The sequence below is a fragment of the Actinosynnema sp. NPDC004786 genome, from assembly GCF_053601135.1.
Map to the genome: position 1 here is coordinate 56830 of NZ_JBSGBG010000013.1, position 115343 is coordinate 172172.

Genomic DNA, 115343 nt, shown 5'->3' on the forward strand with positions numbered 1-115343 from the left:
CCGGTGGGCGCTGGATCGATTCGCCTCACACCGGGCGCGGCGGTGCTGTGCGGCGCCGGTCACACGATCGCGTGACCGGCACCGTCCACCTGGGACGTCAGCGCGGCCGGTAGGTCGCGACACCGTCCACGATGACCACGTCGACGTGCACCTCGCCGGTCACCGGGGGCCCGAACGGGGTCAGCCGGCGCAGCGGCTGGGGGTCGTTCGGGCGGTGGATGACGACGTTCTCACCCAACTGGGTGGCGAGGAGGCGGCCGGCGAGGTCGCGGGCGTTGGCCGCCATGACGTCCTCGTCGCTGTTCTTGAGCGCCCAGTTGTTGCTCTCCACCAGCGCGTTGTAGAGGTGGCCCTTGCGCATGGCGTGGTCCACCGTGAACCGCGCCACGTCCTCGGGCAGGGTGGCGGCCCGCGCCACCACGTCGCGGCGCAGCGCGACCGGCTGGAGCCCCCGCGCCTGCGCGACCGCCGCGTACAGCCCGCCGGGCGCGGGCGGCGCGCCGGTGGGCAGCAGGTCGTTGGCGATGAACCGCAGGTGCCTGGCGGCCTCGCTGACGTGGTCGGACGCGAGCAGCCCGTGCGCGGCCACCAGCTTGTGCTGCTGCGACACGCCCACGTCCACGCCGGGGAAGCCGCGGGCCGGGGTGGAGATGGCCGGGTTGAGCGGGTTCGACCCGGCCATCTGCCGGCGGGTGGCCGGGTCCGGGTGCCACGGCGGGCGGGGGCCCGTGGTGGGCGGCAGGCGCAGCGGCTCGGCGTCGGCGTAGGCGTTCGTGCGCAGCGCGGCGCGCTGGTCGGCGAACTTCGTGCCCTTCTTGCCGGGCTTGCCGTCCACGAACCGCTCGGTGATCGTCACCCAGCCCATGTGCGACTGGCCCAGGACGCCGGTCGTGAGCAGCTCGTAGGCCAGCCGGGACAGGTCGGTGTCGGTCGCGCCGTCCACGAAGTCGACCGCGAACGACTGCCCGCGCAGCGGGTGGCGGTTGTTCTCCGCGTCCACCCGCAGCGCCTCCGCCACCCGCGCCGGGTCGGGGTCGCCGAGGGTGTGCAGGCTGGTCAGCTCGACCTCGTTGATGCCGTTCAGCCGGCGGCCGAGCATGCCGAACTCGGCCTTGCCCTCGCCGAACCGCACGTGCGGGTACGCGAGCGGCACGAGCCCGTCGAAGAACAGGTTCGGCTCCGGCGTGTACGGCAGCAGCGGGTGGATCGCCGCCTGGTTGCGCCGGGTGTGCATGTCCGCCGCGATCTGGTGCTCGAACTCGGCGATGAACTCGTCGTCGTTCGCGCGGTCGCGCAGCTGCTGCTTCAGCTGGGGCGACGTGTCGGCGTCCTCGTCGATCCGCCGGTGCAGGTCGGCGCGCAGCCGGGCCGCGTCGCCGACCCGGTAGCCGCCGCCGACGACCAGCGGGCGCAGCGGCGCGCTCACGCCGTCCTGGTCCACGACCGCGAGGCCGTCCGCGACGTGCTGGAACACGTGCCGCCCGTCCGGGACGCGCCGGTCGGCCACGTCGAAGTCCATCACCGCCACGTACGGGTGAGCGCCGTTGTGGGCCAGCGCGGTCACCGCGAACTGGTGCGCGTTGCTGTCCAGGACCTGGTTGCGGGTCGCGCCGAACTTGAACGACCCGCCGTGCGGCGGCAGCGCGACCAGGGCGACGGGCTCCGGGCGGCCGTTGACCACCGGCGCGGCGCGGTGCAGGGCCTGGTCGATCGCGGGCTGGTCGGCGGCGTTGACGCCGATGACGAAAGCGACCCTGCCCTGCACGTCCGGCGAGGTGTTCGCCATGACGCTGGTCATCACGTCGTGGAGGCTCTGCGCGGTCAGGTCGCTCGCCCGGACGATCATGTTCACCACGAACGCGGGCGGCTCGTCCCGCCGGATGCCGTCGTCGGTCAGGGTCAGGTAGTTGCCGCGGTCGACCGGGGTGAGGGTCTTGCCGCCGGCCAGCGCCGCGAACGCCGCGTTGTGGACGCCGCCGTCGTTGGCGAGCGTGACCGGCGGCGCGGCCTCGGCCATCTCCACGTCGGAGCCCGCGTCGGAATCGGCGTCGGAGTCGGCGTCCGGGTCGTCCAGCGTGAGCCCGGCCAGCAGCCGGGTCGGCGGCGCGGGGAGCGCCGGACCCTCGTCCGCGGCCTTGCGCTTGCGCTTCGGCGCGTTCGGCGCGGCCACGTCCGGGTCCTGGACGTGCGGGCCCGCGGTGGATGGGGTGTGCGGCGACTCCAGCGCGCGCATCCGGTTCTCGACCAGCCACAGGTTGCGCGGCTTGAGGCTCGCGTCGGCGGCGTCGATGCCCGCCGTCATGGGGGCGTTGTCGCCGACGACGCGGCCCTTGCCGTCCTGGTGCTGGAAGATCGGCTTGACCGCGTCCGTCTCCAGGTACTCGTCGTGCAGGCCGAGGAAGTGGCCGACCTCGTGGGCGAGGCGGCGGGGGTCGGTGTCCACCGGCCAGGAGAGCTGGTCGGCCCGGGCGCCGGGCGCGGCGACCTCGATCGTGGCGTGGGCGTCGGCGGGGTCGGTGGGGAATTCGACGGTGACGTGGAACTGCTCGCCGCCCGGCAGCCGGTGGCCCTGGTTGAACAGCTCCTGCACGCCCTCCCGGGCCCGTCGCCGGAGGTCGGCGACCTGGTCCGGCGTGGCGTCGCCGGGGGCGACGTGCAGCTTCACGGTGAGGTCCACGACGGGGGCGCCGTCGACCTCGAACCGGCGGATGTCGTAGGCGATCGGCCCGCGCCAGGCCTGCAGGTCCACGTTCGTGGGGGTGATCGTGGAGCTGGAGAGCACGCCGCCGTCCTCGCCGCGGACGTGGCCGGTGACGGGTGCGGTGGTGCGGGCGTTGGTGATGTCGGTGGTGGTGGCGGGTGTGGGGTTGGTGAACCAGTCTGCGGTGGGTGCGGTGCTGTGTCGCCAGGACGGGTCGTCGAGGACGGGGTGGGGTCCGGCGGGTTGCGTGGAGGTGATGACGGTGTCGGTGACCTTGGTGCCGACCGGTGCGGCGGGTGGGACCCACCCTTCGGGGCGCTTGAGGTCCCAGTCGACGTGGACGTCGGTGGTCGCGGTGGTGGTGACGTCCGCGGTGGCGTCGATGCCGTGGGCGGCGAGGGCGTCGGCGACCAGTTGGGCGTTCGGGCCGGTGACGGCGACGGCGGGGTGCCGGTAGCCGTTGCGGTCGCGGATCGCGTTCTGCTCGGCGATCTCGGCGGCCAGCGCGTCGAGGTCGGCCCGGTTCTCCGGCGTCAGGTCGGCGTAGGACCGCTCCGGCCGGGGACCGCGCTCCGGGCGGGTCTCCGGGCCGGTCGGCGGCGTGGGCACGGCCAGGGGCTCCGGTGCGGTGCCCGGCCGAGGCGGCGCGCTCGGCGCCGTGACCGTCACGACGGGCACCGAACCCGGCGCCGGCGGGTTGCCGTTGAAGCGGTCGACCTGCGCCTCGACCACCCGCTTCGCCTGCCACCACGCCAGCTCGGCCTCGTAGGCGGCGGTGCGACTGGCGGCGACCCGCCGCTCCGCGTCGAAGACCCGCTGGTCGAGGTCCGCCCGCTGCTCCAGGGCCCCGACCTGCTCCCGGCTCGCGGCCAGCAGGTCGGCACGGGCTTGTGCCGCTTCGCGAACGGCCGCGTCCAGCTCGGCCTCGACGGCGTCGGCCGCCGTCTGCTCGTCCTGGACCCGCTGCCGCGCGGCGGGCACCTGCTGCCGGGCCTCGGCCAGCCCCTGCGCGGCCACCGGGTCGACCTCGGCGAGCGTGGTCAGGGTGTCGATGCGCGCGTTGAGGTCGTCCAGGTCGCGCCGGGCCTGCTCGACCCGGCCGGTGGCGGCGTCGAAGGCGTTCCCGCGGTCCTTGATCGCGGCCTCGGTGCGGGCCAGGTCGCCCGTCGCGGTGTCGAGGCGCGTCTTGAGCGACTCCAGGTCGAGGTCGGACTGCGCCACGTCGCCCGCGATGCCGTTGATCAGGTCCTGCGCCCGGTAGCGGTCCTGGTTGGCGGCCACCTCGGCGGCCCGCCACGCGTCCGCCCTGGCCTTCAGCTCGGTCTGCGCCGTGGCCAGCGGCGTGTCGACCGGCTTGCCCAGCAGGCCCTGGAGGTCCCGTTCGGGCACGCGCACGTCCGTCGAGCCGGGCAGCACGAGGTCGACCACCGAGGTGACGCCGTCGTAGGTCGCCACGACCCGGTACTCCACGTCGTACTCGACCAGCCCGGTGCGGCCCGCGGGCTTGAGGTTGTCGACCTTGTTGCCGGTCGGGCCGCCGGACAGCGTCGTGCCGTCCTCGCTCTTGTGCGCGAACTCGACGCCGGACACGCCGAAGTTCGGCGAGTTCACCGGGTCGGGCTGCCCCTGCGCGTCCACGGCCTTCCGGCTGAACCCGCCGGTCGCGACGGCCACGGACACGTCCGCGGTGTCGCTCACCTTGGAGTCCACCGTGGTGGCGTGCACCGCGGTGCGCGGGCTCTCCAGGTTGACCGAGTCGCTGAGCGCGTCCAGCCGCGGCTTCACCAGCCGGGCGTAGACCTTGACCTGCGCCTGCTTGCCGGACTTCAGCGAGGACTCGGTGAGCCCCGGCACGTCCAGCGGCTCGCGGAGCATCGCGGGCAGGCTCGCCTGGAGGTTCTCCGAGCTGAGCGCGGACAGCAGCGCGGCGCGCGAGCCCGTGCCGTGCCCGGTGATGCCCGCGCCGGCCCCGGCGTTCTCCAGGGCCGCGAGCGCGGCGTCGCGCAACGCGCTCGCGCCGCGCAGGCCCTCGACGGACGCCGTCGGCGGCAGGGCGGCCACGGCGTCGGTGGTGTCCGCGCCGTTGGCGAAGTCGGCGAGCGCCTGGTCGGTCGCGCGGGACGCGTCGTGGGTGGTCCGCCGGTCGGGCCGGGTGACCGGGTCCGGGCGCGGGGTGGCGCGGACGCTGTCGGCGTGCAGCCGGACGCCCAGGTCGACCGGGGTGGGCGACACCTGGCGCGCGATCTCCTGCCCGCCGCGCTCGACGACCAGCTCGAACCTCACCGGCAGCGCGTACTTCACGGCCGGGCCGCTGCCCGCGCGCAGGTGCCCGAACTGGGTGGTCGTCGCCTCGGTGACGGTCGAGGAGTGGGCGCGGCCCACGGACGCGCCGAGCTGGCCGCCGACGTTGCCGGTCAGCGGGCTGCCGGCGGCGGGCGTGGGCAGCCCGCTCGCCGGGACCTTCGCGCCGACCGACCAGGCGTGCCCCTTGCCGTGGCTCGCGCCGTCCTTGGCGGAGCCTGCCACGGTGTGCTCGATGTCCACGCCGTCGTTGACCGCGCCCTGGAAGGCGGGCGTGCCGTCCACCACGGCCTTGAGCGTGACCTGGTAGGAGTCCTTGCCGAACAGCGCGCCCGGCTTGTGCACGAGCAGCGGCACGCCGCCGTCCAGGGCGCCGTCCACGAGCGCCTGCACGCTGGTCGGCGAGGTGAAGTCGACCATGCGTTGGAGGTTGTGCATCGAGTCGTCCAGCACCGAGTCGGGCACGAGCTTGCCGCCGCGCCAGTCGCCGGTGCGGCCGTTGGCCTGGGTGATCAGGTTCGACACCAGGCCGCTCAGGTCCGGGGCCTTGTCCACCGCGCTCAGGCCCAGCGCGCTGGGCGCGCCGGAGGCGACCCGCTTCGGGGCCTGCATGGCGTCGGCGACCTCGGGCGCGGGCGGGTTCACGTCGGGCAGCAGGCCCATGTCCCGCGCCACCTGCTCGCTGACCCGCACGAACACGCCGCCGGGCAGGTCCACCACGGCCTCGCGGGTGCGGAGCTGCCCGTTGACCACGGCGTTGGCGTTGCGGCTCTCCGCGACCAGCGTGAAGCTCGCGTCCATCTGCACCAGCACGGTGCGGGTGGCGTTCGCGGTCACCACGTTGCGGTCCACCGAGGCGGCCAGCTCCGTCGTGACGCCCTTGGCGCGCGACCACGGCGTCCACTTGCCCAGGACCTGGAAGCCGCTCGCGCCCCGGGGGTCCTTCGCGTTCGGCCGCCCGCCGAGCCCGGCCTGCGCGGTGACGTCGACGGCCTGGGTGTTCGACTTGCCGCCGCCCGCCTTCACGCCGCCCTGCGCGGAGTTCTCCGTGCCGGTCACGTCGGAGATGCTGACCAGCTTCGGCTTGCCCAGCCGCACGGTCGCGCCGAGGCCGCCGGTGCGGTCGGCGACGCGCCGGTCGTAGCGCAGGTCCGCGTCCTGGATGCCGGTCTCGGTCATCCGGCGCAGGTTGGCCTTGAGGTTCTCCGGGCTGAACAGGGCGTCGATCTGCGCGCGCGACACCGTGCCGAGGGCGGTCAGCGACCGGTCGCCGTGCGCGGCGTCGTCCAGCAGGGCCATGGCGTCGTCACGCAGCCGGCCCGCGCCCGTCACCGCCTCGACGTGCAGCCAGTCGTGCTCGTTCGGGGTGCGGCCGGCGGGGCTCACCAGCTCCTTGATCGTCTTGGTCGAGCCGGGCACCGGGGTGGTGCTGGGCGTGCCGGGCGCGAACCGGGACGGGTCGCCGACCATCGTGGAGCCCTCGGTGAACCACAGGTTGACCTTCCCGGAGATCGGCGGGAGGTCGCCGGGCGCGGTGCCGGTCCGGGCGATGGTCGTGGGCTGCGGCGCCTGCGCGCCGGGCGTGCCGAACCAGGACCGCTGGACCCAGGCGCGCGGCCTGCTGTAGGTCTGGACCTCGATCTCGAACTCGACGTCGTTCTCGAACACGTGCGAGAACTCGTTGCCGACGTTGAGCGACGTGCTGCTCACGGTCGGGCCGGACGTCGTCTTCACCGCGTCGCTGTTGGTGAACTTCACGCCCACGCCGGCCTGCGGCGCGAGGCTCGCGCTGCCCGGCTTGGCGTTCGCGCCGCCCTTGCCCTCGACGCCCGCGGTCCACGTCTTCGTGGTCGTGGTGGTGGCGTCGAGCTTCGGCGCGGCGGACGACGAGCCGCGCACGAAGTGCAGGCCCGCCTCGCCCTTGTACGCCGGGTTGGCGACCTTGGCCTTCACCAGCACGGTCACGTAGTGGTTGTGCGCCTTGCCCCGGCGCTTGAGCACCACCGGCACGCCCGGCCCGAGCAGGCTGTCCATCTGGGCGCGCAGCGCGGTGGGCGACAGCTTCGCGGTGAGCACCTGCTGGTTGTTGAGCTGCTCCAGGTGCTCGGCGAAGTTCTTGCCGGACCGGTTCGGCCGGGCGCCCGGGTCGTTGCCCGGCAGGAACGCGGCGAACTCGGGCCGCGCCAGCAGGGTCTGCTCGACCTGCGCCTGCACGTCGGCGGCCCGCTCGAACCGGCCCACCTTCACGTTGCCCGCGGCCAGGCCGGCCTCCAGGTACGGCGGCTGGTGGCGGGTGAGCGGGCCGGGCGGCACGGTCAGGCCGGGCTGGTTGCCGTTCGTGAGCGGCGCGACCGGCACCCGCGGCGCGTTCGGGTCGGCGGCGGCCAGGACGTCGTTGAGCGCGGCCACCTCGTCCAGGCCGAGGCGCAGGTAGGCGGTGACCGGCTTGACCACCGGCTGCCCCGTCGGGCCGACCACGGTGACGTCGGCGGTGACCTTGTACAGGCCGGTGTTGCCCTTGATCATCACACCGGTGCGGTTCGTGGTGGTCGCGCCCGCCGACACCGACTCGGTCTTCTTCGCCGAGTAGCCGCCCGCGACACCGCCCGAGCCGACGCCGACCGAGGGCGCGCCGATCCCGCCGCCGACGGCGGCCGAGAAGTCGAACCCGCTGCTGGTCCCGGCGCTGACGCCGGTGCTCGACACGGCGGAGTCGTGCAGGCGCAGCTGCGACGCGCCCGGCGTGCCGACCAGCTGGATGTCGGTGAGCGACGCGGTCATCTTCACCGAGCCCGCGTAGCTGTCGCTCTTGCTGGTCAGCGCGGGCGAGGTGACCCAGCCGCCGAGCAGCGCGCCGAGGTTGTCCCGGATCGAGGTGGCGCCGAGGAACTCGCGCAGCGCGTCCCGACCGGGCGCTCCGGGCTTGGTGAGCGAGGGGTGCAGGGTCGCTTTGACGTCGTTGAACAGGGCCTGCGGGTCCTGGTCGATCACGGCCTCGGGCACCGGGAACTCCAGCTTGGCGCCGGCGCCCGCGGGCAGGGGCACGACGGGTGACGCGTGCGTGGTGTCCAGGTCGGTGGTCAGGTCGTTCGGCACCTGGAGGGTGACCGAGACCGGCGCGGCCGGCGTCGACCGGACCGTGTCCGAGCCCACCACGCGGCCCGCGTCGTCGTAGAGGTTGACGGTGAACTCCAGGTCCACGTCGACGTCCGCCGAGCCGCCGCCGGAGCGGATGATCCGGTTGTCGACGGTGGAGCTGGTGGTGGTGCCGGTCACGGCCGGGGTGGACAGCGGGGCCTTGAGGCCGAGCTGGCCGTACGCGCCGAGGCCCTGGGACGCCGTGACCGAGCCGCCGACGTCGTTGGCCGTGGTCAGCGCGGTCGTCGCGGAGCTGGTCGCACCGCTGTTGACCTGCATGTCGACCTTGGGCGACGAGGTCGGCACGGGCGCGGTGGCGGGCGGCCGGAGGCGCGCGGTGACGTGCGCGTCGAAGAACCGGTTGCCGACCTGGACCTGCATCCGGCGGCCGTGGCCGAGGAACGACTCCAGGTTGGTGGTGATCTCCCGGCCGATCCGGGCCGTCCCCTGCGGGGTGACGCCCGGCACCTGCGGGAGCAGGTTCTCCACGGCGGTGACGACCTGGTCCACGCCGCGCGGGTCGCGGGCGGTGACGCTGCCGAGCGCCTGGTTGTCCTGGAGGAACCGGGGCGCGACGCCGGGCAGCACGGCCGCGGGCGTGCGCGGATGCGCGATCATCTGCAACGGCATCGGGGCCGGGGCGCGGTGGAAGCCCGGCGCGTTCGGCGGCGCCACGTCCGCGTCCGCCGACCCGACCGCCGGGTCGTTGACGGACTCCAGCGCGTGCATCCGGTTCTCGACCAGCCACAGGTTGCGCGGCTTGAGGCTCACGTCGGCCTCGTCGATGCCGTCGGTCATCGGGGCGTTGTCGTGCACGACGCGCCCCTTGCCCTCCTGGTGCTGGAAGATCGGCTTCGCCTGCCCGGTCTCGAAGTACTCGTCGTGCAGGCCGAGGAAGTGGCCGACCTCGTGGGCGAGGCGGCGGGGGTCGGTGTCCACGGGCCAGCTCAGCTGGTTGGCGCGGCCGTCCGGCGCGGCGACCTTGACCGTGGCGTGGGCGTCGGTGGGGTCGGTGGGGAATTCGACGGTGACGTGGAACTGCTCGCCGCCCGGCAGCCGGTGGCCCTGGTTGAACAGCTCCTGCACGCCCTCGCGGGTGCGCCGCTGGATCTCGGCGAGCTGCGCGGGGTCGGCGTGGCCCGCCGGGTCGAGGTGCACCTTGACGGTGAAGTCGCGGACCGGGGTGCCGTTCACGTCGAGCACGCGGGTGTCGTACGCGATCGGGCCGCGCCACGCCTTCATCTTCACGCCGTCGGGACCGACGGTGGTGGTGTTCAGGACACCGCCGTCCTCGCCGCGGACGCGGCTGGTGATCGGTGCGGTGGTGCGGGCGTTGGTGATGTCGGTGGTGGTGGCGGGTGCGGGGTTGGTGAACCAGTCTGCGGTGGGTGCGGTGCTGTGTCGCCAGGACGGGTCGTCGAGGACGGGGTGGGGTCCGGCCGGCTCGGTGGAGGTGATGACGGTGTCGGTGACCTTGGTGCCGACCGGTGCGGCGGGTGGTGTCCACCCTTCGGGGCGTTTGAGGTCCCAGTCGACGTGGACGTCGGTGGTCGCGGTGGTGGTGACGTCCGCGGTGGCGTCGATGCCGTGGGCGGCGAGGGCGTCGGCGACCAGTTGGGCGTTCGGGCCGGTGACGGCGACGGTCGGGCGCTGGTAGCCGTTGCGGTCGCGCACGTCGTTCTGCTCGACCAGGTCCTTCGCCAGGCCGTCGAGGGTCGCCCGGTCGGCCGGGGGCAGGTCCGTCGTGCCGGGTGGCAGGTCGAACGACCGCTCCGGCTTCGGGCCGCGGACCTCGCGCGGCGCGGTGGCCGCGGCCGGCGGGGCGACCTGCGGCACGCCCGGCTGGGTGACCGGCGCGTCGCGGTTCAGCGGCGGTGCGGTCGGCGACGTGACGGACGGGGTGCCGGTGTTCGGCTGTGTGCCGTTCGCGGTGGTGTCGGCCGGCGGAGCGCTGCTCGGGAGCGCGTTGTTCGCCGTGGTGTCGGCCGGGGGCGTGCTGTTCGGCGTGGCGCCGGGCGGAGGCGGCGGGGTGCCGTTGTCCGTCGGCGTGGTGGCCGGTGCGGGCGCCGGGGTCGCGTTGTAGGCGTCGACGCGCTGGTCGACCACGCGCTTGGCGTCCCACCACGCCTGCTGGCGCGCGTCCGCCGTCTGCCGGCGGTCGTTCAGCACCACCTCGGCCGCGGTGATCTTGGCCTGCTGCGCGTCCCGCGCGGCGAGCAGCGCGTCGTAGCGGGCGCGCTTCGCGTCGCGGTCCGCCGTCGTGTCGCGGACCGTCCGCTGCTGGTCGCGCAGGTCGGTCTTGGCCTGGTCGAGCGTGTCGCGCGCGGTCGCCAGGTCGTCGCGGGCGGTGGCCAGGTCGCGCTCGGCCCCCACCAGGTCGGCGGTGGCCCGGTCGGCGGCCTCCTTCGCGTCGCGTCGCGCGTCCAGGTCGGTCGCGTGCCGCACCCTGGCGTCGTCCAGCTCGGCGGCCAGCCGGTCCACGTCGGCCCGCGCGCCGTCCCGGGCGGTCGTCGCGGTGTCCACCGCGCCCGCCAGGCCCTGCTCCACGGCCGGGTCGACCGGCGGCGCGCCCTCGGCGGGCGGCGGGGCGGCCCGGTGGTCGGCGAGCGCCTGCTCGGCCGCGGCCAGCTCCCGCTGCGCCGCGTCCAGCCGCGCCCGCGCCTCGCCGAGCCGGAACTCCAGGTCGGCGACGGTGTCGGCGGACGACTCCACGTCCGCGGTCGCGTCCCGCAACGCCTCGTCGGCGTTCTGCGCGGCCACGTCCAGCTCGCCGACCCGGGTGTGCAGGTCCTTGACCCGCTGCTGGAGGTCGGCCACGGAGCCGCGCGCGTCGGCCACGGCCCGCTCCAGGCCGTCGACCTTGCCCGACTCGGCGGCCACGGCGTCGATCACGCCGTTCAGGTCGTTGCTCAGCGCGTTCATCTCGACGTCGGTCTTGGCCAGCTCGGCGGCGGCCGCGTTGATCGCGTCCTGCGCCGCGTGCCGGGCCCGGTCGACCTCGATCTCCGCGTCGCGCCAGCTCTTCGCGGCCGCGGCGACGTCGTCCTGCGCCTTGGCCAGCTCCGCGTCGAAGTCCTTGCCCAGCACCGCCTGCGCCTCGGGCGCGGGCATCCGGACCGCGGCCGAGCCCGGCACGGCCAGGTCGACCACACCGGTCTTGCCGCCGATCGTGGCGACGACCCGGTACTCGACGTCGAACTCGACCAGGCCGGTGCGGCCCTGCGCCTTGAGGTTGTTGACCTTGTTGTCGGTCGCGCCGCCGGACACCGCGTGCGAGTCCTCGGCGGCGTGCCTGACCTCGACGCCGCCGGTGTTGAAGCCGACCGTGTCCCTGGGGTCGCCCCCCTGCTTCACGGCCGCGCCGCCGGTCCCGAAGCCCGCCGAGACGTCGGCGCTCTCGGTGACCTTGGCCTCGCCGGCGGTGGTGCTGACCACCGACTTCGGGTTCTCCAGCTTCACGCCGTCGCTGAGCGCGCCGAGCCGGGGGTTGACCAGCTTGGCGTACACCTTGACGTCGGCGTCCTGGCCGAACGTGAGCGCGGCCTCGTGCAGGCCCGGCACGTCCAGCGGCCCGTCCAGCATGCCGGGCAGGCTCGGCTGGAGGTTCTCCGAGCTGAGCGTGGACAGCAGGGTGTTCAGCGGCCCGGTGCCCTTGCCGGTGAGGCCGGGCTTCGCGCCCGCCTCGGTCAGCGCCCGCACCGCCGCGTCCCGCAGGTCCTTCACGCCGCGCAGGTTCTCCACCGACGCGCTCGGCGGCAGCGACGAGGGCGACCCCGCCCGCTGCCACGCCTGCGCCGCGGCGGGCGTGCCGAACTCGGCGCCGCGCTTGATCGCCGCCGCCATGTACGGCGGGGTCGGCCCGGCGGCCGGGTCGGCGACGCGCTGGTTGTCGGCGTGCAGCCGGATGCCCATCTCCTGGGCGCCGGTGGTGGCCTTGGCGATCTCCCGGTCGCCGCGCTCCACCACCAGCTCGAACTCGACCGGCACGGTGTACTTCGCGGCCGGCCCGCCGGCCGCGCGCAGGTGGCCGAACTGCCGCGTGGTGGCGTCGGTGACGGTGCTCGACTTGGCGTGCCCGTAGTTCGCCGACGCGACGACGCCCGCCGTGCCGGAGACGTTCGGGTTCGCGCTGCCCGGCGAGGCCAGGCCCGGGGCCTTGACGCCGACGCCCCAGCCCGAGCCGCGGCCCTGCCCGGCGGTGACCTTCTCGGAGCCGGCGATCGTGTGCTCCACGTCGACGCCGTCGTTGACGACCCGGTCGAACTTCGGCTCGCCCGCCTTCGCGCGCAGCGTGACCTGGTAGGAGTCCTTGCCGAACGTGCCGGGCTGGTGCACCAGCAGCGGCACGCCGCCGTCCAGCGCGCTGTCGATCATCGCCTGCACCGAGGCGGGCGAGGAGAAGTCGACCAGGCGCTGGAGGTTGTTCATCGAGTCCTTGAGGACCGAGTCGGGCACCAGCGGGCCGCCGAACCGCTTCGACGTCTTCGCGTTCACCTGCGAGACCAGGTCGTCCACCGCGGCGGACAGGTCCGGCACCCGGTCGACGGCGGACAGGCCGAGCGAGCCCGGCTCGTCCTTGGCGAGCGTCTTCGGCGGGGCCATCGCGCCGAAGTCCGGCGACTTCACCGTCGGCGCGACGTTCGGCAGCACGCCCAGCTCACGCGCCACGTCCTCGCTGACCCGCACGAACACCGACTTCGGCAGCTTCACCGTCGCGCCCTCGGCGCGCGGCGTGCCGCCGTGCACGACGTTGCCCGCCCGGCTCTCGCCGACGATCGTCACGTCCGCGTCGAGCTGGATCAGCACGGTCCGCGCGTCCGCCGGGGTCACGACGTTGCGGTCCACGCTGCCGCCGACCTCGCGCGCGTCGGACTTCGAGTCCGCCCACGGCGTGTACTTGCCGACCGCGGCCACGCCGCCGGCGCCGCTCGTGGGCGTCGGCTCGCCAGCGGGCGGCGGGGTGGCGTTCGGCCTGATCGGCACGTTGACGCCGGCGGTCAGGTCGACCGACCGGCTCGTGGACGACGCGTCGCCCGCCTTGTAGCCGCCGGTGAGGGCGTTCTCCGTGCCGGTGTCGTCGGCGATCGACACGAGCTTCGGGTTGCCCAGGGTCATCGCCATGCCGACCGAGCCGGTGCGGTCGGTGACGCGCCGGTCGTACCGGAGGCCCTGCTCCTGCATGCCCGTCTCGACGAGCTTGCGCAGGTTCGCCTTGATGTTCTCCGGGCTGAACATCCGGTCGATCTGGTTGCGCGACTCGGTGCCCGGCACGGTGAGCGCCGAGTCGCCGTTCGCCGCGCGGTTGAGCGCGTCGATCGCCTGGTCGCGCAGCGCGGTGGTGTTCGCGACGGCCTCGACGTGCAGGAACTCCGGCGGCTTCGGCCGGGTGCGGTCGGTCAGCAGGTCCTTCACCGACGGCGCGTCGGTCAGCCTCGTGACCTGCGGGTCGCCCGGCTTGAAGCCCTGGGGGTCCACCTTCAGGGTGGAGCTGTCCGACACCCAGAGGTTCACCTTGCCGCTGATCGCGGGCAGGATCTCGGGGTTGTTCGGCGCGTTCGGGTCGAGCGACGCGCCCACGGTGCGCGCCACCACGCGCGGCTGCGGCGCGTGCTGACCCGGCAGGCCGGGCGTCACCCGCTGCACCCAGGAGCGCGGCCGGGTGAACGTGGTGATCTCGACCTCGAACTCCACGTCGCCCTGGAACACCTGGGCGTTGGGGCTGCCGACGTTCAACGACGTGGAGTTGACCGCGGGGCCGCCGGAGTTCTTCACCGTCCACGAGTGGTTGTACTTCGCGCCGAACTGCGGGGTCGGCGTGAGCGTCGCGTCCGCGGTCTTGGCCGGGATCACCACCTTGCCCTCGACGCCGCCGCTCCAGCCCTTCGTGGTGGCGGTGGCGCTGTCGAGCCTCGGGCCGCTCGACGACGCGTCGCGCACGTTGCGGGCGTCGGCCTGGCCGAGGTGCCGGGTGTCGGACAGCTTCGCCTTGACCGTGATGTTGACGTAGGTGTTGGTCGTGGCGTCGGAGTTCTTCAGCCGGACGGTGACGCCCGGACCGAGCAGGCTGTCCATGTTCGACTTCAGCGCGGTCGGCGACAGCTGGTTCAGCGCCCGCTGGTTGGCGAGCTGCCGGGCCACGTCCGCGAAGCGCTGACCCTTGCCGCTGCGCGGGTTCGCGTTCGGGTCGTTCCAGTTCGGCAGGAAGTCCCGGAAGCCGTCGACGTTCCTCAGCGCGGCCTCGACCTGCGCCTGCACCCGGCTCGCCGGCTCGAAGTCGCCGACCCGCGCGTTGCCCGCGGCGAACGCGGAGTCCAGGTACGGCGGCGCGTGGCGGGGCGTGTCGGTCGGCTTCGTGGTGCCCTTCTGCGTGCCCTCGGGCACCGGCAGGTTCAGCGCCGCCGCCTCCGGCAGCCCCAGCCGCACGTAGGTGGTGACGGGCACGGTGACGTTCGCGCCGCTGGGCGTGCGCACCTCGACGTCGGCGGTCACCTTGTAGAGGCCGGTCTGGCCCTTGAGCTGGATGCCGGACTTGTGCGCGGTGTTCGTGCCGGCGTTCGAGCTGTCCGCCGTGCGCGCCGAGTACGTGGCCGTCGCGCCGACCTGGCCGCCGAGCACGCCGGCCTGGCCGATGTTGCCGCCGAACCCGGCGGTGGCGTCGAACCCGGTCTTCGTGGTCGCGGTGACGCCCGTGCCGAACGAGGTCGAGTCGTGCAGGCGCAGCTGGGCCGAGTCGTGCACGCCGACCAGCTCGGCGTCCTTCAGGGTCGCGTGCGCCTGGACCGCCGCGCCCTTGCTCGCGTGCGGGCTGACGAGGTCCGGCGAGGTCACCCAGCCGGTGAGCATCGCACCCATGTTGTCGCGCAGCGTGGTGGGGCTCAGGAAGGTCTGGAGCGCCGTGCGGCCCGGCGAGCCGATCTTGGTGATCGACGGGTGCAGCTTCGCCGCGACGTCCGAGAACGCCTTGGTCGAGTCGACGTTCGTGACGGCCTCGGGCACGGCGTGCTCGAGGCGCGCGCCCCAGTCCGCGCTCGGGGTGTCCGGGTTCGCCGCGAGCGTCGGGTTCGAGTCCGCGATGGTCGACAGGTCGTCCGGGATCTGGAGGGTCACGTCGACCGGGCCGGTCGGGTCGGAGTCGACCGTGATCGTCGGCTGGACGTTGCCGTGCGCGTCGGTGAGGGTGATCCGGTAGCCGACCGGCACCTGCGCCGTGGTCGAACCCTCGCCGGAGCGGATGATGCGCTGGTCGGCGGTGGAGGTCGAGGCGGTGGTGCTCGTCGCCGGGGTGGCGAGCTGGGCCTTGCCGCCGAGCGAGCCGTAGGGGCCGGTCGCGACGCCCGCCGTGGCCGCCGCGCCGACGTCGTTCGCCGTGGCCAGGGTGGTCGTGGTGGAGGTCGCCGTGCCGCTCTGGGCGGTCATGTCGACCTTGGTGGTCGTGGTCGGCGTCGTGACCGCCGCGGCCGGGTCGGCCGGCGGCATCATCGTGGCCTGGACGTTGGCCTCGAACCAGTTGTTGCCGATCTTGACCTGGAAGTCGCGGCCGTGGCCGAGGAACGACTCGAAGTCCGAGGTCAGGGCGGTCTCGATGGCCGCCTTGTCGTCGGCGCGCAGCCCGGCGACGGCTTCCGCGACCTTCGCCGCGCCCCGCACCTCGACCGGGGCGATCGTGCCCAGTGCCTGGTTGTCCTGGAAGAAGTCGGGGAGGTTCTTCGAGGTGAGGACCGGCCCGGGGGTGGGCGGGGTGATGGTGGCCATGGGGATGACCGGGTTCGGCGTGGGCCGCCACCGCGGGCGCGGCGCGTTGGGCGGCTGCACGTCCGCGTCGGTGTCGAGGTCCCTGGAGCGGCTGTCGGTCCCGGGCGCGCTCGGGGCCGCGGTGGTGGGGACGTCGGGCGTCGGGGCGGACCGGGTTGCCGGGGCCTCGGGCGTGGGGGCGGGCCTGGTGCCCGGCACGTCCGGGGTGGGCGCGGGTCGCGTGCCGGGCACGTCGGGCGTCGGCGCGGGCCGGGTTGCCGGGGCCTCGGGCGTCGGGGCGGGCCTGGTGCCAAGGACCTCGGGCGTCGGAGCCCCTCGGGTGCCCTCGACGACGGGACCGCCGACCGGCCCGGCGGCGGGACCGGTGTGCGGCGTGTAGGTGCTGCGGCCGTTCGGGCCCTGGACCGCGTCGACGTGGATCGGGTCCACGGCGGGCAGGTCCTTGCCGAACGGCGTGTAGGTCGTGGTCCGGCCGCCCGGGTGGTGCACCACGATCGGCGTGCGGAGCTGCGTCGCGAGCGCCTGGGCGGCGATGTGGTCGGCGTTCGCCGCGCTCTCGGCGTCGGCGCGCACCTGGTCCGGGTCCGGCACGTCGGGCAGCGGGCCCTTCTCCGCCGGCCCACCGTCCGGGTGGGTGTCGGGGCCCGCCATCACGTCGCGCGACACCGCGTCGGGGATCTCCGTCATGGTGGACGGGTCGAAGCCCGGGTTCGGACCCGGTTGCAGGACCGAGTTGACGAGGTCGCCGTTGGTGGTCGGGTGGTCCGTGACGAAGTCCGAGAGCTGCTCGCGCACCTCGATCTCGGCCTCGGCCGCCTTCTTGGCCGGGCCCTTGAGCTTGCCCGTGTCCGCGCTCAGCGACGACACGTAACCCGTCACGTCGTTGCGCAGCTGCGCCGGGTCGACGCCCCGCACCTTGCCCACGGCGTCGTACAGGCCGTTCGGGGCGGGCGGTCGCGTGGACGGCAGGTTCGCGATGTTGTTCATCGCCCCGAACCTGCGCTGCATCGACGCTTCCGGGCCGGACATCGCGGTGTTGACGCCCGCGACGGTCTTGACGATCCGGCTGCTCTGGTCCAGGCCCGCCATCACGTCCGGGTGGCCCGGCACGCGCGTCGACATCGACTGGTCGATGTCGTGCCCGCGACCGACGCCCAGGTCCTTGGCGACCTTGGCGACCTCCTTGAACTGCGGCCCGGTAGTCGGCTGGGGCGGCGGCGCGCCCGGGTCGTCCTTGGGCGGCGACGTGATCGCGGGGTTCGGGTTGAGCTGCGGGTTCGGGTCGGCACCGAGGTTGGTGGGGTCGCGGTTGATGCCCGCGAGGTTCGGGAACTTGTCCCGGAAGCCGCCCAGGCTGGTGCCGCTCTTGTCGTTCTTCGTGTCGAAGAAGCGGTCCGCGACGCCGCCCAGCGGGGCGTGCGACTGGGGGAGCGTGCCCTTCTTGGCGTAGCCGAGCGCGATGCGCGTCAGGTCCGTCTCGACCGCGCCGCCCTTGAAGTCGGAGATGAACGCCTGGGTGCGGATCGGGTGGCTGTAGGTCTGGGCGTCGACCGCCAGCTGCGACAGCCGGGCGTCCTTCCGGTCGGCGATGTCGGCGTCGGTGTCCGCGGTGACGTCGGCGTCCATGTCGACGTCGGTGTTGGCGTTCGCCTCGATGTCGGCGATCTGCTGGTCGTAGATGGAGCCGATCTCGTGGGCGAAGAAGTTGTTCAGCGACCGGCCGAGCATGGAGAACTCCGCGCCGCCGTCGCCGAACCGCACGTTCGGGTCGACCATCGGCGCGATGCCGTCGAAGAACAGGTTCGGTTCGGGCGTGTACGGCAGCATCGGGCTGGTCTTGGCCTGCTCGACGCGGGCGTCCATGTCCTGCGTGATCTGCCGGGCGAAGTCGCTCTTGAACTTCTCCGCGTCCGCGAGCTTGGCCGCGGCCTTCTCCAGCCTGGCGATCTCGGCCAGGTCGGGGTTCGGCTGGGCCTGGAGCTTGGCGATCGTGGCGACGCGCTTGGCCTCCACGTCCCGGACCAGCGCGTCGAGGTCCGGCGGCGTCCGGTAGCCGCCGCTGAACATCAGCGGGCGGGCCGGCGGCAGGCCGTCGGGGTTCGCCATGCTGTCGATGACGTGGTTGAAGATGTGCTGCCCCGACGGCACGTTGCGCGAGCCCTGGTCGAAGTCCTGCACCGCGATGTAGGGGTGGTTGCCGTTGTTCGCCATCGCCGAGATCGCGAACTTGTTCGGGGTGCTGTCCAGGGTCGTGTTGCGCATGGTGCCGTACGGCAGGTTGTCGCTGGACGGCATGTCCCAGGTGAAGCCGGTCAGCGCCACCGGGACGTCGATGCCCGCGAGCACCGGTTCCAGCTCGGCCAGCTTCGCCTCGACCTGCGCCTGCGCGTCCGGGTTGTCGTCGCCGCGGGTGTTCACCCCGATGACGAACGCGACCTTGCCGTCGAGGCCCTGCGCGCCCGCCGTGATCTGGCCGACCACGTCCCTGAGGGAGTTCGCGTCGATGTCGCTGATCGGCACGATGGCGTTGACGACGAAGGCGACCGGCCTGTTGTTGTTGACGTTCGCCTCCAGGTCGGCCAGGTAGCCGCCCGGCGTGGGCTGGTGGACCGGCTTGCCGTTGGCGAGGTTCGCGAAGGCGTCGTTGAACTTGGTCGTGGCGTCGCTGCGGAGGTCCACGACCGGGCCGGTCACGTCGGTGACGGTGTCGGCGTCGGGCATGTCCACGTCGGCCGCCGCGTCGAGCGGGGCGTTGACGTCGCTGTCCCACGTCACCCCGGCCGTCGGGTCGACGTCGAGGTCCATGCCCTGGGTGGACGGCTGCTGCGCGGGCGGGACCTGGCCGGACGAGCCCGGCACGTCGTCCGTGCGGGGGCGCTTGGACGTGTCCTGGACGTCGGTGTCGACGTCCATCTCGCCGTCGAAGTCGAGGTCGGCGTCGGCTTCGCCGTCGCGCTTGCGCTTGCCGCCGCTCGGCGCGGGCCGGCTGCCGGGGACGTCCGGCGGTGTCGCGTTCGGGTTGGGCGCGTTCGGGCCGGGGGTCGAGGGGTTCGGGGCCGGCGCCGTGGTGACCGGCGTCGTGGTCGTCGCCGGGGGCGTGATCGTGGGGCCCTGGTCGTCGAGCCGCGTGTCCGGGACCGCGACCTGGCTGTTGGCCGCGCGCTCGACCAGCCACAGGTGGCGGGGGCGCAGGCCGGGGTCGGGCCCGAGGATGTCGCGGCCCATCATGCCGCCGTCGTCCAGGTGCACGCCGGAGGCGGTGGTGTGCTGCTGGAAGACGCGGGTGGAGTCGGTGTACTCGTCCGGGACGCCCAGGTAGTGCAGGGTCTCGTGGGCGAGGAGGTTGGCGCTCGCGTTCGGGTTCCAGTGGGTCTGGTCGGTGCCGGTGTTGCCGACCTCGATGACGGTGTGGGCGTCCTTGGGGTCGGTGGTGAACTCCAGGTTGAGGTGGAACTGGTCGCCGCTGGGGAGGCGGAAGCCCTGGTTGAGCAGGCTGTCCACGCCCGCCTTGGCCTTGGCCTGCACGTCCGCGATGGTCTGCGCGTCGACGTCCGGGTCGGCGCCCGGCTTGAGGTGGACCTTGACCGTGTAGTCCTGCACGAACTTGCCGGGCGCGACCTCGATGCGGCGCAGGTCGTAGTTGATCAGGCCCTGGTAGGACTTGATCCTGCCGGGCGTGCTGTCGGTGGTGACGTCGGCGACCACCGTGTTCACGGTCTTGACGTGCGCGTCGGGACGGCGGTCCTTCCACGCGTCGGGGGACGTGGGGTTGTCGGGCGCGAACCAGTCGGCGGTCTTGGCGGGGTCGTGCCGCCACGACTCGTCGGCGAGGACGTCCTTGCCGGGGTGTGCGGCGGGAGGGTCCAACTTGGGCGGCGCGCCGCCGCTGCGGACCTTCGGTTTGGCGTTCGACGGGGGTGGCGGGAGGGGCGGGGCGACGGGCGGCGCGACCACGCCGACCACCGGGGGCTGCGCCTGGCCGTCCGGCGCGGGTCGGGTCTTGGTGTCGGCCGGCGCCGGGTCGGTGGACGGCTTGGGGGAGGGCGATGTGCCGGGGGCGGGCGGGGAGGCCGGGGCGGCGGCGTGCGGCGGCGTGCCGGGGGTGGGTGGCGCAGTGGCGGGCTGCGCAGTGGTGGCCGGCGGGTTGGCCGGGGGCGCGCTCGGGGGAGGCGTTGCGGCAGGCGGGGTCGGCGCAGGTGGGGTCGGGGCAGGCCGCGTTGCCTCCGGCGGGGCGGAGATCGGCTGCTTCGACGCCGGCGGTGCCGAAGCGGGCGGCGTGGCAGGCGGTGGCGAAGCGGGCGGGGTGGAGACCTGGGGTGCCTTCGCGCCTGGTGGGGCGGTGGTCGGTTGGGCGGTCGTCGGCTGGTTGGTGGTCGGCGCGCTCGCAGTCGGAGGGGTGGCAGGCGGAGGGGTGACAGGCGGGGTGACCTGTGGGGAGTTGACCGGCGGGGTGCTGACCGGCGGCGTGCTGATCGGTGGGGTGGCCGGCTTCGGCTGAGTGGTCGGTGGCACCTGGGATGCCGCCGGGGCGGACTTGACCGTGCCGTCGCCCGCCGGAGGCTTGGGCGCGTCGAACACACCGCCCGGACCGCTCGGCTTGGCGGTCCCGCTCGTTCCGCTCGCGGTCGGCGGGGCGGTTGCCGGGGGAACGGCGGCCGGAGGAGTCGAGACCGGCGGAGTTGACACCTGTGGCGTCGAAACCGGCGGCGTCGACACCTGTGGCGTTGACCCCGACGGCGTTGACACCGGCGGTGTCGAGACCGGAGGCGGCGTGAGGCCGGGGGTGCCGACCGTCGGCTTGGGTGCCGGTTGCGGGGTGGACGGGGAGGTCGGCGGGGCCTTGGTGATGGTCCCGTCGGCGGCGGGGGCCTTGGGGGCGTCGAAGGTGCCCTTGCCGGGGCCGCCGGTGAACTTGCTCGACCGGTCCGTCCCGGTGCTCCCCGCAGCCGGCGGGGCCGCGGCCGGTGCGCCCGCCACCGGGGGCGCGCCCACCGGCGGGGTGCCGGTCGACGGGACCCCGGCGGCCGGCTTGGGCGTCGTCGGCGGGGCCGTGGCCGTGCTCGGCGGCGGGGTGGAGGTCGTCGTCGGGGGCGGGGTGGAGGTCGTGGGTGCGCCCGGCGCGCTGACGCTCGGGGCCGCCGGTGCGCTGATCGTCGGCTTGGGCGCGGGCGGCGGGGTGGACGAGGAGCTGGGCGGGGCCTTGGTGATGGTCCCGTCGGCGGCAGGGGCTTTCGGGGCGTCGAAGGTGCCCTTGCCCGGACCTCCGGTGAACTTGCTCGACCGGTCCGAACCACCCGCCGCACCCGGTGCCGCTCCGCCCATCGGCCCGCCCGCCATCGGGGGCGGGGTGGACGCGGGCGTGCCGCCGAGGCCGGTGGTGAGCTTCGACGCCGCGGCACCCGCGCCGGGCTGCGTGGACACCCCGGTCACCGGGGCCGTGCCCGGCGTCGGGCTGCCCTTGACGGTCGGGCCGCCGCCCGGCACCGCACCCGTCGAGGCACCGGGCACGCCGGTGGTCCCGCGCGTCCCGCCGGGGTTCGCGCCGGACGCGCCGGGCAGGTTCGTGATCGGCCCGACCGAGGCTCCGCCGCCGGTCTTGCCCCCGCCGGATCCCGTGGACGCCCCGGCTCCGGGCACGTTGGTGATCGGGCCCACAGACGGCCCGCCGCCGGTCTTGCCGCCACCCGGCACGTTCGGCCCACCGGCCCCCGGCACGTTCTTGATCGGCCCGACGCCCGGCCCTCCGGTGGTCCCGCGCGTCCCGCCGGGGTTCGCGCCGGGCGCGCCGGGCAGGTTCGTGATCGGCCCGACCGAGGCTCCGCCGCCGGTCTTGCCCCCGCCGGGCCCCGTGGCCCCCGCGGCTCCGGGCAGGTTGGTGATGGGGCCCACGGACGGTCCGCCGCCGGTCTTCCCGCCACCCGGCAGGTTCGGCCCACCGGCCCCCGGCACGTTGCCGATCGGCCCGACCGAAGGTCCGCCACCGGTCTTCCCGCCACCGGGGATGTTCGGCCCGCCCGCCCCGGGCAGGTTCTTGACCGGCCCGACGGACGGCCCGCCGCCGGTCTTGCCGCCACCGGGCACGTTCGGCCCACCGGCCCCCGGCACGTTCTTGAGCGGCCCCACGGACGGCCCGCCGGCCGTCTTCCCGCCACCGGTCCCGTTCGGACCGCTCGCCCCCGGCACGTTCGTCAGCGGCGTGACGGACGGCCCGCCGGGCCCCTTCGAGCCGATCGGCCCGCTGCCGGGCGACCCCGGCGGCCGCTGGGCGTTCGAGTTCGGGTCGATCTTGGTGAACTGGTCGCGGCTGAAGGTGTCGTTCTGCACGTGCGTCTGGACGGTCGCCTTCAGGCCCGACTGCACGTTGCCCATGGCGGTCGACGCGTTGTTCGCCTGCTGCACCGAGGCGTCGTTCGAGCTGTTCAACGCGGGCACGGCGACGATCCCGATCGGACCGAGCGCGTTCGGCGCGAGCTTCAACCCCTGCAGGCCGCTGGAGATCGCGGCCAGCCGGGCCTGGAAGTCGCCCGCCTTGCGTTGCAGGCCGTCCATGGACGACTCGCTCATGCCGAAGCCGGACCCGCCGGTCGGCCCGCCCACCGGCGGTGGCGGCGGCGGTGGCGAGGACTGGCTGCCCCCGGGGTTGGAACCGGGGTTCGAGTCGACGCCGCCGCCACCGCGTGCCATGGCTTGTCTCCGTGGTTGTTTCTGCTCAGACCTGGACGGAAGTGCTCGGCGTGCCGCTGCCCGAGGAGGACCCCGAGTACTGCGACTGGTAGGCGTCGTAGCTCGACTTCGCCGCCTCGCCCGCCGACTTCGCCTCGTCGGCCGCCCGCTCGACCTCCGCGCCAGCCTGCTCGGCCTTGCGCGACGCCTCCTCGGCGGCCCTGATGTCGGCGTCGCTGCCGGACGCGAACGCCTTGGCGTTGGCCTCGGCCGCCGCCGCGTTGGCCGCCGCGTAGTCGACGTTGGCCTGCTCGTACTTGGCGTTCGCCGCCTTCGCCGCGTCGTTCTTCGCCGACATGTCGTTCTCGGCGGACGTGCGCGCCGGGTCGTCCTGGCCCGGGTTGTTCTTCTTGTACTCCTCGTACGCGGCCTTGGCGGCGTCGTCGGCGGGCTTGGCCGCGTTCAGCGCGTCGTTGCTGGCCTTGGCCGCGTCGGCGACGTCCCGGCTCTCCTTGGCCGCGGTCTCGGCGGCCTTCGCGGCCTCCGCGCGCAACGCGTCCGCCTCGCCCTTGGCCGCCTCGTACTTCGCCATGGCGCGGTCGTACCCGGCCTGGTCGCCCCGTGCGGCGGCGGCGTTGGCCTCGTCGATGGCCGAGCTGACCTTGTCGTTCGCGGCGGCGGCCTTTTCCGAGGCGGCGTTGAGCGCCTCGTTGGCCTTCTTGGCCTCCTCGGCGGCCTTGGCCTCCGCCTCCTTGGCCTGCTCGTACTTCTTGTTGGCCTCTTCGGCCTTGTTGTTGGCCTCGGTGACCTTGTCGTCCTGCGCGTCCTGCGCCAACGCCTTGTCGATCTCGCGGTCGACGCCCTTCTGCGCCTTCCACGACTCGTAGCCGACCTCGGCCACGTCGGCGATGTTCTCGAACCGGTTCCAGCCCTTGCCGACGTTCTCGGTGATCTCGTCGAGGTTCTTGATCCGGCTCATCTGCCTGCCCAGCGCGGCGGTCAGGCGGGCGATCCGGGCGGCGATGTTGGTGGCCAGCGCCACCGCCTTGCCGACCGCGAAGCCGATGTAGGCCGCGATGGACGCGCCGAACGTGATCACCGCGGTGGCGGCGGCGATCAGCGCGCCCGCCAGCAGCGACCCGAGCAGCTGGGCGATCAGGTCGCGCACGATGTCGCGCAGCACGGACACCAGCACGCCGCAGATCGCGACGATCTTGGCCTTCTGCTCGACGGCGTTGGCCAGCGTGTCCAGCTCCTGGCCCATCGCCTCCATGTTCTTGCGGAACGCGTCGGCCGACGCGCCGGTCCACCCCTCGGCCGTGGCCAGCTCGCGCCGGTGGTCCTCGGCGAGCACGCGCAGCTCGGCGGCCTGCTTCTTGGTCGCCTCGACGTTGGCGTTGATCTCGTCCGGGTCGCCCATGAGCTGGTCGAGCGGTTCCTTGAGGAACGACACGTGCTCGATCAGCCAGCCGATGCCCGCGCCGAGGATCGTGCCGAACGGGTCGACCGCCAGCATCGCCATGGACGACGCGGTGCCGATCGCGGCGAACGTGATGTCCAGCGCCTTCTCGGTCTCGGTCTCGGCGTCCTTGCCGATCGTGGTGATCATCTCGTCCCAGGCCGAGATGAACAGCGAGCCCTTGAACTTGTTCTCCTCGGTGATCTCCATGCCCGGCGGCGCGTCGATCGGGGTCTCGGTCATCGGTCAGGCTCTCCTCGTCACCAGGGCTGGTTGTCGTCGTCCTCGTCGTCGACCGGGCGCGTGGGTCGCGCGGGTCGAGACGGCGCCTGCTGCTGCGCCTGCCAGGCCGGCGCGGCCGGCGGCGGGGGCGGCGCGGCGGCGTGGACGGGCTCGCGCTCGGCCTCCGGGGCCGCGTACTCCGGCTCGTCGTAGTCGCGGTCGTCGTCGCCGGCCTCGTCGTCCGGGATGGCGTCGCTGACCATGCGCAGGGCCTCGGTGCCCTCGCCGAGCGGCTCGAACGCGGCCATCACCTTCTGCGCGGCCTGCTTCTGCGCGGCCCGGGCCGTCTGCATGATCAGCGCGGTGAGGCGGGCGGAGCCCAGCTCGGTCGCGCGGTGCCCGAGCTGGAGGTTCACCAGGCCCCCGTTCGGACCGACGGTGACCGTCACCGCGCCGTCCGGGCTGGACACCGTGGCCTGCGAGTTCTCGAAGTTCTCCTGGAGGTCGGCCGACTTCCGCTGGAGATCGGCCAGCTTTGCCTCGAAGTTGTCGAGCCACTGCTGGGGGTCCAAGGTCAACCTCCTAGGGGGGATATCGGTGCAGCTTGGAGTGCACCCGAACGCGCCAACGCCGCCCCAACGCCGCACCAACGGGTCAACCTTGCGGGCCTCCGAACCCGATCCGCCCCCACGAGCGCGACCGGCCACGTCACCCGGACCGCGTATTGACACTCGGTAACCGGGTACGACGCCAAGAAGTCGACAGATCACTACGAGTGGCGGAGTCGCCCGATGGCACCAACGATTAGGTCACGTGCGGACCGGTACGTGCGCGGGTCTCATTACTACGGGGTACGGTTCGCCACTCGGAAGCCCCGACGACCGCTGTCGGGATTGTCTGCTCCTAGACGAGCAGGGAGGGAGACGAGCCGTGCGTCGTCGAATGCGTGGCTACGCGGTGGCCGCGATCGCGCTGACCAGCGTTCTCACGATGGCTGCCTGCGCCAAGGACACCGGTGGCAACAACACCGGGTCCGGGTCCACCAACACCGCCGAGGGCTGCAAGCTGGCCGACAAGCCGCCGGCCGCCACCTCGACCTCCAACTCCGCTTCGTCGGGCGAGAAGGTCGACGGCAGCGCCCTGAAGGTGGGCCTCGCCTACGACATCGGCGGGCGGGGCGACGCGTCGTTCAACGACTCCGCCGCCGCGGGCCTGGACAAGGCCAAGGCCGACATGGGCATCGCCGAGGTCAAGGAGCTGACCGCCGCTCCGAACGAGCCCGAGGACGCCAAGCAGACCCGCCTCCGCCAGCTCGCGAGCGAGGGCTTCAACCCGATCATCGGCGTCGGCTTCGCCTACGCCGAGTCGCTGAAGGTCGTCGCGCCGGAGTTCCCGAACGTCAAGTTCGCCATCGTCGACGGCGCGGTCGAGGGTGCGGCGAACGTCACGCCGCTGCTGTTCGCCGAGGAGCAGGGCTCGTTCCTGGCCGGCGTCATCGCCGCCTACAAGTCCAAGTCGTGCCACGTCGGCTTCGTCGGCGGCGTGCAGATCCCGCTGATCCAGAAGTTCGAGGCGGGCTACGTCCAGGGCGCGAAGACCGCCGCCCCGGACATCAAGATCGAGCAGAAGTACCTGACCCCGGCGGGCGACTTCACCGGTTTCCAGGACCCGACCAAGGGCCAGGAGGCCGCGACCGGCCAGATCGAGGCCGGCGCCGACGTGCTGTACCACGCCGCGGGCGCCTCCGGCAAGGGCGTGTTCTCGGCCGCCAAGTCGGGCGGCGCGCTGGCCATCGGGGTCGACTCCGACCAGTACAACCAGAAGACGGTCGAGGAGTCGAAGGACGTCATCGTCTCGTCCATGCTCAAGCGGGTCGACGTCGCGGTGTACGACTTCGTCAAGGCCGTCGCCAAGAACGACCTGGCGAGCCTGCCCAAGGTGTTCGACCTGTCCGTGGACGGCGTCGGCTACTCCACCTCGGGCGGCAAGATCGACGACGAGCTGAAGGGGGTCCTCGAGGGCTACAAGGCCCAGATCATCGAGGGCAAGATCGACGTCAAGTCCACGCCGTAACCCCATCCGGCCTCCGGCGCACTGGGCCCTGCGAGCACCCTCGCGGGGCCTAGTGCGTGGTTAGCCCCGGCGCAGCCGGAGATCAGACGGAGCTTCCATGAGCACTACCACCCCTGCCGTCGTCCTGTCGGGCATCACCAAGCGCTTCCCCGGTGTCGTCGCCAACAGCGACGTCCACCTCAGCGTCCAGGTCGGCGAGGTGCACGCGCTGTGCGGTGAGAACGGCGCGGGCAAGTCCACCCTGATGAAGATCCTGTACGGGATGCAGCAGCCCGACGAGGGCACCATCGAGGTGGCGGGCCGCCCGGTCCGGTTCCGCACCCCCGCCGACGCGATCAAGGCCGGCATCGGCATGGTGCACCAGCACTTCATGCTCGCCGACAACCTGACCGTGCAGGAGAACGTCGTGCTCGGCGCGGAGTCGCTGCACGGCATCGGCGGCCGGGCGCGCAAGCGGATCAAGGAGCTGGCCGAGGCCACCGGCCTGACCGTCGACCCCGGTGTGCTCGTCGAACGCCTCGGCGTGGCCGACCGGCAGCGGGTCGAGATCCTCAAGGTGCTCTACCGCGGCGCCAAGGTGATCATCCTGGACGAGCCGACCGCGGTGCTCGTGCCGCAGGAGGTGGACGAGCTGTTCGCCACCCTGCGCGGCATGAAGGAGCAGGGGTTCACCTTCCTGTTCATCTCGCACAAGCTGGACGAGGTGCGCTCGATCGCCGACTCCGTCACGATCATCCGCCGCGGCACCACGGTCGGCACCGCCGACCCGAAGACCGTCAGCTCCCGCCAGCTGGCCGAGATGATGGTCGGCAGCGAGCTGCCCAGCCCGCAGACCCGCGAGTCCACCGTCACCGACCGCGTCGTGCTGCGGGTGGAGAACCTCGGCCTGGTCGCGGCCGAGGGCACCCGGCCCGTGCTCGACGGCATCGACCTGGTCGTCCGCGCGGGCGAGATCGTCGGCATCGCGGGCGTCGAGGGCAACGGGCAGACGGAGCTGGTCGAGACGATCATGGGCATGCGCCGCGCGCACCACGGGCGCGTGCTGCTCGGCGACCGCGACCTGACCAGGCTCGGCACGCTGGCCCGGCGCGAGGCCGGCATCGGCTACGTCCCCGAGGACCGGCACCGCCAGGGCCTGCTGCTCACCCAGCCGCTGTGGGCCAACCGCATCCTCGGCCACCAGACCCGCCGCCCCGTCTCGAAGGGCCAGTGGCTCGACCTCGCGGGCGCGAAGCAGGACACCCGGCGCATCGTCGAGGACTTCGACGTGCGCACGCCGGGCATCGACGTGGCCGCCGTCGCGCTGTCCGGCGGCAACCAGCAGAAGCTCGTGGTCGGCCGCGAGCTGTCCGGCGACCCGGTGCTGCTCATCGCGTCGCACCCGACGCGCGGCGTGGACGTCGGCGCGCAGGCGTTGATCTGGGACGAGATCCGCGACGCCCGCGCCCGCGGCCTGGCCGTGCTGCTGATCTCGGCGGACCTGGACGAGCTGATCGGCCTGTCCGACACGATCCGGGTGATGCTGCGCGGCCGGCTGGTCGCGGACGCCGACCCGGCCACGGTCACCCCGGAAGACCTCGGCAGTGCGATGACCGGCGCGGGCGCCACGAGCGCCGCCGTGTCCGAGCACGTGTCGGAAGCGGAAGGCGAGTGATGGGAATCTTGCGCGGCAAACTGCTGCCGCCCGTGCTGGCGATCCTGTTCTCCGCCCTGCTGTGCGGCATCGCGCTGGTCGTGTCCGGCGCGAACCCGCTGCGGGCGTTCGGGGTGATGCTGTCGCAGGTGGGCGAGGGCACCACCGCCGTCGACATCGTCAACAGCACCGGCACCTACTACATCGCGGCGCTGGCGGTGGCGATCGGGTTCCAGATGAACCTGTTCAACATCGGCGTCGAGGGCCAGTACCGGGTCGCGGCGGTCGTCGCGGCCATCGTCGGCGGCTCCATCGCCCTGCCGCCCGGCCTGCACGCCCTGGTGATCATCCTGACCGCCGCCGCGGCGGGCGCGCTGTGGGCCGCGATCCCGGCGGTGCTCAAGGTGACGCGCGGCGTCAACGAGGTCATCTCCACGATCATGATGAACGGCCTGGCGCTCGGCCTGGCCGCCTACCTGATCGGCGCGGACGTGTTCGGCGAGCTGCGCGGCAACAACATCCGCACCCCGGAGATCCCGGAGAGCGGCTGGGTGCCCGGCATCTCGTTCGGCTCGTCCGGCACGGTCTTCGGCCTGGTGTTCCTGGCCGCGCTGCTGGGCATCGGCTACTGGGTGATGATGAACCGCACCCGGTTCGGCTTCGAGCTGCGGGCGTCGGGCGAGTCGTCCACGGCCGCCGCCGCGGGTGGCGTCAACGCCAAGAAGATGGTGCTGATCGCCATGCTGCTGTCCGGCGCGATCGCGGGCCTGGTCTCCATGCCGGAGATCCTGGGCCGCGACCACACGTACAACCTGAACTTCCCCGCCGGCATCGGCTTCTCCGGCATCGCGATCGCGCTGCTCGGCCGCAACCACCCCGGCGGCATCGCGTTCGGCGCGCTGCTGTGGGCGTTCCTGGACAAGTCCGGCCTCGCGCTGGACAACGTGGGCGTGTCGCGCGAGATCGTGACGATCATGCAGGGGGCGATCGTGCTGTCGGTCGTCGTCGCGTACGAGGTGGTCCGCCGGTTCGAACTGGCCGCGCAGCAGCGCCAGGTCGGCCGGCAGCTCGGAACGGTGGATGCGGCATGAGTACTTCGTTGATGAACCCGTCCGAGGCGCCCGCCACCGTTCCGCCGCCCCGCAAGGCGCGTCGGATCCCCGGCTGGGCCGTCGGGGCGCTGGGCGTGGCGGGCGCGGTCGTGCTGCTCTCGACCACGTCGTACCTGACCGGTGTGCCGCAGCTGACGTCCACCGGCACCATCCAGACCGCCGTGCGGCTCGCGCTGCCGATCCTGCTCGCCGCCCTCGGCGGCCTCTGGGCGGAACGCGCGGGCGTGGTGAACATCGGCCTCGAAGGCATGATGATCATGGGCACGTGGGGCGCGGCGTGGGCCGGCTACCAGTGGGGCCCGTGGGCGGCGCTGGTGTCGGCGGCCGTGTTCGGCGCGCTCGGCGGCCTCCTGCACGCCATCGCCACCGTGACGTTCGGCGTGAACCACATCGTGTCCGGTGTGGCGATCAACCTGCTCGGCGCGGGCGTGACCAAGTACCTGTCCACGCTGATCTTCTTCCCGCTCTCGCACAACCCGCGCGAGTCGCCCGCGGTGCCGAAGTTCGACACCTACTCGGCGTCCGGCCTGTCCGACTGGTTGGGCGAGCTGGAGGCGCAGCAGCGCGTCGGCCTGTCCGACGTCGCCGGCATCCTGCGCGGCCTGATCACCGGGGTGTCGCCGCTGACCATGCTCGCGATCCTGCTCGTGATCGGCAGCTACCTGGTGCTGTGGCGGACCCGGTTCGGGCTGCGGCTGCGCTCGTGCGGCGAGAACCCGGTCGCCGCCGAGTCGCTGGGCGTCAACGTCTACCTCTACAAGTACATCGCGGTGATCTCGTCCGGCGCGCTGGCCGGCATCGGCGGCGCGGCGCTCGTGCTGAACCCCGGCCAGCCGGGCTACCTGGAGGGCCAGACCAACGGCCGCGGGTTCATCGGCCTCGCCGCGATGATCTTCGGCAACTGGCGGCCCGGCGGCCTGCTCGGCGGCGCGGCCCTGTTCGGCTACGCCGACGGCCTCCAGCTGCGCTCGGGCGGCAAGACGTTCCTGGCCCTGGTCTACGGCGCGGTGCTGCTGCTCGTCGTGATCGTGATCTGGCAGCTCGTCCGCCGCCGCTGGTTCGCCGCCGCGTTCGGCATCCTGGCCGCCGGCGTCCTGTACGCGGTGTACTACTCGGTGGACGAGGTGCCCAGCGAGCTGACCACCTACGCGCCGCACCTGGTCACCCTGGTCGTGCTGGCGGTCGCGTCCCAACGCCTGCGCATGCCCGCGGCCGACGGCGTGGTGTACCGCCGTGGTTGACATCGACTGGGAGCTGCTGCGGGCGCGTGCCGTCGAGGCCGCGCAGTCCGCCTACTGCCCGTACTCCGGGCTGCAGGTGGGCGCGGCGGCCGTCTGCGACGACGGCCGCATCGTGGTCGGCTGCAACGTGGAGAACGCCGCCTACGGCGTCGGCCTGTGCGCCGAGTGCACCCTCGCCGGCCAGTTCTTCCTGACCGGCGGCGGCCGGCTGGTCGCCCTGGCCTGCCGCAGCGGCGCGGGCGAGCTGCTGATGCCGTGCGGCCGGTGCCGCCAGGTGATCTACGAGCTGGGCGGCGCGCCCTGCCTGATCGACACCCCGTCCGGCGTCCTGCCGATGAGCAGGGTCCTGCCCGACGCGTTCGGCCCGGAGGACCTGCCATGACCCACACCGCCGTGGACGTGATCCGGGCCAAGCGCGACGGGGCCCGCCTGACCGACGACCAGATCGACTGGGTGGTCGACGCCTACACCCGCGGCGACGTGGCCGACGAGCAGATGTCCGCCCTGGCCATGGCCATCTACCTCAACGGCATGGACGCCGCGGAAACCGCCCGCTGGACCAGGGCCATGGTGGACTCCGGCGAGAAGCTGACCCTGGACGTCGGCCGCCCCACCGTGGACAAGCACTCCACGGGCGGCGTCGGCGACAAGATCACCCTGCCCCTCGCCCCCCTGGTCGCCGCCTGCGGCGCCGCCGTGCCCCAACTCTCCGGCCGCGGCCTCGGCCACACCGGCGGCACCCTGGACAAGCTGGAGTCCATCCCCGGCTGGCGGGCCCAGCTCTCGCTGGACGAGGTGGTCTCCCAACTGCGCTCGGTGGGCGCCGTGGTCTGCGCCGCCACCACCGGCCTGGCCCCGGCCGACAAGAAGCTCTACGCGCTGCGCGACGTGACGGGCACGGTCGAGTCCATCCCGCTGATCGCCTCCTCGATCATGTCGAAGAAGATCGCCGAGGGCGCGGAAGCCCTGGTCCTGGACGTCAAGGTCGGCTCGGGCGCGTTCATGAAGTCCCTCGACCAGGCCCGCGCCCTGGCCAACGCCCTGGTCTCGATCGGCGTGGACCACGGCCTGAAGATCAGCGCCCTGCTGACCGACATGTCCGCGCCCCTCGGCCACGCGGTGGGCAACGCGGTCGAGGTGGCCGAGTCCGTCGACGTCCTGCGCGGCGGCGGCCCCACCGACATCGTGGAGCTGACCATCGCCCTGGCCGAGGAGATGCTCTCCCGCGCCGGCGTCTCCGCCTCACCCCGCGACGTCCTGGCCTCCGGCGAAGCCTACGAAACCTGGGCCAGGATGATCCGCGCCCAAGGCGGCGACCCGGACGCCCCCCTCCCGGAAGCCACCCACAAACACCTGATCACCGCCCCGGCCGACGGCTACCTGACCACCCTGGACGCCTACGCCGTGGGCGTCGCCGCCTGGCGCCTGGGCGCCGGCCGCGCCCGCAAGGAAGACCCGGTCCAACCCGCCGCCGGCATCCTGTGCCTGGCCAAACCGGGCGACCGCGTCACCAGGGACCAACCACTGCTGGAACTGCGCACCGACACCCCGGACACCATCCCGGCCGCCCTCGCCTCCCTCTCGGGCAGCTACGAGATCGCCGACACCCCACCCCAACCCCGCCCACTGGTCATCGACACGATCCGCGGCTAACCCAACCCACAACGCCGAGGTCAACCACCTGCCTGCCCTTCCCCAACAGAAGGGTTCCGTGTCATCCCGCCGACCTGGCGCAGCCCTACCGCGCGTGTCAAGGGGGCACTCCCACCCCTACCCGCACCTGACGCTGGAACCGCCCCCTTGACGCGTGCGGTAGCCCTTGTGGAGGTCGGCGGGATGACACGAAACCCGACCAACGACGCAACCGCACCGAACCACCGAACCCCGTCATCCTGCTGATCTGCCCGTCCGGCGAGGACGCTTTTCACTCTCTTCACACGCACAAAGGCCCGGCCCGCACACCGCGGACCGGGCCTTCCTGCTTCACCAGCGCTCACCGCGCCTCAGCGCTCACCGCGCCACCGTCGCTACCGCACCTCTCAGCACGTCGGCGCTCACCGCGCCACCAGCCCGATCAGGCTCCCTCAGCCGCCAAGTCGTCGTCGTCCACGTTCCGCCCGTCCCCGGCCTTGGGCCCGTTCTTCCGCGTCCGCCGCTGGGGCCGCGGCAGGGCGGTCGGCGGCGGGGGCGGGGTCGGGGAGCCGCCGCCCAGGATCAGCTCGGCGAACGTGGCCATCGCCTCGTCCAGCTGCCCGCCGATCCGCAGCTCCGACTCCTGGTTGCTCTTGCGCACCAACCCGGCCAGCGACTCCGCGTCCGGCCGCGTCGACAACGTGCCCTCGACCTTGGCGATGCCCTGCTCCACCACGCCGGACAGCTCGCCGAGCCGGGACGCGAAGTCGTCCTCCACCGCGTCGAGCCGGGTCGCCATGGTGTCGAGCCGGGACGTGACCTGCTCCAGCCGCGCCGCCAGCGCCTCCAGCCGGTCGGTCGCGTCGACCTGGTCGCGCGTCTCGTCCAACGCCGCGTGCAGCGCCTCGCGCGCCTCGTCCAGCTTGCCCGTCACCGTGCTGCGGGTGTCGGCCAGCGACGACGCCAGCGACTCGCGCGTCTCGGCGAGCGCCGAGTGCAGCCCGTCCCGCGTGCCGTTGAGGTTGTCGCGGGTCTCGTCCAGCCGCCCGTGCAGGGCCGTGGCCGAGTCCGCCACCGAACGCTGCAACGCCTCGCGGGTGCCGTCGAGGTGCTCGTGCACGCCCTCGTCCACCTCGTCCAGGCGACCGCGCAGCGCGGCCTCCAACGCCTCGATCCGCTCGCGCAGCGGCCCGGTCACCGCGCCCGGCACCTGGTCGACCTTGCCGTCCTGCTTGTCCAGGTGGCCGTCGAGGTCGTCGAGGCGCTTGTGGATGTGGGCGAGCTTGTCCTCCAGGCCGTCCATCCGCCCGGCGACGCCCTCGAACCGGCCCGCCACCCCGTCGAGCCGACCGTCGAGCTGCGCGAACGGCTTGGCGAGCTTGTCGACCAGGCCGTCCACGGCCCGCCCGATGCTCTGCACCGCGTTGTCCTGCGCCTCCAGCCTGGCGAGCGCCTCGTCCAGCCGCTCGGCCAGCACGCTGACCTCGGTGCGGTCGGGCAGCTCGGACAGGCGCTTGCGAACCGAACCCAGCGATTCGAGCGGGGACATCCGCGCGTGGATCTCGTCCAGTGCGTCGAAGATCTGCTGCTGTTCGCTCTCACGGATCTCCGCGGCGCGCGTCAGCATGTTGCGCATCCGATCGAAGGACATCGTGGAGTTGTTGTTCTCGTTCACGGCTCGGGTGCCTTCGTCCAGGGGAGGGGAGACCTCCGGGAGCCTAGCCAGGTTGGGGCGGTGGGCAGTAGCGCCCCCCGACGGGCACCGCCTGGACCGACCTTGCGCGTACTCCGTTGGAGTGATGAAGGTCGACCCTACCCCTAGGTTACCGACAGCGGGCCCGCGAGCACAGTGGGCGAACATCCGCCGTGTGAGTGACTAAAGCCGTGGTAGCGGTAGCGGAAAGTTCTGCATCACGAGTGCACAACGACGAAAGCGGCGGCCGAGCGAGTGGTTCCGGACACACTCGGTGACGCCGTGGGTGATCATAGTCCCTGAAGATCATCGCACGGTGGACCGCTCCGGCGTGTCGCCGGTATACGGTGACCCGCATGTCGACCCCGCTTACCCGGGAGGCGCTCCGCGGCGCTCCCAAGGTGCTGCTGCACGACCACCTCGACGGCGGCCTGCGCCCCCAGACGGTGATCGAACTCGCCGACGCCTGCGGCCACCAGGGCCTGCCCACCACCGACCCGGTCGCGCTGGGCGAGTGGTTCCGCGACAACGCCAACTCCGGCTCGCTCGTCCGCTACCTGGAGGGCTTCGCGCACACGTGCGGCGTCATGCAGGACGAGGCCGCGCTGGTCCGCGTCGCCTCCGAGGCGGTGCAGGACCTCGCCGACGACGGGGTCGTGTACGCCGAGATCCGCTACGCCCCCGAGCTGTTCACCGAGCGGGGCCTGAGCCTGGAGCAGGCCGTCGAGGCCGTGCAGGAGGGCTTCCGCCAGGGCGAGGCCGCGGCCGGCGGCCGCATCCGGGTCGGCACGCTGCTGTGCGCGATGCGCCAGAACGACGGCTGGCAGCGCATCGCCGACCTGGTGGTCCGCTACCGGGAGGCGGGCGTGGTCGGGTTCGACATCGCGGGCCCCGAGGCCGGGTTCCCGCCCAGCCGGGAGCTGTCCGCGTTCGAGTACCTGCGGCAGCAGAACGCGCACTTCACCATCCACGCGGCCGAGGCGGCGGGCGCGGAGTCGGCGTGGGAGGCCGTGCAGCTCGCGGGCGCGGAGCGCCTGGGCCACGGCGTGCGGCTGGCCGAGGACATCAAGGGCGACGAGGTCGGCTACCTCGCCGCGTACGTGCGCGACCGGCGCATCGCGCTGGAGATGTGCCCGACGTCGAACGTGCACACCGGCGCGGTGGCGTCGCTGGCCGACCACCCGATCAAGCGGATGGCCGAGCTGGGCTTCCGGGTGACCGTGAACACCGACAACCGGCTGATGAGCATGGTGTCGTTGACCGGCGAGTTCGCCACCGTGGTCGAGCACTTCGGCTTCGGCTGGGACGACCTGCGCCGGTTCACCGTCAACGCCGCGAAGGCCGCCTTCCTCAGCCACGACGAGCGCCGCGCCCTGATCCAGGACGTGATCGAGCCCGCCTACGCCGCGCTCCAGGCGTGACCTATCGGGCCTTCTGCGCACCTCCCGCAGCGACCCGCGGGCAGCACGCCTAACCGACCGCCTCCACCAGCACCCGGTGCGCGACCGCGATCAGGTTGTGGCGGCGCGTGTACCGACGCGTCGCCACCGCGACCAGCGCGGTGCGCGTTGCGGGCCGGTACCCGAGGTAGGCGTGCTGCCCGAACGTCGCCCCGCCGTGGAAGAACACGGGCCCGCGAGCGGTGTCCGCGCGGAACCACGCCAACGCCCGCGCGGGCGCGCGTCGCGGCCGGGGCGCGGTGTGGTCGACCTGGACCGCCCGCAGCGCCGCCCCCAGCGGCGTGCGCTCCGGATCCAGGTGCGCCTCCAGGTACGTGAGCAGGTCGTGCGGCGTCGCCCGCACGGCCCCCGCCGCCGTGAACCCGCCCAGGTCCACCGGCGGCACGACCCGGCCACGCGTCCCGTGCCCCACGGCGTCCACGCCGGGCGGACCCGGTCCCAACCGGACGCCGTCCAGCCCGAGCGGCCGCAGGACGTGCCGGGCGAGCAGCTCCGGGTACGGCGTGCCGGTGCGGTGCGCCAACGCGTGCCCGAGCACGGCCATCCCGAGGTTCGAGTACCGCCACCGGCTGCCGGGCGGCGTCCGCGCCCGGTGCCGGCCGAACGCGCGCAGCACCCGTTCCACCGGGTAGCCCGCGTAGGCGTTCGTCCGCCACCGGGGCAGGCCCTGCCGGTAGAAGAACGGGTCGTGCGGCAGGGCCGGCAACCCGGACGTGTGCGTGGCCAGGTGCAGCAACGTGATCCCCTCCGGACCGCCCGACCCCGGCGCGGGCAGGCAGGACCGAACCGGCGTGTCGCGCTCCACCGATCCGGCGACGACGAGCTGCGCCACCAGCAACCCCGCGAACGTCTTCGACACCGAGCCCAACTCGTAGTGCAGGTCCTCCGCCCTCACCGCCGGCCCCGCTCCCACCGCCGGCCCCGCCCTCACCGCCGAGCCTGCTCCCACCGCCACCACCCCCGCCGTGGCGATCGTGCGCTCCCCGCCGCACGACAGCGCGAACACGACACCGGGCGCACGCACCCCGCACGCCGCCCGGTGCAGCTCTTCGCCGCGGATCCCGGGACCGGCCGTCACGGCGCACCGGGCAGCAACGCCGTCAACGCCCGCGACGTGGCGACCGTCGCCGCGAAAGCCGTCACCAGGGTGGGGTGGTGCACCCGGTCGAACACCTCCCGCCGATCACCGGTCGGCGGCACGTCGCCGGCGGGCACCGCGCCGTCCGCGCCCTGCGCGCCGGCCAACCGCGCCCACCCGTCCGCGGGCAGCGCGGGCGTCGGGAGGCAGGCGTCCGCCGCGAGCAGCCCGGCGAGCAGGTCCCAGTCGTGCTCCTGCGCGCACTCCTCCAACCACGCGGGCAACCACCACCGCAGGTAGTCCACCGTCCCGGCGGGCAGGGCGTCGGGGCACTCGCCCCACGAGGTGAGGTGCAGGACGGTGTGGGAGGCGTCGTAGGCGGTGGCGCGGTCGACCGTCCACGGCGCGGGCGCGTGCCCCAGCCACGTGTCGCGGGCGGCGGCGCGCAGGTCGGCGTCGGAGGCCAGGCCGAGCCGTCGGAGGGCGGCGACCACGCTCAACCGCCGGGCGGGCGGCAGGCTCACGGCCGCGCCGTCCACCAGCGGCCGGGTGGCCCGCACCGCGTCCTCGACCGGCAGGTTCCGGTAGCCGCGGTCGAAGAACGGGGCGTACAGCTCGAGCGGGACGGGCGAGGACGGCTCCTCCAGCTGGAGCCGGTGCAGGCACGCGCCGCCGTCGAGCAGGTCGTGCCACGCGAAGTCGAGCAGCCGCCGGGCCACCGCGGACTGCCGGGTGCCCGCCACGCCCTCGCGCAGGATCGCCCCCGCGGTCAGCGCCAGGTCGCCCACCGCCTTGACCCGCGCCCCCGCGTGCTCCGGCCGGGGCCGGAAGCCCTCGCGGCGGTCGTGCGCCCAGTCCAGCGCCCGGGTCGCGACCCCGTGCAGCAGTCGCAGGTCCACCATCGGCTCGCGCACCCCCGGCCCCGGCTCAGACGACTTCGGGGACGCGGGCCAGCGACGCGGCGAACGCGGCGACCAGCGTGGCGTGGTAGCACACGCCGAACGCCTCCACCGGCGTCAGGTCCGGCCTGACCCAGCTCTCGACGGCCGGCACCGAACCGTCCTCGCGCTGCGCGGCGGCGTAGCGCCGCCAGGTGTCGGGGCCCGCGGTGGGCCGGGGCAGCAGGGCGTCCACGGCCAGCAGCTCACCGGCGAGGTCCCAGTGCCGCTCCTCCAGCCACGTCTCCACCCACGCCGGCAGCCACGCGGCCAGGTAGTCGGCCAGGTGCGCGGGCAGCCCCTCGGGCCGCGCGCCCCAGTCGGTCAGGTGGAACACGTCGTGAGTCAGCGCGTAGCCGGCGTGGACGTCCATCGCCCACGGTTCCGGCAGCCCGCCCAGCCACGTCCGGCCGACGACCTCGGCGGGGTCCCGCGCGGGCCCGATCCCGAGTCTGGCCAGCACCCGCTGCACGCCCAGGACGCGCGTGGGCACCTGCTCGGTGGCGTGCCACGCGCGGGTGCCCGCCAGGAACGCCGCCAGCTCCTCCAGCGGCCGGTGCCGCAGCCCCAGCTCGGGGAAGAACGCGTAGATCTCCAGCGGGTAGGTCGCGGTGGGCTCGGCGCGGAGCAGGTCGAACAGCACGTCCCCGCGGCCCAGCTCGTCCCAGGCGAACCGGGCGCAGTCCCCGGCGAGCCGGCGCCGCCGGCCGCCGGGCGGGTCCGACCGCCGGACCACGACGGCGGTCTGCGCCAGTTCGGCCAGCGGTTTCAGCGCCCCGTCCACCGGCACCGACGGGTCGAGGACGTCACCCGGCAGCCGGAACCACTCCCGCCGCGACCACGCCCACCCCAGCGCCCGCACGCCCAGGGCGTCCACCGGGTCCGGCATCAGGCGCCCGCCTCCCGGATCACCCGCGCGGCCGCCACCTGCAGCTCGACCCGGGCGTCGCCGGCGGCCAGGTGGGCGACGAACCGCAACCCGGCGTCCAACCCCAGCGAGTCCGGCACGCCGCCGAGCACCGCGAGCCACCGGCCCGTCCCGGCGGCCTGCAACCAGTCCCGCCGCCGGACCGCGCGGACGAAACCGCGGGCCACGTCCGGCACCCGCTCGGCCGCCTCCGCCGCGGGCGCGCTGCGCCACCCCGGCACGGCCAGCGCCGCGACCCCGGCCAGCCGGTGCGCCAGCACCGGCCACGGCTCGTCGCGCACCCACGCGGCGGTGGGCGGTTCGACCTCCGACGCGCCCCGCTCCAGCGAGCGCAGCGCGGCCCGCAGGCCCCAGTGCGTCCACGCCGAGGTCACCGACGAGCCGGCCTCCACCGGGAACGCGACCACCGCGGCCCGGACCAGCGCCACGTCGCCCGCGGCGGGCTCGTGGCCGAGCAGCGTGCACGGGGCGAGCACGTCCGCGCCCAGCACCCGGGTCGCCGCCACCAGCGAGGCGTCCGCGTCACCACCGGTCGTGCGGACCGGGTGGCCGTCCCGCAGCGCCGACACCAGGGCCGCCGCGCGTTCGCGGACCACGTCGACCAGGTGGGCGCCCACGCCCACGCGGTCGTCAGGCACGCGGGTCGATCACCGTGTCGGGCGGGCTGAGCAGCAGCAGCTTGAGCATCGCGGGCTGGCGGGCGTCGCGGAAGTCCGCCTCGGGCTCCGGCGCGTCCAGCAACGCGTCCACCTCGGCGGTCAACCCCTCCGCGCGCACCCGGGTCACTTCGGCGTCGAAGGCAGCGGACATGTGGACCATCTCCTCGGGTTCGTCCGGCGGCTCCAGTGCAGCGCCCGGTTCCCGGTCGGGCAACCGCGCCCCACCATCCAGCGACCCGCCACGCGGGAAACCCGCCCCGACCGAGTGACAACGGACCGCGTCCGCCCGAACAACGACAGCGGCGGTCGCGGGCTCCGATGATCGCCCGCGACCGCCGCTCGTTCGGCCTGCCAGTGCCGCTAGTGCACCCTCAGCCGGTCCTCGAAGGCGGCCACCAGCGACCGCCACGCCACCTGCTCCTCGTCGAACGGGGCGCTGGGCGCGAGCCGCGTGGGGTCCGGCTTGAGCACGTACGACACCAGCCACCCCAGCCGCTCGGACTGGTTCAGGGCGACCTTCACGGAGTCGTCGTTGGCCCACTCGCCCGCGTCCTCCAGCAGTTCGACCACCAGGTCGAGCTGCGTGGGGTCGATCGCGTCCGGGCCGTCCACGATGTCCTCGTCCAGGCCGGTGAGCACGTAGACGTTGTCCGGGTCGACCTCGACCTCCAGGTCGCCGCCGGTCGCCTTGGTGACCAGCTCGCCCCAGGTCGACACCTCGGCCAGGTCGTTGTCGTCGGCCTCGACGATGAACCGGGCCAGCGCGCGCGGCGAGGTGAAGACGTCGATCTTGCCCTTGCGGCCGAGGAACACCGGCTGGTCGTCCAGGTAGCAGCGCAGCGTGTAGTACTCGCCCGCACCGCTGATGATCTTGATCGGGTCGATGCCGATCTCGTTCCAGAACGAGACGGGCTCCTCGTCGTCGTCCTCGTCGTCCTCGTCCCGGGTGGCCGCCGCCGCGGCGTTGGCCTCCTCGAACTCGGCCAGCTCGTCCTGCGCGGCCTTCAGCGCGGTCTCGTCGACCTCCGGCGTGGTCACGACCTCGTCGATCGCGTCCAGCACCTCGTCCCACTTCTCGGCGACGACCTGGGAGATCTCGGTCCACAGCGCCTGGCCCTCGCGGCCGGTGAACGGCAGCGTGCCCTGCGGCAGCAGGGCGAAGCCCTCGGCCGAGTCCAGGACCTCGTGCACCTTCTCCAGGTCGCACACGTCGGCCAGGGAGCGCACGATCGAGATCACGTCGGCCAGCTCGCCGATGACCCAGGTGTCGGGCTCCTCGGCGACCAGCTCCGGCACGCCGACCAGGTCGAACTGGTGGTTGTCGTCCGGCGACAGCTCGCCGACCGACAGCCCCGGCACGACGTGCCACGCCGGGTGGTCGGTCAGGTCGTGCTCCTCGGCCTTGCGCACGAACGCCGCCAGGTGCGCGGCATCGGGGAACGCGTACAGGTCCTCCTCGTGGCCGAGGAAGGCTTCCCACTCCTCGCCCTCTTCCCGCCAGCGCGGGGCCCACAGGGTGACCACATCACCCTGGGTGAGCCCCAGCTCGATCGGGACGATGTCCTGTGCCATCCGACCTCCCGGTCACGCCATGCCCCTTTGCGATGCGCTGGCAAGACTACGGGGTCGATCACGCACTACTGCCGTTGACCACGGAAAGGGTCCGCGAAGTAGTCGTCGTCGTCCGCTTCCTCGGGCGTCGGGCGGGGCGCGGGGCGGCCGCGCTGCTGTCCGGCCCACGGCGGCGGTGGCGGGCCGGCGGGCCGCGGCGGTTCCGCCGACCAGGCCGGACGCGACGGCGCGGGCGGTGCGACGGGCGCGGCGTTCGTGGGCGGCGGAGCGCTGGCGGGCGGCCGGGCGGCGGTCTTGAACGGCGGTGGGCCGGCGAACGCCTCCACCGCCATGGCCATGCCGTCGCCCAGGGCCTTGGCCAGCTCGTTGTAGCCGGTCTGCACGGCCGCGTCGGTGGCGAGCCGCGCCGTCTCCACGACCAGCCGGCCGACGAAGTCGGGCCCCTGCGCCAACGCGTTGGGGTGCAGGTCGAGCGCCTTCAGCTCACCCGTCGCGGTCGCGGTGGCGCGGGCCAGCCGGGTCGGGTGCTCGGCGGCGCCGGTGGTGCGGGCCAGCACCCCGGTCAGGCCCTCGGCCGCCGCGAGCCGTTCTTCCGTCACCGCGACCCCCTCAGGTACGAACCACCGAAGTCCTCGTCGTCCGGGCCGGGCTCGAAGCCGATCTCGGCCAACGCGCGCGCCGTCGCCGGGTCGACCACGCGTTCCAACGCCCGGTGCGCCCGTGCGGCGGCGTCCTTCGACGCCCGCGCGGACACGCGCAGGATCTCGTCCGCCAGCGCCCGCGGGCCCATCGCCAGCGCCGCCGGCGAGACCCGCACGTCGCGCGGCGGGCCGCCGGGCGGGGTGACGACCGTGACCGCGCCGTCCGGAGACGACGCCCGGCCGAGCACGGGTCCGGTGCGCGCGACGTGCTCGGACACCCGTCGCCCGGTGTCGGCGACCCGGTCGGCCGCCCGCTGCGTCTCGTCCACGTCCTCAGCCCGTCGGTCGGTAGAAGCCCAGGAAACCCATGCCGCTGTTGGTGGTGCGGATCGGGTTGACCTGTACCGGGTCGCCCGCCTCCACCATCTGGCCGTTGCCGATCACCATGGCCACGTGCCCGTCCCACACCACCAGGTCGCCCGGCAGCACCTGGCCGGGCGGCACGGACGCGCCCATCGCCTGCGACGACGCGGGCCGGGGGATGTCGAAGCCCGCGCCGGCGTACGCCCACTGGGTCAGGCCGCTGCAGTCCGTGCCCTGGGGCGGGTTCGCGCCGCCCCACACGTACGGGGTGCCGAGCGCGGACAACGCGTTGCGCACGGCGCGGGCGGCGGTCTCGTTGGGCGCTTCGGCGGAGCTGCCGTCGGGCAGGTTCACGCCGACGCCGGTGCCCGGTTGGGGTGGGATGGCGACCGGCAGGCGCGGACCGACGGCACCGCCGCCTCCACCGCCCCCTCCGCCGCCGCCACTCCCGCCACCGCCGTTGCCGCTGCCGTTGCCGCTACCGCCGGACGAGGACGACCCGCCCGTGTCGCCCGCCGACGAGGTCGAGGTGGTGCCGCCGTTCTCCGCGCCCAGCGGATCACCGATGCCGGCGAAGTTCGGCTGGGTCAGCCCTTGGAGCCGCGCCACGACGTCCGTCAGCGCGGTGCGGACCCGGTCCAGCTCCTGACCGGTCCTACCCTCGTACTCGCGGGCCTTCGCGGTCACCTCCGCGGCCACCGCGAGCACCGCGCCGATCCCGCCGAACACGCCCGCCGCGGCCGCCGCCGCCAACCGGGGCCACGCCCAGCCGGTGAACTCGTCGATCAGGCCCTGGATCGCGGTCCGGCCGCGGTCCACCGCCTCCACGGCCGCGGTCGCGGCCTCCTGCACGGTCGTGGCGTTGCGCGCCAACGTGCCCACGCCGCCGGAGAACGCGGCGACGCGGGACTGGAACGCGGTCGCCTTCTCGCCGTACCAGTCGGTCAGCGCGGCGTTGGCCGCGCCGGTGTGCCTGCCGTCGATCCCGGTCAACGCCGTGGCCGCGCGCCCGAACTTCTCCGCCGCGCCCGTCGCGCCGCCGGTGTCGCCGTCGAGCTTGGCCAGGTGGTCCTTCATCGGCTGGACCAGAGCCGCGAGGAGGCCGCCGACGTCCACGTCAGGCCCTCGACGCCCGGTCCAGGGCGGCGCTGTTGGCCGCCTCCTGCTCGACGTACGCCTGCGCGGTCCTGCCCACCTCGCCCGCGAACGCCGACAAGGCGGCGGAGGCGGCCGCCGCACCGTCCACTTGGGCCTGCGCCGCGCGCTGGAACGCGGCCCCCAGGCCGACCTCGTCGCCGATCGCGCCGAAACTGCCCGCGGCCAACGACGTCGTGCCCGCCAACGTCGCCGTGCCGACCGCGCCGACCTCGTCCGCCAGACCCGTCGCCGTGCTGCCGTACGCCGACAGCGCCGCGGTGTCGACGCCGAAACCCCGTGCCACGCTCGTCCCCCTTTGGTGCCGTGCGCCCGTGATCCTGCCCGATCCGCCAGTGGGCCGTGCGGTGTTCGGCGAGATCCTGCCCCGATGAGCGGTACCACCGGTGGTATCGAGACCTGATCATGGGCAGGTGGGTGTTTTACGCCATTGGGAACGGATCGTGGCGTGGCTGGACGACCACGCCCCCTTGACCGGATCGGCGTTCGTGCCCCCCGAGGACAGCGCCGCGGTCGAGGCGTTGGCGGCTGCCAGCGGACTGGAGCCGCCCGCCGAGCTGCGCGCGTGGTGGGCGGTGTGCGGCGGGACGGCCGACCTGGCGTTCGCCGAGGTGCTGCCGCCGTTCTACACCCCTCTCGGGCCGACCAACGCGTTGAAGTCGTGGCGGCTGAAAACCCGGTTCTGGCCGGCCGACCTCGACACCGAGGCGGGCACGCCCACGGTGGGGTTCCACCCGAAGTGGTTGCCGATCGCGTTCGACGGGTGCGGTGACGCGTTGGCGGTGGACCTGCGGCCCGGCGTGCTGTCGGGGTGCGTGGTCGAGTGGGACCGGGAGGCGGGCGAGATGCTCAAGCCCGAGTGGACCAGCCTGGACGAGATGCTGGACCAGGTCGCGACGGCGTTGGAGCACCGCAGCAGGCTCGGCCACTGCGAGCCGTTGGTGACGACCGACGGCCGGTTGGGGTGGTGCACGAACTAGCGGCCGGACGTCCTGGGCGTTGAACTCGGGGCTCGTGAACGTAGGACTCACGCGTTCTGAGCGTAGGACTCACGCGTTCTGGAGGTAGGACACGCGGGTGATCACACGTGTGGGTGGAAGAAGGGTGGTTGGCGCGCTGAAGTCGGCGCGGTGACGTTGGCTGCGGGGAGGTGGTCCACCTCCACGGGAGCCGGACATGCAGATCAGCCGCATCGGAGCCGTCGGCGTGGCGGCGGCCGTCGCGCTCGCCGCCGCCGCGATCGGGTGGGCGTCCGACGACCGGTCGGCGCTCGCCGCGGTGGTCAACCCGCTGCGGCCCGTCGCGCCGGACGACGTGGTGGCCGACCCGAGCCACGGGTTCCTGGTGCTGGTCGAGGGCGACGCCTCGTTGTACGAGAACGAGACCGAGGGCCCGGTGGCGATCGGCGGCGACGTCCGGTTCCGCGTCTACAACGCCGGTCCCAACCACCCCGGCGCCTACGTCCTGCCCGGCGACACCCGGCCGACCAGCCTGGTGATCGGCGGCCGGCCGCTGTTCGAGGAGAGCGGCACGGGCACGCTCAGGGTGCTCGACAACTCCTACGCCAAGATCGGCGACCTGAGCGGCGCGAGCGTGCTGCCGTCCGGCGGCGTGACCCACGTCGTGCCCGCGGGCGGCAACGAGGGCACGCTGCCCGCCGTGCAGGTCCAGACCTCGCAGCCCGCCGCGTCGGTCGGCGGCCCGAGCGGGTTCGACTTCCCCGCCCTGTTCGCGCTGTACCGGGGGATCAACGCGGACGTGCACGCCTGCGCCCCGACGGTCCAGTTGCGGGACGGGAACGGGCAGAACCCGTGGAACGGCACCGATCCCGGCGCGACCCTCGGCCTGCGGCCGGGCCAGAACGTCCTCACCCTCACCGGCGCGCAGCTCGACGCGCTGGAGTACGTCAACCCGCTCGCGGGCGGCCTCCAGCCGGGTGACGAGGCGTGGCTGATCGTCAACGTCCAGGTGAGCGGCGACTACACGTTCGCGCCGCCGAACGTCTCCTGGCAGGGCAACGCGCCGTCCACGCACGTGCTGTGGAACTTCACCACCTCGGGGACCATCACGTTGCCGGAGCAGTCCAACACCGTCTGGGGGACCGTCTACGCCCCCAACGCGACGCTGGTCGACCACAGCTCGAACAACATCGAGGGCGCGGTCGTGGTGAAGTCCCTCGTGCAGGGCGGCCCGGTGGTCGGGGGCGGGAGCAACGGCGGCGAGATCCACTACGCGCCGTTCGTGGACGACCTCACGACCTGTGCCGAACCCACGTCCACGACGACCACCACGACCACGACCACGTCCGCCACCACGACCACGACCACGTCCGCCACCACGACCACGACCACGTCCGCCACCACGACCACGTCCACCACCGCAGGGACGACGACCGCCACGACAGCCACCACGACGACCACTGCGGCGGAGACGACGAGCGGGACGACGGGCACGACCGGGACGACCGCGCCGGTGGTCCGGCCGGAGGACGGGCTCGCGGACACCGGCGCAGGGGTGCGCGGCACGCTGGTCGCCGGCGGGCTGCTCGTCCTGTCCGGTGTGGCCGCGCTGGCCCTCACCCGGCGGCGGGACCGCCGTGGCCGCCCTGCCGACCCGCGATCTCCGGTGGACTGAGTCGTCGCAGCTCAGGGCACTGCGCCGCTAGTGGGCTCCGGAGATCCTCACCTGGACCCCGCATCCGGGGTGCTGCGCAACACCCTCGGCCTGACCGACCCGGACGAGTGGGCCTTCGCCGAGGCGCGGCTGAGCGCCATGCGCCTGGAGCAGCTCGCGCTCGCGCCCCTGCCCGGCCTCTACGACCTCGCCCACCTGCGCCTTCCACCGCCGCATCTTCGGCGACTTCTACCCTGGGCGGGCGAGCTGCGCCGGGTGAACATCGCGCGGTCCCCGCTGTTCGCCGCCTGGCAGCAGATCGAGCCGTGCGCGGCCGACGTGTTCGACGACCCCAAGCGCGAGCGGTACCTGCGCGACCTGGGCCGCGACCGGTTCCTGATGACGGCCGGCGGTGAGGCGTTGGTCGGATTGCTCGACGCTGTCCTGGACCCGGCGTGATGTTCCATGTGACGAGGGTCACACTATAGCGAGAACCCTTTCCGGCCGGAGGCCGTCTTGCCGGGTGTGAACGAGGAGCAGTTGGTCCGCGCGGTGGCCCGGGGCGACCGCGCGGCCTTCGAGCAGCTCTACCGCCGCACGTCGCCGTGGCTGGCCGTGCGCCTGCGCCGCCGGTGCGCAGACGAGCAGGTCGTGGCCGAGGTCATGCAGGAGACGTACCTGGCGGTGTGGCGGGCGGCGGGGTCGTTCGCGGGCGCGGCGGTCGACGGCACGGCGGTCGGCTGGCTGTGGACGATCGCGGCCCGGCGGCTGGTCGACGCGTTCCGCAGGCGGGCCCGGCAGGCCGGGCCGCTGCCGGTGGCGGAGGTCGCGCCGGCCGCCGAGGACGAGGCGCTGGCGGGCGCGTTGAGCGACGACGTCGGCGGCGCGCTGCGCGACCTCGCGCCGGAGCTGCGCCAGGTGTTGCAGGCGATGGTGCTGGACGGGCTGACCGTGCGCGAGACCGCGGTGCTGCTCGGGGTGCCCGAGGGCACCGTCAAGACCCGCGCCCGGCGGGCCCGGATCGCGATGCGGGAGGCACTGTCATGAGCGAGCACCCGACGGCCGCGTCGATCGCCCGTTACGCGGCGGGCGACGACCTGCCCGCCGACGTGCTGTGGGCGGTGGAGGCGCACCTGGAGACGTGCGAGACCTGCCGGCTCAGGCTGGCCGACGTGGCTCCGCCGCAGGTCACGGCATTGACGACGGCCGTGTGGGCGGGGCTGGAGCCGACCGGCGCGCCGGTGCGCCGCCGGCGGAGGGTCGCGCGCTGGGCCACGCCGTCGCTGCTGCCGTGGCTCGCCATGACCGCGTTCGTGGTGCTGGCGGCGCTGGTGGTGGACGGGCTGGTGGGCGAGCGCTCGACGTCGTTCCCGGTGCTGCTGGTCGCCCCCGTGGTGCCGGTCCTGGGCGTGGCGGCGGCGTGGTCGCGGGGCATGGACCCGGCCTACGAGCTGGTGGTGTCCACCGCGCGGGCCGGGTTGGAACTGGTGTTGCGCCGCACGGTGGCGGTGCTGGTCGTGGTGCTGCCGGGCCTGCTGCTCGGCGGCTGGCTGACCGGCGCGTCGCCGGCGTACTGGCTGCTGCCGTGCTTGTCCGTCACCTCGGTGACGTTGGCGCTCGGCGGCGTGATCGGGGTGCGCCGGGCCGCGGTCGCCGCGGTCGCCGCGTGGGCGGCGCTGGTGATCGGTCCGGCGGTGGTCGTCGGCGGTGTGCCGGGCGTGCTCGCGCCGGGCGCGGCGCCGGTCTGGGCGGCGGTGCTGGTCGGGGGCGCCGCCGCCGTGTTCTTCAGGGCCGCGGCCTACGCGCGGCTGTGACGGAGGGAAGAGGGCTGGTGGCACGAGCGGTGAGCGCGGCGGAGGTCGCGCCGACGGGGTACGCCTGGCAGGTCGAGGCGGAGGGCCTGCGCGTGCGCGCGGGTCGCACGATGGCGGTGGACGGGCTCGACCTGCGGCTGGGCCGGGGCGTGCACGGCCTGCTCGGGCCGAACGGGGCGGGCAAGACGACGCTGATCCGGTCGCTGGCGACCGTGCTGCGGCCCGCGTCCGGGCGGTTGGCGGTGCTCGGCTCGTCCGTGACCGGGCGGCTCGACCTGCGCCGGGTGCGCCGGTCGCTGGGCTACCTGCCGCAGGACTTCGGCTACTACAAGCGGTTCACGGTGCGCGAGTTCGTCGAGTACGTGGCGTGGCTCAAGGAGATGCCCAAGCGGGACGTGCCCGGCGCGGTGCAGCGGGCCGTGGAGCGGGTGGGGCTGGCCGACCGCGCCGATTCGCGGATGAAGTCGCTGTCCGGCGGCATGGTGCGGCGCGCGGGCATCGCCCAGGCCATCGTCAACGACCCCGAGGTGCTGCTGCTGGACGAGCCGACCGCGGGCCTCGACCCCGGTCAGCGGGTCCGGTTCCGGGAGCTGCTCGGGGAGCTGGGCGCGGACTCGTGCGTGGTCGTGTCGACGCACCTGGTCGAGGACGTCGCGGCGGCGTGCACGGACGTGGTGCTGTTCAACAAGGGCCGGCTCGTGTTCCAGGGCACGCCCGACGACCTGGCCGCCGCGGGCGGTCCGGACGACGTCGGCGACAGCCCGCTGGAACGCGGCTACTCGGCCCTCCTCGGTGGGGCGGGTGACTGGTGAGGATCCTCGGGATCGAGCTGAGGAGGACCACGGCGCTGGTCCTCGGCGCGCTGGCGGTGGTGGCCCTGGTGGGGATGCTCGGCTGGGGGCCGTCGGCGAAGAACAGCACCGCGTGGACGCGGCAGTGGACGACGATGGCCGAGTGGGTCCGGTTCATGCTGGTGCTGGCGTGGCCGTTGACGCTGGGCGGCGGCGCGTTGCAGGGCCTGCGGGACCGGCGGTCCGGGGTGGGGGAGCTGTTCGGCTCCACGCCGAGGCCGAGGGCGCAGCGGGTCGCGGTGACGCTCGGCGCGCTGGCCGTGGCCCTGGCCGCGGCGTACGCGGTGGTGCTCGCGATCGGCGCGGCGCAGGTGGTGTCGGCGACGGACTACTTCCACCTCGGCTGGCTGCCGATCGCGCTGGTCGGCGTGGTGGCGCTGGTCGGGGCGGCGGCGCTGGGCATGGGGCTGGCCAGGCTCGTGCCGTCGCCGTTGACGCCGCCGCTGCTGGCGATCGGCGGGCTGGCCCTGATGTCGCTGGGGACGGCGCCGGTGGCGGGGGAGGCGTTCGGCTGGGTGCTGCTGCTGCCGTCGCTGCCGATGCCGGTCACGGTGTACGCGACGGTGCCGGGGTCGGTCAGCGCGGTGCAGTTGGTGTGGTTCGCGGGGGTGGTGTTGACGGGGTTCGTGCTGGTGGCGGCGCGGCGGCGGTGGTTGGGCGTGCTGCCGGTGCTGGTGGCGGGTGTGGTGGTGGCGCCGTTGCTGCCGGCGACGCCGGGGGAGGCGGTGGCGCGTGACGCGGTGGCGGCGGAGTTGGTGTGCGAGGACGGGTTGTGCCTGACGCGGGCGCACGAGCACGAGCGGTCCGCGTTGGCGGGGCCGGCGCGGGAGGCGTTGCGGCTGTTGGGGAGGCTGCCGTCGCCTCCCACGTCGGTGCGGGAGGTGGCCGGGCCGGTGCGGGGCGAGCCGGCGCGCGGTCCGGAGTCGATGGACGCGGTGTGGGTGGACCTGGACGAGATCGCGTACTTCCGGCGGGAGCCGCTGACGGCCGAGCGGTTGACGGCGTACCTGGTCGCGGGGGCGGGGACGCGGACGTGCTACGGCGACGTCATCCCGCGGGAGGTGACGCGTGAGGTGGCGGCGCGGGCGGTGATGACGTCGTGGTTGACCGGTCGGGTGGAGACGCTGCCGTCGTTCCGCGAGTGGTTGGGGGCGGAGATCGACGCGTTGGCGACGGATGCGCTGGGGAGGTTGCGGGCGTTGCCGGAGGGGGAGCAGGCGGTCAGGGTGCAGGCGGCGCGGGAGGTGCAGGCGGCTTGTGCCGGTGATGCGTTGGAGGTGTTGGTGGGGAGGGGTTGAAGGTGATCGAGAGATCAAGAGCGTCCTCGCCGGACGGGCAGGTCGGCGGGATGACGCGGAACCCTTCTCCGGGGGAAGGACATGTGGTTGACGTGGTGATGCGGTGGTTCGTGCTGTACGCGCGGGCGCGGCAGTTGCCCGCGGCGGTGGTGGCGGTGGTGGTCGCGGTGGGGGTGCTCGGGTACCTCGCCTGGCCCGGTGGCAGTCCGCAGTTGGGGGCGTTCGGCGCGGCGGTGGGGGTGGCGGTGGTGGCCACCGGGCTCGGTGGGCACGACTTGGCGTTGGAGCGCACGGCGGCGTTCGGGTGGCCGCCGCGGCGGGCGGGGCACCTGGTGGTGGGTGGCGCGGTCGTCGTGGTGCCGCTGGTGGCGGTCGGGTGGGTGGCGGAGCCGATCGCGGCGGAGGCGTTCCTGGTCCGGGATGTGGTTGGTCTTGGTGGGCTCGCGGCGTTGGGGGCGGTGGTGTTCGGGGCGCGGGCGGCTTGGGCGTTGCCCGTGGGGTGGGCCGGTGTCACGTTGGTCGTGCCGGCCGCGGACGAGCACTGGCTCAGCCGGTTGGCGACGTGGCCGGTGCAGCCCGAGGGCACGACCTCGGCGACGGTGGCCGCGGTCGTGCTCGGGTGCACCGGCCTGCTCGTGCACAGCTGGCTCGGTTGTCGGCGTTAGACGCCGATCGGGTGCCAGACGGTCTTGGTCTCCAGGAAGGCGCGCAGGCGGGCCAGGTCGGGTTCGCGGGTGAAGTCCTCGGCCGGGCGGGCGCGCAGGACCCGCTTGACGGTGCCGGCGGCCGCGCGTTCCAGGTCCGCCCTGGTCGACTCGGGTGCGCCGGTCAGGTCCAACGCGTTGACGTCCGCGTGGGAGGCCAGCCACGGTGCGATTTCGGCGGTGCGGCCGGTCAGCACGTTGACCACGCCGCCGGGCAGGTCGGAGGTGGCCAGCACCTCGGAGAGCGTGACCGCGGGCAGCGGGCGGTCCTGGGAGGCCACGACCACGGCCGTGTTGCCGGTCGTGATGACCGGGGCGACCGCGCTGATCAGGCCCAGCAGCGACGACTGCTGGGGGGCGAGGACGGCGACCACGCCCGTCGGCTCGGGCACCGAGAACGAGAAGTAGGGGCCGGCCACCGGGTTGGACGCGCCGAGCACGGTGGCGACCTTGTCCGTCCAGCCCGCGTACCAGACCCACCGGTCGATCGCGGCGTCGACCAGGGACTGGGCCTTCTTGGCGGCGACGCCCTCGGCCGCGGCCACCTCGGCGATGAACTGCTCCCGCCGGCCCTCCAGGACCTCGGCGACCCGGAACAGCACCTGCCCCCGGTTGTAGGCCGTGGCCCCCGACCAGCCGGGGAACGCCTTGCGGGCCGCCGCCACCGCGTCCCGGGCGTCCTTGCGGGAACCCTGGGCGGCGTTGGCCAGGAACGCGCCCTTGGCGTCGACCACCGGGTAGGACCGGCCCGACTCCGAGCGCGGGAAGGCGCCGCCGATGTAGAGCTTGTAGGTCTTCGCGACCGCGATCCGGTTCTCAGACATCGAGGTACGCCTCCAGCCCGGTGCGGCCGCCCTCGCGGCCGAAGCCCGACTCCTGGTAGCCGCCGAACGGGGCGGTCGGGTCGAAGCGGTTGAACGTGTTCGCCCACACCACGCCGGCGCGCATCTTCTGCGCCGCCCACAGGATGCGGGAGCCCTTCTCGGTCCAGATGCCGGCCGACAGCCCGTACGGCGTGTTGTTCGCCTTGGCCACGGCCTCGTCCGGGGTGCGGAACGTCAGCACGGACAGCACCGGCCCGAAGATCTCCTCGCGGGCGATCCGCATCGCCTGCGACACGTTGGAGAACACCGTCGGCGCGAAGTAGAAACCCTTGTCCGGCAACGGGCACGAGGACGTCCACCGCTGCGCGCCCTCGGCGTCGCCGGACTCGACCAGCTCCTGGATCTTGGTCAGCTGCTCGCGCGAGTTGATCGCGCCGATGTCGGTGTTCTTGTCCAGCGGGTCGCCGACGCGCAGCGTGGTGATGCGGGCGTGCAGCTTCTCCAGCACCTCCTCGGCCACCGACTCCTGCACCAGCAGCCGCGAGCCGGCGCAGCACACGTGGCCCTGGTTGAAGAAGATGCCGTTGACGATGCCCTCGACCGCCTGGTCCAGCGGGGCGTCGTCGAACACGATGTTCGCCGCCTTGCCGCCCAGCTCCAGGGTCAGCCTGCGACCCGTGCCGGCGAGCTGCCGCTGGATGATCTTGCCGACCTCGGTCGAGCCGGTGAACGCGACCTTGTCCACGTCCGGGTGGGACACGACGGCCGCGCCCACGTCGCCCGCGCCGGGCAGGATGTTCACCACGCCGGGCGGCAGGTCGGCCTGCTGGATGATCTCCGCCAGCACCAGCGCGGTCAGCGGCGTCGTCTCGGCCGGCTTGAGCACGACCGTGTTGCCGGTGGCCAGCGCGGGCGCGATCTTCCACGCGGCCATGAGCAGCGGGAAGTTCCACGGGATGACCTGGCCGACCACGCCGAGCGGGCGGGGGTCGGGGCCGTAGCCCGCGTAGCCGAGCTTGTCCGCCCAACCCGCGTGGTAGAAGAAGTGCGCGGCGGCCGTGGGCACGTCCACGTCGCGCGACTCCTTGATCGGCTTGCCGTTGTCCAGCGACTCCAGCACCGCCAGCTCCCGCGCCCGCTCCTGGATCAGGCGGGCGATGCGGAAGACGTACTTGGCCCGCTCGGAGCCGGGCATGCGGCCCCAGACGCGGTCGTAGGCGCGGCGGGCGGCCTTCACGGCCTTGTCCACGTCCGCCGGCGCGGCCGTGGAGACCTCGGCCAGCACCTCCTCCGTGCCGGGGTTGACGGTCTTCAGCGGCTCACCGGCGCCCTCGACGAACTGGCCGTCGACGAACATCCGGTAGTTCGGCTTGAGGTTCGCGATGTCCCGCGACTCGGGCGCGGGCGCGTATTCCCACATGTCAGTCCACCGTCACGTAATCGGGGCCGCTGTAGTGGCCCGCCAACTGGGTGCGCCGCTGCATCAGCAGGTCGTTGAGCAGCGTGGAGGCGCCGAAGCGGAACTTCTCGGGGGTCAGCCACTCCGGTCCCGCGACCTCGTGCACCGCCACCAGGTACTTGATCGCGTCCTTGGTCGTGCGGATGCCGCCGGCGGGCTTCACGCCGCGGACCTCGCCCGTCTGGGCGTGCCAGTCGCGGACGGCCTGCAACATGACGTGCGTGACCGGCAGCGTCGCGGCGGGCGTCACCTTGCCGGTGGAGGTCTTGACGAAGTCGCCGCCCGCGAGCAGGGCGAGCCACGACGCGCGGCGCACGTTGTCGTAGGTGGCCAGTTCGCCGGTCTCCAGGATGACCTTGAGGTGCGCGTCCCCACAGGCGTGCTTGACCTGCGCGATCTCGTCGAACACCTGCCCGTAGCGGCCGGACAGGAACGCGCCCCGGTCGATCACCATGTCGATCTCGGTCGCGCCCGCGTCCACGGCGAAGGCGGTGTCCTCAAGCTTCACCTTCAGGCTCGACCGGCCGGACGGGAACGCGGTGGCGACGCTCGCGACCCCGATCCCGGTGCCGCGCAGCTCCTCGACCGCCGTCGCGACCATGTCCGGGTACACGCAGACGGCGGCGACGCGCGGCACCTCCGGGTGGTCCGGGTCGGGCCGGCGGGCCTTCGCGGCCAGCGACCGCACCTTGCCGGGCGTGTCCGCGCCCTCCAGCGTGGTCAGGTCGACCATGCCGATGGCGGTGTCGATGGCCCAGAGCTTGCCAGCCTTCTTGATGCTGCGGGTGCCCAGACCGGCCGCGCGCTGTTCGACGCCGACCTGGTCCACACCGGGCAGCCCGTGCAGGAACCGGCGCAGCGACGCGTCGTCGCGCACGGCGTCCGCGAGCGCCGGGGGCAGCTGCGTTCGCGGTGGGGTTGTCGGAGCAGCCATGCCGCCGAGTCTAGGCGGAATGGGACGGCCGTCCTAAGTGAGCGACTTCGGGCAGGTCAGCCGCCCTGCGCTAGCCCTCCAGCTCGTCGTACTTGTGGCCCTTGACCTTCTTCTTCTTGGGCCGCTTCACCTCGACCGCGCCCATCATCGCGAAGCCCGTGATGCGCACGACCGGCCCGCCGGGGATGGTCGGCGCACCCTTGTGGGTGGCGTCCTCGAACGCGCCCATGAAGCCGATGCCGTCCACCCGGACGGTGACGTCCTCCGGCACGATGATCTCCACCGCGCCCATGAGCGCGTAGGCGTTGATCGTCGTCTCGCCCTGGGCGAAGCGGGCGCGGGTCAGGTCCAGCTCCACGCCGCCCATGAACGCCACCGCCGTGTGCATCGGCGGCACGACCCACTCGCCCCGCCGCTCCACGCCCGACCAGAACGCGAACGACACGGTGGAGCCGGGCGTGCCGCCGATGCGGGAGGCGGGGGCGTGGTGCTGGATCGGCGCGGGCAGCACGGTGGGCGGCGGCACGCCGAGGTCGGCGGTCAGCGGCACCAGGTCGCCGTAGGTCTTCGACGCGTACACGGCGGCCAGGCGCTCGTCCAGCTCGTGCAGGTCGAGCCGACCCTCGCCGTGGGCCTGTTGGAGCACCTGGGCGACCTTCTCGCGGTCGGCGTCCGAGGCGCGCATCTGACGGGGGTCCGGGACCAGCTCGTCGCTCACACGGGTGAGTCTAGGAGGGCGGGCGGTGGAGTGGTCGCGTTCCGGTCGCGGTTTTCAGGTCGGCCGGCGGACCGGGAGGCCGGCGGCGCGGTAGATGTCGTCCACGACGCGCAGGGTGGCCACCGCGTCGTCGGCCGTCGTCGGGAACGGCCGGCCGTGCACCACGGCGTCCGCGAACGCCTCCAGCTGGTACTCGTAGGTCGGCCGCCGGGCGAACCGCTCGACCCGCCGGTGCCCGTCCAGCCTCACCGCGAGCCGGTGGCCGTACTGGGGCGCGAAGGGGTTGAACACGCGCACCTCGCCGTGGTCGCCGAGCACCCTGGCCGAGAGCCGCGCGAGCGACCGCGACCACAGCGACGCCACCACGGTCCCGGTGTGCCCGCCCGGGAACTTCAGCTCAGCCCGCACGGCCCGGTCGACGTCCGGGCGCTTCAGCAGGGCCCGCGCCGACTTGACCTCGGGCTCACCGCCCAGCAGCCGCACCAGGTTCACCGCGTACGACCCGACGTCCATCAGCGCGCCGCCGGCCAGCTCCCACGAGTAGCGGATGTCGGCCGACCGGGGCAGCGGGATGCACATCCGCGCCTCCACGTGCCGCAGCGTGCCCAGCTCCGCGACCACCTCCGCCAGCCGTGCCGCCAACGGGTGGTAGCGGTAGTGGAACGCCTCCATCACCACCAGTCCGCTGCGCTTCGCGGCCTCCGCCACCGCCGCGGCCTCGTCCGCGTTCGCCGCGAAGGGCTTCTCGCACAGCACGTGCTTGCCGGCGGCCAGCGCCGCGAGCGTCCACCTCCCGTGCAGCCCGTTGGGCAGCGGGATGTAGACGGCGTCCAGGTTCTCGTCGGCCAACAGCTCTTCGTACGTCGTGTGCACCTTCGCGATGCCGTGCCGATCCGCGAACTCCCGCGCCCGCCCGACCTCCCGCGCCGCCACCGCCGACACCTCGACCGCCGCCACGATCCGCGCCGCCCCCAACACCCCGATCCGCACGTGGTCGGCCATGGTCAGGACGTTACCCGCGGCAGCACCTCGTCAACCCCGGGCGCTTCGGCTCCGGTCGGACGCCGGTCGGCGGTTGACACATACTGTTCGACCATGGACGTCCTCGTTGTCGATCACCCACTGGCCAGGGCGCGGCTGACCACCATGCGTGACGCCCGCACCGACAACGCGGCGTTCCGCGCCGCGCTGCACGAGCTGACCGTGATGCTCGTGTACGAGGCCACGCGCGACCTGCCCGTGGCCGAGGAGCGGTTGCACACGCCCGTGGCCCGGACCACCGGCTACCGGCTCGCGAACCCGCCGCTGCTGGTGCCCGTGCTGCGGGCCGGGTTGGGGATGGCCGACCAGGCGCACAAGCTGATCCCGGACGCGCAGATGGGGTTCGTCGGCCTGGCGCGGGACGAGGAGACGCTCCAGCCCACCCCGTACATGGAGTCGCTGCCCGAGACGCTGGCCGGCCGGCCCGTCTTCGTGCTGGACCCGATGCTCGCCACGGGCGGCTCCATGGCGTACACGATCCGGCTGCTGACCGACCGCGGCGCGACCGACGTGACCGCGATCTGCGCCCTGGCCGCCCCCGAGGGCATCAAGCACCTGGAGGACTCGTCCCTCCCCGTCCGCCTGGTCACGGCCAGCGTGGACGAGCGCCTGAACGACTCGGGCTTCATCGTCCCCGGCCTCGGCGACGCCGGCGACCGCCAATACGGCGCCGTCCACTGAACCCGCGTGTCCTACGTTCGGAACGCGCGTGTCCTACGTTCGCGTACCCCGAGTTGAACGTTCAGGACGGGCGGGTCGTGTTCTGAGCGTTCAACTCGGGTGTTCCGAACGTAGGACACGCGCGACGCGAACGTAGGACACGCGCGTCAGCTGGATGGATGTGAAGGGGATTCGTCTTAGCGGATTCGGCCGTTCGGGGGTAGAGGTGGTCTAGACCTCATCACTACCGTGGTCTGGACCACAGTCGAGTTCCGCGAGGAGAAGCATGTCGAGCAGGAGATGGGTGCTCCCCGCCCTCCTGGCCACCGCGATGACCGCGTCGCTCGCGCCGCAGGCCGTCGCGCACGGCAAGGGCGACCGGGACGACCGGCACGGCCGCAACGAGCGCGTGGTCGGGTACTACACCCAGTGGAGCGGCTACGACCGCAACTTCCTCGTGCGCGACCTGGTCGCCAACGGCACCGCCCCGCGGCTCACCCACCTGAACTACGCGTTCGGCTTCCTCGACGAGAGCGGCAAGTGCGTCAGCGCCGACCCGTGGGCCGACTACCAGCGGCCGTTCGCCGCCGAGCAGAGCGTCAACGGCAAGGCCGACATCGCGGGCCAGCCGCTGTCGGGCAACCTCAACCAGCTCAAGCAGCTCAAGGCCCGCCACCCCCAGCTGCGCGTCAACATCTCGCTCGGCGGCTGGACCGGCTCGAAGTACTTCTCCAACGCGGCCCTCACGCCCGAGTCCCGCGCCGCGCACGTCGCCTCCTGCATCGACATGTGGCTCAAGGGCAACTTCCCCGACGCCGCGCCCGGTGCGGCGGCCGGCGTGTTCGACGGCATCGACCTCGACTGGGAGTGGCCGTCCTCCGAGGCCGCGCCCGGCAACGTGGTGCGCCCCGAGGACAAGCAGAACTTCACCGCCCTGCTCGTCGAGTACCGCAAGCAGCTGGGCAAGCTGACCTCGCGCACCGGCAAGCGCTACGACCTGACCGCGTTCCTGCCCGCCAACCCGGCCCAGGTCGACCGCGGCTTCGAGGTGAAGAAGGTCTTCGAGCTGCTGACCTTCGGCACGGTCCAGGGCTACGACTACCACGGCGCGTGGGAGCCGCTGACCAACCAGCAGTCGGCGATCCGCACCCCCGCGGCCGACCCGACGAGCCCGCCGTTCAGCTCCCAGGTCGCGATCGACCACTACCTGCGCAACGGCGCGCCGAAGCAGAAGGTCGTGCTGGGCGTGCCGTTCTACAGCCGCGGCTGGACGGGCGTGCGCAACGAGGGCAACGGCCTGTTCCAGCCCGCCGCCGGCCCCGCGCCCGCCACCTACGAGGCCGGGTACGAGGACTACCGCGTCCTCAAGGCGCAGCTGGCGAAGTTCACCGTCCACCGGGACCCCAAGGCCGGGCACGCGTGGCTGTTCGACGGCACCACGTTCTGGACCTGGGACGACCCGGTCGAGATGAAGCGCAAGGGGCGTTACGTGGCGGAACGCCGCCTCGGCGGCGCCATGATCTGGTCGCTCGACGGCGACACCGCCGACGGCGAGCTGATCAAGGCGCTCACCAGCGGACTGTCCTGATTCGGGGCAGTTCACGGGGTCCGGGGAGGTTTCGCGGCGGCCGCCTCCCCGGACCCCACCTACGCCTCCCGGCGAACGCGCCAACCGTCGGTGTGGGCGCGCAGGGCGCTCTCGTAGACGGGGGCGATCTCGACGCCCGGCGGCAGGTTCCCGTTCAGCTCCAGGCTCACCAGCCCGTGCACCATGCCCCACATCGCCAACGCGATCCGCTCGGCCGGTTCGGGCCGGAACAGCCCCGCCTCCACGGCCCGGCCGACGTCGCGCACCACCGGCAGGAACGTCCGGACCGCCGCCTCCTTCGTCTCCTCGGACGGCTCGAAGTTCGGCACCACCTTGCTGAACATCACGAGGTAGAACTGCGGGTCGGCCAACGCGCTCCGCCGGTACGCCAGACCGATCTGGACCACGTCCTCCACCGGGTCGTCGGTCTGCGGCACGCTCGCGATGCGTTCACCGAATCGGCGGAACGCCTCCTCGTAGACGGCGTTCAGCAGCGCCGCCTTCCCGCCGAAGAGCGAGTACACGGCCGTGGTCGAGGTGTTGACATTCGCCGCGAGCCTGCGCAAGCTCAAAGCGCCGGGTCCTTCGGTGGACAGCAGTTCGCCCGCGCGCTCGAGCAACCGCCCGCGCAGCGCGTCGTCGTGAGTCTTCGGTCGTGGCACCGGGGCATCGTATCGCAACAGTGTTATAAAACACGCCCTGGTCATCGTGGTATCAAGTTGGTACCGTCATTCTCCATGGCAATGACTCTGCGTCTGAGTGACGAGGAGAACCGGCGGCTGGACGAACTCGCCGCCGCCGAAGGCCGTTCCAAGCAGGAGGTCGTGCGCCTGGCGCTGGCCGAGCGGTGGGCCAGGCTGCAGAAGGAGGAGCAGCTGTCCGAGGTCCTCGGGCGCGTGCTCCCCAAGTACCGGGGCCTGCTCGACCGGATGGGCTCCGCCTGACGTCCCGCCGCGGTTGCGGGACCCCGCACCCACCTCACCCGTCGACGACGCGCCCTCACCTTCGGGTGACCGACCCGCTTCGCCCTCGCCGTTCGAACACATGTTCGATACGATCAATCCATGCAGCTCAACCGCCGCGTGTCCCGCCGTTCACCGCTGTACCTCTGTGAACGTCCACGGTGCTCGGAGGGGCACCGGTATCGTGCGCCGTTGAAGATCGGGCTGCGTCCGGGTTGCGCTTCGGCGCACAACGCGGCCGACAACATCCTCGCCGCCGGTCGGGCGGGGAGGCGATACGGACCTGAGGGGGTGGGAGGTGGCGCAGGAGACGTCCCGGATGCGGCGTGGCCGTGCCGGAGTCCCCGCCCTTCAGGACAGGGAGCGCGTCAAGCAGTGGTCAACTACCTCGACGCCGGCGACTTGCTCGTGCTGGCGACCGCCGTCACCGGCGGGGACCTGGTCGTGCGCGACTTAGGTCTCCTCGACTCCGCAGCCCACCGCCCCAGGGCCACAGTGCTGGGGGTCGAGGCGTACGACACGCTCTGGCTCAAAGCTTCCGCGTTGCTCGACTCCATCGTCCGCACCCGCCCGCTGGCCGAGGGGAACTGGCGGCTGGGCTGGGTCGCCGCGGTGACGTTGTGCGACATCAACGGCTGGTGGATCGACGCCGAGGAGGACGAGGCGCTCGACCTGGTGCGCGCGCTGGGGCGGGAGCAGATCGACGTCGCCGGCATGGCCGCCCACCTCGAGGCGTGGGGCACGCCGAAGGACGAGTGAGGTCCGCCCGGCGCGGCACCTGACCGAGTGGGGCCCACCGGCTTGACCTGGAGTGCACTCCAGCTCCTACCGTCGTCACGTGACTTACTCGATCGCTCAAGCGGCCGAGCGCAGCGGGTTGTCGATCGACACGCTGCGCTACTACGAACGGATCGGCCTGGTCGACCCGCCCGCCCGGGACTCCGGCGGGCGGCGCAGCTACAGCGACGACGACCTCGGCTGGCTGGCGTTCCTGACCCGGCTGCGCACCACCGGCATGCCCATCCGCATGATGCGCGAGTACGCGCAGCTCAGGCACCGCGGCGCGGCCACCGCCGGGCGGCGCAAGCAGATCCTGTTCGAACACCGGGCCTCGGTCCGCGAGCGCATCGCCGAGCTCCAGTCGTGCCTGGAGGTCCTCGAGTACAAGATCACGCACTACGAGCAGATCGAGCACACCTTCGTCGAGGGGATCACCGCGTGACGTCGCTGGGCGGGCTGGAGGCCGGCAGGCAGGGCCTCGGCTGCATGGGCATGAGCCAGTCCTACGGCGTCGGGGACGAGGCCGAGTCGATCGCCACCATCCACCGGGCGCTCGACCTCGGCGTCCGGCTCCTCGACACCGCCGACGTCTACGGCGCGGGCGCGAACGAGGAGCTGGTGGGCCGGGCCGTGCGCGGTCGCCGGGACGAGGCGGTGATCGCCACGAAGTTCGGCCTCGGCGACCCGGACCGCCGCCCGCGCGGTGACGCCGCCTACGTCAGGCGGGCCGCCGAGGCGTCGCTGCGCCGCCTGGGCGTGGACCACATCGACCTGTACTACCAGCACCGGGTCGACCCGCTGGTGCCGATCGAGGAGACCGTCGGCGCGATGGCCGAACTCGTCGCCGAGGGCAAGGTCCGCCACCTGGGGCTGTCCGAGGCGGGGGCCGCGACGATCCGCCGGGCGCACGCCGTGCACCCGATCAGCGCGTTGCAGAGCGAGTGGTCGCTGTGGACGCGCGACGTCGAGGCCGAGATCGCGCCCACGTGCCGCGAGCTGGGCATCGGCGTCGTGCCGTTCTCGCCGCTGGGTCGCGGGTTCCTCACCGGCCGCGTCACGTCCGTCGCCGACCTGGCCGAGGACGACATGCGGCGCGGCTTGCCCCGGTTCGCCGAGGAGAACTTCGCCCGCAACACGGCCATCGTGGACGCGTTGCGCGCGCTCGCCGCCGAACGCGGCGTCACGGCCGGGCAGTTGGCGCTGGCGTGGGTGCACCACCGCGACGGGCACGTCGTCCCCATCCCGGGCACCAAGCGGGTGAAGTACCTGGAGGAGAACGTCGCGGCCGCCGACCTGCGGCTCGACCCGGAGGAACTCCGCGCGATCGAGGCCGCCGCGCCGGCCGTCGCGGGCGACCGGTACCCGCCGGAGTTCCTGGAGCTGTCGAACCGGTGAGCGCCGCTACCGGACGATGATGCCGTTGCGGTGGTTGAAGTTCTTCACGCCCTGCACGCCCGTCGCGATCGAGACGATCACCAGCACGGCCCACACCGGGAACGCGATGATCAGCCCGAGCACCGACATGGCCAGGAACACCAGCGGGAAGTTCACCAGCAGCAGCACCACGCCGAGCGCCGTCTGACCCGCGTAGAGGTTGCCCGCGCCCAGCCACAGCAACGACAGCAGCACCGCGATGCCGGGCGTCTTCGCCGTCACCACACCGCGCACCGGCATCCCGTAGGGCATCGGCTGCACGCCCGGGGGCGGGTACGCCGGGGCCTGCGCCACCGGCTGCTGCGGCCACTGCGTCGACCCGCAGACCGCGCACGTCGTGCTCGGCGGCTGCAGGTAAGCACCGCAGGAACCGCACATCGGCGGGGGACCGACCGGTTGGGTCATCGACTGCCTCCACATGTCGTCGTGGCAGTGTGTCGTCACGGCGCGGCACCGCGTTACGGATCAGAGCAACGTGGCCGCGACCGTGGCGCCCAGCTCGCGGCACCGCTCCCGGGCGGCGGCGTCCGGCGCCCCGGTCAACGCCAGCGTCTCCGCGACGGGCCGCCACCCCATGCCGGTCGTGATGTCGCGCAACGCCTTCACCGCGCCCTCGGTGCCCAGGTTGCCGTGCACGTACGCGCCGAACGGCCGGCCGCGCGTGGCGTCCAGGCACGGGTAGTAGACGGTGTCGAAGAAGTGCTTCAACGCGCCGCTGATGTACCCGATGTTGGCGGGCGTGCCGAGCAGGTAGCCGTCGGCTTCCAGCACGTCGGAGGCGGTCGCGCCCAGCGCCGGGCGGCGGACCACCTCGACGTCGGCCAGCTCCGGGTCGTTCGCGCCCTCCAGCACCGCCTCGAACAGCTCGTGCAGGGCGGGCGACGCGGTGTGGTGCACGATCAACAGGCGGGGCACGCGGGACAGGGTGCCGCGACCCGCGGCCGGCGGCAACCGCTCGGTAGCATCGGTCACGCCCGGTTGCGGACGGGAACCGAGGGGGCCGTCGCACGTCTTCGGTAGTAGTTACCGGGAGGGAGTCATGGAAACTCGCAGCATCGCCACGATGAAGCGGAACCGGCGGATCACCTGGGGCGCGGGGGTCGCGATCGGGGTCGGGCTGATCGGCCTGCCGCTCGTCTTCATCGCCCTGTGGCCGGGGGTGGACCACAGCCCGTGGGACGTCAACACGATGATCCTGGCGACCGGCGTCGCGCTGTGCACCACGAGCTACATCTCGGGCCGCATCTCGGTGGCGGCGGTCACGCAGAACCGGCCGCGACCGGTGAGCCCGCCCACCAGGCGCGCGTACTACGTGGCGGGCGGGGCGCTCGTCGTCGCCGTGCTGTGCCTGCTGCTCGCTATGGCGTCGTGAGCAGGTCCGACACCTGAGCCCGCAGCTCGGCCAGCCGCCGCCCGGCGCGGTCGCGGGCGGACGGCAGGTCGCCGGCCACCGGTTCCACGACCTCCAGGTACGCCTTGAGCTTCGGTTCCGTCCCGGACGGCCGCACGACCACCCGCACGCCCTCGCGCGTGAGCCGCACCACGTCGGCGTCGGGCAGCAGGTCCTCGAACGCGAACCCGGCGGGCGGCCGGTCGCGCAACCGGGCCATCAGCGCCCCGATCCGGCTCAGGTCGGTGAACCGCAGCGACACCTGGTCGGTCAGGTGCAGGCCGTGGTCGACGGCGAGCTGGTCCAGCGCGTCCAGGAGGGTGCGGCCGGACGCCTTCAGCCCGGCGGCCAGGTCGCACGCCACCACGGCCGCCGAGATGCCGTCCTTGTCGTTGACGTGCGCCGGGTCGACGCAGTTGCCCAGCGCCTCCTCGTAGGCGAACACGAGCCCGTCGCCCGCGCGCACGAGCCACTTGAAGCCGGTCAACGTCTCCGCGTACCGCGCGCCGTGCGCCGCCGCGATCGACTTCAGCAACGAGGACGACACGATCGTGGTGGCCACCAACGGGTCCGGGTTGTCCGTTGTGGACAGCACGAGCGACCCGAGCAGCACGCCGGTCTCGTCGCCGCGCAGCATCCGCCACGACCCGTCCCGCTCGCGGACGCCCAGCGCGCAGCGGTCCGCGTCCGGGTCCAGCGCGATGGCGAGGTCGGCGTCCTCGGCCGCGGCCAGCGCCAGCAACCGGTCCGCCGCGCCCGGCTCCTCGGGGTTCGGGAACGCCACGGTCGGGAACGCCGGGTCGGGCACGGCCTGCTCCCGCACCACCCGCACGTCGGTGAACCCCGCCCGCCGCAACGCCTCGACCGCCGTCGCGCCGCCGACGCCGTGCATCGGCGTGAGCACCACGCGCAGGTCGCGCGCCGTGCCGCGGGGCAGTGACGCGACCCGCTCCAGGTACTCGTCCACCTCGGCGTCCGACACCGGCAGGTGGTCGTCGGACAGCGGCACCGACACGGCCGCGGGCACGCCCCGGATCGCCGCCTCGATCTCGCGGTCCTCGGGCGGCACGATCTGCCCGCCGCCCGCCAGGTAGAGCTTGTAGCCGTTGTCCGCGGGCGGGTTGTGCGACGCGGTGATCTGCACGCCCGCCACCGCGCCGTGCCGCTTGACCAGGAACGCGAGGATCGGCGTCGGCAGCGGCCGCGGCAGCGCCCGCACGGTGAAGCCCGCGCCCGCCAGCACGCCGGCCGCCGCCGCGGCGAAGTCCTCCGACCCGTGCCGCGCGTCCCGGCCGACGAACACCGTGCCGACGCGCCCCTTCGCCCGGAGCCACGCGGCCAGCCCGGCCGTGGTGCGGATCACGACGGCCCGGTTCATGCCGTTCGGCCCGGCCCGCACGGGACCGCGCAGGCCCGCCGTGCCGAAGGTCAGCGGGCCCGCCATCCGGTCGGCGACCTCCTCGGCCGCGGCGGGGTCGCCGCCCATCGCGCGCGCCACGACGGTCTGCAACTCCAGGCGCGTCGCCGGGTCGGGGTCGTCGGCGATCCAGCGGAACGCGGCGTCGCGCAGGGCCGGGCCGAGGGTCATGCGCGCGTCACCAGCTCGCGCAGCAGCGCGCCCATCCGGCTCGCCGCCGCCTGGCCCGCCTCCAGCACCTCTTCGTGGTTGAGCGGCTCGCCGGTGATGCCCGCGGCCAGGTTCGTCACCAGGGACAGGCCGAACACCTCCACGCCCTCCGCGCGGGCCGCGATGGCCTCCAGCACGGTCGACATGCCGACCAGGTCCGCGCCCATCGTGCGCAGCATCCGGATCTCGGCGGGCGTCTCGAAGTGCGGGCCGGGCAGCCCCGCGTAGACGCCCTCCTCCAGCGACGGGTCGATCTCCCGGGCGAGGTCTCGCAGGCGCGGCGAGTACAGGTCGGTGAGGTCCACGAACCGGGCCCCGACCAGCGGGGACGACGCGGTGAGGTTCAGGTGGTCGCTGATCAGCACCGGCTGGCCGACCGACATGCCCTGGCGCAGGCCGCCGGCCGCGTTGGTCAGCACGACCGTGCCGACGCCCGCCGCGGCCGCCGTGCGCACGCCGTGCACGACCTTCGCCACGCCCTTGCCCTCGTAGCCGTGCGTGCGACCGAGCATGACCAGCACGTTCTTGTCGCCGACGGCCACCGACCGCACGGTCCCGCCGTGGCCGACGGCGGTGGGCGCCTCGAACCCGGGCAGCTCGCCCATGGGCACCTCGGCGGTCGGCGCGCCGATCAGGTCGGCGGCCGGGCGCCAACCCGAACCGAGGACCACGGCGATGTCGTGCCTGGCCACCCCGGTCCGCTCGGCCAACGCCTCGGCCGCGTCGGTCGCCAGGGCCTCGGGGGTGGTGTTCTCACTGATGGCGGTCACGGCGCGAGCCTAATAGCCGCCCCTGGCGGGTGCCCGCACTGCTGCGGTCCGGCCGGCGCGCCAGGGGCCGGCGGGTGCCGCAAGCGCTTGCGCATGCCGGTGAAGCGGGGGAACACCGGGAAGTCGGCGGCTAGTCGTTGACCCGGAACGTGGGCGCGATGGTGTCGAACAGCCGGCTGCGGCCCGTCTCCTCCTGCTCCGTCGGCACGACGACCTCCACGACCCACAGGTCGTTGCCGCGCGGCAGCACCCGGGAGTACCGGCTGCGCCGCAGGTCCGGACCGGGCGCGACGGCGCCGCGGTCCAGGGAGGTGGCCCGTTCCACGGTCCGGTAGCTGTACTGCACGCCCGCCTCCGGCCCGCCCGGCGGCAGGACGTCGGTCGGCTCCAGGGCCTCGCCGAAGTACTGGTCCTCCGCCCACCGCGACCGCACCAGCTCCAGGTAGTCCTCGATCCGGTTCCGCGCGTAGTAGTCCGGGAACCGCTGGACCGCCACCTCGTACCACCCGTTCGGCGAGACCAGGTGGACGACCGTGCTCAACCCGAGCCCGTTGTTGGCCCGCTGCTCCAGGAAGCTGATCCAGTCCGGCCCGACGTCGATGGTGAACTCCGCGCCCTGCTCGCCGTTGGCGGTGGCGGCGGAGGCGGTGGTCGGGCGCAGCGACGGCGTCCCGGTGATCGCGGGCGGGGACGGCGTGTCCTTGCTCGGCGGGGGCAGCAGCGGCGCGCCGGCCACGGTCCTGGTCAGGGCGAACCCGGAGACGCTGCCGATCGCGAACAGCACCGCCGCCGCCAGGGCCACCAGCACCGCCACCCCCGGCCGCCGGGTCAGCTCCCGGGTCGGCGGGTCGGCCGCCGGGAACGGCAGCGGGCCGGGGTCGTCGGCCAGCGGGGTGTCCGGCGGGATCGGCGGCTTGACCAGCGGTGGCCGCACCACCTCCACCACCGGGCGGGTGGCCGCCGCCGTGGGGAACACGTCGGCGCCCGGCTCGGGCAGCAGCGGCCGGACCAGCCGCCGCACCTCGGCCAACGCCATCCGCTCGGCCGGCTCCTTCACCATCAACCCGGCCACCACGGGCTCCAGCGCGCCGCACACCGACGCCGACGGCACGTCGCCGTGCACCACCTGGTTGATCGTCTGGAGCACGTTCGCGCCCTCGTAGGGCTGTTGCCCCGTCATCGCCGCGAACAGCGTCGCCCCCAACGACCACTGGTCCGCCGCGAACGACACCGCGCCGCCCGCCGCCACCTCCGGCGCGATGAACGCGGGCGTGCCCAGCGTGATCCCGCGGCTGGTCAGAGTGGCCTCGGCGACGTTGCGGGCGATGCCGAAGTCGGTCAGCTTGACCCGGCCGTCGTCGGCGACGAGCACGTTGCCCGGCTTCACGTCCCGGTGCGTGATCCCGGCCCGGTGCGCGGCCTCCAGCGCCGCCGCCACCGCGTCGGCCACGACCGCGCCCTGCACGTCGGTCAGCGGGCCGCGCTGCCGCACCACCTCGGCCAGCGACGACGACGGCACCAGCTCCATCACCACGTACGGGTCGCCGTCGACCTGCGCCACGTCGTACAGCGTCACGAGGTTCGGGTGGGCGAGGGCCGCCGCCGAACGGGCCTCCCGCAGCGTGCGTTCCCGAAGCAGCTCCGCCTCGTCGTCCGGCGCGCCTTCCGGCCGAAGGATCTCCTTCACCGCGACGTCCCGCCGCAACACCTCGTCGTGAGCGGCCCAAACGGTGCCCATCGAGCCGCGACCCAGGACGTGCCGCAGGCGGTAACGGCCGGCAATCAGCCGGTCATGACCGGTAACCGCGGGTTCTTCCTCCACTGCGCCATCATTCCCCAGCGTGGAAGACTGGCGTCTGCATCGTTCACGGCGGTGAACCTCACATAGCCGTCGTTTTACCCGTGAGTAACACTGCGGAGCATGATGGAGCCGTCAGGCGAGTTGGCGCTGGCCGCCGAGTTCCCCGCGGCCGACCGCGAGCAGTGGCTGGACCTGGTCCAGGGCGTGCTGCGCAAGTCGGGCGCGGAGTACGGGTCGCTGATCACCACCACCTACGACGGCCTGGACGTGCAGCCGCTCTACACGGCGGACGACGGCGCGCCCGACGCCGGGTTCCCCGGCCTGGCCCCGTTCACCCGGGGCGGCCGGCCGCAGGGCTCCGTCGAGGGCTGGGACGTGCGCCAGCAGCACCGGGTCGCCGACCGCGAGGCGGTGACGGCCGACCTGGAGAACGGCGTCACGTCGCTGTGGCTCAAGGGACTCGACCCGGCGTCCTACGACGACGTGCTGGCCGACGTCTACCTGGACCTCGCGCCCGTCGTGGTCGACGCGGGCGAGGACTTCCTCGAAGCCGGGCGCGCCATGCTGCGCGTGTGGGATCAGCGCCCCGTGCTCGCGAGCGAGGTGCGCGGCAACGTCGGCGCGGACCCGCTGGGCGTGCGCGCCCGCACCGGCCGGCCCGCCGACCTCGCGGCGCTGACCGACCTGCTGGGCAAGACCCGCGAGTTCCCCGACCTGCGCCTGGTCGTGGTGGACGGCCTGCCGTTCCACGAGGCGGGCGGCTCGGACGCGCAGGAGCTGGGCGCGTCCCTCGCGGCCGGCGTGGCGTACCTGCGGCACCTCACCGAGGCCGGGCTGGGCGTGGCGGAAGCCGCGCGGCTGCTGGAGTTCCGGTACGCGGCCACGGCCGACCAGTTCCTCACCATCGCCAAGTTCCGGGCCGCGCGGCGGCTGTGGGCGCGGGTCACCGAGGTCGCGGGCGCGCCCGCCCCGCAGGCGCAGCACGCGGTCACGTCGCCCGCGATGATGACCCGGCGCGACCCGTGGGTGAACATGCTCCGCACCACGGTGGCGTGCTTCGGCGCGGGCCTGGGCGGCGCGGACGCGGTGACCGTGCTGCCGTTCGACCACGCGATCGGCCTGTCCGACGACTTCTCCCGGCGCATCGCCCGCAACACCCAGTCGCTGCTGCTGGAGGAGTCGAAGCTGGCCGGCGTGATCGACCCGGCGGGCGGCTCCTGGTACGTGGAGAAGCTCACCGACGACCTGGCGCGCGCCGCCTGGGCGTGGTTCCGGGAGATCGAGGCCGCGGGCGGGCTGCCGCGGGCGTTCGACCTGGTCGCCGACCGGATCGCGGCCACCTGGGAACGCCGCCGGGCCAACCTGGCCGACCGGACCGACGCGATCACCGGCGTCAGCGAGTTCCCGAACCTCGGCGAGCAGCCCGTGGTCCGCGCGCCCGCGCCGGAGGAACCGGGCGGCGGCCTGCCGCGCATCCGGTACGCCCAGGACTTCGAGGCGCTGCGGGACGCGGCCGACGCGGCCCCCGAACGCCCCAAGGTCTTCCTGGCCACCCTCGGCCCGGTCGCCGCGCACACCGCGCGCGCCACGTTCGCGGCGAACCTGTTCCAGGCGGGCGGCATCGAGACGCCCGCCGCGGGCGCGACCGCGGGGGTGGACGACGTGGTCGCGAAGTTCCGCGAGAGCGGCGCGCGGATCGCGTGCCTGTGCGGCAGCGAGAGCGGCTACGCCGAGCTGGCCGGGCCCGTGGAGCGCGCGCTGCGCGAGGCGGGCGCGGAGCGGGTCCTGTTGGCGGGCAAGCAGTCCGACGCCTCGATCGACGAGTACGTGTTCACCGGCTGCCCGGCGTTGGAAGTCCTGGAGCACACGTTCGAAGCCCTTGGAGTGCCGCGATGATCCCGAACTTCGCCGACGTGGACCTGGGCGAGCCCACCACCGCCGACGCCGCGCAGTGGCACGCCGCGCTGCAGGAGGCCACCGGGAAGGGCGCGGACGCGCTGACGTGGGAGACGCCCGAGGGCATCGGCGTGAAACCGGTCTACACCGCCGCCGACACCGAGGGCCTCGACTTCCTGGCCACCTACCCGGGCATCGCGCCGTTCCTGCGCGGCCCGTACCCGACGATGTACGTCAACCAGCCGTGGACCATCCGGCAGTACGCCGGGTTCTCCACCGCCGAGGAGTCCAACGCCTTCTACCGCCGCAACCTCGCGGCCGGCCAGAAGGGCCTGTCGGTGGCGTTCGACCTGGCCACCCACCGGGGCTACGACTCCGACCACCCGCGGGTGGCGGGCGACGTCGGCATGGCGGGCGTGGCCATCGACTCGATCTACGACATGCGCCAGTTGTTCGACGGCATCCCGCTGGACCGGATGAGCGTGTCGATGACCATGAACGGCGCGGTGCTGCCGATCCTGGCGCTGTACGTGGTGGCGGCCGAGGAGCAGGGGGTGGCGCCCGAGCAGCTCGCCGGGACCATCCAGAACGACATCCTCAAGGAGTTCATGGTCCGCAACACCTACATCTACCCGCCGCAGCCGTCGATGCGGATCATCTCCGACATCTTCGCGTTCACCTCGCAGCGGATGCCGAAGTTCAACTCGATCTCCATCTCCGGCTACCACATGCAGGAGGCGGGCGCGACGGCCGACCTGGAGCTGGCCTACACGCTCGCGGACGGCGTGGAGTACCTGCGCGCGGGCCGGGACGCGGGGCTGGACGTGGACGCGTTCGCGCCGCGGCTGTCGTTCTTCTGGGCGATCGGCATGAACTTCTTCATGGAAGTCGCCAAGATGCGCGCCGCCCGGCTGCTGTGGGCGAAGCTGGTGAAGGACTTCGGCGCGCGGAACCCGAAGTCGCTGTCGCTGCGCACGCACTGCCAGACGTCCGGCTGGTCGCTCACGGCGCAGGACGTGTTCAACAACGTGGCGCGCACGTGCGTCGAGGCCATGGCCGCCACGCAGGGGCACACGCAGTCGTTGCACACCAACGCGTTGGACGAGGCGCTGGCGCTGCCCACCGACTTCTCCGCGCGCATCGCCCGCAACACCCAGCTGCTGCTCCAGCAGGAGTCCGGCACCACGCGGGTGATCGACCCGTGGGGCGGCAGCGCGTTCGTCGAACGCCTCACGCACGACCTGGCGCACCGCGCGTGGTCGCACATCACCGAGGTCGAGGCCGCGGGCGGGATGGCGCGGGCCATCGACGCGGGCATCCCGAAGCTGCGCATCGAGGAGGCCGCGGCGCGCACCCAGGCGCGCATCGACTCCGGCCGGCAGCCGGTGATCGGCGTGAACAAGTACCAGGTCGAGGTGGACGAGCAGATCGACGTGCTCAAGGTGGACAACGCCGGCGTGCGGGCGCAGCAGCTCGCCAAGCTGGCCCGGCTGCGGGCGGAACGCGACCAGGCCGCCGTGGACTCGGCGCTGGACGCGCTGACGCGGGCCGCGGGCTCGGACGGCAACCTGCTGGAGCTGGCCATCTCGGCGGCCCGCGCCAAGGCCACCGTCGGCGAGATCTCCGAGGCGCTGGGCAAGGTGTGGGGCAGGCACTCCGCCCAGATCCGGACCATCACCGGCGTCTACCGGCAGGAGGCGGGGTCGGTGTCGAACGTGGAGGCGACGCGGCAGGTGGTCGAGGCGTTCGCCGAGGCCGAGGGGCGGCGGCCGCGCATCCTGGTGGCCAAGATGGGCCAGGACGGGCACGACCGCGGCCAGAAGGTGATCGCGACCGCGTTCGCCGACCTGGGCTTCGACGTGGACGTCGGCCCGCTGTTCCAGACCCCGGACGAGGTCGCCCGGCAGGCCGTCGAGGCCGACGTGCACATCGTCGGGGTGTCGTCGCTGGCGGCCGGGCACCTCACGCTGGTGCCGGCGCTGCGGGCGGCGCTGGCGGAGCTGGGGCGGGACGACATCATGATCGTGGTCGGCGGGGTGATCCCGCCGCAGGACTTCGACGCGTTGCGCGCGGCCGGGGCGTCGGCGATCTTCCCGCCCGGCACGGTGATCGCGGACGCGGCCGGTGACCTGCTGCGCAAGCTGGCGGAGCAGTTGGGGCACGGTGACGTGGCCGGTGGGCCGGTCGGCGGCGCGTCGGCCGGTCGGGCCGAGCAGGTCGGTGGGGCGTCGGTCGGTGGGGCGTCGGTCGGTGGGGCCGAGCGGGTCGGTGAGGTCGGGAGCGCGCTGCCGGGACGAGATGGCTAGGCCCGTCGACGTCGGCGAGTACGCCAAGGGCGTCCTGGCCGGCGACCGCGGCACGTTGGCGCGGGCCATCACGCTGGTCGAGTCGACCCGCGCGGACCACCGGGCGTGGGCGCAGGAGCTGCTGGTCGAGCTGCTGCCGCACTCCGGCGGCGCGCACCGCGTGGGCATCACCGGCGTGCCCGGCGTGGGCAAGTCGACGTTCATCGACGCGTTCGGCTCGATGCTGACCGCCCGGGGCCACCGGGTGGCGGTGCTCGCGGTCGACCCGTCGTCCACCCGCACCGGCGGCTCGATCCTGGGCGACAAGACCCGGATGGCGCGGCTCGCGGTCGACCGCGCGGCGTTCATCCGGCCGTCGCCGACCTCCGGCACGCTCGGCGGCGTCGCCAAGGCCACCCGCGAGTCGATCGTGCTGGTCGAGGCGGCGGGCTACGACGTGGTGCTGGTCGAGACGGTCGGCGTCGGCCAGTCCGAGGTCGCGGTGGCGAACATGACGGACTGCTCGCTGTTCCTGACCCTGGCCCGCACCGGCGACCAGCTCCAGGGCATCAAGAAGGGCGTGCTGGAGCTGGCCGACGTGATCGCGGTCAACAAGGCCGACGGCCCGCACGAGCTGGACGCCCGCAAGGCGGCCCGCGAGTTGGCCGGGGCGTTGCGGCTGCTGCGCCCGCCGGACGCGGTGTGGCACCCGCCCGTGCTGACGTGCAGCGGTCTGGACGGCTCCGGGCTCGACGCGGTGTGGCAGCAGGTCACCCGGCACCGGGAGGCGCTGGAGGCGGCGGGCGAGCTGGCCGAGCGGCGGCGTCGCCAGCAGGTCGACTGGACCTGGGCCATGGTGAACGACCAGCTGCTGGCGAGCCTGCGCGCCGCGCCCGGCGTGCGCGCCGTCGTGCCCGAGGTGGAGCGGCAGGTCCGCGACGGCGAGTTGACCGCCACGCTGGCCGCGGAACGCATCCTCGCGGCGTTCCGGGAGAACGGCTGAGCGTGGATTTCCGTTCACAGCGCGTGCACGAATACCGGTTTGGACGACCACTGACAGTGGTAACCACGAATGGGTGTAGCTAGGCTTGGCGACCATGTGGCGATCCGGGTTCGCGGTGTTCCTGTTAGTGCTGGCCGGTGTGTTCGCCGGGTCGGGCACAGGGCTCGCCGCGCCGACATCGCCGCACCCCGGACCGGTCCTGGCGGCCCAGCCGACCGAGACCCTCGCGCCCGGCGGCACGATCCAGCCGGAGGGCACGGTGCCGCCCGGTCCGGACGTCAACGCACCTCAGGAGGGTGAGCCCGCGCCGCAGTCCGGTGCGGAAACCCGAAAGAAGTGGTGGATGGGCGGTATCGCGCTGGCCTTGTTCGCCCTCGTTTACTGGCGGAACAAGAAGCGCTGGTCGAAGTGGCGGGCCGGGCGCAAGTCCGGGTGATTCCCAGCTAGTGGGAGCGTCGGGGCGATATCGGGTCGCCTTTGAGCAGGATCCTGCGCAGACTTGATCGGTCTGACCGAAACCCGGTCACCGCTCGGCGCATCGCCGCGACCGGTTGGCGGTTGATCAACCCGGGGTGCGCCGTGCCGGCCGGACCGTGATGCAGGATGGACGCAAATGAGTACCGACTTCAAGATGAGCACGCGCTCGGCCGTCGAGCGGTACTCGACTGCGCTGGTGGACCTCTCGCGCAGCATCCACGCGGAGCCGGAGCAGGCGTTCGCCGAGCACCGCAGCGCCGCCAAGGTCGCCGACCTGCTCGCCGCCGAGGGCTTCGAGGTCGAGCGCGGCGTGGCGGACCTCGAGACGGCGTTCACGGCCTCGTTCGGCTCCGGTGAGCTGGTGCTCGGGCTGTGCGCCGAGTACGACGCGCTGCCCGAGATCGGCCACGCGTGCGGGCACAACGTCATCGCCGCCGCGTCCACCGGCGCGGCGCTCGCGCTGCGTGACGTGGCCGACGAGTTGGGTCTCACCGTCCGGGTGATCGGCACCCCGGCCGAAGAGGTCGGCGGCGGCAAGGTGCTGATGCTCGAACGCGGGGTATTCGACGACGTGGCGTTCTCGATGATGGTGCACCCGGCCCCGTATGAGGCCGTCGCCGCCCGATCGCTCGCCATCACCGACGTCGAGGTGCACTACACCGGCAAGCCGTCGCACGCCGCCGCCGCGCCCCACCTGGGCGTGAACGCCGCCGACGCGATCACGGTCGCCCAGGTCGCCATCGGGCTCGCCCGCCAGCACCTGGAGCCCGGCCAGATGGTCAGCGGTATCGTCACCCGCGGCGGCGCGGTGCCCAACATCGTGCCCGCGCGCACGTCGGCCATGTTCGACCTGCGCGCCGACGACCTCGAGTCGCTGCGCCGGCTGGAGGAGCGGATCAACCGCTGCTTCGAGGCGGGCGCGCTCGCCACCGGCTGCACCCACGAGGTCGTGAAGGTCTCCCCGGTGTACGCCGAGCTGACCCCTGACCCCTGGCTCGCGGACGCCTACCGGCAGGCCGTGACGGAGCTGGGCAGGCACCCGTTGAGCCCCGAGGAGGAGCTCAAGGAGAAGATCGGCAGCACCGACATGGGCAACATCACCCGTGCGCTGCCGGCCATCCACCCGACCATCGCCATCGACTGCGGAGACGCGGTGAACCACCAAATCGAGTTCGCGACCGCCTGCGCGTCGGCCTCCGCCGACCGCGCAGTGCTCGACGGGGCACTCGCCCTCGCCTGGACCACAATTTCCGCTGCCACGGACGGTGCGCAGCGCTCTCGACTGCTGGCGGGTGCGGCATGACGGTCCTGGACTCGCGTCTACCGGAGGAGGGTGCCGAGGTGCTGTTGACCGATCGTGGGGTCAGCATTGCCCCTGTGGATGATCCCGGTGCAGGGCGCGGACCCTCGTGGCTGGACGACTGGCTGGCGGCCAACGCCGCCGAGGTCGTCGCCTGGCGACGGCACATCCACGCCCACCCGGAGCTGTCGCGGCACGAGTACGCCACGACGGAGCTGATCGCCGACGTGTTGCGCTCGGCCGGGCTGAAGCCGCGCGTCCTGCCCGGCGGCACCGGGCTGGTGTGCGACGTCGGCTCCGGGCCGCGGTGCGTGGCGCTGCGCGCGGACATCGACGCGCTGCCGCTGCCGGAGAACACCGGAGCGCCGTACTCGTCCACAGTGGACGGGGTGGCGCACGCGTGCGGGCACGACGCGCACACCACCGTGCTGCTGGGCGCGGCGCTGGCGCTGGCCTCGGCGACCGAGCTGCCCGGCCGGGTGCGGCTGGTGTTCCAGCCCGCCGAGGAGGTCATGCCGGGCGGCGCGCTGGACGTGCTGGCGGCGGGCGGGCTCGACGGGGTGGAGCGGATCTTCGGGTTGCACTGCGACCCGCGCCTGGAGGTGGGGCGGATCGGCACCCGGATCGGCGCGATCACGTCGGCCAGCGACATGCTGGAGCTGCGGCTGACGTCGCCGGGCGGGCACACGTCCCGGCCGCACCTGACGGCCGACCTGGTGCACGCGCTGGGCACCGTGATCACGGGGCTGCCGGGGCTGCTGTCGCGCCGGGTCGACCCCCGGTCGGGGACGGTGCTCGTGTGGGGCGCGGTGCACGCGGGCGAGGCCCCCAACGCGGTGCCGCAGGACGGGGTGCTGCGGGGGACGCTGCGGACCGGCGACCGGGACATCTGGGCCGAGCTGGAGCCGTTGATCAAGGAGTTGGTCGGGGCGCTGCTCGCGCCGACCGGGGTCGGGTTCGACCTGCACCACCGGCGGGGCGTGCCGCCCGTGGTGAACGACCGCGAGAGCACGATGCTGCTGCGCGCGGGCATCGAGGCGGCGTTGGGCGAGGACGCGCTGGCCGGGACGGAGCAGTCGTCCGGTGGCGAGGACTTCGGCTGGTACCTGGAGCACGTGCCCGGGTCGTTCGCCCGGTTGGGCGTGTGGGACGGGGTGGGGAAGCAGAAGGACCTGCACCAGCCCGGGTTCGACCTCGACGAGCGGGCGTTGCTGGTGGGGGTTCGGGTGATGGTGCACGCGGCGTTGGCGGCGTTGGCGTGATCAAACGGCCCTGAGGGATAAGAGCGCGAAAGAGTAAAAGAGCAAAAGCGTCCTCGCCGGACGGGCAGGCCAGCAGGATGACGGGGTTTGGTGGTCAAGCCCCTGTGCCAGCGTTGGTCGGGTTTCGTGTCATCCCGCCGACCTCCACGAGGGCTACCGCACGCGTCAAGGGGGCGGTTCCGGCGCAAGGTGCGGTAGGGCCGGAAGCGCCCCCTTGACACGCGCGGTAGGGCTGCGCCAGGTCGGCGGGATGACACGGAACCCTTCTTCGGGGGAAGGGCAGGCAGGTGGTTGACCTCGGCGTTGTGGGTTGGGGTCAGCTGACCGGTTCGACGATCTCGGGGCGGGCTTCCGGGGCGGAGGAGCGGACGGCGTCGGCGGCTTGGTCGTCCGGTTCGGTTTGGGAGGCGCGTTCGGCGTCGACGCGGGCCGTGTAGACGGAGACCTCGTGGTCGATCATGGCGTCGTCCCAGTTGTGGACGGTGGCCATCAGGCGGGCGACCGGGAGGGCGCAGTCGACGCCGCGGTGGGGGTACTCGATCGAGATCCTGGTGCGGCGGGTGAGGACGTCCTCCAGGTGCAGCGCGCCTTCGTGGGAGGCGGCGTAGACCACTTCCACCTGGAGGTAGTCGGGTGCGCCGGGGACCGGTTTGAGGAGTTCCGGGTCGGCGGATTCGAGGACTTCGTGGACCAGTGACCCGTAGCGGTCCAGGAGGTGGCGGACGCGGTAGGGGTGCAGGCCGTAGCGGGTGGCCAGGTGGTCCACCTGGTTGACCAGGGCGTGATAGCCGTCTGCGCCGATCAGCGGGACCTTGTCGGTGATGGACGGTTGGATCCGGCCCGGCAGGTCGACGGAGGCCGCGTCCACGGCGTCCGCGCCCATCACGCGGTAGGTGGTGTACTTGCCGCCGGCGATGGCGACCAGGCCCGGGGCGACCCTGGCCACGGCGTGCTCGCGGGAGAGCTTGGAGGTGGACTCGCTCTCGCCGGCGAGGAGCGGGCGCAGGCCGGCGTAGACGCCTTCGATGTCGTCGTGGGTCAGCGGGGTCGCCAGGACCTCGTTGACGTGCTCCAGGATGTAGTCGATGTCGGCCCGGGTGGCGGCCGGGTGGGCCAGGTCGAGGTTCCAGTCCGTGTCGGTGGTGCCGACGATCCAGTGGTTGCGCCACGGGATGACGAACAGCACCGACTTCTCCGTGCGCAGGATCAGGCCCGACTCGGAGACGATCCGGTCCCGCGGCACGACGATGTGGACGCCCTTGGACGCGCGGACGCGGAAGCGGCCCCGGCTGCCCGAGAGGCGTTGCAGCTCGTCGGTCCAGACGCCGGTCGCGTTGATCACGGCGTGGGCGCGCACGGAGGTCTCGCGGCCGTCCTCTACGTCTCGCACGCGGACGCCGGAGACCCGGTCGGCCTCCCGGAGGAAGCCCACGACCTGGGTGGACGTGCGGACGACGGCGCCGTAGTGGGCGGCGGTGCGCGCGACCATCATGGTGTGGCGGGCGTCGTCGGCCTGCGCGTCGTAGTACCTGATGCCGCCGATGAGCGCGGTGGGCTTGAGGGCGGGCACGAGGCGGAGCGCGCCCGCCTTGGTCAGGTGCTTCTGCCCCGGCACGGAGCGCGCGCCGCCCATCGTGTCGTACATGAGCAGGCCGGCGGCGGTGTAGGGGCGTTCCCAGACGCGGTGCGTCAGGGGGTACAGGAACGACACCGGCTTGACCAGGTGCGGGGCGAGGCGGGTCAGCATCAGTTCGCGTTCCCGCAGGGCCTCGCGCACCAGCCCGAACTCGAGTTGTTCCAGGTACCGCAGCCCGCCGTGGAAGAGCTTGGACGACCGGCTCGACGTGCCCGAGGCCAGGTCGCGCGCCTCGACCAGGGCCACCCGCAGGCCGCGGGTCGCGGCGTCCAGCGCGGAGCCGACGCCGACCACGCCGCCACCGATGATCACCAGGTCGAAGGTCTCCGCGCCGAGCCGTTCCCAGGACTCCGCGCGCTCGAGCGGCCCCAGCCGACCCGCGTTGGCGGGGTGCTTGCGCGTGACCACTGGCGCCTCCCTGATGCTCGACTCGACGGCCCGACCAAGGACTGACTCGACCACGTTACCCGCTGGTACGCCACCCGTGGACAACCGATCAGGCCGGAACTAGCGTCAACGGGCATTGTGGGGTGGGCAGCGCCGCCGGACCCGGACCGCGCTGCCTCCTGTCAACGCGAGGAGGTCGGCGAGTGAGCAGTGGCTCGATCTTCGTGTGGGAAGTGCTGGGCACCGCGATCCTGGTCCTGCTGGGCGCGGGTGTCGTCGCCAACGTCGTCCTGAAGGACACGTTGGGCAACGCCGGCGGGTGGCTCCTGATCAACGTCGGCTGGGGGTTCGCGGTCTTCGCGGGCGCCAGCATCGCCGCGCCGAGCGGCGCTCACCTCAACCCCGCGGTCACGCTGGGCCTCGCGGTCGCCGGCAAGACGCCGTGGGCGCAGGTCCCCGTCTACTTCGCGGCCCAGATGGTCGGCGCGTTCCTCGGCGCGGTCGTCGCCTGGCTCGCGTACAAGGCGCAGTTCGACGCGCACGACGACCCGGCGGGCACGCGCGGCATCTTCTGCACCGGTCCGACCATCCCCAAGGCCGGCTGGAACGTCGTCACCGAGGTGATCGGCACGTTCGTGCTGGTCGTGTGGGTGCTGCTCAGCCCGGGCGCGAAGGGGGCCGTGGACGGCGTCCCGCAGCTCGGCAACGCGGCCCTCGGCTACGCGGGCGTGGCGTTCGTCGTGATCGGCATCGGCGCCTCGCTCGGTGGCCCCACGGGGTACGCCATCAACCCCGCCCGCGACCTCGGGCCCCGCATCGCCTACGCGATCCTGCCGATCCGCGACAAGGGCAGCGCCGAGTGGGGCTACGCCTGGGTGCCGGTGGTCGGCCCGCTGCTCGGCGGCCTGCTCGCCGCACTCCTGTACCTGGTTCTCCCGGTCTGAAAGGACTCCAGCGCATGACGAAGTACGTGGCCGCGATCGACCAGGGCACGACGTCGACGCGGTGCATGGTCTTCGACCACTCCGGTCGCGTGGTCTCCGTGGACCAGAAGGAGCACGAGCAGATCTTCCCCAAGGCCGGGTGGGTCGAGCACGACGCCAACGAGATCTGGACCAACACGAGGCAGGTCGCGGCGGGCGCGTTGGCCAAGGCCGACCTCACCGTCGCGGACATCGCCGCGGTCGGCATCACCAACCAGCGCGAGACCGCGCTGGTGTGGGACAGGACCACGGGGCAGCCGGTCTACAACGCGATCGTCTGGCAGGACACGCGCACGGACCGGATCTGCCAGGAGCTGGCCGCGCTGGGCGGCGGTCAGGAGCGCTACCGGGACAAGACCGGCCTGCCGCTGGCGACGTACTTCTCGGGGCCGAAGGTCCGCTGGATCCTGGACAACGTCGAGGGCGCGCGGGAGCGGGCCGAGGCCGGTGACCTGCTGTTCGGCAACATGGACACCTGGGTGCTGTGGAACATGACGGGCGGGGTCGAGGGCGGTGTGCACGTCACCGACCCGACGAACGCGTCCCGCACGCTGCTGATGGACCTCGACACGCTGAACTGGGACGAGGGCATCGCGGCCGACATGGGCATCCCGCTGTCGATGCTGCCGGAGATCAAGTCGTCGTCCGAGGAGTACGGCAAGGTCCGCGCCCGCGGCGCGCTGGCCGGCGTGCCGATCGCGGGCATCCTCGGCGACCAGCAGGCGGCGACGTTCGGGCAGGCGTGCCTGTCGCCGGGCGAGGCCAAGAACACCTACGGCACCGGCAACTTCGTGCTGCTCAACACCGGCACGGACAAGGTGATGAGCGACAACGGCCTGCTCACCACGGTCTGCTACAAGATCGGGTCGCGGGAGCCGGTGTACGCGCTGGAGGGCTCGATCGCGGTGACGGGGTCGCTCGTGCAGTGGCTGCGCGACAACCTCGGCCTGATCTCGTCGGCCGCCGAGATCGAGCAGCACGCCCGTTCGGTGGAGGACAACGGCGGCGCGTACTTCGTGCCCGCGTTCTCCGGGTTGTTCGCGCCGTACTGGCGGTCGGACGCGCGGGGCGCGATCGTCGGCCTCACCCGGTTCGTGAACAAGGGGCACCTGGCCCGCGCGGTGCTGGAGGCCACGGCGTTCCAGACCCGTGAGGTGATCGACGCGATGAATGCCGACTCGGGCGTGCCGCTGAAGGCGTTGAAGGTCGACGGCGGCATGGTGGTGAACGAGCTGCTGATGCAGTTCCAGGCGGACATCCTGGGCGTGCCGGTGATCCGGCCGGTGGTCAACGAGACGACCGCGCTGGGCGCGGCGTACGCGGCGGGGCTGGCGGTCGGGTTCTGGGAGTCGGAGGACGACATCCGGCAGAACTGGGCGCAGGACAAGCAGTGGGACCCGGAGCTGGACCCCGAGGCCCGCGAGGCGACGTACGCGCAGTGGAAGAAGGCCGTGACCAGGACGTTCGACTGGGTGGAGTGACCCGGCGGGGGCGTCGTCGTCCGGGCGACGCCCCCGGTCGGGCTCAGTCCAGGTCGTCGTGGCGCATGAGCTGGCGGCCGGCCTCGGTGATCGAGCCGGTCAGCGACGGGTAGACGGAGAACGTGGTGGCGAGGTCGTCCACCGTGAGCTGGTTCTGCACCGCCAGGGTGATCGACAGGATCAGCTCGCTGGCGTTCGGCGCGACGACCACGCCGCCGATCACCACGCCCGTGGCCGGCCGGCAGAACAGCTTCACGAAACCGCGGCGCAGGCCCTCCATCTTGGCCCGCGGGTTGGTGGCCAGCGGCAGCATGATCGTGCGCGCGGGCACCTCGCCGGAGTCGATCGCCTGCTGGCTGATGCCGACGCTCGCGATCTCGGGGTTGGTGAACACGTTCGCCGCGACCGTCTTGAGCTTGATCGGGCTGACGCCCTCGCCCAGGGCGTGCCACATGGCGATGCGGCCCTGCATGGCGGCGACGCTCGCGAGCAGCAGGACGCCCGTGCAGTCGCCCGCGGCGTAGACGCCGGAGATGTTCGTGCGCGACACCCGGTCGACCGGGATGTAGCCGCCGCGGCCGGGTTCGATGCCGATCTTGTCCAGGCCGATGTCGGTGGTGTTCGGGACCGAGCCGACGGTCATCAGGGCGTGGCTGGCCTCGATCGTGCGACCGTCTTCCAGGTGAATCAGGACGCCGTGGCCGACGTTCTCGACCCGGTCGGCGCGGGCGTGCTTGACCACGGCGGTGCCGCGTTCGGCGAACACGTCCTCCAGCACCGCGGCCGCGTCGGCGTCCTCGTGCGGGAGCACCCGGTCGCGGCTGGAGACCATGGTCACCTTCACGCCGAGTTCGGTGTACGCGGAGGCGAACTCCACACCGGTGACACCCGACCCGATGACGGCCAGGTGCTCGGGCAGTTCGGGGAGGTCGTAGATCTGGCGCCAGGTGAGGATCCGCTTGCCGTCGGGCTCGGCGCCGGGCAACACGCGCGGGGTCGCGCCGGTCGCGATGAGCACCACGTCGGCGGGCAGGACCTCCTTCGCGCCGTCCTCGGTGACGGCGACGACCTCGTGCTGGGCGAGGCCCTTGGCGTTGTCGCAGAACTTCGCGACGCCGTTGACGATGCGCACGCCCTCGCGCTGGAGGCGGGCGCGGACGTCGGCGGACTGCGCGAGCGCGAGACCCTTCACCCGTCCGTGGACGACCGGCAGTTCGACCGCGGCTTCCGCGTTGTTCGTGCGAATGCCCAGCTCACCGGCGTTGCGGAAGGCGCTGCGGCCGCCCGCGGAGGCGATGAACGTCTTCGACGGCACGCAGTCGTAGAGCACGCAGGCGCCGCCGAGACCCTCCCGTTCGACGATGGTCACGTCGGCCCCGTGCTGGGCCGCGACCAGTGCCGCTTCGTAACCTGCGGGGCCACCGCCCATGATGACGATGCGGGTCACGCCACGTCCTCCTCGGGGTCGTCGGTGCTGTTCGCGCCGGTGGTAACCGTACGCGGTCGGGTGTCGGGGTGTGTCGTCCGGTCTTCTCGTACCTCGCGGTGATCGCGAGGTCGCTAGGCTGTGGTCGTGCCGCTCTATGCCGCGTACGGGTCCAACATGGACCCGAACCAGATGATGGAGCGAGCCCCCTACTCCCCGATGGCGGGGACCGGGTGGCTCGCCGGATGGCGTCTGACGTTCGGTGGCGAGGACCTGGGCTGGGAGGGCGCGCTCGCCACCATCGTCGAAGACCCGGACTCGCAGGTGTTCTGCGTGCTCTACGACGTGAGCCCGCGTGACGAGTCCCGCCTCGACCGCTGGGAAGGCGCGCTCGGCCTCTACAAGAAGATCCGCCTGCGCGTCCAGACCCTGGAAGGCTCGGTGACCGCCTGGCTCTACGTGCTGGACGCCTACGAGGGGGGACTGCCCTCGGCCCGCTACATCGGCGTCGTCGCCGACGCCGCCGAAGCCGCGGGCGCTCCCGACGACTACGTCGCCGACCTGCGCACCCGCCCCTGCCAAGGCATCGGCCCCTGACCCCGCGCGTGTCCTACGTTCGGAACGCGCGTGTCCTACGTTCAGGATTGCCGAGTTGAACGTTCAGGTGCCTGAACAGCCGGGTCGGGTTCCGGAGGTCCGAGACGTCGGCCCGGAGCACCCTCCAGCCGCGTCGGCGTAGGTCCTCGTCACGGGCCTCGTCGGCTGCGGCCTTGTCGACGTGCGCGGCGTAACCGTCGTACTCGAGCGCCACGCGCTTGTCCGGCCACGCGAAGTCGAGTCGCCAGATCTCACGTCCGTCCAGGTCGCGGATCGGGTACTGCGGCTCGGGGATCGGGAAGCCCGCTTCGGCGATGGTGAGCAGGAGCGCGCTTTCGGCAGCGGATTCGGGCAGGCCGGTCGCGAGGTCGAGCAGGAACACGCCCTGCCGCCTGCCCCGGTAGTCGCGGCGGGTGGCGATGCGCACGGTCAGGTCGGCTTTGAACTCGGCACGCTGGTGCGGCGGAAGTGCCCCGAGTGCTTGATCCGCACAGGCCAGGGCCGTGGAGCGGTACCGGGCGCGGCAGAGCAGGTCGGCGACGGCGTAGTCGAGCGCGATGCTGCGGAGTCCCTCGACCTCGACCACGTCCGCCGGGTCGTACTGGTTGTAGTGCACGGCGACGTCCGGGCGGGGGCGAAGCCTGCGGTCGTGCCCCAGGAGGATGTGGACGCGGTTGGTCTCGGCCGCCGTGCAACCGTGCAGCCAGACCGCCGTGTGGCTCGTCAGCACGGCGTCCGGTCCGGCCATCAGGAGCGCGGCGGCGGCACGGGTGTGCAGGCTCGTCATGCGTTCGCGCTGGATGACGACGTTGCGGCAGTAGCTGACCAGGTGGCCGTCCTTGATGGCGCGGCGCAGGGCTTGGAGGCCCATGTGGTCGTGCAGCTGGGTACGTGGGTAGGCGCCGTGGAGGCCGGAAGGCAGTTCGATCATGCATAACCGAGTGCCGAGACCCGTGATCCCGTACACGGTTCACCTGATCGTGTGGCCGCGAGTGACCTGAGCGTTCAACACGCGCGTTCTGAACGTAGGACACGCGCGTTCTGGGTGTAGGACACGCGCGTTAGGGGGTGGTGAGGGATTCCAGGTGGTGGGTCAGGCGGCGGAGGTCGACGGGGGAGATGGTGCTCCACGGTTGTTGGCCGGGGGTGGCGCGGCGCACTTGCAGGTAGCGGCCGTGGGGGTTGTCGAAGAACGCGACGACGTGGTCCTGGCGGACGCGCTTGCCCCACTTGTCCCGGGACGCGGCGCCGAACTGGCCACGGTTGCCCGCGTCACGGAACATGTCGGCCAACGTGCGGGCGTCCTCCTGACGGATGCCCCGCGCCACCAGCCCGGCGAACAGCTCGTCCGGCGTGTTCGCGCCGGCCGCGGCGGCGTCCAGGTCGGCGCTCGGCAACGTCACCGAGTGCCCCGGACCCGCCGGCAACGGCGGCAGCACCGACAACGCCTCCCGCGCCAGCCCTTCGGACGACGCCGGGCGCAGGGTGAGCTGGTCGTTCGACAGCACGGCCAGCACCCCTGACCGCCCCTTGGCGGCGGCCAGCACGCGGACGCTGCGGCCCAGCCACAACCGCCCGTCAACCTCCTGCTCCGGCCGGTTGAGCAGGTGCAGCAGGTCCTCCAGCGCGGGGTCGAGCGCCACCGGCCGGCCGAGGCCGCGCCGGTCGAGGTCCGCCCACACCCGCTGCTCCAGCTCGGCCCGCTCGGCGTGCGTCTTGCCCGGCGAGGGCACCTTCAGCACCAACGGCATCGTCTCCAGCCGCAGGTGCTCCCACAGCACGTCGAACTCCAGCGCCGAGATGGTCACCGGTTCGCGGACGTCGTTGCCGCCCAGGTCCAAGCCGAACGTCGTCATCAGTGGGTGGTGCTCTCCCCGATCACCGGTGGCGAGATGGTCCCGCCGACGCCGTAGATGTCATCCGTCTGCCGAAGGTAGTCGGCGGCGTCGTGCGTGGCGTCCTCTTCCTCTTCCGCGCCACGAGGACCACCCAATCCGCCGAACGGGTCGAACACGGGCTGCGCCGGCGCGGGCGTGCTGCGCTTGTGCACGGTGTCGTTGCCGCCGGCCTGGCCGCCGGCGCCCAGCAGGCCCGTCGACCCGCCCGGACCGGCCGCCGCCGCGTGCTGCGCGTTGGCCGTCGCGAACGCGCCGAACTCCGCCGAGCTGACGTGCGTCGTGCCGGTCGGCAACGGCACGCCGGGAGCGGGTAGCACCTGCTGGCCCGCACCGGAACCGGAACCGCCGGAACCGGCCCCGCCACCGCCCGCGCCGCCGGCACCGGCGTGCTGGCCGTTGGTCGTGTCGGTGACCGCCGGGTTCCGCTTGTCCTTGTTCTGCTGCGCGCCGCCGATCACGCCACCGGGCACGTACCCCGTCGAACCGGAGGCCGACGCCGGAGCCGGTAACGCCGCCGTCGAGGCCCTGGTCGCCCCGGGAACGGAACCGGCGGACGACGACGTGCCCGTCGACCCGCCGAACGACGGCTGCGCCACGGGACGCGGTGTCCAGCCGCCGGACCGGCCGCCACGACCGCCGCGCCACCCACCACGACCGCCGCCACGCCCACCGCGCGGACCGCCGTAACCCCAACCGGGCGCGGACACGCCCGCCGCGTCGTTCCGCGCCACGTCCGGCGCGCTGATCACCAACTGCGGCGGCTGGTGGAACTGCCCCAGCGTGCTGGTGTTGGAGAACGTGCTGGAGGCGTAGGTCGTCATGACCTCACGCGCGCGCTGCTCGGCCGCGCTCTGCGCCTTCTCCTGGCGCTCGTAGTCCGTCTGCCCGCCCACCAACGCGGTCAACGCGCTGACGAGCAGGTTCGGCTTCTCCGCCGTCACGGGCACCGGCGGCGGCATGTCCGCCCGCGCCTTGGCGATGTACTCCGCCTGCAACTCGGCCGACGTGCGCATCACCTCGGCGCCGGCACGGGCGTCGTCCGCCCACGCGGCCAGGGGGTTGATGCCGACGCGCGCCTTGTCCGCGGCCGAACCCTCCCAGGTCGCCCCGGACCGCAGCACGCCGGCGTGCAGCTCGGCGTTGATCTCGGTCAACGCGGCCGAGACGCCCTGCCACCGCTCCATCGAGGCGTGCGAGGCCCGCGGTCCCGGGCCGGAGTTGATCGCCTCGTACAGCTCTTCGTGGCTGTACCCGCTCCAGCGGTGTCCCTCGGGCATGAACTTCCCCTTGCCTGCGCCGGGCGCTCAGCGGCCGCCCTGCTGTCCCATCAAGCCGGTGTTGTCTTCTTCGATGGACTGGTACTGCCGCTCGACCAGGTCGAGCGCGTCCATGGCCGACTTGAGCTGCCGCTGGTAGTTCTCCAACGCGATCAGCGCCGAGTCGCCCGACTCCAGCGACCGCTCGTTGAACCGCTCCGCGGCGTCCCGGCTCACCGGGTCGCCCGCCCACGGTCGGACCCTGACCTCGGTGATGGCCAGCTCGATCTGCTTGTCCAGCTTGGTCAACGCGCCCGCGAACGCGCTGCGCAGGCTCGGGATCGCGCTCGGCTCGACGTTCAGGGTGTGCGACAGGGGTGGTGGTGAGCCCGTGTCAGCGCCGTGGCCGTGGTCTTCCGCCGGCATCGACGACCTCCCGCCTTCCCTCGGTCCCGTCACGCGTTCCGCTCCTCGCGCATGGTCACTCTAGCCACACGGTCCGACAGCGGGGAGTGGGTCGAGCCCACATCCCCCGCGTGGGTCAGCGCCGTTGCAGCAAACCGGCCACCGCCGCCTCCGCCGCCCGTTGCGCCCCCTGGCACAGCGTGTCCTGCGTCGCCGCTCTTTCGTTACCGCCGTCGCGGAACATCACGTCCAGGAACTGCCCTTCCGCGACGTCCACCTCGACGTTGCACACGCCCTCCATGGACGGCGTGCGCACGACCAGACCGGGGAACCCGGCCACGGTCGTGGGTTCGGCGTGCACCTGGGCGTTCTCGCTCAGCCACACACCGACGCCCTCGACTGTGACGAGCGCGAGCCGCACCACGTTCCCGCTGATGTTGCTGCGCATGGTGCACGCCTTCGCGTTGCCGAAGCTCGCTTCCACGTAGGCGCTGGGCGGGTTGTCCAGGCTCAGCGCGATGCGCTGCTCCGGTGACAGCACGGCGCACGGGTCCACGTCGTCCAACCGCAGCTCACGGGGCCGGGGAGGCAGCGACGGCACGGTGGTCGTCGCCGCGGTCAGGGGTTCGTCCACCCGGCCGTCGGCCTTCTTCTCCGGGAAGGGCGTGCAGGAGGCCATCGCCAACGCGCAGAGCGTGGCGGCGAGCACCCGAGCAGCCCTCATGACGACCTACCGTAGCCGGGTCCACACGCCGCGTGGACCCCCGGCTGTGAAGCCGCACTTCTCGGCCACTCGCCGGGCCGCCGCGTCCGGTGGTCTGGCGGTGACCGAGCGCAGGTCCAGGAACCCGAACCCGAACCGCAGCACGGCCGCCGTCGCGTGGGTCGCCATCCCCTTGCCGCGCGAGCCGGGTGTCGTCCAGCAGCTCAGCTCGCCCCCGCGGGTCAGTGTGATCTCGCCCACCGCTGTTCCGGTGAGCTGGTCGCAGACCGCCCAGGAGCAGGACTCGTCGGCGTCCCACTGGCGGGCGCGTTCGGCGATGTGCGCGCCGGCCGCGTCCAGGTCGGGGAGGAAACCGCCGCCCACCAACGCCACCCGGTCGTCGATGCGGTCGTCCGCGCGGAGTTGGCGCAGGTAGAACTCGCCCGCGTTGATCTCGACGGCCTCCATGCGCCGGGAGACTAGTCCGTCACGAACCCGTCGTGCCGCCCGGCCAGCTCTTCCAGCAGCCCGCGGTGGGCGGACGCGGGCTGGTCGTCGGGACCGGTGGTCAACTCGACCACCCAGTCGGCGTCCTCCACGTCGTCCTCGCCGGCCAGCAAATCCTTGTGCACCGCGCACGGCGACCACCCTGCCGCCGCCAGTTCGCGCGCGGCCTCTTCCGCGTCCCCGCGGTCGTGCAGCACCAGCAACAACCGGCCCGACGCGCCGCCCGGGGCGGCGGTCACGTCGTCGTCCAGCAATCCCCGTGACGACAACGCCTCCCGCAGCGCGGGGAAGTCCGGCGTGTGCACCGAGTCGATGCCGACGGTGCGCGCCGCCCTGGCGTTCTCCTCGTTGTCATCGCAGAACAACGTCCCCGACGGGGAATGTTGGAGCACCCGCAACGCGCGCCGGAACGCATCGGGCGCCGGCTTGGCCACCCCGAGCCTCGCGGACGACACGACCGCGTCCACCTCGCGGTCCAACCCCAGCGCGGCCAGGTCGCGCGGCAGCCGGTCGGTCGCGTTGGACAGCAACGCCACCCGGCACCGCCCGCGGACCCGCCGCACGAGGTCCAACGCCTCCGGGATCACCTCGCCGGTCCGGGTCCACGCCGCCACGGCGTCCGCCGCGCGGTCCGGGGACAGGCCCTCGCCGGAGACCAGCTGCCCGCGCACCGCCGCGCGCCACTCCTCGTCCGTGACGCGCCCGGTCGTCGCGGGTCCGGCCAGCGCGAACGACACCCGCGCCAACGTGCCGCGCGGCAGGCCGTGCTCGTCCTCGATCGGCCCGTCCGGCGGGAACCGGCGCAGCACGCCGTCCAGGTCGAGCAGCAGCAACGACGGTCGGCTCAACGCCTGCCCATCCGGCCGATGAGCAGCGCCACCGCGGGGATCAGCAGGAACACCAGCACCGTCTTGGTCATGAAGAACAACACCACGCTGATCAGCGCGACCGCCGTGACGGCCACGCTGCCGAGCCGCGGGTCGAGCGCGAAACCGGGCCGGGCCGCCGGGCGTGGCGGCGGCACCAGCGGGTCGACCTGCGCGAACCGCGGCCGGGGCGCGGGCAGGTCGCTGAAGAGCGCGTACAGGTCGCCGCGGGTCTTCGCGGTGGCGACGCGGGCGGAGCGCTCGCCGTACTCGTCCACGCTCAACCGCCCCTCGCCGAGGTGCGTGCCGAGCAGTTCGAGCGCGTGCTCACGCTCCGCGTCGCCGATCCGGATGTCCCGCTCGCTCACACGGTGAGCCTATTCCTTGATCTCGCAGATGACCGTGCCCTGGGTGACGGTCGCGCCCGGTTCGGCGGCCAGACCCGTGACGACGCCGGCCTTGTGCGCGGTCACCGGGTTCTCCATCTTCATGGCCTCCAGCACGACGATCAGCTCGCCGGCCTCGACCTGCTGCCCGTCCTCGACCGCGACCTTGACGATCGTGCCCTGCATGGGCGCGGCCACCGCGTCGCCGGACGCCGCCGCGCCGCCCTTGCCGCCGGCGCGCTTGCGCGGCTTGGCCTTCACGCCCGCCTTGGCGCCGGCGCCGCCGCCCGCGAACGCCAGGTCGCCGGGCAGCGAGACCTCCAGCCGCCGGCCGCCGACCTCGACCACCAGGGTCTGCCGCGGCTCGGCCTCCTCGGCCTCCGCGCCGTCGGTGAACGGCGGGATGGTGTTGTCGAACTCGGTCTCGATCCACCGCGTGTGCACGGTGAAGCCGTCCTCCGAGCCGACGAACGCCGGGTCGCGCACGATCGCGCGGTGGAACGGCAGCACGGTCGCCATGCCCTCCACCACCATCTCGTCGAGCGCGCGCCGGGCCCGCTCCAGGGCCTGCGTGCGGTTCTCGCCGGTGACGATCAGCTTCGCCAGCAGCGAGTCGAACTGGCCGCCGATGACCGTGCCGTTCTCGACACCCGCGTCCACCCGGACGCCGGGGCCGGACGGCACGGTGAACGTGGTGACCGTGCCGGGGGCGGGCAGGAAGTTGCGGCCCGCGTCCTCGCCGTTGATGCGGAACTCGATCGAGTGGCCGCGCGGGGTCGGGTCCTCGGTGAACCGCAGCTCCTCGCCCGCGGCGATGCGGAACTGCTCGCGGACCAGGTCGATGCCCGCGGTCTCCTCGCTGACCGGGTGCTCGACCTGGAGCCGGGTGTTGACCTCCAGGAAGGAGATCGTGCCGTCCACCGCGACCAGGTACTCGACCGTGCCCGCGCCGTGGTAGCCGGCCTCCTTGCAGATGGCCCGCGCGGAGCGGTGGATCTCGGCGCGCTGCTCGTCGGTCAGGAACGGCGCGGGGGCCTCCTCGACCAGCTTCTGGTGGCGGCGCTGCAACGAGCAGTCGCGCGTGCCGACGACGATGACGTTGCCGTGCTGGTCGGCCAGCACCTGCGCCTCGACGTGCCGCGGCTTGTCCAGGTACCGCTCCACGAAGCACTCGCCGCGGCCGAACGCCGCCACGGCCTCGCGCACCGCGCTGTCGAACAGCTCGGGGATCTCCTCCAGCGTGCGGGCCACCTTGAGACCGCGACCGCCGCCGCCGAACGCCGCCTTGATCGCGACCGGCAGGCCGTGCTCCTCGGCAAACGCGACGACCTCCTCGGGACCCGCGACCGGGTCCTTGGTGCCGGGCACGAGCGGCGCGCCGGCGCGCATCGCGATGTGCCGCGCGGTCACCTTGTCGCCGAGGTCGCGGATGGCCTGCGGGGTCGGCCCGATCCAGATCAGGCCCGCGTCCAGCACCGCCTGCGCGAAGTCGGCGTTCTCGGACAGGAACCCGTAGCCGGGGTGCACCGAGTCCGCGCCCGCGCGCTTGGCCACGTCGAGCAGCTTGTCGATGGACAGGTAGCTGTCCCCGGGCGTGCTGCCGCCCAGGGCGAACGCCTCGTCCGCCAAGCGGACGAACGGAGCGTCCCGATCCGGGTCGGCGTACACGGCGACGCTGGCCAGACCGGCGTCTCGGCAGGCACGGATGACCCGGACGGCGATCTCACCGCGGTTGGCGACGAGGACCTTGCGCAGCGACACGACGTCCTACCTCCTGGCAACGCTGGAACGTGGAGCGGCAATGGACGGGGAGTTTAGTGACCCTTTCGTACCCGGCGACCGAGAGACAGCTCACGCTTGGGTGGAACAATCGGGAATCGTGACACGCCCGCCCACAGCCGCGCTTCTGACAGCTTGCGCAGCTGTGCTCATCACTATCGCGGGCCTGGTCATCGCCTGGTCACTGAGACCTCCTCCGGTGTCCGACGCGGGCGGCGCCGTGCCTCAGGACGAATTGCGCTGCGGCGCGACGGCCTGCCGTTCGGTGGTGAAACAGGAGGTGGGTGTCGATTCAGTGGAATTACTGGTGGGCGAGGGCGCGGGCCGGATCCGGACCAGCGGCGCTTCGGGGCCGAACATCTTCGAGTTGACCATCGCGGCTTCGGGCGCCCGGATCGACGCCGGTTCCCTGCAGTGCGTGGACGCCGAGGTCGCGGTGTGCCTGGTGCGGGGCGAGGCCGGCGGCGAGGCGCTCGGCGAGGTGCTGGTGCGGCGGTCGGGTGCCTGGTCGCGGGCGCAGGTGCCTTACGTGTCCAGCGGGGCGTACCTCGCGCTGCACGACGTGGACGACGACACGGTGGCCGACGTGGTGGCCGTGCAGCGGGCGTGCCCGGCGGGGGTGGCGTGCTCGCGGTGGTTCGCCCAGGTCTTCTCGCTGGCCGGCCGAGGCGGCGAGATGGGGTGCACGCCGGTCGTGCGCGAGCCGGAGTCCCTGCCGGGCTGGCCGACCGTGACCCCGGACCCGGCCGACCTGCGCCAGTGCGGCACGGCGTGACCCGAACGTTCAACTCGGGTGTTCCGGACGTAGGACACGCCTGTTCCGGACGTAGGACACGCGCGACCTGGACGTAGGGCTCTCGCGCGTGTCCTACGTCCGGAACGCGCGTGTCCTACGTCCAGGTCGGGTGAGGTGAGCGTTCCGGTCAGGCGGGGACCGGGGTGGTCGGGCGGGGGCCCGTCAGCAGCGGCGGCTCGCTCGGCGCGTTCAGGACCTCGTCGTCGAGCAGGCCCTCGGAGCGGGCGACCAGGACCGGGACGGTGATCTGGCCGGTCACGTTGGTGGCCGTGCGGACCATGTCCAGGATCGGGTCGATCGCGTAGACCACGGCGACACCGGTGGCGATGACCTCCGGCGGCATGTTCACCGCGCCCAGGGTCAGCGTCAGCATGGTGAACCAGCCGGTGGTGCCGGCGGTGGCCAGCGCGCCGAACACGGCGACGGCGACGATCGCCACGTACTGCCACACGCCGAGCTGCACGCCGAACAGGTTCGCGATGAACACCGTGGCGATGGCCGGGTACACCGCGGCGCAGCCGTCCATCTTCGTGGTCGTGCCCAGCGGCACGGCGAACGACGCGTAGTCGTTGTCCACGCCGAGGTTGGCGGCGGTCTGCCTGCTCAGCGGCAGCGTCGCGCCCGACGAGCGGGACACGAAGGCGAACTGGATCGCGGTCCACGCCTTGGCGAAGAACGTCACCGGCGACACCCGGCCGACGAACCGCAGCAGCAGCGGGTACACCACGAACAGCACCAGCAGCGACCCGCCGTACACGGCCGCGATCAGCGAGAACAGCGGCCGGACGAACGAGTTGCCGTACGTCGCGAACGCGGTGCCCAGCAGGCCGAACACGCCGATCGGCGCGAGCAGCACGATCCAGCCGACGACCTTCTGGATCAGGTCGAACATCGAGCGGGTCAGCGTCACGAACGGCGCGGCCTTGTCACCCAGCGCGTACGCGGCGAAGCCGACCAGCACCGCGATGAACACGACCTGGAGCACCTCGCCCTCGGTGAAGGCGCTGAACAGGTTGGACGGCACCAGCGTCTCCAGCAGCGTGCTCCACGAGCCCGGGTCGCGGGCGGCGAGCCTCTCCACCGCGGCCTGCGACGGCTCGACCTGCACGCCCGAGCCCGGCTTGAAGACCAACGCGATGGCGAGGCCGATGAGCACGGCGATCAGCGACGTGGTGGCGAACCACAGCAGCGTCTTGCCGCCCAGCCGCGCGGCGCGGCTCGTGCCCAGGCGGCGCAGGCTCGTGATGCCCACCACGATCGCGGTGAACACCAGGGGGATGACGGTGAACTGCAACAGGCTGGTGAAGACGTCGCCGATGTGCCCGAGGGTGGCGGTCAGCCACTCCTGCCCGGTGCTCTTGGCGACGTACCCGGCCAGCGCTCCCAGGACGAGCGCGGCGAGGACGGTGATGCCGAAGACCTTCGGCTTGGTGTAACTGCGGAGGAACGACACGGTGTGCTCCGGGTTGGGTGCGCAGGGGTGGACGACGGGGACGGCGTCAGCCGCGACAGCCCGTGTTCGTCCGGCGCCCGAAGTCGATGTGGCGGCGGCGCGTCAGCAGTTCACCCACGACTCCCCCAACCCGAAAGCCCTTCGAGAAGCTTCCCGGATCTGGGAAAATGTGACAACGGCTACCAGATGTCGGACACCGCGACCCCCACTTGCCGCAGCAGCCTCCTGGTGAGCGGGAGGCTGATCCCGATCACGCTGGACGGGTCGCCGTCGATGCCGTCCACGAACCAGCCGCCCAGGCCGTCGAGCGTGAACGCGCCCGCGACGTGCAGCGGCTCGCCCGTCGCCAGGTACGCCTCCAGCTCGTCCTCGGTCGGCCGGCCGAACCGGACCAGCGTCGCCTCGTGCCCGATCGCGCGGTCCACGACCTCGCCGCCGCGCACCCGCAGCACGGCGTGCCCGGTCAGGAGGGTCCCGGTGGTGCCCGCCATCTTCTTCCACCGCTCGCGCGCGACCTCGACCGTGCCGGGCTTGCCGTGCACCTCGCCGTCGGCGGTCCGCAGCATCGAGTCGCAGCCCACGACCACGGCGTCGTCGTCCTCGTCCCGGGCGATCGCCTCCGCCTTGGCCGTCGCCAGCGCGGTCACCAGGTCCGCCGGCGTCGGGTCGGTGAGGGAGGCGGCCAACGCGTCCTCGTCGACGCCGGACACGCGGACCACGGGTTCGACCCCGGCGGCGCGGAGCACGGCCAGGCGGGCGGGGGACTGGGAGGCGAGGACGAAGCGCACGCCGTGCAGCCTAGGGCGCGGCGGGACCACCCGTTCGGGGCCGGTGCCGTGCGTAGAACTACCGATGCGCCACGTGACGGCCTTCGGCACCCTCGGTGCAGTGCAGCGTGTGGCTCTGGTGGTCCGCCGGGTCGACCGGGGCCGGCGGTGGCGCCGGTGGCTCCTGGTCGTGCCCGCCGTCCTGGTCCTGGGCGTCGCGGCCCGCGTGGTGTCCACCGACCCCGTCGGGTACGGCGTGCCGTTCTGGCCGTTCGCCGACGGCAGCGACCGGGCCGAGTACCGGGTGATGGGCGAGGTGACGACGATCGCCCGCGCGCTGCGGCGGCTGGAGGAGGTGCCGCCCGCGCTGGCCGCCGAGGGTGTCGAGGTGCTGGAGACGCGGATCGGCGTCGGCACCATGTGGATGCGGGTGCGGCTGCACGTGCCGGACGGCACGCGGTGCCGCGAGGTCTCCGTGCTCGGGGACACCGGGGTCCGGGTCAACTCCCGCCGCGTCGACTGCTGAGCAGGGCGAAGACCGTCGCCGGGGCGGCTGGTGAGCACGCCGAAGACCGCCGCCGCGCCAACTGCGGAGCACGCCGAAGACCGTCGCCGCAGCGACTGCGGAGCGCGTCGAAGACCGATGCCGCGTCGACTGGTGGGCAGGCCGAAGGCCGCCGCCGGGTCGGACCGGCGGCGGTGGGCGGCGAGTCGGGTGCGGTGCGGCTCAGCCGGGCAGGCCGGAGGCCCGCCACGCGCCCGGACCGTGCGGCAACGGGCGCCTGACCTGCCTGGCCTTGTCCGACCACGCCGAGCGGTGCGGCTGCGCCGGGACGGGCGAACCCGCGCCCGCCAGGCCGACCACGACCGCCGCGACCGCGGCCAACTCCACGTCGTCCGGGTTGCCGCGCACCACCCGGAGGTGCGTCTCCCCGCTCACAGCGGGATGTTCCCGTGCTTCTTGGGCGGCAGCGCCTCGCGCTTGTCCCGCAGCATGGACAGCGCCCGTGCGACGTGTGAACGCGTGTACGAGGGTGGGATCACACTGTCAACATAGCCGCGTTCGGCCGCGACGTAAGGGTTGCAGAGGGCGTCTTCGTATTCTTGCTGCAAACGGGCCCGAAGCGCGTCCACGTCCTCGCCCGAAGCCACGGCGCTCGCCAACGTCTTGCGGTGCACGATGTTCGCCGCGCCCTGCGCGCCCATGACCGCGATCTGCGCCGTCGGCCACGCCAGGTTGATGTCCGCGCCCAGGTGCTTGGACCCCATCACGTCGTACGCGCCGCCGTAGGCCTTGCGGGTGATCACGGTGACCAGCGGCACGGTGGCCTCGGCGTAGGCGTAGATCAGCTTCGCGCCGCGCCGGATGATGCCGTTCCACTCCTGGTCGGTGCCGGGCAGGAAGCCGGGCACGTCCACGAAGGTCAGCACCGGGATGTTGAACGCGTCGCAGGTCCGCACGAACCGCGCGGCCTTCTCCGAGGCGTCGATGTCCAGGCAGCCCGCGAACTGGGTCGGCTGGTTGGCCACGACGCCGACCGAGTGGCCGTCCACCCGGCCGAAGCCGACCAGGATGTTCGGCGCGAACAGCGGCTGGACCTCCAGGAACTCGCCGTCGTCCAGCACGCGGGTGATGACCTCGTGCATGTCGTAGGGCTGGTTCGCCGAGTCCGGGATCAGCGTGTCCAGCTCGCGGTCGGAGTCGGTGATCGAGTCCTCGATCGAGCCGTGCACCACGTCGTCCGGCGCGTCGAAGACCGGCGGCTCGGACATGTTGTTGGCGGGCAGGTAGGACAGCAGCTCCTTGACGTAGGCGATGGCGTCCTCCTCGTTCTCGCCGAGGTAGTGCGCGTTGCCCGACTTGGTGTTGTGCGTGCGCCCGCCGCCCAGCTCCTCGAAGCCCACGTCCTCGCCGGTGACGGTCTTGATCACGTCCGGGCCGGTGATGAACATGTGCGAGGTCTGGTCGACCATGACCACGAAGTCGGTCAGCGCGGGCGAGTAGACGTGGCCGCCCGCGTTCGCGCCCATGATCAGCGAGATCTGCGGCACGACGCCGGACGCGGCCACGTTGCGGCGGAAGATCTCGCCGTAGAGGCCGAGCGAGACGACGCCCTCCTGGATGCGCGCGCCGCCGCCCTCGTTGATGCCCACGATCGGCCGGCCGGTCTTGATGGCCAGGTCCATGACCTTGACGATCTTCTCGCCGTAGACCTCGCCGAGCGAGCCGCCGAAGACCGTGACGTCCTGGCTGAACACGCACACCGGGCGGCCGTCGACGGTGCCGTAGCCGGTCACCACGCCGTCGCCGTAGGGCCGGTTGCGCTCCTGCCCGAAGTTCGTCGAGCGGTGCCGCGCCAGCTCGTCCAGCTCGACGAACGAGCCGGGGTCGAGCAGCAGCTCGATGCGCTCGCGGGCCGTCTTCTTGCCCTTGGCGTGCTGCTTCTCCACCATGCGCGCCGAGCCGGCGTGCACGGCCTCCTCGTTGCGCCGGCGCAGGTCGGCCAGCTTCCCGGCGGTGGTGTGGACGTCCGGCTCCTCGCCGATGGGGGCGGTCGCACTGCTCATAGCGGGGCAGCTTAACCAGCCCTTCCCGGCACGGCCGGGCGTAGTAGCCCAGCTCACGAAGACCGGGTTGACCTCCAGCGCGGTGGAGGTTGCAGGCTTGGCCGCGGTGATCCGCCCCGCCGTCCACACCGCTCCGACACAGCGGGCGGGGCGGGTCGCTCACTAGTCTGCGCGGGTGACTCTCGACACCGCCGCACTGCGCGCCGGCCTCCTCGGTCCCTACGCGGCCCTGGACGTGGTTGCCGAGACCGGGTCCACGAACACCGACCTGTGCGACGCCGCGATCCGGGGCGCGCGGGACCGGACCGTGCTCATCGCCGAACGGCAGACCGCGGGCCAGGGCCGCCGCAACCGCGACTGGACCTCGCCCGCCGGCGGGCTCTACGCGAGCGTGCTGTTCCGCCCGGACGGGGTGCCGCCGGCGCGGTGGCCGTGGCTGACGCTCCTCGCCGGGCTGGCGCTGGTCCGCACGGCCCGCGGCGTCGGCGTCGAGGCGTCCCTGAAGTGGCCGAACGACCTGCTGGTCGGCGACGCCAAGGCGGCGGGCGTGCTGGCCGAGATCACCGCCGGCGCGACGCCGGCCGTCGTCGTCGGCATGGGGCTCAACGTGGCCGCGCTGCCCGACGGCGTCCGGCCCGGCGCGGGCGGCCTGCGGCCGACGAGCCTGGAGGACCACGCCGGCCCGCTGGACCGCACCGCGCTGGCGATCACCCTGCTGCGGGAGCTGGCCGGGCTGGAGGACGCGTGGCGGCGCGCGGGCGGCGACGAGCCGTCGTTGCGCGACGAGTACCGGCGGCACTGCGCCACGCTCGGCAGCCGGGTGCGGGTGGAGCTGGCCAAGGGCGACGCGCTGGTCGGCACGGCCCGCGACCTGGAGCCCGACGGCACGCTCGTGGTGCGCGACCAGACCGGCGTGGACCACACCGTTTCCGCCGGGGACGTGGTGCACCTGCGGGTACGGTGAGGCTTGCTCCCCACCAGGCGAGCACCGCACCGAAGGGACCCGTCGTGGCCTACCCGGACGACCTGCTCCGCACCGGCGAGCACGTCGTGGTGCACCGGCACCCGCACTGGAAGACGCTGATCGCGCCGGTGCTCGTGCTCGTCGTCGTGGTCGTCGGCGGCGCCTACCTCGCGGTGCTGGTGTCCGACTTCGGCTGGGCGTCGGTCGCGTGGACCGCCCTGGCCGCGCTCGCCGCGGTGCTGATCGCCTGGTTGACGCTCGCGCCGCTGGTGCGCTGGCGCACCACGCACTTCATCGTCACCGACGAACGGGTGATGTACCGGTTCGGCGTGCTCAAGCGGACCGGGTTGGACATCCGCCTGGACCGCATCGACGGCGTCCGCTCCGAGCGCGGCCCGGTGGACCGGCTGTTCGGCTGCGGCACGCTCGTCGTCGAGTCGGGCGCGGACGAGCCGTGGGAGTTCGACGACATCCCGGCCGTGGACGAGGTGCTCTCGCTGCTGCACCCCGGGCGCGACCGGGTCGGGGACCACCGGACGGAGGACAGGGTCACAGATGGGCGCGCGTGAGGTCGGCCTGCCGGACACCGTCGGCGCGAGCGGTCTGCCGGACCGCGTGACGATCTGGGAGGTCGGGCCGCGGGACGGGTTGCAGAACGAGGCCGAGGTGGTGCCCGTCGCCACCAAGCTGGAGTTCCTGGACCGGCTGGCCGACGCGGGCGGCACGGTGCTGGAGGCCACGAGCTTCGTGCACCCCCGGTGGGTGCCGCAGCTGGCCGACGCGGAGGAGCTGCTGGCCGGCCTGGTGAAGCGGCCGGGCGTGAGCTACCCGGTGCTGGTGCCCAACGAGCGCGGGCTGGAGCGGGCGCTGCGGGCGGGCGTCGAGCACGTGGCGATCTTCGCCAGCGCCACCGAGACGTTCGCGCGGCGCAACCTGAACCGGTCGCTGGACGAGCAGTTCGCCATGTTCGACCCGGTCGTGTCGCGGGCGAAGGCCGAAGGGCTGGCCGTGCGCGGTTACGTGTCGATGTGCTTCGGCGACCCGTGGGAAGGCGCGGTGCCGCGGGAGCAGGTGGTCGGCGTCGGCAAGCGGCTGCTGGACATGGGGTGCGACCAGCTCTCGCTCGGCGACACCATCGGCGTGGCCACGCCGGGCCAGGTGACCGCGCTGCTCGCCGGTTTCGACGGCGTGGACCGGCTCGCGGTGCACTTCCACGACACCTACGGGCAGGCGCTGGCGAACACCCTGGCCGCGATGCAGTCCGGCGTGCGCACGATCGACGCGTCGGCGGGCGGGCTGGGCGGCTGCCCCTACGCCGAGTCGGCGACCGGCAACCTGGCCACCGAGGACCTGGTGTGGATGCTGGACGGGCTGGGCGTCGGGCACGGCGTCGACCTGGACAAGCTCGCCGACACCAGCGCGTGGATGGCCGAACGGCTGGGTCGGCCGAGCCCGTCGCGGGTGGTCCGGGCGCTGCGGGGGTAGCCGGGTGGTCGAGCAGGCCGCGGCCGACGATCGCGGCACGCCCGGCCGCGCGGTGCCCGCGGTGGAACGGCACCCCGGCGTCCTGGTGTGGCGGCTGCCCCGGCCCGTGCTGGCGATCTCGTCCGGCCCGCACGGCGGCGGCCTGGGCGTCCGGCACTGGGCGTTGAACGCGACCGTGCCCAAGGACTACGCGCGCCTCGACCCGGACGTGCACGTGGGCGAGATCGCGGCCGGCCTCGGGCTGACGGGCCCCGGCACCGGTCTGCTCACCGCCGTGGACGTGCGGGACGTGGTGCTGGAGACCGACGGCGGCGTCCGGTCGTGGGTGACGACGGGGATCGGCGCGCACCCCACGTGGGCGGCCGGGCCGCCCGCCGGGGACCTGCCCGAGGTCGGCACGATCAACGCCGTGTGCGTGCTGCCGGTGCGGCTCGCGGACGCGGCCCTGGTGAACGCGGTCGCCACGGTCGCGGAGGCCAAGGCCCAGGCGTTGGGCGAGGCGGGCGTGCCGGGCACCGGGACCGTCACCGACGCGGTCGTGCTGCTGTGCCCCCTGGACGGGCCGGTCGAGCCCTACGGCGGGCCGCGGTCGGTGATCGGCTCGGCGTTGGCCCGCACCGTGCACCGCGCCGTCCACGCCGGGATTTCGCTGGAACGGGCGGGAACCGGGACCGCGGTCGTAACGTCCAACGCGCGACCGACGACCATGCCCGGCGACGGCGCAACCCGGAGGTGGCCGTGACGACCGATCACCGCGCCCAGGTGGACGAGCTGCTCGCCGACTACCGGCGCAGCCGCGACCAGCTGGCGTCCGTCCAGCGCGACCTGGCCCGGGTCTCCGGTTCCGCCACGAGCCCCGACGGCGCGGTCACCGCCGTGGTCGACGCCAGGGGCACGCTGGTCGACCTGGAGCTGGCCGACCACGCGTACCGGCTGCGGCCGGCGCAACTGGCCCAGCTGGTCCTGCGGACCGCGCAGGAGGCGGTGGCCAAGGCCGCGGAGGGCGCCTACCGGGCGCTGAGCCCCGTGCTGCCCGCCGGCACGGACCCGGAGGCGTTGCTGCGCGGCACCGCGGACCTCCGCCCGGAGGAGATCGCCCCCGAGCAGGCCGCGCCCGCCGCCCGCCGCCCGGTCGCCGACGACGAGGACTTCGAGCAGCGCGACTGGCTCGACGCCGACGCGGGCGCGCCCGTACCCACCCCGATCCGCGCGAGGAGAACGCGATGACCGGCTTCCACACCGACCTCGCCCGGCTCGCCGAGGGCGCGGAGGACTTCACCGCGTTCGCCGAGCGGGCCCGCAAGATCGCCGGGGACCTGGGCGGCGCGCTGGACTCGCTCGGCGAGTGCTGGGGCGGCGACGCGATCGGGCAGAGCTTCGCGGCGAGCCACGTCGGGCCGTCCGGCGAGGCGTTGAGCGGGTTGTCCGGCCTGAGCGCCGGGTTCGGCGGCGTCGGGGAGCGCTTCGCCGAGACCGCCCGCACGTACCGCGACACCGAAGAGGGCAACCGCACCGCGCTCGGCGCGATCTGACTCAGGGGGCCGTGATGGGGATCGAGCTGCCGGCCGAGCTGGCCGACGTCGCCGCCAAGGCCGGGGTGTCCTGGCCCCAGGCGGACGAGGACGCGTTGCGGGCGTCCGCCGCCGCGTGGCGGGAGGCGGGCGCGAAGCTCTCCACGTTGGCGGGCGAGTCCGACGGCTCGGCGGGCAAGGCGCTGGCCGCCCTGTCCGGCCCGACCGGCGAGGCGGCGCGCGGCCACTGGAACACGTTCACCGCGCCGGATGGCACGGTGAACACCGTGCTGCGCGGTTGCGCGGCGGCTGCCGACCGGCTGGACCACGCGGCCGAGCAGATCGGCGCGGCCAAGGTCGAGCTGGTGCGCGAGCTGGTCAACCTGGCGAAGAACACCGACGCCGCGCAGCAGGCCGCGAACGCCGGCCACCCGACGGCGTTGCTCGGGCTGGAGACGGCGGTCCGGGGCGCGGCGGCGAACGTCGCGCACCTGACCGACACGCTGACCAGCGCGGTGCGGCTGGACAGCGGTGTGCAGATCGGCGGGCACCGGCCGCCGGTCGACGTCAACCCCGGCGTGCACGCGCCCGGTGACGCCGGACCGGGCGCAGGTCCCTCGGAGGGCGGTCGCGGACCGCACGGCGGTGGGCCGGCCGGTGGGCTCCCGGGTGGTGGGTCGTCGGGTGGCGGCCTGGGCCTCGGGCTGCTGGACGGGTTGCTGCCCGGCGGGTCCGAGGGTTCCGGCGGTTCGGGAGGTGGCGCCGGCAGCGCCGCTCCGGCTGCCGCTGCTCCGGCTGCCGCTGCTCCGGGCGCTGCTGCTCCGGGTGCCGCTCCGGGTCACGGCCAGGCACCCGGCCTGATCGGCGGGCTCGTCGGCGCGGTGACGGACACGGTGAACGTGGTGGCCCAGCCGGTCGTGGAGACCGTCGACGTCGTGGGCGACGCGGTCGACCGCACCGTCCAGGGCGCGGCGGACGGGGTCCAGGGCGTCACGGAGACCGTGGCCCCGGGCCGCGACCACGGACCCGACCACGCGCCGGGTCACGGGCCGGGCCCCGATCACGTGCCGCCCGGTCGCGGCGGCACCCCGCCCGGACCGGGCACCGTCGTCGGCGACCTGGTGAACCCCGTGCTCGGCGCGGTGCCGGCCGCGGCGGGTCCGGTCGTGGACGCGGTGACCCGCACCGAGGGCACGGTCAACCAGTCGTCGGCGGCGGTCCTGGACCGCCCGCTGCTGCCACACGCCGAAGCGCCGCACGCGCCCGCGCAGCCCGCCGCGCCGGCCGCCAACCCGGCCGCGCCGCAGGGACCGTCGTTCAGCGGGCCGTCCCTCGGTGGTGGGCCGACGGGTGCTCCGGCCGCGGCTGCCGCTGCGGCTGCCGTCACTCCGGCACCGGCCGCCACCACCGCCCCCAACGCCCCCGCGACCACCCAGGCCCCGGGCCAGCAGCCCGGCCAGCAGACCGCCCCGAAGGCCGAGGCCAAGGCCGCCCAAGCCCCGCAACCCGGCCAGACCCCGGCGGGTCAGCCGGGCTCCGGCCAGCCCGGTTCGGCGCAGTCGGGTTCCTCGCAGTCGGGGCAGGCGCAGCCCGGCGCGAGCCAGTCCGGTTCGGCGCAGTCGGGGCAGGGCCAGTCGGGGCAGAACCAGTCCGCTCAGGGCCCGGGCAAGGCCGAAGCCGCCGCCAAGGCCGATGGGCAGGCCAAGCCCGAAGGCCAGGCCAAGGGCGAGGGCGCGGCCAAGCCCGACGCGCAGGCCAAGGGCGAGGCGGCCAAGGGCGAAGGCGCGGCCGCCCAGTCCCGGGACGACGCCGATCCCCGGGACCTCCGGGACACCCTGGCGGCCCTCGGCAGGCAGGTGGTCGACGGCGACCTCGCGTTCGCGATCCTCCCGCTGCCGACCGGCGGCCGGGCCGCCACCGGTCCGCTCGCGGCCGGCCCCCTCCCGGCCGGTCCGCTGTCCGGGGTCCTGCCGACCGAGGCCGACGACACCCCGCCCCCGGTCCGGGCCGCGCGGACGGCGCAGCCGACCACGGCAGCGGCGGCGGCGTTCCTGCTGCACATGTTCCCCGGCGGGATGCTCCCGCCGCCCGGCGCGACACCCGCCCGCCAGTTGCCGCCGCCGTCGGAGGACGAGGCGTTCGCGGCGGGCCTGCGCTTCCCGCCGCAGGGCCACCCGGACGGCCACCTGGTGGACACCTCCGCCCAACTCGGCCTCGACCTGCGGGCCGGCGGCCGGGACGGGCTGCGCTCCCGGCTCTCGGGCGCGGAGCCGACCGCGTCGGCGGACCCGGTGCCCGCAGTGAACCGGCCGCGCCTGGCGCTCGGCCCCGGCGGCGCGCCGGACCCGGCGCTGCTGGAGGGCCACGACCCGTTGGCCGGCATGCACGAACGCGACTGGGACCGCCGGTTCCTGGTCCGCGCCGACCCGCCCGAGTACGCCTGGCCGCCCGGCGAGCTGTTCCCCGAGGGCGGGTACGAGGAGGGCCGGCCGGGCGTGCTCGCGGTCGGCGTGGAGCTGGACCGGTTCGGCGGGCCGGAGGGCCGGGTGCTGTCCCAGCTCGGCACGCCCTTCGCCGAGCGCTCGCTGCCGCCCGCGCTGGTCGGCGCTGGCTACCACCGCTACCGGGTGGTCCGGGTGCTGCCGGTGTGGTTCACGCTGTCCGCCGAGTGGTTCGGCCAGCCCGGCGGTGGTGTGCGGTACCGGGCCACCCACCCGGTCGCCGACCTGGTCGCGCTGGGCTACCTGGAGGAGATGGCATGAACGCGGAGTCGGTCCAGGGCTGGCTGCTGGCGGTCGGCGTGCCCGCGGAGGTCGTGTCGATCGGCGCGGAGGCCGACAACACGTGGTGCCTGCTGCCGACCGAGGAGGGCTTCGAGGTCTTCTGGCGCGAGCAGGGCAACCGGTACGACTGGGCGGCGTTCACCAGCGAGGACGTCGCCTGCCACTACCTGTTCGGCCGGCTGGTGTGGGCGCAGGTCGTGCGCGGCGTGGTCGGCGTGCTGCCCCGGACCGCCGAACCGGAGGCCGCCCCTACCGAGGCGTGAGGTCGGTCCGCCAGGTCACGCCCACCACGTCCTCGGCCTTCGGCACGGGCAGGAACAGCGCGAACGTCGCGGGCCGGGCGGTGGACAGCTCCAGCCGCCCGCCGTCGGCGTCCACCAGGGCCCGCGCCAACGCCAAACCCACACCGGTGGACCCGCCGCCGGACACGCCGCGCTCGAAGATGTGGTGCGCGAGTTCGTCCGGCACGCCCGCGCCCCCGTCGGCGACCTCCACGACGACCGTGCCGTCGTCACGGCGCGCGGAGACGACAACCATGCCTTCGCCGTGCCGCAGCGCGTTGTCCAGCAGCACGCCGATCGCCTCACGCAGTCGCGCGGGCGTGGCACGCGCCAGCAGCCCTTCCGGCACCTTCACCCGCAGCGCGCGTCCGACGCGGCGCAGCGGTTCGCGCCACTCCTCGGCGATGGCCGTCAGCTCCGAGCCCAGGTCGAGCGGTTCCGCGCCGACCGCGCGGGCGGCCCGTGCCGCGGCCAGCATCTCGTTGAGCACCTCGGCCAGCCGTTCGGCCTGCTCCAGCGCGGCCTTGGCCTCCGTGGCGATGTCCGGCTCCTGGTGCAGCGACAACGCCTCCAACCGCAGCTGCAACGCGGTAAGCCGGCTGCGCAGCTGGTGCGAGACGTCGCCGACCAGCTCGCGCTCCCGCTGCACGAGCTGCGCCAACGCGCCCGCCGACCGGTCCAGCGCCTCGGCCACGAGGTCCAGCTCCGGCACGTCGTGCCGCCGGTCGTCGCGCCGGAAGTCGCCCGCGCCCAGCCGCGCCGCGCGGGCCGCCACGTGCCGCAACGGCTGGGCGAGCCGGCGCGCCGTCACCGTGGCCACCACCGTGCCGGTGCTCACCGACAGCACGACCAGCAGCACCACCAGCGCGGCGACCTGGTACTGCGCGGTGCGCATGGGCGCGGACGACACCTCCAGCCGCACCGTGCCCTGCTGCGCGATCGGCACCTCGACCGACAGCGGGTTGTCACCGGGCGTGCGGCCGAACTCCTGCTGTCCGCCGGAGGAGGTCACCAGGAGGTGGCCGCCCTCGGGCACGCCGACCTCGACCGGCTTGAGGTCGATCTCGCGGCCGCTCGCGATCTGGTCGTCGATGGACGCCGCGATCCGCTGCGCCCGCGCGGCCAGGTCGGTCTTCGCGCCGTCCTCCACCAGCCGCAGGGCCGTGTAGCCGAGCGGGATGCCGAGGGCGAACCCGGTGACCGCGACGGCCAGCAGGATCGCCCGCAGGATCCGGCCGCGCATCAGTCTGCGGTGTTGAAGCGGAAGCCGACGCCGCGCACGGTGGCGATGCGGCGCTCCACCGAGCGCACGTCACCGAGCTTGCGGCGCAGCCACGACATGTGCATGTCGAGGGTCTTGCTGCTCTTCAGCTCCGGGTCGTTCCAGACCTCGGAGAGGATCTCGTCGCGGTGCACCACCTGGCCCGCGCGTTGGATCAGCACGCGCAGCAGCTCGAACTCCTTGTTCGCGAGCTGCACCTCCAGCCCGTCCACGGTGACGCGGCGCGCGGCCAGGTCCATGCGCACGCCGTTCACCTCCAGCGTGCCGGGCGCGCGGCGGCGCAGCAGCGCCCGGATGCGGGCCATCAGCTCGGCCAGCCGGAACGGCTTGGCCACGTAGTCGTCCGCCCCCGCGTCGAGGCCCACCACGAAGTCGACCTCGTCGGACCGCGCGGTGAGCATCAGCACCGGCAGGCCGCGACCGCCCGCGCGCAGCCGGCGGCACACCTCCAGCCCGTCCATCCCGGGCAGGCCGAGGTCGAGCACCAGCAGGTCGATCCCGCTGTGCGTGGCGGCCTCCAACGCACCCGGACCGTCGGTGACGACCTGCACCTGGTAGCCCTCCCGCTGCAACGCGCGGGAGAGGGGTTCGGCGATCGCCGGGTCGTCCTCGGCCAACAAGACCACGCTCACGACAACCAGCGTAGGCGTGGCACGATCCCGTGCGTGTCCGACCTTCGCGCAGATCTGTCCCTGGCCCTCCGGTTGGCCGACGAAGCCGACAGGATCACCACGACCCGCTTCCGCGCCCGCGACCTCGTGGTGGAGCGCAAGCCCGACCGCACGCCCGTGACGGACGCCGACGTGGCGGTCGAGGACGCGCTGCGGGCGGTGCTCGCGGCCGAGGCCCCGGGCGACCTGGTCGCGGGCGAGGAGCGCGGCGGCACGGCGGGCGACGGCCGCACGTGGGTGGTCGACCCGATCGACGGCACCAAGAACTTCCTGCGGGGTGTACCCGTCTGGGCGACCCTGATCGCCTTGGTGGTGGACGGCCTGCCGGTGGTGGGCGTGGTCAGCGCGCCCGCGCTGGGCCGTCGCTGGTGGGCCGCCGCGGGCGGTGGCGCGCACACGTCGGACGCGTCGGGCGAGCGGCCGATCTCGGTGTCGGGGGTGCGGGAGCTGTCCGACGCCTACCTGTCGACCACGCACCTGGGCACGTGGGTCGAGCACCACTCGCGGGAGGCGTACCTGGCGCTGGTGGACGCGTGCTGGGAGAACCGGGCGTTCGGCGACTTCTGGCAGCACTGCCTGGTCGCGGAGGGCGCGATCGACCTGGCCGCGGAACCGATCGTGAACCCCTGGGACGTCGCGCCGTTCCAGGTGCTGGTGACGGAGGCCGGTGGGCGGTTCACCGACCTCGGCGGCGCGGCGCGCTTCGACGGCGGGACCGTGCTGACGAGCAACGGGCACGTGCACGACGCGGCGCTGGAGGTCCTGGCCGGGGGCCGCTGAGCGGCCCGCGCCGCGGGTCGCGGCCGTCACGTGCGGTCGAGGACAGGGCGCGCGTCGGCGTCAGGCGTGGTCGGTCGGGTTCTCGTCCGCCGGGCGGTCGTAGGCCCGCGTCACCCGGCGCGGGCGGAAGTCGGCCTCCGGGAAGACCCACTTCTTGTAGCCCCACCAGCGGAACGCCATGGCGATCAGGGTGCCGATGATCTGCGCGCTGACGAAGTCGGCCACCTCCTCGCCGATCCGGCTCACGTGCGGCTCCTGGAGGTGCAGCAGGTAGCGCGACACCCACAGCGGCAGCGAGTTGAGCGCGATGCCGATGCCGTTGACGAGGAAGAACAGCGCCGCCTCGTGGTGCCGCTCGCGCCCGCCCCGGGTCTTGAACGACCACTCCCGGTTGAGCACGTACGACACGATCGTGGCCACGAGCGTGGCGACGATCTTCGCCGTGACCGGCTTCTCGGCCAGCACGGTCGTCTTGAGCACGAAGAAGATGACCGTGTCGATGACGAAGCACGTGCCGCCGACGACGGCGAACTTCAGCAGCTCTCTGTGCTTGAGGGCCAGCGAGCGCAGCGGTTCGGGCAGGCGCAGGACGACGTTCTCGGCTACGGACACCCCGGCAGTGTACGGAAACCGGGGTGAACGGCCTGTTCAGGCGACCTCGCGCTGCTCCTCCGGCACCACGCGCAACGACCGCACGGACGGTCGCGCGTCGGCCTGGGGGAACACGAACTTCCGCATCGCCCAGTACTTGAACCCGGTGGCCAGCAGCATGCCGATCACCGAGCCCGCGACGAAGTCGGCCACCTCGGAGTGCAGGTCGAACACGTGCCGCGAGACGTACAGCGGCAACAGGTTCACCCCGATGCCCATGCCGCTGACCAGGAAGAACAGTGCCGCTTCGTGGTGCCGCTCACGGCCGCCGCGGGTGTGGAAGGACCACTCGCGGCTCAGCACGTACGACGCGATGACCGCCACCAGCACCGCGATGGCCTTCGCCGTGACGACCTTGTCCTGGAGCACGGTCAGCTTGAGCGCGTACCAGACGCCGTTGTCGATCAGGAATGTCGTGCCGCCCACGACGGCGAAGCGGATCAGCTCACGGTGCTTGTTGATCAGGAAGCGGAGCGGTTCGGGTAGCGAGCCCACTACCCTGCGCACTAGTGGCAGCACCGGGGCAGGTTACCGATGCCGTGATCGAACGATCACGAAGGGGTGCGGCAGTGACCGGGCAGCAGGTCGTCGAGCAGCGGCGGCAGCCACGGCGGCCGGGGTCGGCACGGTTCGCTGCGCGTGGGTGACGTCGGCGTCGTGGTGGTCGGCGCGGTCGTGGCGGGCGTGGTCGTGGTGGTCGGTGCGGGCGTGGACGGCTCCGTGGTCGGCGCCGGTGTCGTCGTGGTCGGCGCGGGCGGTTCGGTGGTCGTGGGCGCGCCGGGCGTGGTCGTGGTGGTCGTCGTCGGGGTCGGGCGCGTGGTGGTCGGCTTCGGGGTGGTGGTGCCGGTGGGCGGCTCCGGCTGGTGGTCGTCGCCACCGCCCGGTCGGCCGGGGACGGGCACCTCGACGCTCTCGGACGCGTTGCCGAGGGTCGCGCCGACCCGCACCACGCCTTCCCGGTGCGGCCACCCGACCGCCCACACCGACAACCGGAACGACTCGCCGCGCGCCAACGGCGCCACGCACGTGATGCGGCGCGGCGACCGCTCGCAGCCGGGCCACAGCGTGACGAGCACGACGTGCCCGTCCGACTCCACGACCAGCCGCAGGTCGCCCGCCCGGCCGCCGGTGTTGGTGACCTTGACGTCCAGGCGCGGGTCCCAGAACCCGTGCTGCCACGTCCGGACCTGGAGGTCGAGGTCGTCGCGCGCCGGGCGCACCTCGACGTCGACCGCAACCGCGACGCTCACCGACGTGCCGGCGGTGACCGTGCCGGTGATCCGGCCCGTCACCGCCTCGGGGTCGGCCTGGACCCGGAACACGAACGTGGCCGTGCCGCCGGGCGCGAGGCCCCGGGTGGTGGCGCACGTCACCGTGCCCGTGCCCGCCGGGCAGGTCACCGACTGGTCGGCCGCGCCGTCGAACCGGACCGGGCGCGGACCGGCGAAGGACGCGGCCGGGCCGACGGACCGCACGCCGGGCGGCAGGGCCAGCACCGCGCTCGCGGGCTCCGACGCCGTCCCCCCGGAGTTGCGCACCACGATCGGCAGGTCGACGGGGTCGTCACCGGGGGTCAGCGTGAACCCGCTGGGCACCACGGGCACCAGGTTCGGCGGCGTGGGCTGCGGTTCCGGTTCCGGCTGCGGTTCGGGTTCCGGCTCCGGGTTCGGAGCCGGCTCGGGGTCGGGCGCGGCCTCCGTGGTCGGCGCGGGTTCGGTCGTCGGTTCGGTCGTCGGTTCGGTCGTGGGCTCCGGCGTCGGGGACGGCTCGGTCGTCGGCTCCGGCGTCGCGGTGGGCGCGGGCGGTGAGGGCTGGGTGGTCGGCGCGACCTGCGTGCTGGGCGCCGGCACGGCCTGCGCCGCGGGCACCTCCTGCTCGCCGCCGGACGCCAGGCCGATCGCCACCGCGACCACCAGGGCGGCGGCCGACGCGGCGGCCCCGAGCAACTGCCGCGGCAGGGAGGTGGCGGCGCCCGCCGCACCGCCCGCGCCGGCGGCGGCGACCGCGGCGGCCTTGGCGGTGCCCGCGCCGGCCGCGGCCAGGTAGCCCGTCGCGCCGACGCCGAGCACCAGCGGCGCGATGATCCCGCGCAGCGCGCCGTTGACGTCGGCCAGTTCCGCGGCCAGCGCCCGGCAGTCGGTGCACTCGTCCAGGTGGGCCTCGACCTGCGTGGTCTCCCGCTTGGACAGCCCGCCGCGGGTCCACGCGCCGAGCCGGTCCACGGTCGCGCGGCAGCGCTCGGCCTGCGTCTCGGCCAGGTGCACCTGCAGGTACGCCTGCTTGAGGCCCTCGCGGGCGCGGTAGGCGAGCGCGGACACGCCGTTCGCGGTCAGGCCGAGCAGCGGCGCGACCTCGGCGGGCGACTGACCCTCGATCTCGGTGTGCCACAGCACGGTCTGCCAGCGCTCGGGCAGCCGGGCGAACGCCTTGGCCGCCAGCGACCGCTCCAGCCCGGCCACGGCGGTGTCCTTGAACGGCACGCTCGTCGCCTCGGGCGCGACCTCGGCCACGTCGTCGGCCAGCTCGACCTTGCGGTCCCGGCGGGTCTTGTCGTAGGCGGTGTGGCGCAGCGCGGTGAGCAGGTAGGCGCGGAACGCCGAGTCGGGACCGCGCCCGGCCCGCAGCGCGTCGAGGACCTTCGCGAAGGCGTCCGAGACCAGGTCGTCGGCTTCGGCGGACGACCGGGCGAGCTGGCGGGCCAGGTTGTACGCGGCGGTGACGTGGCGTTCGTAGAGCTCCCCGTAGGCGTCCGTCGACCCGCCGCGCACGGAGTCGATCAGCTCCGCGTCGCTCGGTCCCTGGACTTCGGCAGGAACGGTCGCCACGTGTCTCTTCCCTCCTCGCGCGGCGCCAGTGTGACGCACCGGGTCGCGCACCGTCACCTCCAACCCCCCGACCGGGTGGAGTAAGTGCCGTCATGGATGACTTTGGTCGACGTCTCCTGTGCGGAACCGATCGTCGAGGAGGCATCCGGGTGGGTGTTCGGGAAGCGGTTGCACAGCGCTCGGGGGCCGGCGGGTCGCGGGCACTGCGGTCCAGGTGGCGCACCGCCACGATGGCCGCGGGCTGGGCGTTCCCGGCGGACTGGCAACTCGCGGAGGTGGACGACGTCTGCCGGGCCGTGCTGGGCGACGGCGACGCCTGCGCCGAGCTGTACCGGTTGGGGGGTGCGCGGGCCGAGGCGGGCGCGGGGCTGGGGGAGACGCTGCTGGACCTCGCGGCGCTGCACGCCGTGCTGTCGGAACCGGAGGGCTCGACCGGGATCGTGTCGCCGAGCGTGGACGCGATCCCGGCGCGGATGCTGCGCTCCACCGCGCTGGGCTGGGGCGACGTGATGAGCAGGCGGGCCGCGAGCTGCGCGGCGGACAACCCGCTGACCGGCCTGGCCACGCCCGCCTACCTGCGCACCAGGTTGCGCGAGGTGTACGCGGAGGCGCGGGCCGCCGGCCGGCAGGAGCACGTGCTGGTGTTCGTCGCGCTGGACCTGAGCCGGACGTCCGGGTGGTCGCGCGTGGTGGCGATGACGCTGCTGGCGGACGCGTTGAAGGAGGTGTTCGACGCGGGCGAGACGGTGGCCTCGGCCGGCCCGGCGGTGGCGTGCGTGCTGCTGCGCCGCGACCGCCACCTGCCGCGGGCGCTGGCCAACCTGCGGGTGCTGACCGCGGACCGGCTCGCCGTCGACCCGCACGTCGCGCCGGCCGGCCCGGTCCGGGTCCGGGTGGAGGAACTGCCCCCGACCTGGGACGACGCCGTGGCGCTGATCGCCGGCGCGAGGAGCTGACCCGCCGCTCGCCGGCGTGCGGGCGGGGGCCCGCGTCGAATCGGGGTGCGGGCGGGAGGGGCGCGCCGGGCCGGGTCGGCGCGCGAGGGGAGCGGCGCGTCGGCCGGGGCGGGCTGCCCACCCACCGCTGCTCCTCGGAGCAGTTGCAGTCGCCCGACCGGCTTGCCGTCGATCGCGGTCGCGCCCCAGCCGTACTTCGCGTCCTTGCCGGTGTCGTCGTCGGAGATGCGCCACCACCCGTCCGGGGCGGGAGGGGTCGCCGGCCGGGCGAGCCGAGAGAGGACCGCCGCGTGCGCCGTCCCGGCTTGACAGCCCGCCATGCGCGCGCGGTATGTTCCGGTGTGTTAGTCAAGTAGAACAATTTGGAGCATCGGGTGGAGTTCCGCATCGACCGGTCCAGCGGCCTCCCCGCCTACCTGCAGCTCGTCCACCAGGTGCGGCAGGCGCTGCGCCTGGGCTGGCTGCGGCCGGGCGACCGGCTGCCGACCGTCCGCGACGTCGTCGCGAGGAGTGGTGTGAACGCGAACACGGTGCTCAAGGCATATCGGGAACTGGAGCTGTCCGGTCTGGTCGAGGCCCGCCAGGGCTCGGGCACGTTCGTCAAGGCGGGCCTCGGCTCGACCGATCCGGAGGTGATGGCCGAGCTGCGGGCGCGGCTGGCCACGTGGGTCGGCGAGGCGCGGGGGGCCGGGTTGGACGCAGAGGACATCGACGCGCTGGTGCGCTCCGTCCTCACCGGGGGCGGGGACGACGACCAGGCAATGGCAGGGGAGGGGGTGGTGGTCCGATGAGCAGGAAGGTCGCGCCCGCCGACGACACCGGATCAGCGGTGCGGGCGCGGGCGCTGGGCAAGCGCTACCGCGCCAAGTGGGCGTTGCGGGACTGCACGTTCGAGCTGCCCGCCGGCCGGGTGGCGGCGCTGGTGGGCGCGAACGGCGCGGGCAAGACGACGTTGATGACGGTCCTGGCCGGACTCCTCGACGCCGACGAGGGGTCGGCGGACGCGGTGGGCCGGGTGGCGTTCGTGCCGCAGGACAAGCCGGTCTACCGGCACTTCACCGCGACCGACGTGCTGCGCCTGGGCGCGCGGCTGAACGCGGTCTGGGACGAGGCGCGGGCCCGCCGCTGGCTGGCGCGCTTCGACGTCCCGCTGGACGCGCCGTGCGGCCGGTTGTCCGGCGGCCGGCGGGCGCAGGTGGCGTTCGCGCTGGCCATCGGCTCGCGGCCGGACGTGCTCCTGCTCGACGAACCGATGGCCGACCTCGACCCGCTGGCCCGCCGCGAGGCGACCGCCGAGCTGCTCGCCGAGGTCGCCGACACCGGCATGACCGTGCTGCTGTCCACGCACCTCGTCACGGAGCTGTCCGGCGTCGCCGACCACCTGCTGCTCCTCGCCCACGGGCGGCTGCTCGCGGGCGGCGACCTGGACGAGCTGCTCGACCGGCACGTCTCCTGCACCGGCCCGCGCTCGGACGCGCCGCCCGTGCCGGGCGAGGTCGTGGCCGCGCGGCACGTCGACAACCAGTCGACGTTCCTGGTCCGGCTGCCCGTGGGCGCGCCGCGCCCGGTGGCGGCGGCACCGTGGGTGCTGCGACCCCCGACGGTGGAGGACTACGTGCTGACGCAGCTCGAAGCCGGCCGGAACGGGGTCGCCGCATGAGCGCCACCACGACGGCCGGCGCCACGACCGGGCGCGCCCGGGTCGGCTGGGGCGACCTCGCGTGGCTGACCTGGCGGCAGCACCGCTGGACAATCCTCGCCACGGCCGTGCCCGTGCTCGCGGCGATCGCGCCGGCGCTCGGCATGGCCCTGCACGTGGACGCGACCGGTGACACGCACGAGCTGCTCGGCGAGTGGAGCTACCTGAGCGTGGCGCAGGCGCTGGCGCTGCTGCCCGGCCCGCTCGGCCTGGTGATCGCGGTGTTCTGGGCCGCGCCGCTGCTGTCGCGGGAGTACGAGCAGCGCACCCACCTGCTGGTGTGGAGCCAGGACGTGACCCCGCTGCGCTGGCTCGCGGCCAAGGTCGTGCTGCTGGGCGCGGCGGCCGCGGGGTTGGCCGCCGGCCTGGGCCTGGCCCTGGTCACGCTGATGAACAGCCTGAACGCGGTGCACGACGGCTACCCGCCGTTCCACCCGTTCGGGAGCGACGCCTTCGAGGCGGCGCCGCACGTCCAGGCGGGTTACGCGGTGTTCGGCTTCGCGCTCGGCCTGCTGGCCGGCGCGACGACCCGGCGCACGGTGCCGGCGATGGGGCTCGCCCTGGTCGGGCTCGGCGCGGCGCGCCTGCTCGTGGCGCGGCTCTGGCGGCCGCACTACGACGAGCCGCTGCGCCGGGTGACGCCGTACGAGCAGTACGCGAGGTCCCCCGACCTGGGGCGTGACGGCGCGTACCGGGTGGCCGGCGGCTACGCCGACCCGGCGGGCAACGAGATCCCGTTCCCGGCGGGCTGCCACGGCGCCACGAGCAACGACGGGTACATCGGGTGCCTGGTCGACCACGACGTGCACTACTTCGTCGACTACCACCCGGTCGAGCGCCTGGCGTCGTTCCAGCTGATCGAGTTCTCGATCTTCGCCGGGCTCGCCGCCGCGCTGTTCGCGCTCGCCTTCGCCGCGGTCCGCCGGGCCCGTCGGGTCTGACGCCCGGACCGGCACACCGCGGCAACCCTGCCGCAGGGGTTCCGCGCGCCTGGGGAGGCGCGCGGGACCTCTGCCCGAGGCGTCGCGTTTGTGCAGGTAGACTCACCGAACCGTGGACTCCCGAACCCGTCTCCCCGCTGTTGGCATGATCGGCGGCGGCCAGCTCGCCCGCATGACGCACCAGGCCGCCATCCCGCTCGGCCAGTCGTTGCGGGTGCTCGCCGAGTCGGACTCCGACCCCGCCGCGCTCGTCGCCCGGGAGGTGGAGCTGGGCAGGCACACCGACCTCGACGCGTTGCGCGCGTTCGCCAAGTCGTGCGACGTCGTGACGTTCGACCACGAGCACGTGCCGCAGGAGCACCTGCACGCGCTGGTCGCCGAAGGGGTGAAGGTGTTCCCCGGGCCGGAGGCCCTGCTGCACGCGCAGGACAAGCTCGTGATGCGCGAGCGGCTGGCGGAGCTGGGCGTGCCCGTGCCGCCGTTCACCGCCGTGCGGGAGGTGGCCGACGTGCTGGCGTTCGGCGCGGGGCACGGGTGGCCGTGCGTGCTGAAGGCCGTGCGCGGCGGTTACGACGGCCGCGGGGTGTGGATGTTGAACACACCGCAGAGCGCGCAGCGGGTCGTGCCCGAGCTGCTGGCGGCCGGCACGCCGTTGATGGTCGAGCAGTGCGTGCCGATGCGGCGCGAGCTGTCCGCGCTGGTCGCGCGGTCGCCGTTCGGGCAGGGCGCGGCGTGGCCGCTGGTGGAGACCGTGCAGCGGGAGGGCATCTGCGTCGAGGTGCTGGCGCCCGCGCCGGGTGCGAGCGAAGCCCTCGCCGAGCAGGCCCAGGAGCTGGCGCTGCGGGTCGCGTCCGAGCTGGGCGTCGTGGGGCTGCTCGCGGTGGAGCTGTTCGAGACGGCGGACGGGCTGGTCGTCAACGAGCTGGCCATGCGCCCCCACAACTCCGGCCACTGGACCATCGAGGGCTCGCGGACCTCGCAGTTCGAGCAGCACCTGCGGGCCGTGCTGGACTACCCGCTCGGCGCGACGGACCTCGCCGCGCCCGCCGTCGTCATGGCCAACGTCCTGGGCGCGTCCTCGCCGTCCGAGATGGGGCCGGACGAGCGGTTGCACCACCTGTTCGCCCGGTTCCCCGACGCGCACGTGCACCTGTACGGCAAGGCGGAGCGGCCGGGGCGCAAGATCGGTCACGTGACGCTGGTCGGCGAGCACATGGACGAGGTGCGGCAGCGGGCTCGGCTCGCCGCGCACTGGCTGTCCGACGGCGTGTGGCCGGACGGGTACGACATCCACGGAGGAGAGCAGTGACGCACGTCGGCGTGATCATGGGCAGCGACTCGGACTGGCCGGTGATGAAGGCCGCGGCCGAGGCGCTGGCCGAGTTCGACGTGAGCTACGAGGTGGGCGTGTACTCGGCCCACCGCACGCCGCAGCGCATGCTCGACTACGCCGCGACGGCCGCGTCGCGCGGGCTGCGGGTGATCATCGCCGGGGCGGGCGGCGCGGCGCACCTGCCGGGCATGGTGGCGTCGGCGACCGTGCTGCCGGTGATCGGCGTGCCGGTGCCGTTGAAGCACCTCGACGGGATGGACTCGCTGCTGTCGATCGTCCAGATGCCGGCGGGCGTGCCGGTGGCGACGGTGTCGGTCGGCGGCGCGCGCAACGCCGGGCTGCTCGCCGTGCGGGTGCTGGCGGCGTCGGACCCGGCCCTGCGACAGCGGATGGCGGAGTTCCAGTCGTCGCTCGCCGACCTCGTGCTGGAGAAGGACGCGGCGCTGCGGGCTGTTGCGGACGGCACAGCGGACAAGGGAGTGAACGCGCGCTAACATCCTGGTAGGACGCCCTACCGGGAGGTAACTCAACGTGGACCCGAGCTTCGGTACCTACCAGCTCGCCGAGGAGCACGAGGCACTGCGCGAGGCGGTCCGGGCGCTCGCCGACAAGGAGATCGCCCCGCACGCCGCCGACGTGGACGAGCGCGAGCGCTTCCCGGTCGAGGCGTTGAACGCGCTGGTCAAGTCGGGTTTCGCGGCCGTGCACGTGCCGGAGGAGTACGACGGTCAGGGCGCCGACTCGGTGGCGACGTGCATCGTGATCGAGGAGGTGGCGCGCGCGTGCGCGTCGTCGTCCTTGATCCCGGCGGTGAACAAGCTCGGGACCATGCCCATCCTGCTCTCGGCGTCGGAGGAGCTGAAGCGGCAGGTGCTGCCGAGCGTCGCGTCCGGCGAGGCGATGGCGTCGTACGCGCTGTCCGAGCGCGAGGCCGGCTCCGACACGGCGTCGATGCGGACGCGGGCCAGGCTCGACGGCGACCACTGGGTGCTCAACGGCACGAAGTGCTGGATCACCAACGCGGGCGAGTCCACTTGGTACACGGTGATGGCCGTGACCGACCCCGACGCGCCGAAGAAGTCGCAGGGCATCTCGGCGTTCGTCGTGCACAAGGACGACCCGGGTTTCGTCGTGGGCACGAAGGAGCGCAAGCTCGGCATCAAGGGCTCGCCCACGCGCGAGATCCACTTCGAGGACTGCACGATCCCCGAGGACCGCATCATCGGCGAGCCCGGCACCGGGCTGAAGACGGCGCTGCGCACGCTGGACCACACGCGTCCGACCATCGGCGCGCAGGCCGTGGGCATCGCCCAGGGCGCGCTGGAAGCCGCCGTGGCCTACGTCAAGGACCGCAAGCAGTTCGGCAAGGCGATCGCCGAGTTCCAGGGCGTCCAGTTCATGCTCGCGGACATGGCCATGAAGATCGAAGCGGCCCGCCACATGGTCTACGTCGCCGCCGCGAAGGCCGAGCGGGGCGAGCCGAACATCGGCTTCATCACCGCGGCGGCCAAGTGCTTCGCGTCCGACGTGGCGATGCAGGTGACGACGGACGCCGTGCAGCTCTTCGGCGGCGCCGGCTACACGCGCGACTTCCCGGTGGAGCGCATGATGCGCGACGCGAAGATCACCCAGATCTACGAGGGCACGAACCAGATCCAGCGCGTGGTCATGTCGCGCGCCCTGCTCAACGGCTGAAGCCGGGGGCGGCCCGGTGTGCGCGGGGCCGCCCGCCGGGACGGCTACTCGCCCGTCTTCTTCGCCGACAGCAGGATCTCGGTGTCGCAGTCCACGACCTGACCCGCGGGCACGCTCTGCGCGGTGGTGGTCCAGTTCCGGTCGACCACCAGCAGTCGGCCCTGGCCGGTGGCGTCCTCCTCGCGCAGCTTGAAGAACCCGGCGGCCTGCAGGGTGTCCTGGGCGGCCTGGTGGACCATGCCGACGACGTCGGGGACCGTGCACGTCCCGGCGGCGGTGGCCGGTGGTTCGGTCGGCGCGGCGGGTTCCGTCGCGGGGGTGACGGCGATGGTCGGGCCCGGGGTGGTCGGGGTCGGCGAGCAGGCGGCCAGCGCGGCGACGGCGGCCAGCGCGACGGATGAGCGGATGATCCTCACTGCGTTCCTCCCGGCGGTGGGGTTGCCCGGATCACTGGGACGCCGCGGCCGGTCGGGTGGCCACCGGGCGGTGTCGCGGGGACGGCGCGGGTGCCGGCGACCAGGTCCGGCCACCCGCGTTGGTCGCGGCGGAAGGCCGGGACCACGAAGGCCCCCAGCGCGAAGAACGCCAGGACGCCCAGGTCCAGGGCGAACCACCACGCGGACGGGGCCAGGGCGGTGTACGCGATCAGGCCCGTGAGGCCCAGCAGCTCCCGCAACGCGATCCGCGGCGGGGTGGCGCGGGCGCCGTCGGCACGGCGCAGGTGGTACCGCAGCAGCCACCCGCCGGGGGTCCGGCCGTCGGTCACGGACGGCAGGAGCACGCGCATCACGACGGCCAGTGCCACGACCCACCAGGGGTTGTCGTCGAAGACCAGGTGCGCGACCGCGATCAGCAGGACGACGTCCGCCAGGAGGGCGAGCAGCCGGCGCGGCAGGGTCACCGTGCCCGGCGGGGCGGCCGACGCGTCCGGGTGCGGCACGGTCGGCACGACCAGCGCCACCGGCGCGACCATCCACCCCACCAGCGCGCCGGCGGTGTTGGAGATCAGGTCGTCCACGTCGGCGGTGCGGTACGGGCACGGGTACGCGCCCAGGTTCCCCGTGTACTGCACCACCTCGACGGCCAGCGAGACGCCGAGCCCGATCGCGATCACGGCGAGCGGCCCGCGGCCGTACGCCTTGCGCAGCACCACGCCCAGCGGCACGAACAGGGCGACGTTGAACGCCTGCTGGAGGAACACGGTCGACGTGACCACGGCCCCGACCCCGGACCGGCCGTTGGCCGTCAGGTTGTTGCGCATGTCCGTCACCCACCGGAACGGCGTGGTGGACAGCATGTCCTCGCCGTCGCACACCAGCGCCGTCGGGAACGGCAGGAAGATCAACGCCGACGCGACCAGCCCGTACGCCAGCAGCCCGTACAGGACCACCGCCCGCCGCGGTTCCACCCGCCCGAACCGGTAATAGTGCAGGACCACCAGCGGCAGCAGGACCAGCACGCCGACGCCCACGAACGCCGCGAAGCCCGTCCGCACGGACTCCAGGTACGAACTCAGCATGTCCACCGATCCGGTTCACGGTCCCGCGACGAAGGTCAACCCGCTCCATAACCCCGCCGCGCGGCGACCAAACCCGATCCGCGCGCGTTGCCGCCGAACGGACGCCCGGCGCTCAGCCCGCCGTCGCGAGGTACGCGGCCAGCCGCTCGTAGCTGACGTCGGCCCCGT

At 73.4% G+C, this 115343-nt stretch carries 97 protein-coding genes and 1 pseudogene (1 of these 98 running past the window's edge); 50 read left to right on the forward strand and 48 right to left on the reverse strand.

Annotated elements, in window-relative coordinates:
- Nucleotides 1-97: 97 nt before the first annotated feature.
- The 3 genes from ACWEFJ_RS14005 to ACWEFJ_RS14015 are packed head-to-tail and all read right to left on the reverse strand — an operon-like array spanning nt 98 to nt 24808.
- Nucleotides 98-22576: a hypothetical protein gene (locus tag ACWEFJ_RS14005; RefSeq protein ID WP_449713950.1), complete on the reverse strand. Its 22479-nt coding sequence runs from the start codon at nt 22574-22576 to the stop codon at nt 98-100.
- Between the two features lie 25 nt (nt 22577-22601).
- Nucleotides 22602-24257, reverse strand: coding sequence for a WXG100 family type VII secretion target (locus tag ACWEFJ_RS14010; RefSeq protein WP_378094702.1), 1656 nt, complete (start codon nt 24255-24257; stop codon nt 22602-22604).
- A 17-nt stretch (nt 24258-24274) separates the two neighbouring features.
- Nucleotides 24275-24808 (reverse strand): YbaB/EbfC family nucleoid-associated protein, encoded by a 534-nt coding sequence (locus ACWEFJ_RS14015; protein WP_449713951.1) that lies wholly within the window; start codon nt 24806-24808, stop codon nt 24275-24277.
- 370 nt (nt 24809-25178) lie between these two features.
- On the opposite strand from ACWEFJ_RS14015, the gene ACWEFJ_RS14020 reads away from it, so the two are divergent.
- The 6 genes from ACWEFJ_RS14020 (at nt 25179) to ACWEFJ_RS14045 (ending at nt 31948) form a co-directional block, all read left to right on the forward strand.
- The gene (locus tag ACWEFJ_RS14020) at nt 25179-26309 is read left to right on the forward strand and encodes a BMP family lipoprotein (RefSeq protein ID WP_378094716.1); all 1131 of its coding nucleotides are present in this window, start codon (nt 25179-25181) and stop codon (nt 26307-26309) included.
- Between the two features lie 97 nt (nt 26310-26406).
- Nucleotides 26407-27963 carry an ABC transporter ATP-binding protein gene (locus tag ACWEFJ_RS14025; protein ID WP_378094706.1) on the forward strand — a complete coding sequence of 519 codons (1557 nt, stop codon included), beginning with the start codon at nt 26407-26409 and terminating at the stop codon, nt 27961-27963.
- On the forward strand, nt 27963-29033 hold the full coding sequence (locus tag ACWEFJ_RS14030; protein WP_378094708.1) for an ABC transporter permease: 1071 nt from the start codon (nt 27963-27965) through the stop codon (nt 29031-29033). The genes ACWEFJ_RS14025 and ACWEFJ_RS14030 overlap by 1 nt, the downstream gene beginning before the upstream one ends.
- Nucleotides 29030-30295, forward strand: coding sequence for an ABC transporter permease (locus ACWEFJ_RS14035; RefSeq protein ID WP_378094710.1), 1266 nt, complete (start codon nt 29030-29032; stop codon nt 30293-30295). Before ACWEFJ_RS14030 ends, ACWEFJ_RS14035 begins: the two co-directional genes overlap by 4 nt.
- A complete protein-coding gene (locus ACWEFJ_RS14040; protein ID WP_378094712.1) occupies nt 30288-30677 on the forward strand; it encodes a cytidine deaminase in 390 nt (129 codons plus the stop codon). The genes ACWEFJ_RS14035 and ACWEFJ_RS14040 overlap by 8 nt, the downstream gene beginning before the upstream one ends.
- On the forward strand, nt 30674-31948 hold the full coding sequence (locus ACWEFJ_RS14045) for a thymidine phosphorylase (RefSeq protein ID WP_378094714.1): 1275 nt from the start codon (nt 30674-30676) through the stop codon (nt 31946-31948). Before ACWEFJ_RS14040 ends, ACWEFJ_RS14045 begins: the two co-directional genes overlap by 4 nt.
- A 421-nt stretch (nt 31949-32369) precedes the next feature.
- Here ACWEFJ_RS14045 and ACWEFJ_RS14050 read toward each other — a convergent pair whose 3' ends face one another.
- A complete protein-coding gene (locus ACWEFJ_RS14050; protein ID WP_378097760.1) occupies nt 32370-33578 on the reverse strand; it encodes a hypothetical protein in 1209 nt (402 codons plus the stop codon).
- 398 nt (nt 33579-33976) lie between these two features.
- Between ACWEFJ_RS14050 and ACWEFJ_RS14055 the strand changes: the two genes are divergently transcribed.
- The gene (locus ACWEFJ_RS14055) at nt 33977-35041 is read left to right on the forward strand and encodes an adenosine deaminase (protein WP_449713952.1); all 1065 of its coding nucleotides are present in this window, start codon (nt 33977-33979) and stop codon (nt 35039-35041) included.
- 49 nt (nt 35042-35090) lie between these two features.
- On the opposite strand, the gene ACWEFJ_RS14060 is transcribed toward ACWEFJ_RS14055, so the two are convergent.
- The 10 genes from ACWEFJ_RS14060 to ACWEFJ_RS14105 form a co-directional block, all read right to left on the reverse strand.
- Nucleotides 35091-36158, reverse strand: a complete 1068-nt coding sequence (locus ACWEFJ_RS14060; RefSeq protein WP_449713953.1) for a serine hydrolase domain-containing protein — start codon at nt 36156-36158, stop codon at nt 35091-35093.
- The gene (locus ACWEFJ_RS14065; RefSeq protein ID WP_449713954.1) at nt 36155-37060 is read right to left on the reverse strand and encodes a DUF6895 family protein; all 906 of its coding nucleotides are present in this window, start codon (nt 37058-37060) and stop codon (nt 36155-36157) included. The genes ACWEFJ_RS14060 and ACWEFJ_RS14065 overlap by 4 nt, the downstream gene beginning before the upstream one ends.
- 25 nt (nt 37061-37085) lie before the next feature.
- On the reverse strand, nt 37086-37985 hold the full coding sequence (locus ACWEFJ_RS14070; RefSeq protein ID WP_449713955.1) for a DUF6895 family protein: 900 nt from the start codon (nt 37983-37985) through the stop codon (nt 37086-37088).
- Nucleotides 37985-38662, reverse strand: a complete 678-nt coding sequence (locus ACWEFJ_RS14075) for a hypothetical protein (RefSeq protein WP_449713956.1) — start codon at nt 38660-38662, stop codon at nt 37985-37987. Before ACWEFJ_RS14075 ends, ACWEFJ_RS14070 begins: the two co-directional genes overlap by 1 nt.
- On the reverse strand, nt 38655-38834 hold the full coding sequence (locus tag ACWEFJ_RS14080) for a hypothetical protein (RefSeq protein WP_449713957.1): 180 nt from the start codon (nt 38832-38834) through the stop codon (nt 38655-38657). The genes ACWEFJ_RS14075 and ACWEFJ_RS14080 overlap by 8 nt, the downstream gene beginning before the upstream one ends.
- A 209-nt stretch (nt 38835-39043) precedes the next feature.
- The gene (locus ACWEFJ_RS14085) at nt 39044-40255 is read right to left on the reverse strand and encodes a primosomal protein (protein WP_378098465.1); all 1212 of its coding nucleotides are present in this window, start codon (nt 40253-40255) and stop codon (nt 39044-39046) included.
- A 65-nt stretch (nt 40256-40320) separates the two neighbouring features.
- Nucleotides 40321-40854: a hypothetical protein gene (locus ACWEFJ_RS14090; protein ID WP_449713958.1), complete on the reverse strand. Its 534-nt coding sequence runs from the start codon at nt 40852-40854 to the stop codon at nt 40321-40323.
- Nucleotides 40851-41225, reverse strand: coding sequence for a hypothetical protein (locus tag ACWEFJ_RS14095; RefSeq protein ID WP_449713959.1), 375 nt, complete (start codon nt 41223-41225; stop codon nt 40851-40853). Before ACWEFJ_RS14095 ends, ACWEFJ_RS14090 begins: the two co-directional genes overlap by 4 nt.
- A gap of 4 nt (nt 41226-41229) precedes the next feature.
- Nucleotides 41230-42375: a C40 family peptidase gene (locus ACWEFJ_RS14100; protein ID WP_449713960.1), complete on the reverse strand. Its 1146-nt coding sequence runs from the start codon at nt 42373-42375 to the stop codon at nt 41230-41232.
- A gap of 1 nt (nt 42376) precedes the next feature.
- Entirely contained in the window at nt 42377-42700 is a 324-nt protein-coding gene (locus ACWEFJ_RS14105) for a type VII secretion target (RefSeq protein WP_378095985.1), read from the reverse strand.
- Nucleotides 42701-42827: 127 nt separating this feature from the next.
- On the opposite strand from ACWEFJ_RS14105, the gene ACWEFJ_RS14110 reads away from it, so the two are divergent.
- The 8 genes from ACWEFJ_RS14110 (at nt 42828) to ACWEFJ_RS14145 (ending at nt 49655) form a co-directional block, all read left to right on the forward strand.
- The gene (locus ACWEFJ_RS14110) at nt 42828-43394 is read left to right on the forward strand and encodes an SMI1/KNR4 family protein (protein ID WP_378095988.1); all 567 of its coding nucleotides are present in this window, start codon (nt 42828-42830) and stop codon (nt 43392-43394) included.
- A 196-nt stretch (nt 43395-43590) separates the two neighbouring features.
- Entirely contained in the window at nt 43591-45048 is a 1458-nt protein-coding gene (locus tag ACWEFJ_RS14115; protein WP_449713961.1) for a collagen-binding domain-containing protein, read from the forward strand.
- 69 nt (nt 45049-45117) lie between these two features.
- On the forward strand, nt 45118-45486 hold the full coding sequence (locus ACWEFJ_RS14120) for a hypothetical protein (RefSeq protein ID WP_449713962.1): 369 nt from the start codon (nt 45118-45120) through the stop codon (nt 45484-45486).
- Nucleotides 45487-45543: 57 nt separating this feature from the next.
- Nucleotides 45544-46074 (forward strand): RNA polymerase sigma factor, encoded by a 531-nt coding sequence (locus ACWEFJ_RS14125; RefSeq protein ID WP_378095997.1) that lies wholly within the window; start codon nt 45544-45546, stop codon nt 46072-46074.
- On the forward strand, nt 46071-46841 hold the full coding sequence (locus ACWEFJ_RS14130; protein WP_378096000.1) for a cupin domain-containing protein: 771 nt from the start codon (nt 46071-46073) through the stop codon (nt 46839-46841). Before ACWEFJ_RS14125 ends, ACWEFJ_RS14130 begins: the two co-directional genes overlap by 4 nt.
- 17 nt (nt 46842-46858) lie before the next feature.
- Nucleotides 46859-47653, forward strand: coding sequence for an ABC transporter ATP-binding protein (locus ACWEFJ_RS14135; RefSeq protein ID WP_378096002.1), 795 nt, complete (start codon nt 46859-46861; stop codon nt 47651-47653).
- Nucleotides 47650-48990: a hypothetical protein gene (locus tag ACWEFJ_RS14140; protein ID WP_449713963.1), complete on the forward strand. Its 1341-nt coding sequence runs from the start codon at nt 47650-47652 to the stop codon at nt 48988-48990. The genes ACWEFJ_RS14135 and ACWEFJ_RS14140 overlap by 4 nt, the downstream gene beginning before the upstream one ends.
- Nucleotides 48991-49073: 83 nt before the next feature.
- The gene (locus ACWEFJ_RS14145; RefSeq protein ID WP_378096008.1) at nt 49074-49655 is read left to right on the forward strand and encodes a hypothetical protein; all 582 of its coding nucleotides are present in this window, start codon (nt 49074-49076) and stop codon (nt 49653-49655) included.
- Here the strand turns inward: ACWEFJ_RS14145 and ACWEFJ_RS14150 are convergent.
- The 5 genes from ACWEFJ_RS14150 to ACWEFJ_RS14170 form a co-directional block, all read right to left on the reverse strand.
- On the reverse strand, nt 49652-50518 hold the full coding sequence (locus tag ACWEFJ_RS14150) for an aldehyde dehydrogenase family protein (protein WP_378096011.1): 867 nt from the start codon (nt 50516-50518) through the stop codon (nt 49652-49654). The two genes, ACWEFJ_RS14145 and ACWEFJ_RS14150, sit on opposite strands and share 4 nt — an antisense overlap.
- A complete protein-coding gene (locus ACWEFJ_RS14155) occupies nt 50511-51938 on the reverse strand; it encodes an aldehyde dehydrogenase family protein (RefSeq protein WP_449713964.1) in 1428 nt (475 codons plus the stop codon). The genes ACWEFJ_RS14150 and ACWEFJ_RS14155 overlap by 8 nt, the downstream gene beginning before the upstream one ends.
- A gap of 1 nt (nt 51939) precedes the next feature.
- Nucleotides 51940-52911: a deoxyribose-phosphate aldolase gene (deoC, locus tag ACWEFJ_RS14160; protein ID WP_378096017.1), complete on the reverse strand. Its 972-nt coding sequence runs from the start codon at nt 52909-52911 to the stop codon at nt 51940-51942.
- Nucleotides 52912-52981: 70 nt separating this feature from the next.
- Nucleotides 52982-53629 carry a DUF1707 SHOCT-like domain-containing protein gene (locus ACWEFJ_RS14165; RefSeq protein ID WP_378096020.1) on the reverse strand — a complete coding sequence of 216 codons (648 nt, stop codon included), beginning with the start codon at nt 53627-53629 and terminating at the stop codon, nt 52982-52984.
- A gap of 54 nt (nt 53630-53683) precedes the next feature.
- Nucleotides 53684-54631, reverse strand: a complete 948-nt coding sequence (locus tag ACWEFJ_RS14170) for a Gfo/Idh/MocA family protein (protein WP_449713965.1) — start codon at nt 54629-54631, stop codon at nt 53684-53686.
- A 93-nt stretch (nt 54632-54724) separates the two neighbouring features.
- On the opposite strand from ACWEFJ_RS14170, the gene upp reads away from it, so the two are divergent.
- Nucleotides 54725-55351, forward strand: coding sequence for a uracil phosphoribosyltransferase (gene upp, locus ACWEFJ_RS14175; RefSeq protein ID WP_378096027.1), 627 nt, complete (start codon nt 54725-54727; stop codon nt 55349-55351).
- Between the two features lie 265 nt (nt 55352-55616).
- Complete coding sequence (locus ACWEFJ_RS14180; protein ID WP_449713966.1) at nt 55617-56918, forward strand: glycoside hydrolase family 18 protein; 1302 nt, start codon at nt 55617-55619, stop codon at nt 56916-56918.
- Nucleotides 56919-56977: 59 nt separating this feature from the next.
- Here the strand turns inward: ACWEFJ_RS14180 and ACWEFJ_RS14185 are convergent, their stop codons facing one another.
- Nucleotides 56978-57580, reverse strand: coding sequence for a TetR/AcrR family transcriptional regulator (locus ACWEFJ_RS14185; RefSeq protein ID WP_449713967.1), 603 nt, complete (start codon nt 57578-57580; stop codon nt 56978-56980).
- 81 nt (nt 57581-57661) lie between these two features.
- On the opposite strand from ACWEFJ_RS14185, the gene ACWEFJ_RS14190 reads away from it, so the two are divergent.
- The 4 genes from ACWEFJ_RS14190 (at nt 57662) to ACWEFJ_RS14205 (ending at nt 60055) form a co-directional block, all read left to right on the forward strand.
- Nucleotides 57662-57862, forward strand: a complete 201-nt coding sequence (locus ACWEFJ_RS14190; protein WP_378095061.1) for a type II toxin-antitoxin system VapB family antitoxin — start codon at nt 57662-57664, stop codon at nt 57860-57862.
- Nucleotides 57863-58255: 393 nt separating this feature from the next.
- On the forward strand, nt 58256-58639 hold the full coding sequence (locus tag ACWEFJ_RS14195) for a type II toxin-antitoxin system death-on-curing family toxin (RefSeq protein WP_378095058.1): 384 nt from the start codon (nt 58256-58258) through the stop codon (nt 58637-58639).
- 79 nt (nt 58640-58718) lie between these two features.
- The gene (locus ACWEFJ_RS14200) at nt 58719-59102 is read left to right on the forward strand and encodes a MerR family transcriptional regulator (protein ID WP_378095056.1); all 384 of its coding nucleotides are present in this window, start codon (nt 58719-58721) and stop codon (nt 59100-59102) included.
- Nucleotides 59103-59146: 44 nt separating this feature from the next.
- A complete protein-coding gene (locus ACWEFJ_RS14205; protein WP_449714017.1) occupies nt 59147-60055 on the forward strand; it encodes an aldo/keto reductase in 909 nt (302 codons plus the stop codon).
- 6 nt (nt 60056-60061) lie between these two features.
- On the opposite strand, the gene ACWEFJ_RS14210 is transcribed toward ACWEFJ_RS14205, so the two are convergent.
- Together ACWEFJ_RS14210 and ACWEFJ_RS14215 are read right to left on the reverse strand one after the other, a co-directional pair.
- Nucleotides 60062-60499: a TM2 domain-containing protein gene (locus ACWEFJ_RS14210; RefSeq protein ID WP_378095054.1), complete on the reverse strand. Its 438-nt coding sequence runs from the start codon at nt 60497-60499 to the stop codon at nt 60062-60064.
- Between the two features lie 60 nt (nt 60500-60559).
- Entirely contained in the window at nt 60560-61009 is a 450-nt protein-coding gene (locus ACWEFJ_RS14215; RefSeq protein WP_449713968.1) for a flavodoxin family protein, read from the reverse strand.
- A 124-nt stretch (nt 61010-61133) separates the two neighbouring features.
- Here ACWEFJ_RS14215 and ACWEFJ_RS14220 point away from each other — a divergent pair, with 124 nt between their 5' ends.
- Nucleotides 61134-61466 (forward strand): hypothetical protein, encoded by a 333-nt coding sequence (locus ACWEFJ_RS14220; protein ID WP_449713969.1) that lies wholly within the window; start codon nt 61134-61136, stop codon nt 61464-61466.
- On the opposite strand, the gene ACWEFJ_RS14225 is transcribed toward ACWEFJ_RS14220, so the two are convergent.
- The 3 genes from ACWEFJ_RS14225 to ACWEFJ_RS14235 form a co-directional block, all read right to left on the reverse strand.
- Nucleotides 61453-63072, reverse strand: coding sequence for a phospho-sugar mutase (locus tag ACWEFJ_RS14225; protein WP_449713970.1), 1620 nt, complete (start codon nt 63070-63072; stop codon nt 61453-61455). The genes ACWEFJ_RS14220 and ACWEFJ_RS14225 overlap by 14 nt on opposite strands.
- Nucleotides 63069-63881 (reverse strand): purine-nucleoside phosphorylase, encoded by an 813-nt coding sequence (locus ACWEFJ_RS14230; RefSeq protein WP_378095046.1) that lies wholly within the window; start codon nt 63879-63881, stop codon nt 63069-63071. The genes ACWEFJ_RS14225 and ACWEFJ_RS14230 overlap by 4 nt, the downstream gene beginning before the upstream one ends.
- 130 nt (nt 63882-64011) lie before the next feature.
- Nucleotides 64012-65703: a serine/threonine-protein kinase gene (locus ACWEFJ_RS14235; RefSeq protein ID WP_449713971.1), complete on the reverse strand. Its 1692-nt coding sequence runs from the start codon at nt 65701-65703 to the stop codon at nt 64012-64014.
- A gap of 102 nt (nt 65704-65805) precedes the next feature.
- On the opposite strand from ACWEFJ_RS14235, the gene ACWEFJ_RS14240 reads away from it, so the two are divergent.
- The 6 genes from ACWEFJ_RS14240 (at nt 65806) to ACWEFJ_RS14265 (ending at nt 73905) form a co-directional block, all read left to right on the forward strand.
- On the forward strand, nt 65806-67578 hold the full coding sequence (locus ACWEFJ_RS14240; RefSeq protein WP_449714018.1) for a methylmalonyl-CoA mutase family protein: 1773 nt from the start codon (nt 65806-65808) through the stop codon (nt 67576-67578).
- Nucleotides 67575-69884, forward strand: coding sequence for a methylmalonyl-CoA mutase (scpA, locus tag ACWEFJ_RS14245; RefSeq protein WP_449713972.1), 2310 nt, complete (start codon nt 67575-67577; stop codon nt 69882-69884). The genes ACWEFJ_RS14240 and scpA overlap by 4 nt, the downstream gene beginning before the upstream one ends.
- Nucleotides 69877-70866 carry a methylmalonyl Co-A mutase-associated GTPase MeaB gene (meaB, locus tag ACWEFJ_RS14250; RefSeq protein WP_378095041.1) on the forward strand — a complete coding sequence of 330 codons (990 nt, stop codon included), beginning with the start codon at nt 69877-69879 and terminating at the stop codon, nt 70864-70866. The genes scpA and meaB overlap by 8 nt, the downstream gene beginning before the upstream one ends.
- A 94-nt stretch (nt 70867-70960) precedes the next feature.
- A complete protein-coding gene (locus ACWEFJ_RS14255) occupies nt 70961-71302 on the forward strand; it encodes a hypothetical protein (protein WP_378095039.1) in 342 nt (113 codons plus the stop codon).
- 177 nt (nt 71303-71479) lie between these two features.
- Nucleotides 71480-72646, forward strand: a complete 1167-nt coding sequence (locus ACWEFJ_RS14260; protein ID WP_449713973.1) for a M20 family metallopeptidase — start codon at nt 71480-71482, stop codon at nt 72644-72646.
- Nucleotides 72643-73905: an amidohydrolase gene (locus ACWEFJ_RS14265; RefSeq protein ID WP_378095035.1), complete on the forward strand. Its 1263-nt coding sequence runs from the start codon at nt 72643-72645 to the stop codon at nt 73903-73905. Before ACWEFJ_RS14260 ends, ACWEFJ_RS14265 begins: the two co-directional genes overlap by 4 nt.
- 316 nt (nt 73906-74221) lie before the next feature.
- On the opposite strand, the gene ACWEFJ_RS14270 is transcribed toward ACWEFJ_RS14265, so the two are convergent.
- On the reverse strand, nt 74222-75949 hold the full coding sequence (locus tag ACWEFJ_RS14270; protein ID WP_378088490.1) for a glycerol-3-phosphate dehydrogenase/oxidase: 1728 nt from the start codon (nt 75947-75949) through the stop codon (nt 74222-74224).
- Between the two features lie 182 nt (nt 75950-76131).
- Here ACWEFJ_RS14270 and ACWEFJ_RS14275 point away from each other — a divergent pair, with 182 nt between their 5' ends.
- On the forward strand, nt 76132-76872 hold the full coding sequence (locus tag ACWEFJ_RS14275) for an MIP/aquaporin family protein (RefSeq protein WP_378088488.1): 741 nt from the start codon (nt 76132-76134) through the stop codon (nt 76870-76872).
- Nucleotides 76873-76886: 14 nt separating this feature from the next.
- Nucleotides 76887-78392, forward strand: a complete 1506-nt coding sequence (gene glpK, locus ACWEFJ_RS14280; RefSeq protein WP_378088486.1) for a glycerol kinase GlpK — start codon at nt 76887-76889, stop codon at nt 78390-78392.
- A 43-nt stretch (nt 78393-78435) separates the two neighbouring features.
- Here glpK and ACWEFJ_RS14285 read toward each other — a convergent pair whose 3' ends face one another.
- The gene (locus tag ACWEFJ_RS14285; protein ID WP_378088484.1) at nt 78436-79839 is read right to left on the reverse strand and encodes an NAD(P)H-quinone dehydrogenase; all 1404 of its coding nucleotides are present in this window, start codon (nt 79837-79839) and stop codon (nt 78436-78438) included.
- A gap of 126 nt (nt 79840-79965) precedes the next feature.
- Here ACWEFJ_RS14285 and ACWEFJ_RS14290 point away from each other — a divergent pair, with 126 nt between their 5' ends.
- A complete protein-coding gene (locus tag ACWEFJ_RS14290; protein ID WP_033429064.1) occupies nt 79966-80415 on the forward strand; it encodes a gamma-glutamylcyclotransferase family protein in 450 nt (149 codons plus the stop codon).
- A 13-nt stretch (nt 80416-80428) separates the two neighbouring features.
- Here the strand turns inward: ACWEFJ_RS14290 and ACWEFJ_RS14295 are convergent, their stop codons facing one another.
- Together ACWEFJ_RS14295 and ACWEFJ_RS14300 are read right to left on the reverse strand one after the other, a co-directional pair.
- Nucleotides 80429-81382, reverse strand: a complete 954-nt coding sequence (locus ACWEFJ_RS14295; RefSeq protein ID WP_449713974.1) for a DUF559 domain-containing protein — start codon at nt 81380-81382, stop codon at nt 80429-80431.
- A gap of 94 nt (nt 81383-81476) precedes the next feature.
- A complete protein-coding gene (locus tag ACWEFJ_RS14300) occupies nt 81477-82271 on the reverse strand; it encodes an ESX secretion-associated protein EspG (RefSeq protein WP_449713975.1) in 795 nt (264 codons plus the stop codon).
- Nucleotides 82272-82273: 2 nt separating this feature from the next.
- Here ACWEFJ_RS14300 and ACWEFJ_RS14305 point away from each other — a divergent pair, with 2 nt between their 5' ends.
- Nucleotides 82274-82627: a stage V sporulation protein M gene (locus ACWEFJ_RS14305; RefSeq protein WP_378088499.1), complete on the forward strand. Its 354-nt coding sequence runs from the start codon at nt 82274-82276 to the stop codon at nt 82625-82627.
- Nucleotides 82628-83122: 495 nt separating this feature from the next.
- On the opposite strand, the pseudogene ACWEFJ_RS14310 reads toward ACWEFJ_RS14305, so the two are convergent.
- The 7 genes and pseudogenes from ACWEFJ_RS14310 to ACWEFJ_RS14340 all read right to left on the reverse strand — a co-directional run.
- Nucleotides 83123-83590: pseudogene (locus ACWEFJ_RS14310) on the reverse strand (PPE domain-containing protein); the annotation flags it as partial.
- 27 nt (nt 83591-83617) lie between these two features.
- Nucleotides 83618-83995 (reverse strand): transcriptional regulator, encoded by a 378-nt coding sequence (locus ACWEFJ_RS14315; protein ID WP_378088478.1) that lies wholly within the window; start codon nt 83993-83995, stop codon nt 83618-83620.
- A gap of 115 nt (nt 83996-84110) precedes the next feature.
- Nucleotides 84111-84698, reverse strand: a complete 588-nt coding sequence (locus ACWEFJ_RS14320; protein ID WP_449713976.1) for a DUF3558 domain-containing protein — start codon at nt 84696-84698, stop codon at nt 84111-84113.
- Nucleotides 84699-84704: 6 nt separating this feature from the next.
- Nucleotides 84705-85145, reverse strand: a complete 441-nt coding sequence (locus ACWEFJ_RS14325) for a GNAT family N-acetyltransferase (RefSeq protein ID WP_449713977.1) — start codon at nt 85143-85145, stop codon at nt 84705-84707.
- An 11-nt stretch (nt 85146-85156) separates the two neighbouring features.
- Complete coding sequence (locus ACWEFJ_RS14330) at nt 85157-86032, reverse strand: HAD family hydrolase (RefSeq protein ID WP_449713978.1); 876 nt, start codon at nt 86030-86032, stop codon at nt 85157-85159.
- On the reverse strand, nt 86029-86418 hold the full coding sequence (locus ACWEFJ_RS14335; RefSeq protein ID WP_449713979.1) for a DUF1707 SHOCT-like domain-containing protein: 390 nt from the start codon (nt 86416-86418) through the stop codon (nt 86029-86031). Before ACWEFJ_RS14335 ends, ACWEFJ_RS14330 begins: the two co-directional genes overlap by 4 nt.
- Nucleotides 86419-86427: 9 nt before the next feature.
- Entirely contained in the window at nt 86428-88197 is a 1770-nt protein-coding gene (locus ACWEFJ_RS14340) for an acetyl/propionyl/methylcrotonyl-CoA carboxylase subunit alpha (RefSeq protein WP_449713980.1), read from the reverse strand.
- A 313-nt stretch (nt 88198-88510) separates the two neighbouring features.
- Here ACWEFJ_RS14340 and ACWEFJ_RS14345 point away from each other — a divergent pair, with 313 nt between their 5' ends.
- Entirely contained in the window at nt 88511-88990 is a 480-nt protein-coding gene (locus tag ACWEFJ_RS14345) for a hypothetical protein (RefSeq protein WP_378088466.1), read from the forward strand.
- A gap of 148 nt (nt 88991-89138) precedes the next feature.
- On the opposite strand, the gene ACWEFJ_RS14350 is transcribed toward ACWEFJ_RS14345, so the two are convergent.
- Nucleotides 89139-90464, reverse strand: a complete 1326-nt coding sequence (locus ACWEFJ_RS14350) for a dicarboxylate/amino acid:cation symporter (RefSeq protein ID WP_449713981.1) — start codon at nt 90462-90464, stop codon at nt 89139-89141.
- 179 nt (nt 90465-90643) lie between these two features.
- A complete protein-coding gene (locus tag ACWEFJ_RS14355) occupies nt 90644-91252 on the reverse strand; it encodes a Maf family protein (RefSeq protein WP_449713982.1) in 609 nt (202 codons plus the stop codon).
- A 100-nt stretch (nt 91253-91352) separates the two neighbouring features.
- Here ACWEFJ_RS14355 and ACWEFJ_RS14360 point away from each other — a divergent pair, with 100 nt between their 5' ends.
- On the forward strand, nt 91353-91757 hold the full coding sequence (locus ACWEFJ_RS14360) for a hypothetical protein (protein WP_378088460.1): 405 nt from the start codon (nt 91353-91355) through the stop codon (nt 91755-91757).
- Nucleotides 91758-91958: 201 nt separating this feature from the next.
- Here the strand turns inward: ACWEFJ_RS14360 and ACWEFJ_RS14365 are convergent, their stop codons facing one another.
- Together ACWEFJ_RS14365 and ACWEFJ_RS14370 are read right to left on the reverse strand one after the other, a co-directional pair.
- Nucleotides 91959-92171, reverse strand: a complete 213-nt coding sequence (locus ACWEFJ_RS14365) for an acyl-CoA carboxylase subunit epsilon (protein ID WP_449713983.1) — start codon at nt 92169-92171, stop codon at nt 91959-91961.
- The gene (locus ACWEFJ_RS14370) at nt 92168-93799 is read right to left on the reverse strand and encodes an acyl-CoA carboxylase subunit beta (protein WP_449713984.1); all 1632 of its coding nucleotides are present in this window, start codon (nt 93797-93799) and stop codon (nt 92168-92170) included. The genes ACWEFJ_RS14365 and ACWEFJ_RS14370 overlap by 4 nt, the downstream gene beginning before the upstream one ends.
- A 175-nt stretch (nt 93800-93974) precedes the next feature.
- Between ACWEFJ_RS14370 and ACWEFJ_RS14375 the strand changes: the two genes are divergently transcribed.
- The 8 genes from ACWEFJ_RS14375 to ACWEFJ_RS14410 are packed head-to-tail and all read left to right on the forward strand — an operon-like array spanning nt 93975 to nt 100805.
- Nucleotides 93975-94763, forward strand: coding sequence for a biotin--[acetyl-CoA-carboxylase] ligase (locus ACWEFJ_RS14375; protein ID WP_449713985.1), 789 nt, complete (start codon nt 93975-93977; stop codon nt 94761-94763).
- A 44-nt stretch (nt 94764-94807) separates the two neighbouring features.
- Nucleotides 94808-95332 carry a PH domain-containing protein gene (locus ACWEFJ_RS14380; RefSeq protein WP_378088452.1) on the forward strand — a complete coding sequence of 175 codons (525 nt, stop codon included), beginning with the start codon at nt 94808-94810 and terminating at the stop codon, nt 95330-95332.
- Nucleotides 95319-96248, forward strand: coding sequence for a hydroxymethylglutaryl-CoA lyase (locus tag ACWEFJ_RS14385; protein WP_449713986.1), 930 nt, complete (start codon nt 95319-95321; stop codon nt 96246-96248). Before ACWEFJ_RS14380 ends, ACWEFJ_RS14385 begins: the two co-directional genes overlap by 14 nt.
- A 4-nt stretch (nt 96249-96252) precedes the next feature.
- A complete protein-coding gene (locus tag ACWEFJ_RS14390) occupies nt 96253-96990 on the forward strand; it encodes an adenosylcobinamide amidohydrolase (RefSeq protein ID WP_449713987.1) in 738 nt (245 codons plus the stop codon).
- Complete coding sequence (locus tag ACWEFJ_RS14395) at nt 96987-97475, forward strand: YbaB/EbfC family nucleoid-associated protein (protein ID WP_449713988.1); 489 nt, start codon at nt 96987-96989, stop codon at nt 97473-97475. The genes ACWEFJ_RS14390 and ACWEFJ_RS14395 overlap by 4 nt, the downstream gene beginning before the upstream one ends.
- Entirely contained in the window at nt 97472-97780 is a 309-nt protein-coding gene (locus ACWEFJ_RS14400; protein WP_378088444.1) for a WXG100 family type VII secretion target, read from the forward strand. Before ACWEFJ_RS14395 ends, ACWEFJ_RS14400 begins: the two co-directional genes overlap by 4 nt.
- 14 nt (nt 97781-97794) lie before the next feature.
- Complete coding sequence (locus tag ACWEFJ_RS14405) at nt 97795-100521, forward strand: TNT domain-containing protein (protein WP_449713989.1); 2727 nt, start codon at nt 97795-97797, stop codon at nt 100519-100521.
- Nucleotides 100518-100805: a hypothetical protein gene (locus ACWEFJ_RS14410; protein ID WP_378088440.1), complete on the forward strand. Its 288-nt coding sequence runs from the start codon at nt 100518-100520 to the stop codon at nt 100803-100805. Before ACWEFJ_RS14405 ends, ACWEFJ_RS14410 begins: the two co-directional genes overlap by 4 nt.
- On the opposite strand, the gene ACWEFJ_RS14415 is transcribed toward ACWEFJ_RS14410, so the two are convergent.
- Together ACWEFJ_RS14415 and ACWEFJ_RS14420 are read right to left on the reverse strand one after the other, a co-directional pair.
- The gene (locus tag ACWEFJ_RS14415) at nt 100792-102066 is read right to left on the reverse strand and encodes an ATP-binding protein (RefSeq protein ID WP_378088438.1); all 1275 of its coding nucleotides are present in this window, start codon (nt 102064-102066) and stop codon (nt 100792-100794) included. The genes ACWEFJ_RS14410 and ACWEFJ_RS14415 overlap by 14 nt on opposite strands.
- On the reverse strand, nt 102066-102731 hold the full coding sequence (locus ACWEFJ_RS14420; protein WP_378088498.1) for a response regulator transcription factor: 666 nt from the start codon (nt 102729-102731) through the stop codon (nt 102066-102068). The genes ACWEFJ_RS14415 and ACWEFJ_RS14420 overlap by 1 nt, the downstream gene beginning before the upstream one ends.
- A 39-nt stretch (nt 102732-102770) precedes the next feature.
- Here ACWEFJ_RS14420 and hisN point away from each other — a divergent pair, with 39 nt between their 5' ends.
- Complete coding sequence (hisN, locus tag ACWEFJ_RS14425) at nt 102771-103556, forward strand: histidinol-phosphatase (RefSeq protein WP_378088436.1); 786 nt, start codon at nt 102771-102773, stop codon at nt 103554-103556.
- Between the two features lie 60 nt (nt 103557-103616).
- Here hisN and ACWEFJ_RS14430 read toward each other — a convergent pair whose 3' ends face one another.
- From ACWEFJ_RS14430 to ACWEFJ_RS14440, 3 genes are read right to left on the reverse strand one after another with little or no spacing between them, the layout of a single operon-like run.
- Nucleotides 103617-104168, reverse strand: a complete 552-nt coding sequence (locus tag ACWEFJ_RS14430) for a GtrA family protein (RefSeq protein ID WP_449713990.1) — start codon at nt 104166-104168, stop codon at nt 103617-103619.
- A 36-nt stretch (nt 104169-104204) separates the two neighbouring features.
- Nucleotides 104205-104723 (reverse strand): GtrA family protein, encoded by a 519-nt coding sequence (locus ACWEFJ_RS14435; RefSeq protein ID WP_378088496.1) that lies wholly within the window; start codon nt 104721-104723, stop codon nt 104205-104207.
- 35 nt (nt 104724-104758) lie between these two features.
- Nucleotides 104759-107032 (reverse strand): sigma-70 family RNA polymerase sigma factor, encoded by a 2274-nt coding sequence (locus ACWEFJ_RS14440; protein ID WP_449713991.1) that lies wholly within the window; start codon nt 107030-107032, stop codon nt 104759-104761.
- Nucleotides 107033-107262: 230 nt separating this feature from the next.
- On the opposite strand from ACWEFJ_RS14440, the gene ACWEFJ_RS14445 reads away from it, so the two are divergent.
- From ACWEFJ_RS14445 to ACWEFJ_RS14475, 7 genes are all read left to right on the forward strand, one after another.
- Nucleotides 107263-107988, forward strand: a complete 726-nt coding sequence (locus tag ACWEFJ_RS14445; RefSeq protein ID WP_378088431.1) for a GGDEF domain-containing protein — start codon at nt 107263-107265, stop codon at nt 107986-107988.
- Nucleotides 107989-108362: 374 nt separating this feature from the next.
- Entirely contained in the window at nt 108363-108779 is a 417-nt protein-coding gene (locus ACWEFJ_RS14450) for a GntR family transcriptional regulator (RefSeq protein WP_378088429.1), read from the forward strand.
- The gene (locus ACWEFJ_RS14455; RefSeq protein ID WP_449713992.1) at nt 108776-109648 is read left to right on the forward strand and encodes an ATP-binding cassette domain-containing protein; all 873 of its coding nucleotides are present in this window, start codon (nt 108776-108778) and stop codon (nt 109646-109648) included. Before ACWEFJ_RS14450 ends, ACWEFJ_RS14455 begins: the two co-directional genes overlap by 4 nt.
- On the forward strand, nt 109645-110628 hold the full coding sequence (locus ACWEFJ_RS14460) for a hypothetical protein (RefSeq protein ID WP_449713993.1): 984 nt from the start codon (nt 109645-109647) through the stop codon (nt 110626-110628). Before ACWEFJ_RS14455 ends, ACWEFJ_RS14460 begins: the two co-directional genes overlap by 4 nt.
- A 112-nt stretch (nt 110629-110740) precedes the next feature.
- Nucleotides 110741-111937: a 5-(carboxyamino)imidazole ribonucleotide synthase gene (locus tag ACWEFJ_RS14465; protein ID WP_378088423.1), complete on the forward strand. Its 1197-nt coding sequence runs from the start codon at nt 110741-110743 to the stop codon at nt 111935-111937.
- 17 nt (nt 111938-111954) lie between these two features.
- Complete coding sequence (gene purE, locus ACWEFJ_RS14470) at nt 111955-112455, forward strand: 5-(carboxyamino)imidazole ribonucleotide mutase (RefSeq protein ID WP_378088494.1); 501 nt, start codon at nt 111955-111957, stop codon at nt 112453-112455.
- 37 nt (nt 112456-112492) lie between these two features.
- Nucleotides 112493-113656, forward strand: coding sequence for an acyl-CoA dehydrogenase (locus ACWEFJ_RS14475; RefSeq protein ID WP_449713994.1), 1164 nt, complete (start codon nt 112493-112495; stop codon nt 113654-113656).
- 44 nt (nt 113657-113700) lie between these two features.
- Here ACWEFJ_RS14475 and ACWEFJ_RS14480 read toward each other — a convergent pair whose 3' ends face one another.
- The 3 genes from ACWEFJ_RS14480 to ACWEFJ_RS14490 all read right to left on the reverse strand — a co-directional run.
- Nucleotides 113701-114072, reverse strand: a complete 372-nt coding sequence (locus ACWEFJ_RS14480) for a PASTA domain-containing protein (protein ID WP_378088406.1) — start codon at nt 114070-114072, stop codon at nt 113701-113703.
- Nucleotides 114069-115175, reverse strand: a complete 1107-nt coding sequence (locus ACWEFJ_RS14485; protein WP_378088404.1) for a VanZ family protein — start codon at nt 115173-115175, stop codon at nt 114069-114071. The genes ACWEFJ_RS14480 and ACWEFJ_RS14485 overlap by 4 nt, the downstream gene beginning before the upstream one ends.
- A 112-nt stretch (nt 115176-115287) precedes the next feature.
- Nucleotides 115288-115343, reverse strand: partial view of an SRPBCC family protein gene (locus tag ACWEFJ_RS14490; protein WP_378088402.1) — the end only. It continues 424 nt past the right edge of the window; 56 of the gene's 480 nt are visible here — the last part of the coding sequence; its start codon lies off the right edge, out of view; its stop codon occupies nt 115288-115290.

Excerpts from the sequence above, each read along its gene's own strand:
- ACWEFJ_RS14455 (WP_449713992.1), top strand. The coding sequence starts at position 108,776 with ATGAGCAGGAAGGTCGCGCCCGCCGACGACACCGGATCAGCGGTGCGG.
- ACWEFJ_RS14150 (WP_378096011.1), bottom strand. The coding sequence starts at position 50,518 with ATGTCTGAGAACCGGATCGCGGTCGCGAAGACCTACAAGCTCTACATC.
- ACWEFJ_RS14315 (WP_378088478.1), bottom strand. The coding sequence starts at position 83,995 with ATGCCGGCGGAAGACCACGGCCACGGCGCTGACACGGGCTCACCACCA.
- ACWEFJ_RS14460 (WP_449713993.1), top strand. The coding sequence starts at position 109,645 with ATGAGCGCCACCACGACGGCCGGCGCCACGACCGGGCGCGCCCGGGTC.
- ACWEFJ_RS14415 (WP_378088438.1), bottom strand. The coding sequence starts at position 102,066 with ATGCGCGGCCGGATCCTGCGGGCGATCCTGCTGGCCGTCGCGGTCACC.
- scpA (WP_449713972.1), top strand. The coding sequence starts at position 67,575 with ATGATCCCGAACTTCGCCGACGTGGACCTGGGCGAGCCCACCACCGCC.
- meaB (WP_378095041.1), top strand. The coding sequence starts at position 69,877 with ATGGCTAGGCCCGTCGACGTCGGCGAGTACGCCAAGGGCGTCCTGGCC.
- ACWEFJ_RS14065 (WP_449713954.1), bottom strand. The coding sequence starts at position 37,060 with ATGGTGGACCTGCGACTGCTGCACGGGGTCGCGACCCGGGCGCTGGAC.
- ACWEFJ_RS14045 (WP_378094714.1), top strand. The coding sequence starts at position 30,674 with ATGACCCACACCGCCGTGGACGTGATCCGGGCCAAGCGCGACGGGGCC.
- ACWEFJ_RS14190 (WP_378095061.1), top strand. The coding sequence starts at position 57,662 with ATGACTCTGCGTCTGAGTGACGAGGAGAACCGGCGGCTGGACGAACTC.
- glpK (WP_378088486.1), top strand. The coding sequence starts at position 76,887 with ATGACGAAGTACGTGGCCGCGATCGACCAGGGCACGACGTCGACGCGG.
- ACWEFJ_RS14205 (WP_449714017.1), top strand. The coding sequence starts at position 59,147 with ATGGGCATGAGCCAGTCCTACGGCGTCGGGGACGAGGCCGAGTCGATC.
- ACWEFJ_RS14010 (WP_378094702.1), bottom strand. The coding sequence starts at position 24,257 with ATGACCGAGACCCCGATCGACGCGCCGCCGGGCATGGAGATCACCGAG.
- ACWEFJ_RS14035 (WP_378094710.1), top strand. The coding sequence starts at position 29,030 with ATGAGTACTTCGTTGATGAACCCGTCCGAGGCGCCCGCCACCGTTCCG.
- ACWEFJ_RS14320 (WP_449713976.1), bottom strand. The coding sequence starts at position 84,698 with ATGAGGGCTGCTCGGGTGCTCGCCGCCACGCTCTGCGCGTTGGCGATG.
- ACWEFJ_RS14260 (WP_449713973.1), top strand. The coding sequence starts at position 71,480 with ATGAGTACCGACTTCAAGATGAGCACGCGCTCGGCCGTCGAGCGGTAC.
- ACWEFJ_RS14220 (WP_449713969.1), top strand. The coding sequence starts at position 61,134 with ATGGAAACTCGCAGCATCGCCACGATGAAGCGGAACCGGCGGATCACC.
- ACWEFJ_RS14255 (WP_378095039.1), top strand. The coding sequence starts at position 70,961 with ATGTGGCGATCCGGGTTCGCGGTGTTCCTGTTAGTGCTGGCCGGTGTG.
- upp (WP_378096027.1), top strand. The coding sequence starts at position 54,725 with ATGGACGTCCTCGTTGTCGATCACCCACTGGCCAGGGCGCGGCTGACC.
- ACWEFJ_RS14115 (WP_449713961.1), top strand. The coding sequence starts at position 43,591 with ATGCAGATCAGCCGCATCGGAGCCGTCGGCGTGGCGGCGGCCGTCGCG.
- ACWEFJ_RS14080 (WP_449713957.1), bottom strand. The coding sequence starts at position 38,834 with ATGTCCGCTGCCTTCGACGCCGAAGTGACCCGGGTGCGCGCGGAGGGG.
- ACWEFJ_RS14445 (WP_378088431.1), top strand. The coding sequence starts at position 107,263 with ATGGCCGCGGGCTGGGCGTTCCCGGCGGACTGGCAACTCGCGGAGGTG.
- ACWEFJ_RS14130 (WP_378096000.1), top strand. The coding sequence starts at position 46,071 with ATGAGCGAGCACCCGACGGCCGCGTCGATCGCCCGTTACGCGGCGGGC.
- ACWEFJ_RS14005 (WP_449713950.1), bottom strand. The coding sequence starts at position 22,576 with ATGGCACGCGGTGGCGGCGGCGTCGACTCGAACCCCGGTTCCAACCCC.
- ACWEFJ_RS14410 (WP_378088440.1), top strand. The coding sequence starts at position 100,518 with ATGAACGCGGAGTCGGTCCAGGGCTGGCTGCTGGCGGTCGGCGTGCCC.
- ACWEFJ_RS14025 (WP_378094706.1), top strand. The coding sequence starts at position 26,407 with ATGAGCACTACCACCCCTGCCGTCGTCCTGTCGGGCATCACCAAGCGC.
- ACWEFJ_RS14050 (WP_378097760.1), bottom strand. The coding sequence starts at position 33,578 with ATGTCCTTCGATCGGATGCGCAACATGCTGACGCGCGCCGCGGAGATC.
- deoC (WP_378096017.1), bottom strand. The coding sequence starts at position 52,911 with ATGGCTGCTCCGACAACCCCACCGCGAACGCAGCTGCCCCCGGCGCTC.
- ACWEFJ_RS14070 (WP_449713955.1), bottom strand. The coding sequence starts at position 37,985 with ATGCCGGACCCGGTGGACGCCCTGGGCGTGCGGGCGCTGGGGTGGGCG.
- ACWEFJ_RS14210 (WP_378095054.1), bottom strand. The coding sequence starts at position 60,499 with ATGACCCAACCGGTCGGTCCCCCGCCGATGTGCGGTTCCTGCGGTGCT.
- ACWEFJ_RS14370 (WP_449713984.1), bottom strand. The coding sequence starts at position 93,799 with ATGAGCAGTGCGACCGCCCCCATCGGCGAGGAGCCGGACGTCCACACC.
- ACWEFJ_RS14405 (WP_449713989.1), top strand. The coding sequence starts at position 97,795 with ATGGGGATCGAGCTGCCGGCCGAGCTGGCCGACGTCGCCGCCAAGGCC.
- ACWEFJ_RS14300 (WP_449713975.1), bottom strand. The coding sequence starts at position 82,271 with ATGACGACGTTCGGCTTGGACCTGGGCGGCAACGACGTCCGCGAACCG.
- ACWEFJ_RS14400 (WP_378088444.1), top strand. The coding sequence starts at position 97,472 with ATGACCGGCTTCCACACCGACCTCGCCCGGCTCGCCGAGGGCGCGGAG.
- ACWEFJ_RS14180 (WP_449713966.1), top strand. The coding sequence starts at position 55,617 with ATGTCGAGCAGGAGATGGGTGCTCCCCGCCCTCCTGGCCACCGCGATG.
- ACWEFJ_RS14325 (WP_449713977.1), bottom strand. The coding sequence starts at position 85,145 with ATGGAGGCCGTCGAGATCAACGCGGGCGAGTTCTACCTGCGCCAACTC.
- ACWEFJ_RS14055 (WP_449713952.1), top strand. The coding sequence starts at position 33,977 with ATGTCGACCCCGCTTACCCGGGAGGCGCTCCGCGGCGCTCCCAAGGTG.
- ACWEFJ_RS14155 (WP_449713964.1), bottom strand. The coding sequence starts at position 51,938 with ATGTGGGAATACGCGCCCGCGCCCGAGTCGCGGGACATCGCGAACCTC.
- ACWEFJ_RS14225 (WP_449713970.1), bottom strand. The coding sequence starts at position 63,072 with ATGACCCTCGGCCCGGCCCTGCGCGACGCCGCGTTCCGCTGGATCGCC.
- ACWEFJ_RS14240 (WP_449714018.1), top strand. The coding sequence starts at position 65,806 with ATGGAGCCGTCAGGCGAGTTGGCGCTGGCCGCCGAGTTCCCCGCGGCC.
- ACWEFJ_RS14385 (WP_449713986.1), top strand. The coding sequence starts at position 95,319 with ATGGGCGCGCGTGAGGTCGGCCTGCCGGACACCGTCGGCGCGAGCGGT.
- ACWEFJ_RS14020 (WP_378094716.1), top strand. The coding sequence starts at position 25,179 with ATGCGTGGCTACGCGGTGGCCGCGATCGCGCTGACCAGCGTTCTCACG.
- ACWEFJ_RS14030 (WP_378094708.1), top strand. The coding sequence starts at position 27,963 with ATGGGAATCTTGCGCGGCAAACTGCTGCCGCCCGTGCTGGCGATCCTG.
- ACWEFJ_RS14170 (WP_449713965.1), bottom strand. The coding sequence starts at position 54,631 with ATGGCCGACCACGTGCGGATCGGGGTGTTGGGGGCGGCGCGGATCGTG.
- ACWEFJ_RS14265 (WP_378095035.1), top strand. The coding sequence starts at position 72,643 with ATGACGGTCCTGGACTCGCGTCTACCGGAGGAGGGTGCCGAGGTGCTG.
- purE (WP_378088494.1), top strand. The coding sequence starts at position 111,955 with ATGGGCAGCGACTCGGACTGGCCGGTGATGAAGGCCGCGGCCGAGGCG.
- ACWEFJ_RS14085 (WP_378098465.1), bottom strand. The coding sequence starts at position 40,255 with ATGGCACAGGACATCGTCCCGATCGAGCTGGGGCTCACCCAGGGTGAT.
- ACWEFJ_RS14485 (WP_378088404.1), bottom strand. The coding sequence starts at position 115,175 with ATGCTGAGTTCGTACCTGGAGTCCGTGCGGACGGGCTTCGCGGCGTTC.